Source organism: Niastella sp. OAS944 (assembly GCA_024809215.1).
Taxonomy (GTDB): Bacteria; Bacteroidota; Bacteroidia; order Chitinophagales; family Chitinophagaceae; genus Niastella.
On record JANUBW010000012.1, the window covers coordinates 115,344 to 230,686 of the forward strand.

General features: G+C 43.9%; 77 protein-coding genes and 1 tRNA gene (1 of these 78 only partly in view). 39 read left to right on the plus strand and 39 right to left on the minus strand.

All coding sequences use genetic code 11. The features are described from left to right. Window positions 1-301: 301 nt before the first annotated feature. Window positions 302-727 (plus strand): TerB family tellurite resistance protein, encoded by a 426-nt coding sequence (locus GGD38_RS33245; protein WP_375302416.1) that lies wholly within the window; start codon window positions 302-304, stop codon window positions 725-727. 391 nt (window positions 728-1,118) lie between these two features. Here the strand turns inward: GGD38_RS33245 and GGD38_RS33250 are convergent, their stop codons facing one another. Continuing rightward, window positions 1,119-2,960, minus strand: a complete 1,842-nt coding sequence (locus GGD38_RS33250) for a gamma-glutamyltransferase family protein (protein ID WP_375302417.1) — start codon at window positions 2,958-2,960, stop codon at window positions 1,119-1,121. A gap of 343 nt (window positions 2,961-3,303) precedes the next feature. Here GGD38_RS33250 and GGD38_RS33255 point away from each other — a divergent pair, with 343 nt between their 5' ends. Beyond that, on the plus strand, window positions 3,304-4,944 hold the full coding sequence (locus tag GGD38_RS33255; protein ID WP_375302418.1) for a murein L,D-transpeptidase: 1,641 nt from the start codon (window positions 3,304-3,306) through the stop codon (window positions 4,942-4,944). Between the two features lie 324 nt (window positions 4,945-5,268). Further along, the gene (locus GGD38_RS33260; protein ID WP_375302419.1) at window positions 5,269-5,538 is read left to right on the plus strand and encodes a hypothetical protein; all 270 of its coding nucleotides are present in this window, start codon (window positions 5,269-5,271) and stop codon (window positions 5,536-5,538) included. A 1,392-nt stretch (window positions 5,539-6,930) separates the two neighbouring features. Here the strand turns inward: GGD38_RS33260 and GGD38_RS33265 are convergent. Together GGD38_RS33265 and GGD38_RS33270 are read right to left on the minus strand one after the other, a co-directional pair. Then, window positions 6,931-8,196, minus strand: a complete 1,266-nt coding sequence (locus tag GGD38_RS33265; protein WP_375303944.1) for a flavin monoamine oxidase family protein — start codon at window positions 8,194-8,196, stop codon at window positions 6,931-6,933. Between the two features lie 137 nt (window positions 8,197-8,333). Beyond that, the gene (locus GGD38_RS33270; RefSeq protein ID WP_375302422.1) at window positions 8,334-9,587 is read right to left on the minus strand and encodes an ectonucleotide pyrophosphatase/phosphodiesterase; all 1,254 of its coding nucleotides are present in this window, start codon (window positions 9,585-9,587) and stop codon (window positions 8,334-8,336) included. 213 nt (window positions 9,588-9,800) lie between these two features. Here GGD38_RS33270 and GGD38_RS33275 point away from each other — a divergent pair, with 213 nt between their 5' ends. The 7 genes from GGD38_RS33275 to GGD38_RS33305 all read left to right on the plus strand — a co-directional run bounded on the left by GGD38_RS33275 (window position 9,801) and on the right by GGD38_RS33305 (window position 19,162). Then, the gene (locus GGD38_RS33275; protein ID WP_375302423.1) at window positions 9,801-12,383 is read left to right on the plus strand and encodes a carbohydrate-binding protein; all 2,583 of its coding nucleotides are present in this window, start codon (window positions 9,801-9,803) and stop codon (window positions 12,381-12,383) included. Between the two features lie 192 nt (window positions 12,384-12,575). Further along, a complete protein-coding gene (locus GGD38_RS33280; protein WP_375302424.1) occupies window positions 12,576-13,094 on the plus strand; it encodes a DUF1905 domain-containing protein in 519 nt (172 codons plus the stop codon). 776 nt (window positions 13,095-13,870) lie between these two features. Further along, complete coding sequence (locus GGD38_RS33285; RefSeq protein WP_375302425.1) at window positions 13,871-14,845, plus strand: hypothetical protein; 975 nt, start codon at window positions 13,871-13,873, stop codon at window positions 14,843-14,845. Between the two features lie 313 nt (window positions 14,846-15,158). Then, window positions 15,159-16,226 carry a PhoH family protein gene (locus GGD38_RS33290; RefSeq protein ID WP_375302426.1) on the plus strand — a complete coding sequence of 356 codons (1,068 nt, stop codon included), beginning with the start codon at window positions 15,159-15,161 and terminating at the stop codon, window positions 16,224-16,226. Window positions 16,227-16,491: 265 nt separating this feature from the next. After that, window positions 16,492-16,893 carry a hypothetical protein gene (locus GGD38_RS33295; RefSeq protein WP_375302427.1) on the plus strand — a complete coding sequence of 134 codons (402 nt, stop codon included), beginning with the start codon at window positions 16,492-16,494 and terminating at the stop codon, window positions 16,891-16,893. 256 nt (window positions 16,894-17,149) lie between these two features. Beyond that, window positions 17,150-17,692 carry an inorganic diphosphatase gene (locus GGD38_RS33300; RefSeq protein WP_375302428.1) on the plus strand — a complete coding sequence of 181 codons (543 nt, stop codon included), beginning with the start codon at window positions 17,150-17,152 and terminating at the stop codon, window positions 17,690-17,692. Window positions 17,693-17,803: 111 nt separating this feature from the next. After that, complete coding sequence (locus tag GGD38_RS33305; RefSeq protein WP_375302429.1) at window positions 17,804-19,162, plus strand: thioredoxin family protein; 1,359 nt, start codon at window positions 17,804-17,806, stop codon at window positions 19,160-19,162. 25 nt (window positions 19,163-19,187) lie between these two features. Here the strand turns inward: GGD38_RS33305 and GGD38_RS33310 are convergent, their stop codons facing one another. Then, window positions 19,188-19,958, minus strand: a complete 771-nt coding sequence (locus GGD38_RS33310; RefSeq protein WP_375302430.1) for an NlpC/P60 family protein — start codon at window positions 19,956-19,958, stop codon at window positions 19,188-19,190. Window positions 19,959-20,298: 340 nt separating this feature from the next. Here GGD38_RS33310 and GGD38_RS33315 point away from each other — a divergent pair, with 340 nt between their 5' ends. Together GGD38_RS33315 and GGD38_RS33320 are read left to right on the plus strand one after the other, a co-directional pair. After that, complete coding sequence (locus GGD38_RS33315) at window positions 20,299-20,871, plus strand: RNA polymerase sigma factor (protein WP_375302431.1); 573 nt, start codon at window positions 20,299-20,301, stop codon at window positions 20,869-20,871. A gap of 38 nt (window positions 20,872-20,909) precedes the next feature. Then, window positions 20,910-21,269: a hypothetical protein gene (locus tag GGD38_RS33320; protein WP_375302432.1), complete on the plus strand. Its 360-nt coding sequence runs from the start codon at window positions 20,910-20,912 to the stop codon at window positions 21,267-21,269. A gap of 153 nt (window positions 21,270-21,422) precedes the next feature. Here the strand turns inward: GGD38_RS33320 and GGD38_RS33325 are convergent, their stop codons facing one another. Beyond that, the gene (locus GGD38_RS33325; protein ID WP_375302433.1) at window positions 21,423-21,941 is read right to left on the minus strand and encodes a nucleoside deaminase; all 519 of its coding nucleotides are present in this window, start codon (window positions 21,939-21,941) and stop codon (window positions 21,423-21,425) included. Window positions 21,942-21,987: 46 nt separating this feature from the next. Here GGD38_RS33325 and GGD38_RS33330 point away from each other — a divergent pair, with 46 nt between their 5' ends. Both GGD38_RS33330 and GGD38_RS33335 read left to right on the plus strand, forming a co-directional pair. Next, entirely contained in the window at window positions 21,988-23,808 is a 1,821-nt protein-coding gene (locus GGD38_RS33330; RefSeq protein WP_375302434.1) for a M61 family metallopeptidase, read from the plus strand. A 58-nt stretch (window positions 23,809-23,866) separates the two neighbouring features. Beyond that, window positions 23,867-24,577: a hypothetical protein gene (locus GGD38_RS33335; protein WP_375303945.1), complete on the plus strand. Its 711-nt coding sequence runs from the start codon at window positions 23,867-23,869 to the stop codon at window positions 24,575-24,577. A gap of 12 nt (window positions 24,578-24,589) precedes the next feature. Here the strand turns inward: GGD38_RS33335 and GGD38_RS33340 are convergent, their stop codons facing one another. Both GGD38_RS33340 and GGD38_RS33345 read right to left on the minus strand, forming a co-directional pair. After that, entirely contained in the window at window positions 24,590-25,309 is a 720-nt protein-coding gene (locus GGD38_RS33340) for a copper homeostasis protein CutC (RefSeq protein ID WP_375302436.1), read from the minus strand. A gap of 141 nt (window positions 25,310-25,450) precedes the next feature. Then, window positions 25,451-26,479 (minus strand): N(4)-(beta-N-acetylglucosaminyl)-L-asparaginase, encoded by a 1,029-nt coding sequence (locus tag GGD38_RS33345; protein ID WP_375302437.1) that lies wholly within the window; start codon window positions 26,477-26,479, stop codon window positions 25,451-25,453. 144 nt (window positions 26,480-26,623) lie between these two features. Between GGD38_RS33345 and GGD38_RS33350 the strand changes: the two genes are divergently transcribed. From GGD38_RS33350 to nagB, 3 genes are all read left to right on the plus strand, one after another. Further along, on the plus strand, window positions 26,624-28,522 hold the full coding sequence (locus GGD38_RS33350; protein WP_375303946.1) for a CocE/NonD family hydrolase: 1,899 nt from the start codon (window positions 26,624-26,626) through the stop codon (window positions 28,520-28,522). A gap of 318 nt (window positions 28,523-28,840) precedes the next feature. Beyond that, complete coding sequence (locus tag GGD38_RS33355) at window positions 28,841-30,418, plus strand: beta-N-acetylhexosaminidase (RefSeq protein WP_375302440.1); 1,578 nt, start codon at window positions 28,841-28,843, stop codon at window positions 30,416-30,418. A 116-nt stretch (window positions 30,419-30,534) separates the two neighbouring features. Then, window positions 30,535-32,442: a glucosamine-6-phosphate deaminase gene (nagB, locus tag GGD38_RS33360; RefSeq protein WP_375302441.1), complete on the plus strand. Its 1,908-nt coding sequence runs from the start codon at window positions 30,535-30,537 to the stop codon at window positions 32,440-32,442. Window positions 32,443-32,562: 120 nt separating this feature from the next. Here nagB and GGD38_RS33365 read toward each other — a convergent pair whose 3' ends face one another. Next, complete coding sequence (locus GGD38_RS33365; RefSeq protein ID WP_375302442.1) at window positions 32,563-32,868, minus strand: hypothetical protein; 306 nt, start codon at window positions 32,866-32,868, stop codon at window positions 32,563-32,565. A gap of 181 nt (window positions 32,869-33,049) precedes the next feature. On the opposite strand from GGD38_RS33365, the gene GGD38_RS33370 reads away from it, so the two are divergent. Then, a complete protein-coding gene (locus GGD38_RS33370) occupies window positions 33,050-33,499 on the plus strand; it encodes a response regulator (protein WP_375302443.1) in 450 nt (149 codons plus the stop codon). Window positions 33,500-33,558: 59 nt separating this feature from the next. On the opposite strand, the gene GGD38_RS33375 is transcribed toward GGD38_RS33370, so the two are convergent. The 3 genes from GGD38_RS33375 to GGD38_RS33385 all read right to left on the minus strand — a co-directional run bounded on the left by GGD38_RS33375 (window position 33,559) and on the right by GGD38_RS33385 (window position 41,880). After that, a complete protein-coding gene (locus GGD38_RS33375; protein WP_375302444.1) occupies window positions 33,559-34,857 on the minus strand; it encodes a response regulator in 1,299 nt (432 codons plus the stop codon). A gap of 32 nt (window positions 34,858-34,889) precedes the next feature. Continuing rightward, the gene (locus tag GGD38_RS33380) at window positions 34,890-41,330 is read right to left on the minus strand and encodes a HAMP domain-containing protein (protein WP_375302445.1); all 6,441 of its coding nucleotides are present in this window, start codon (window positions 41,328-41,330) and stop codon (window positions 34,890-34,892) included. A 325-nt stretch (window positions 41,331-41,655) separates the two neighbouring features. Further along, entirely contained in the window at window positions 41,656-41,880 is a 225-nt protein-coding gene (locus GGD38_RS33385; protein WP_375302446.1) for a hypothetical protein, read from the minus strand. Window positions 41,881-42,488: 608 nt separating this feature from the next. Here GGD38_RS33385 and GGD38_RS33390 point away from each other — a divergent pair. Next, window positions 42,489-43,469, plus strand: a complete 981-nt coding sequence (locus GGD38_RS33390) for a helix-turn-helix transcriptional regulator (RefSeq protein WP_375302447.1) — start codon at window positions 42,489-42,491, stop codon at window positions 43,467-43,469. Window positions 43,470-44,109: 640 nt separating this feature from the next. Here the strand turns inward: GGD38_RS33390 and GGD38_RS33395 are convergent. Then, window positions 44,110-45,372, minus strand: coding sequence for a FecR family protein (locus GGD38_RS33395; RefSeq protein ID WP_375302448.1), 1,263 nt, complete (start codon window positions 45,370-45,372; stop codon window positions 44,110-44,112). Window positions 45,373-45,465: 93 nt separating this feature from the next. Next, entirely contained in the window at window positions 45,466-46,065 is a 600-nt protein-coding gene (locus tag GGD38_RS33400) for an RNA polymerase sigma factor (RefSeq protein ID WP_375302449.1), read from the minus strand. A 314-nt stretch (window positions 46,066-46,379) separates the two neighbouring features. Between GGD38_RS33400 and GGD38_RS33405 the strand changes: the two genes are divergently transcribed. The 4 genes from GGD38_RS33405 to GGD38_RS33420 all read left to right on the plus strand — a co-directional run bounded on the left by GGD38_RS33405 (window position 46,380) and on the right by GGD38_RS33420 (window position 51,700). Next, window positions 46,380-46,940 (plus strand): RNA polymerase sigma-70 factor, encoded by a 561-nt coding sequence (locus GGD38_RS33405; protein ID WP_375302450.1) that lies wholly within the window; start codon window positions 46,380-46,382, stop codon window positions 46,938-46,940. Window positions 46,941-46,984: 44 nt separating this feature from the next. After that, complete coding sequence (locus GGD38_RS33410; RefSeq protein ID WP_375302451.1) at window positions 46,985-47,983, plus strand: FecR family protein; 999 nt, start codon at window positions 46,985-46,987, stop codon at window positions 47,981-47,983. Window positions 47,984-48,053: 70 nt separating this feature from the next. After that, a complete protein-coding gene (locus GGD38_RS33415; RefSeq protein WP_375303947.1) occupies window positions 48,054-50,630 on the plus strand; it encodes a carboxypeptidase-like regulatory domain-containing protein in 2,577 nt (858 codons plus the stop codon). Between the two features lie 5 nt (window positions 50,631-50,635). Next, a complete protein-coding gene (locus GGD38_RS33420) occupies window positions 50,636-51,700 on the plus strand; it encodes a DUF4249 domain-containing protein (RefSeq protein ID WP_375302453.1) in 1,065 nt (354 codons plus the stop codon). A 26-nt stretch (window positions 51,701-51,726) separates the two neighbouring features. Here the strand turns inward: GGD38_RS33420 and GGD38_RS33425 are convergent, their stop codons facing one another. Both GGD38_RS33425 and GGD38_RS33430 read right to left on the minus strand, forming a co-directional pair. Beyond that, window positions 51,727-52,200 (minus strand): 23S rRNA (pseudouridine(1915)-N(3))-methyltransferase RlmH, encoded by a 474-nt coding sequence (locus tag GGD38_RS33425; protein ID WP_375302454.1) that lies wholly within the window; start codon window positions 52,198-52,200, stop codon window positions 51,727-51,729. Window positions 52,201-52,284: 84 nt separating this feature from the next. Next, window positions 52,285-52,728: a hypothetical protein gene (locus GGD38_RS33430; RefSeq protein WP_375302455.1), complete on the minus strand. Its 444-nt coding sequence runs from the start codon at window positions 52,726-52,728 to the stop codon at window positions 52,285-52,287. 1,046 nt (window positions 52,729-53,774) lie between these two features. On the opposite strand from GGD38_RS33430, the gene GGD38_RS33435 reads away from it, so the two are divergent. Further along, window positions 53,775-53,851 (plus strand) — tRNA-Arg (locus GGD38_RS33435). A gap of 119 nt (window positions 53,852-53,970) precedes the next feature. Here GGD38_RS33435 and GGD38_RS33440 read toward each other — a convergent pair. The 15 genes from GGD38_RS33440 to GGD38_RS33510 all read right to left on the minus strand — a co-directional run bounded on the left by GGD38_RS33440 (window position 53,971) and on the right by GGD38_RS33510 (window position 84,579). Beyond that, window positions 53,971-54,168, minus strand: coding sequence for a hypothetical protein (locus tag GGD38_RS33440; protein ID WP_375302456.1), 198 nt, complete (start codon window positions 54,166-54,168; stop codon window positions 53,971-53,973). A gap of 249 nt (window positions 54,169-54,417) precedes the next feature. After that, entirely contained in the window at window positions 54,418-58,764 is a 4,347-nt protein-coding gene (locus GGD38_RS33445; protein WP_375302457.1) for a beta strand repeat-containing protein, read from the minus strand. A gap of 726 nt (window positions 58,765-59,490) precedes the next feature. Then, on the minus strand, window positions 59,491-61,458 hold the full coding sequence (locus GGD38_RS33450; RefSeq protein ID WP_375302458.1) for a family 43 glycosylhydrolase: 1,968 nt from the start codon (window positions 61,456-61,458) through the stop codon (window positions 59,491-59,493). 41 nt (window positions 61,459-61,499) lie between these two features. Beyond that, window positions 61,500-62,540 (minus strand): DUF5627 domain-containing protein, encoded by a 1,041-nt coding sequence (locus GGD38_RS33455; protein ID WP_375302459.1) that lies wholly within the window; start codon window positions 62,538-62,540, stop codon window positions 61,500-61,502. Window positions 62,541-62,568: 28 nt separating this feature from the next. Continuing rightward, window positions 62,569-64,323 carry a RagB/SusD family nutrient uptake outer membrane protein gene (locus tag GGD38_RS33460; protein ID WP_375302460.1) on the minus strand — a complete coding sequence of 585 codons (1,755 nt, stop codon included), beginning with the start codon at window positions 64,321-64,323 and terminating at the stop codon, window positions 62,569-62,571. A gap of 24 nt (window positions 64,324-64,347) precedes the next feature. After that, a complete protein-coding gene (locus GGD38_RS33465) occupies window positions 64,348-67,134 on the minus strand; it encodes a SusC/RagA family TonB-linked outer membrane protein (protein ID WP_375302461.1) in 2,787 nt (928 codons plus the stop codon). 33 nt (window positions 67,135-67,167) lie between these two features. After that, the gene (locus tag GGD38_RS33470) at window positions 67,168-68,982 is read right to left on the minus strand and encodes a RagB/SusD family nutrient uptake outer membrane protein (RefSeq protein WP_375302462.1); all 1,815 of its coding nucleotides are present in this window, start codon (window positions 68,980-68,982) and stop codon (window positions 67,168-67,170) included. Window positions 68,983-68,993: 11 nt separating this feature from the next. Then, window positions 68,994-72,104 (minus strand): SusC/RagA family TonB-linked outer membrane protein, encoded by a 3,111-nt coding sequence (locus GGD38_RS33475; protein ID WP_375302463.1) that lies wholly within the window; start codon window positions 72,102-72,104, stop codon window positions 68,994-68,996. Between the two features lie 385 nt (window positions 72,105-72,489). Beyond that, window positions 72,490-73,836, minus strand: coding sequence for a family 43 glycosylhydrolase (locus tag GGD38_RS33480; RefSeq protein ID WP_375302464.1), 1,347 nt, complete (start codon window positions 73,834-73,836; stop codon window positions 72,490-72,492). 32 nt (window positions 73,837-73,868) lie between these two features. Continuing rightward, window positions 73,869-75,470, minus strand: a complete 1,602-nt coding sequence (locus tag GGD38_RS33485) for a glycoside hydrolase 43 family protein (protein WP_375302465.1) — start codon at window positions 75,468-75,470, stop codon at window positions 73,869-73,871. 26 nt (window positions 75,471-75,496) lie between these two features. Further along, window positions 75,497-77,419, minus strand: coding sequence for an alpha/beta hydrolase-fold protein (locus GGD38_RS33490; protein ID WP_375302466.1), 1,923 nt, complete (start codon window positions 77,417-77,419; stop codon window positions 75,497-75,499). A gap of 27 nt (window positions 77,420-77,446) precedes the next feature. Then, the gene (locus GGD38_RS33495) at window positions 77,447-78,979 is read right to left on the minus strand and encodes an alpha-L-arabinofuranosidase C-terminal domain-containing protein (RefSeq protein WP_375302467.1); all 1,533 of its coding nucleotides are present in this window, start codon (window positions 78,977-78,979) and stop codon (window positions 77,447-77,449) included. A gap of 53 nt (window positions 78,980-79,032) precedes the next feature. Next, window positions 79,033-81,075 carry an NPCBM/NEW2 domain-containing protein gene (locus GGD38_RS33500; protein WP_375302468.1) on the minus strand — a complete coding sequence of 681 codons (2,043 nt, stop codon included), beginning with the start codon at window positions 81,073-81,075 and terminating at the stop codon, window positions 79,033-79,035. A gap of 39 nt (window positions 81,076-81,114) precedes the next feature. Further along, window positions 81,115-83,709, minus strand: coding sequence for a xylan 1,4-beta-xylosidase (gene xyl3A / locus GGD38_RS33505; RefSeq protein ID WP_375302469.1), 2,595 nt, complete (start codon window positions 83,707-83,709; stop codon window positions 81,115-81,117). Between the two features lie 36 nt (window positions 83,710-83,745). Next, the gene (locus GGD38_RS33510; RefSeq protein ID WP_375302470.1) at window positions 83,746-84,579 is read right to left on the minus strand and encodes a helix-turn-helix domain-containing protein; all 834 of its coding nucleotides are present in this window, start codon (window positions 84,577-84,579) and stop codon (window positions 83,746-83,748) included. A gap of 211 nt (window positions 84,580-84,790) precedes the next feature. Here GGD38_RS33510 and GGD38_RS33515 point away from each other — a divergent pair, with 211 nt between their 5' ends. After that, complete coding sequence (locus GGD38_RS33515) at window positions 84,791-88,858, plus strand: two-component regulator propeller domain-containing protein (RefSeq protein ID WP_375303949.1); 4,068 nt, start codon at window positions 84,791-84,793, stop codon at window positions 88,856-88,858. A gap of 87 nt (window positions 88,859-88,945) precedes the next feature. Here the strand turns inward: GGD38_RS33515 and GGD38_RS33520 are convergent, their stop codons facing one another. The 3 genes from GGD38_RS33520 to GGD38_RS33530 all read right to left on the minus strand — a co-directional run bounded on the left by GGD38_RS33520 (window position 88,946) and on the right by GGD38_RS33530 (window position 96,026). After that, the gene (locus GGD38_RS33520; protein ID WP_375302472.1) at window positions 88,946-90,691 is read right to left on the minus strand and encodes a glycoside hydrolase family 43 protein; all 1,746 of its coding nucleotides are present in this window, start codon (window positions 90,689-90,691) and stop codon (window positions 88,946-88,948) included. A 250-nt stretch (window positions 90,692-90,941) separates the two neighbouring features. Then, window positions 90,942-92,894 carry a RagB/SusD family nutrient uptake outer membrane protein gene (locus GGD38_RS33525; protein ID WP_375302473.1) on the minus strand — a complete coding sequence of 651 codons (1,953 nt, stop codon included), beginning with the start codon at window positions 92,892-92,894 and terminating at the stop codon, window positions 90,942-90,944. A gap of 12 nt (window positions 92,895-92,906) precedes the next feature. Beyond that, on the minus strand, window positions 92,907-96,026 hold the full coding sequence (locus tag GGD38_RS33530; protein WP_375302474.1) for a SusC/RagA family TonB-linked outer membrane protein: 3,120 nt from the start codon (window positions 96,024-96,026) through the stop codon (window positions 92,907-92,909). Window positions 96,027-96,368: 342 nt separating this feature from the next. On the opposite strand from GGD38_RS33530, the gene GGD38_RS33535 reads away from it, so the two are divergent. Genes GGD38_RS33535 through GGD38_RS33555 form a run of 5 tightly spaced genes read left to right on the plus strand, consistent with a single transcriptional unit; the run spans window position 96,369 to window position 103,049 of the window. Further along, a complete protein-coding gene (locus GGD38_RS33535) occupies window positions 96,369-97,442 on the plus strand; it encodes a LacI family DNA-binding transcriptional regulator (protein ID WP_375302475.1) in 1,074 nt (357 codons plus the stop codon). Next, a complete protein-coding gene (locus tag GGD38_RS33540) occupies window positions 97,439-98,560 on the plus strand; it encodes an endo-1,4-beta-xylanase (RefSeq protein WP_375302476.1) in 1,122 nt (373 codons plus the stop codon). The genes GGD38_RS33535 and GGD38_RS33540 overlap by 4 nt, the downstream gene beginning before the upstream one ends. 41 nt (window positions 98,561-98,601) lie before the next feature. Further along, entirely contained in the window at window positions 98,602-100,077 is a 1,476-nt protein-coding gene (locus tag GGD38_RS33545; protein ID WP_375302477.1) for an MFS transporter, read from the plus strand. Window positions 100,078-100,089: 12 nt separating this feature from the next. Next, a complete protein-coding gene (locus tag GGD38_RS33550) occupies window positions 100,090-101,109 on the plus strand; it encodes a glycoside hydrolase family 43 protein (RefSeq protein WP_375302478.1) in 1,020 nt (339 codons plus the stop codon). A gap of 2 nt (window positions 101,110-101,111) precedes the next feature. Continuing rightward, a complete protein-coding gene (locus tag GGD38_RS33555) occupies window positions 101,112-103,049 on the plus strand; it encodes a sialate O-acetylesterase (protein WP_375302479.1) in 1,938 nt (645 codons plus the stop codon). 14 nt (window positions 103,050-103,063) lie between these two features. Here GGD38_RS33555 and GGD38_RS33560 read toward each other — a convergent pair whose 3' ends face one another. Both GGD38_RS33560 and GGD38_RS33565 read right to left on the minus strand, forming a co-directional pair. Then, the gene (locus GGD38_RS33560) at window positions 103,064-104,101 is read right to left on the minus strand and encodes a LacI family DNA-binding transcriptional regulator (protein ID WP_375302480.1); all 1,038 of its coding nucleotides are present in this window, start codon (window positions 104,099-104,101) and stop codon (window positions 103,064-103,066) included. Between the two features lie 120 nt (window positions 104,102-104,221). Beyond that, window positions 104,222-105,250 carry a LacI family DNA-binding transcriptional regulator gene (locus GGD38_RS33565; RefSeq protein WP_375302481.1) on the minus strand — a complete coding sequence of 343 codons (1,029 nt, stop codon included), beginning with the start codon at window positions 105,248-105,250 and terminating at the stop codon, window positions 104,222-104,224. 339 nt (window positions 105,251-105,589) lie between these two features. Here GGD38_RS33565 and GGD38_RS33570 point away from each other — a divergent pair, with 339 nt between their 5' ends. Beyond that, window positions 105,590-106,798 carry a hypothetical protein gene (locus tag GGD38_RS33570; RefSeq protein WP_375302482.1) on the plus strand — a complete coding sequence of 403 codons (1,209 nt, stop codon included), beginning with the start codon at window positions 105,590-105,592 and terminating at the stop codon, window positions 106,796-106,798. A 699-nt stretch (window positions 106,799-107,497) separates the two neighbouring features. On the opposite strand, the gene GGD38_RS33575 is transcribed toward GGD38_RS33570, so the two are convergent. Next, complete coding sequence (locus tag GGD38_RS33575) at window positions 107,498-107,707, minus strand: hypothetical protein (RefSeq protein WP_375302483.1); 210 nt, start codon at window positions 107,705-107,707, stop codon at window positions 107,498-107,500. Between the two features lie 185 nt (window positions 107,708-107,892). On the opposite strand from GGD38_RS33575, the gene GGD38_RS33580 reads away from it, so the two are divergent. The 6 genes from GGD38_RS33580 to GGD38_RS33605 all read left to right on the plus strand — a co-directional run bounded on the left by GGD38_RS33580 (window position 107,893) and on the right by GGD38_RS33605 (window position 112,049). Next, window positions 107,893-108,651 (plus strand): head GIN domain-containing protein, encoded by a 759-nt coding sequence (locus tag GGD38_RS33580; RefSeq protein WP_375302484.1) that lies wholly within the window; start codon window positions 107,893-107,895, stop codon window positions 108,649-108,651. A gap of 129 nt (window positions 108,652-108,780) precedes the next feature. Continuing rightward, window positions 108,781-109,377, plus strand: coding sequence for an SMI1/KNR4 family protein (locus GGD38_RS33585; protein WP_375302485.1), 597 nt, complete (start codon window positions 108,781-108,783; stop codon window positions 109,375-109,377). A gap of 34 nt (window positions 109,378-109,411) precedes the next feature. Further along, entirely contained in the window at window positions 109,412-109,945 is a 534-nt protein-coding gene (sigZ, locus tag GGD38_RS33590) for an RNA polymerase sigma factor SigZ (RefSeq protein WP_375302486.1), read from the plus strand. A gap of 64 nt (window positions 109,946-110,009) precedes the next feature. Next, window positions 110,010-110,894, plus strand: a complete 885-nt coding sequence (locus tag GGD38_RS33595) for a PhzF family phenazine biosynthesis protein (RefSeq protein WP_375302487.1) — start codon at window positions 110,010-110,012, stop codon at window positions 110,892-110,894. A gap of 17 nt (window positions 110,895-110,911) precedes the next feature. After that, window positions 110,912-111,493 (plus strand): Crp/Fnr family transcriptional regulator, encoded by a 582-nt coding sequence (locus tag GGD38_RS33600; RefSeq protein WP_375302488.1) that lies wholly within the window; start codon window positions 110,912-110,914, stop codon window positions 111,491-111,493. Between the two features lie 85 nt (window positions 111,494-111,578). Then, window positions 111,579-112,049, plus strand: coding sequence for a DoxX family protein (locus GGD38_RS33605; protein WP_375302489.1), 471 nt, complete (start codon window positions 111,579-111,581; stop codon window positions 112,047-112,049). 19 nt (window positions 112,050-112,068) lie between these two features. On the opposite strand, the gene GGD38_RS33610 is transcribed toward GGD38_RS33605, so the two are convergent. The 3 genes from GGD38_RS33610 to GGD38_RS33620 are packed head-to-tail and all read right to left on the minus strand — an operon-like array spanning window position 112,069 to window position 114,060. After that, the gene (locus tag GGD38_RS33610) at window positions 112,069-112,851 is read right to left on the minus strand and encodes a radical SAM protein (RefSeq protein ID WP_375302490.1); all 783 of its coding nucleotides are present in this window, start codon (window positions 112,849-112,851) and stop codon (window positions 112,069-112,071) included. Window positions 112,852-112,864: 13 nt separating this feature from the next. After that, on the minus strand, window positions 112,865-113,545 hold the full coding sequence (locus GGD38_RS33615) for a toprim domain-containing protein (RefSeq protein ID WP_375302491.1): 681 nt from the start codon (window positions 113,543-113,545) through the stop codon (window positions 112,865-112,867). After that, window positions 113,542-114,060 carry a 3'-5' exoribonuclease domain-containing protein gene (locus GGD38_RS33620; RefSeq protein ID WP_375302492.1) on the minus strand — a complete coding sequence of 173 codons (519 nt, stop codon included), beginning with the start codon at window positions 114,058-114,060 and terminating at the stop codon, window positions 113,542-113,544. Before GGD38_RS33620 ends, GGD38_RS33615 begins: the two co-directional genes overlap by 4 nt. Window positions 114,061-114,216: 156 nt before the next feature. On the opposite strand from GGD38_RS33620, the gene GGD38_RS33625 reads away from it, so the two are divergent. Further along, window positions 114,217-114,930 (plus strand): 2OG-Fe(II) oxygenase, encoded by a 714-nt coding sequence (locus GGD38_RS33625; RefSeq protein WP_375302493.1) that lies wholly within the window; start codon window positions 114,217-114,219, stop codon window positions 114,928-114,930. A gap of 182 nt (window positions 114,931-115,112) precedes the next feature. Then, a protein-coding gene (locus tag GGD38_RS33630) for a hypothetical protein (protein WP_375302494.1) crosses the window boundary here: on the plus strand, window positions 115,113-115,343 show its 5' portion. It continues 645 nt past the right edge of the window; the window shows 231 of its 876 coding nt (coding positions 1-231); the start codon lies at window positions 115,113-115,115; its stop codon lies off the right edge, out of view.

Consider the following 115,343-nt stretch of genomic DNA (forward strand, 5'->3'; position numbering starts at 1 on the left):
ATAAGGTTGGGATGAGGAGTAGGTATAAATATAGCACTTTGATATATTCCTAAAAGAAATTTCACCTTAAAAATCGTAAATTTCTTTATAAAGTTGCAGGTTACAGGTTGCAGGTTACAGGGAGCTTATAATCGATGCTGCATTTTTCAAAGATAGTGTTACCAGTTGCCGGTTACCTGTTTCCAGGCCCTTTTTGCGAACTCGCTATTGGGGTTGTATTGCCGGCAACCTGTAACTGGAAACCGGCCCCCTACACCTTCAATGGCACCATAGTTGAATATTAAACAAAAAGATCAATAATATGTATACTGGTTTGCTTAAAGCCCCCGAAGAGGGAGTATGTCACCTGTTTTATCATTGCTGCATGAAAGATGGTTCATTTAAGGAAACTGAGCTCGATACCATCTCCGATAAACTTGTGTCTATAAACCTGCACAAAAAGCTCAACTTCAAAGATGAAATGCAAAAGTACAAATCGTACGTCAATACCATTACCGATGAAGATATTTATCTGCAATACTTGATCGGCATCATTAAACCTCTACAGCCTTTGGCATTATTCAGTTGGTGTGTAGAACTGTGCACCGCCGATGGCGAAGTTAGTTTTGAAGAAGATGCTTTGCTTACCCGTATTGCCAGGTTGTTGAATATTGGGGATACTGAGAAAGATTTGATTCAGAGACTTATGATCCAAAGAAAGATTGTGACTGTTGATAAGGAGTTTTAGCGCCAGTTGACGAGTTGACAAGTAGACGAGTTAACTAGTTAGAGTTGAAAAGTTGAAATGTTGATATGGTTGACAATGGCAATACAGTATTCGGTTTGCAGTTGCAGTTATTTCAACCTTTCAACTTTTCTCCCCTTTTAGGGGTGCGGCTGGGGCAAAAAAAGCCGGATGTCTATCAAGACACCCGGCGTGCTACCACATCTCTATTCTTCCATGCGTTATTTTCGAATTGACTTCTTTTCAAACATCCATTTTGTAGTCATTCTCACGTTTTCCAACGCATCCCATAATTTGCTTCTTTGTTAATAATATTAACAAAATTGTGCCACGCGTTATAAGGCCAATTAACATATGTAACACAATGATCTGTAGTATATTTTCCACGAATTTACTACCACCCCACCCCATAATCTTCACCATGATTGCTTGAGCCGCCCCAGAATGTTCCATGTTTACTATCGAAGTAAATGGCATTAACCGGGCCGGATGTACGATCTTCAACACTTAGCTTATAACCCATCTTTATTAGTTCGCGGCGAACATAATCGGGCGTGTTGCTATTTATTAAAATTGAACCCGGTTTGGGCTTACGGTCTTCCCCACCCAATGATAAATACAACTGATACGTATTTACATTGGCGGCTTCCACTGCTTCCTGTACCGTCATACCAAACTCGGTAACATTTAAAAAGAACTGCAACAGGTTTTGGTCCTGGGTATCACCACCCTGAACTGCAAACGACAAAAACGGTTTACCATCTTTTAGCGCAAGTGTGGGGGTTAGCGTTACCCGGGGCCGTTTACCCGGTTCCACCACATTAAATGGGTTGAAAACCGAATCGAGCACAAAACTTTGCATACGCTGGCTCATACCTACACCGGTTTTGCCGGCAATACAGGCAGGCAGCCAGCCACCGCTTGGTGTTACACTTACAACCCAGCCGGCCGAATCGGCCGCCTCTACCGATGTAGTGCCACGCCACAGTTGCTCCAGGTATTTTTCGTCAACCGGCGAAGATGCCAGCGGATTGCTGTTGCTCCAGCGCTGTAAGTATTGGGTGAATGGGTTCTCTTTCCCTTCAAACGGATAAGGATCGCCCGGTAAAGCGGGGGTTAAGTTTTTAGCGGGGTTAATCAACTTTGCCCGCTCCTTTGCGTATTCTTTAGACAGTAATCCCTTCAATGGCTCCTGTGGCGCAAAGTAAGGATCGCCATAATAAAAATCGCGGTCGGCAAACGACAATTGCATGGCCTGAGTTACGGTATGTATGTATCGTGCAGAATTATAACCCATATTCTTCAGATCGAAATTCTCCAGTATGTTCAGCGCCTGCAACATGGCTGGCCCCTGCGTCCATTGGGTGAGTTTATATACTTCAATGCCTTTATAATTCACACTCACGGGTTCTTCAATCAGCGGTTTCCATTTTGCCAGGTCTTCTTCAGTAATCAATCCGCCCTGCTCTTTACAACCGCGTACAAATTCCTTAGCTATATCACCCGTATAAAAACGGGCGTTTGCAGCATAAATGGCTTCTTTACGGTTCTTCCCTTTTTTCAAAGCCTGTTGTTCGGCCTCCACCATTTTACGCAGCGTTTCCAGCAGGTCATTTTGTTTAAAGATCTCACCCGCTTCCGGCGCTTCCCGTTCCTGCCCTGCATGGGGTAAGAAAACAGCTTTTGAATAAGGCCATTGCTTTATTTGCGCTTTGCCACGTTCCATAGCATTGGCCGTTTGTGCTTCAATAGGGTAACCGGCTGCCAGTTGCATGGCCGGGGTAAACACATCTTTCAAACTCATGGTGCCGTATTCGGCCAACATAGTGCAAATGCCACCGGGCGTGCCGGGCGTTACCGCCGACAACGGACCATACTCGGGCGGGTAATGCATGCCTTTATTTTTAAAGAAGGCGGCGGTTGCACCCGTTGGCGCCACACCCAGGGCATCAATGCCAATTACTTTTTTCGTATGCGGATTATAAATAAGGGCCTGGGTTTCGCCGCCCCAGCTAAGCACATCCCACATAGTGCAGGTGGCCGCAATCATGGCGCAGGCCGCATCAACCGCATTGCCACCTTTTTGAAAAATGGCGGCGCCGGCCGTGGCAGCCAGGGGCTTACCGGTAATGGCCATCCAGTTTTTACCATGCAGGGGTGGTTTTTGGGTCTGTTGCGCCTGTGCATAGTGCAAATAGCACACGGCAATAGAAAGCAGTGCGAAGAATCTTCTCATTGTGATGTGTTTTGATAACTAAAGATAACTCAGTTCATTGTTCTATGTTCCATGTTTATGGTATGTCGATGGCATGTCCGGTTTTACATACTTTTTCCGTTCATTGGCCATTCATCCTCCATTCATCTTCCATTATATAATGGAGGATGAATGGAGAAATCATGTATGTATAACGATTTATAAACATAGGAACAGAGGTGGCTTAGATAAGCTTAGAGAAGGAAGAGAGGTCAATGAATTATTGGTGTAGAAAGAAATCCACAGCCGGGAAGTTCAAATCTTAGCCTAAATCATTGATATCGAGCTTCTTGAATTATGGTATAGATTTTCATTAGCTAACATCATGAAACACATCATGTATCTATTGCTGGGGGCCGTACTGCTGGCAGGTTGTTTAAATAATGAGGAAGGTGAAAGCGAAGTAGGCGGCGATTCTACCCAAAAAAGGAATATTTCAACGCGCGACAACAGTATTTCAAAAACCAACTCTTACTCGGACCTGTTCTTCGACAGTGTTTCGCTGGGTAATTATTTAGCCAACAACAATGTGCCCGATAGCATTGGCAACCGCATAATAAGTTTTTATAATGCCCGTAACTACCAGTTTGCCTGGTTTACCAGCGATGGATTTACTGAGGAGGCACAGGCCTTTTGGAACCTGTTCGATCATTACCTCACTTATTCGGGCGATACCACGCTAAAAAATAAACAGCTCGAAAAACGAATGAACCGTTTGCTGAGCGAAGACAGTTTTACCGTAAACGCTGAAGATAAAGATGTAAAGCAAACCGAATGGCGGCTTACCCAAAGCCTCATTGCTTATGCCTCGAAGAACTTTGAAAAAGGATATGTAAAACGGAAAGAGCTGGAGCGGTTTGTTCCCTTTAAAAAATCGGATCCCATTCAACTGGCCGATTCATTACTTACCAAAAAGCATAAAGACAATAAATATTTCGAAGACATCAATGTTGCGTACAAAGCACTGAAGGGTGAACTTCAAAAATATTACGATATACATAAGCAAGGCGGTTTGCCCACCATACCTACCTTACAAAAGCCATTAAAGAAAGGCGCTTCGGCGCCACAGGTAGTGCTTATAAAGCAATACCTGGCCAAAACCGGTGATATGCCTGCCGGCGACACATCGGCTGTTTTTAATGACACGCTGGCACAAGGCATAACCAGTATACAACAACGATTTGGAATGAAGGCTACCGGCACATTGAGTAAGGACCTTATTGCTGCGATGAATGTTCCGGTTAGCGACCGTATTGAACAATTACTTATTAACCTGGACCGTATGCGCTGGATGCCTTCGCAACCCAACGGCACACTTATAGTGGTAAATATTCCCGAATTCATGTTGCATGTGCTGCAGGATGGTAAAAAGGAATTTGATATGAATGTGGTTGTAGGAAAAGAAGGCCACAGCACCATGCAGTTTACCGGCACCATGAACCAGATCGTATTTGCACCTTACTGGAATATACCACCCAACATTGTTACTAAGGAAATAATGCCCGAAATTGAAAAAGATGCCCATTACCTGGAGAAGAACGATATGGAAGACCAGGGTGATAAAGATGGTGATGGCATTAATGATATTCGTCAATTACCGGGAGATAAAAATGCATTGGGTAAAGTAAAGTTCCTGTTTCCCAACAGCTTCGATATTTACCTGCACGATACACCGGCGAAGAGCTTATTTAGCAAAGACAAACGAGCGTTCAGCCATGGCTGTATACGACTGGCCGATGCGAAAAAGATGGCCGAATACCTGTTGCGTAACGATCCCGACTGGGATGTAGCAAAAATTGATGAGGCCATGAACTCCAAGGAACAAAAAGTGGTAAAGCTGAAAAACAAAGCAGAAGTATTTATTACCTATTATACCGCCTGGGTTGATGAAGAAGGAAGACTAAATTTCAGAGATGATGTGTATGGGCACGACAAAAAGGTAAAGGCGCAATTGTTTATTCATTAAAAGGGGAACTGAATACCACTTTGTGTAAAAACATGGATAAAGTATAAATAGAAATAATTAGGTCTTTATGCATTCTTTATGAAGGTGTAAGCGTTGAGCGTTGCGCGTTCTACAATAAACGTTCACTGGTTTGTGTAAAAATGTTTACAATAAATTTGTGACTATATATTACCTGAGGATGATCAAAAAATTATACGCAACGTGTAAAATGCAGACCGGAAGCGGTTTTTCACGTATAAATTTTTACTAAATCATATCTTTTTGTATTTATAGCACGCAAATTGCGATTAACTTTGTGTTTCACTTGTTACATATTTTTGGACTATGCGAATTGAAGTAAAGAAAAATATACACTTCACCAAGTTGGTGAAAGTGAATGGAAGGTTGAAGGAGTTTAACTTCAGGAAATTGGGCGGTTCTAATGAAGGCCTGTTTACAGTTGATGTAAGCGATGACAGAGGTAATAGGATCCTGTTTCGCATGCAAAAAGAATCAGACATCTGGAAAATACTGCCCCAGCAACTACCTACTTGGGTGATGGAAAAAGAAAGCACTTTCCATGATCTTATTGAGGAAGAGTTGCGTAGTATGTAATTACAGAACTATTTCCATGGGTCCCGGTGAATATCGGGATTCCTATTCTCCCCTCAAGCCTGCTCTTCCCGACCCAGTCGGGATGGGCTAAAGGCGGTATATTGCCTTTGAGTTGAAAGGTTAATGAAGGTGAAAGAGCCGATAAAGGCCTAATAACTTTCTGGCTACCGGGTTGCCGGCCTAATGTAACGCATCGCGAGCAACGACGGGGTCTAAACTGAATGGCCAGAGGATCAGTGTATTGGCGCTATAATTATCCCGCACGCATTATCACATTATCCCATTATCGAATTAGCACATTAGCCCATTAGCACATTAGCCCATTATCTAATTGTGCCTTTCTTTCCCCGCTTTTAACAATTATGTTCCACACTTCTTTTCTCTAATTAGCTGAATTTCAATAGCACACAGCCAGTGGCATTGCTTTTTAATTATAGTAAGTATAAAACTTTAAGCTATGAAACCGGCAACAACTAATATTAGAATAAGTGGAAATAAGGACGTGTATAGAAATTCGGAAAATATAGCATTGATCACCTTTGTGGTGTTTTTGATAATAACTTTCGTAGCCTCATGTATTTATATTGGCATTGATGGCTTTTTAAGTAAATAAATGAATTATACTTTACACTAATCGAAGCAGCGCACAACCAAACAGTAAAAGCAGAGAGGTTAAACTCCCTGCTTTTTTCATGTTCGTAGCTAAAGGGTAGTACCAAAAAAGGATCAGGTTTATTGTACTAAATACAATTAACTTAATGGGCGTAGCAAGCCAGTTTGCCGACATTTCAGGCCGCTACGCCCGAGATAAGGGGTATGGATTAAACAAAGAGGTGCCGTGATACTGCTTAATATTGATTGTGCAATACAAGAAATACCTGTTGAATTCTTTCTAAAGGGGATAAACAAAAAATAGGCGTGACTACAGAAGACACTATGTAATAGTTCTTCTTAAAGAAGATTGTTCTTCAAAAACAATAGATCTGCTACAGTAAAGTAAAAAACGGATGGATAATGAAACACGATGTAAAACATCCGCTACAATCAGAAAGGTTGCCTCACCAATCTTCTTCATAGGTAACAATTAGTCGACCACTCTATATCCAAAATAATGCCACTTGTAATGATATGTTAAAGGAAGCAGTGCAATTTTTTATAGCGCCTTGCTTATTAATACCCAGCGCACTATGTAAAATGATAAATGATTTGGTTGAAGTAGTATATTTACTATAGTTGACAAGTTGAAAAGTTGACAGGTTGACAAGGATTTATAGTTGAGCTTATCATAGCATTTACTGTTTCACTTTTAAATATACCTCTGCCTAATTTTACTGAAGATTTGCAGCCTCCCGAAAATGCGTCGCCTTGTTAACTCGTCAACTTGTTAACATGTCAACTACTCAATAATTTACAAACAGACGAACCTGAACTCAAAGCCGCTTCTACTGTACCGCCAGCTTCTCCATTGTACAATGCTTCACCTGCAAAATAAATGGTGTCATTAACAGGTTCATTCAGCATCTGGCGCGCAGTTCCTGTATGCAACTTGCTATAACTATAGGCCCCTAAACTATATGCATTGGTTTGCCATTTTACCGCATGCGACGCGGTGAGTAAGCCTTTTAGCTGCTCAACCTGCATGCTGAAAATGTTGGCAAGGGATTGCAATGCCTGTTCAATAATCGTTTGCTCATCGGTATCCTTAAAGCGTGCAGCCTGGGGCCCGCCGGCCCAACCGGTTAAAACCGGAACGGAATCGGGTAGCTGAGTCCACCAGGTAGGAATGGCCTCTTCACTTAACAGAAAACCAATGTCTTTACGGTATTCGAGCCAGAACGGGGCAGAAAACTGCAATACCACCTTAACCACGGCCCCAAACCCTATTTGCTGAAATGGCTGGGTATCTATAGCAGGTTCAAACACAACAGCAGTTGAATGTGCGGCCGGGGCCTGTAATACGCCCAACGGCACTGTAACGATGAGTTTTTGAGCAGTGAAGGTTTGCCCATTGGCTGTACCTACCTGCACTTTATCAGGCTCCCAACGTACCGTTTTAACCACACTGGATGTATGAATAACACAGCCATTGGCCTTACAGGCATTTTGAAGATAAGTTATGAGTTGATTATACCCGCCGGGTATGCGGTATTGTTCCTCCTGTTCGTTCATCCATTCCTCGCGAATGCTGAACACACTCACATCTTGCTGGTCGGCCACATCGAAACCTTCGGCAAACCGTTGTGCCGATTTACGCAGGGCGGCATACTTATCGTCGCGGAAATATTGTTGCAGAAAATCGGCCAGCGTCATGTCTTCTTTCAGGTCGGCCATACGGTCCATAAGCTCGTCCCATCCTTCTACAAACTCCTCCTGATCGCTCCAACGGCCATTTTTTACCTGTATCATTTTACCGGCTACCGCCTGGTATTGTACCCCGGCTTCCTTTAGCAATTGCATGGTAAGAGGCAGTTTGCCGTGCATAAATTCAGCGCCCTCTTCAATTGGCATGGTAAAACCTGCGGGTTGAATGGTATGAATTCTTCCGCCAGGGCGGTCGTTGGCTTCCAGCACGGTCACTGTATGGCCGGCAGCACTTAATATACGGGCGGCCATGAGCCCGGCTGCACCGGCGCCTATGATTATAATGGAATGTTGCATGGTGTTATAAAAGTAGCATTAGATGCAAAAAGAATGCGAGGTGGTAATAAAAAGCTGTTACAGGTTTCAGGTTGCAAGTTACATGGAAAGGCCTGCACAGCGACTCCTGCAACCTGTAACCTGAAACCTGAAACTCCTTACTTTAAGATCGGCTTAAGGACCTTCAAATCCCCATCTATCTTTTCAGTAATAGCAAGTCCGAGCAACTTCGCGATCAACGGATACACATGCACGTTCTCAAACGAATCGATTGTAAGCTGTTTTTTAAAGGCCGGCCCCCAGGCATAAAATGTGGCATGCATCTCGGGCAGGGCATTATCGAACCCATGCTTACCCGGCAGGGGCCTGCGACGGCGGAAGTTGAACGATTTGGGCGCCCGGGGCACCAAAAGAATATCTCCTATTCTTTTATACCAATCGTCGGCAGCACCATAATGCCATCGGGCGGGCACATTGTCTGCCAGGTACACATCATAATCAACCGCTTCTTTTTTTAGCGCGTCATACGTAGGCTGTATATCTTTTTCATTGTACGCATACATATGTACCAGCACGTCGCCATCGGGCATTTTAAATTTGGTGGTATCTATTGCTGCGGGCTTAGCCAGCAGATTAACAGTATCGGTAGTGATCATACCATGGTCTGAAAGAAAAATAAAATTAACGGGCAGCTTCAACGAATCGGTGATGCGTACCATTTTACCAATGGTTTCATCTATAAAGTGCACTGCTTCTTCGGCCTGTTTTGAATCGGGGCCAAACATATGTTCCTCATGATCTACCTGGGGCAAATAAAATGTAATAAGATGCGGGCGCTTTTCTTCGGGCAGCATTAACCAGTCTTTTACTGCTTTGAGGCGGGTTTCTATATCAATGGAATCGTTGAACCGGTAATAGTAAGTAGGGCGAACACCTTTCACCGCAGCTTCTGAGCCTACCCAATAAAAGCTGGCCGTTACCATTTGCTGTTGTTCTGCCAGCACCCACAAGGGTGTACCGCCATACCAGCTGCTGTCCTCCACCGCTTTGCGATTGCCAATACGATATAACTCATCTCTTTTTTTATCGTAAAAGCTATTGTCAACCAATCCGTGATGCGAAGGGTACAAACCCGTAGCTATTGTATAGTGATTGGGAAATGTTAGCGAAGGATACGAGGGTACCATTGACTTTGCCTGCACCCCATTGCTGCGAAGTTGCTGCAGGTGTTTAGCCTGGTATTTATCGGCGAGGTCATAGCGGAAACCATCGGCAGAGATCAATATTACGTATGGCTTTTTCTGTTGCAATGCACTGTTACTTCTTCCCGGCACTATGTACTGGGTGGTATCAACCTGTGCCACCGATAATAAAGGCAGGAGCAGGATTAAAAGCGCAACGTATGATCTCATGTGTTTTTGTTTGCAAATTTAAACAGGTAAAAACTAGTACGCATTATGCTTTTATAAAGAATTAGGCTTTAGGCCCGGAAGGTTCAGGATGGTTTTGCCCGTTTCTACAACTAACTTCCTACACTATCCGTATTCCCTGCCTTCAACGATTGCCAGCAACCCAACCAGTTGGAAAAGATCATCCCCATGATTTTCTAACTAAAACTCAGCCATATGAATCTCGCATTTACGTTTAATGCGATAAGGGCAATGCCATGCACCTTACGCAACCACCTTTCCAACACAACCAACCGTTGTTTGTTCACCATTACTTTATTATTCTTTCTTGCGCCCGTTCAGTTGTCCGCGCAAAAACAAATGGAACGCCTTAACCGCGGCGTAGTTGCCGTTCGCACCAGCACCAGCCAGGTGTACGTGGGCTGGCGTCTTTTTGGCAACGACCCTTCGGGTATAGGGTTTAACGTTTACCGTAATTCAACCCTGTTGAACGCTACTCCTATCACCGGTTCAACCAATTATGTCGACAACATCAGCACCAACAGCACGTATTCGGTTCGCCCCGTAATAAATGGAGTTGAACAGGCTTCTTCAGAACTGGCCAGTGTGTGGGCACAAAACTATTTAAACATTCCGTTGCAGATACCCGGTGGCGGCACCACGCCCGACGGTGTAGCTTACACGTACAGCGCCAACGACTGTAGCGTAGGCGATGTTGATGGCGACGGCGATTATGAGTTCATTGTTAAATGGGACCCATCTAATTCCAAAGACAATTCGCAAAGCGGTTATACCGGCAATGTGTATCTCGACTGCTACCAAACAAACGGTACCCGTTTGTGGCGTATTGATCTGGGCCGCAACATTCGCGCCGGCGCTCACTACACCCAATTCCTGGTGTATGATTTTGATGGCGACGGCAAAGCCGAAGTGGCCTGTAAAACAGCCGACGCTACCATTGACGGGGCAGGAACCGTTATTGGCAGCTCAAGCGCCGACTATCGCAACTCAAGTGGTTATGTATTAAGCGGGCCCGAATACCTCACCGTGTTCAACGGGCAAACAGGCGCCGCTATGGCCACCACCAATTACCTGCCTGCACGAGGCACAGTATCGAGCTGGGGCGATAGTTACGGCAACCGTGTTGACCGTTTTATTGCTGCCGTTGCCTACCTCGATGGCGCACGTCCCAGTATGGTATTTGGCCGTGGTTACTACACCCGGTTGGTACGCGTTGCCTGGGACTACCGCAATGGGGCGCTTACCCAACGCTGGACGTTCGACAGCAATACCAGTGGCAACAGCGCCTATGCCGGCCAGGGTAATCACCAAATGACCGTAGGCGATGTTGATGGCGATGGTAAAGATGAGATCATCAATGGATCAAGCGTTATCAATGATAACGGCACCGGCTTATGGGCCAACGCCATGGGCCATGGCGATGCCTTACACATGAGCGATATGAACCCCGACCGTTCGGGTTTGGAAATATGGCAACCATACGAATCGCCGGGCAGTAACGGCCAGGTGGGCGCCGCCCTTGTTGATGCAAGAACAGGTGCACGCATTTTCACTGTTGCAGAAGCATCGGCCGATGTGGGCCGCGGTATGGCAGCAGATATTGATCCGCGTTACAAAGGATATGAAACCTGGGCATCGCGCGGCAACCTGTATACCTGTACCGGCACCAGCATCACCACTTCAAAACCATCAATAAACTTTGCCGTTTGGTGGGATGCCGATCTGCAACGCGAACTGCTCGATAACATCACCATCAGCAAATGGAATTACAGTAGCAGCAGCGCCTCTACCCTGCTAACCGCTACCGGTTGCGCTTCTAACAACAGCACGAAAGCCACGCCTAATTTATCGGCCGATATTTTGGGCGACTGGCGCGAAGAAGTGATACTTAGAACAAGTGATAACAGTGCATTGCGTGTATTCACTACAACCATTACTGCCACCAATCGTATATACACCCTCATGCACGATCCGCAATACCGTGTGGCCATAGCCTGGCAAAACGCAGCGTATAACCAACCGCCGCATCCGGGTTTTTATTTGGGAGGCGATATGAGCGCGCCGCCAACACCCAATATTTATTTCCCGGGCACCAGCAGCGGTTCAACCGTAACCATTCAGGAAAATACAGCCGGATTTTGCAGCTTAGACGGAACCGTTGATAGCGATAATGCCGGTTATACCGGTACCGGCTTTTGTAATACCAGTAATGCAGTGGGCAGCGGCATCAGCTGGCGAGTATCGGTACCAACTGCCGGCAGCTATACCATCAGCTGGCGCTATTCGAATGGTGGTGGAACCGACAGACCGGGCAGCCTGCTGATAAATGGCGCTACTTCCGTAGCCTCTATCAGCTTCCCCGCCACCACCGACTGGACCACCTGGACAGCTGCCCAGGCCGTTGTAGGCCTGAATGCCGGGACCACCGATATACGGCTGCAAGCCACAGGCAGTGGCGGGCTGGCCAACATTGATAACATCAATATAAATGGTTCATCGGCCGTAACGGCTGTTGCCTGCACGGCGGCAAGAACAACGACCACCGCAGTTGCACAGGCTAAAGGCATTCTCATAGCGCCCAACCCCAGCACCAGTTTATTTACCATTACGGCGCCGGGTAGTTTCAGATATACCATTTACGACCAGTTAGGCCGCATGGTTGAAAGAGGCACCGGGCAACAGAAAGCGCAGTTTGGGCAAAGGCTGATGAAGGGAACGTATACCCTGCAAATTGAGTATGAAAGTAAAATACAGTCAATGAAGATCATGAAACAATAGGTGCAAGTTTCCAGTTCCCGGTTCCCAGGCCTTATTTCGAGACTCGCGATTAAAATCGTAGAGCCCGGTAATGCGCAGGCGGTGCTAATTAAGATTAGCATCGCCTTTTTCATTGCCGCTGAACAACTGAATAACTCAGAAATTGCTAACCATGAAACGTAAGGAAAATTCTATATAAATTAGCTGTCCATTATGGCAGTAAGCTTTACAACAACTTTATTACAGTTTGCCCAACAGGGTGAAAAAACCGGCTGGACGTACATTGAAATTCCGGCTGATATAGCCCAAAAAATAAAGCCCAACAACAAAAAGTCGTTCCGGGTAAAAGGTAAGCTCGACAGTTTTTCTATTAAATCGGTGGCGGTAATGCCCATGGGTGGCGGCAGCTTTATACTGGCTGTAAATGCAGAAATGCGAAAAGGGATTGGAAAACGTAAAGGCGCTATGGTAAAAATACAATTACAGGAAGATAAAGCTACTATACCAATAAACGCAGAATTACTTGAATGCCTGAAGGACGATCCCGATGCCGAAGCCTATTTCAATTCACTTTCAAACAGTCATAAATCATATTTCAGCAAATGGATCGACAGTGCAAAAACCGAAGCTACCAAAACAAACCGTCTCACCAAAACGCTGGTAGCACTGGGTAAAGGCTGGGATTATGGTAAAATGATAAGGGAAGGAAAACAAAACAAAGAAGACTGGTAAATGTCCGAAGCCTGATGTCTGAAGTCCGAAGTTTCCGAATTTCAGATCTCCGACTTCTGACCTCCGACTTCCGACTTTATTCAAAACGAATACAATAAGCGCTTACATACTGCAAAATGTTGTAACATATTTCAAATCGAATATACTGCCGATTTAAATTCTGCGTTATATCTTTATCCCGGAATAAGTACTATTTCGGTAGACTTTGTATGTAATCAATTATTAATAACAGTATCTTTTTATAATAAAAACCCAATTACCTATTTTTTAAATTAGTTAATTTACTAATTTGCCGCAGTATACTAATACCCTATGATGAATATAATTCTACTTTCTTTCGTATGTATAACAACCTTGCCCTGTTTAGCGGTTTTACTGCTACCTGGCAAACAAGCTCTCAGTTTATCATTTAATCAGGAATTTTATTTCAACATAGGAATTGGACGCGCATAAAAAATGGGCGAAGCAGTTTTTTGTGATATGACATTTATACTGTTCAACGGAAGCTCTTTTACACCAGACTTATTATTTACTTATAAACCGTAGAAATTATATTCTATAGTCATAAACAAAATTTGTAACAAGTGTTCAAAGTGAAAAATGGTCCATGATAAGTGCAACCGGGGATCATAAAAAAATAACGATGCCCCCGCCAGCCTGCCCGAAAGAATTCATTCAGGCGGGATAACACCGGCGCCCCTAAACGACTAATGTGAACTTTTAAAACAATATGGTAGTTTCAATTATTTTTATCAATTAATTTTAAAAACCGTTCTATGATAAGTAAGTGTTCCCTAACCACACTTCTGCTCATCATCTCCGCAGTTAGCTTCGGCCAAAAGCAAGTTGAAGGAGTATGGAAAACCCAGGACCAAAAAGATAGCCTGTTAGTTAGTCAAAGCGGACAAAGCAATCCTGCAGTATTTGTGTATTTTCCAGCTAAAGCAAAATTCCTGCCCTTCACACTTAGTGGAGAAGAGATGGTGCATTTTGAACCAGATGCTTCGAAAATAACATTGACCTTGTCGGGCGATGGAAAAACCATTACCGATGCCAGCAGCGGTTCTAAGAAAGTGTATACCAAAGTATCTACAACTTCACCGGTTAACTATAAGTCAGTGCCAGCCAGTGCCGATGATTTCTTTGATTTCAGCACTACAAATTATTATGCAGGTATCAACTTTTACCTGTCATCGCACCCAGGCTTACCCTTTACGCCTAACCCGGCTTTTATTGCTAAAAGAAGATCAAGTGTTATAAAGATTGAAAAGTTCTTTGCGCGTATCAGCGGCAGCGGAGCTGTTTCAGTTCAAAAAGAATATGAGCTGGTTTATAACTTCAACGGAAGCGGCCAGATCACTACCGTACAGGTAATACCCAGCGGTGTGGGTCAGGAAACCGATGTATGGACGTATGCATACAACGGCGATAAACTGCAAAAGATCAGCTCTCCCGGCAGAGTATTGCAGTTCGATAACGACAACTGGGAAGTAGATAACCGCCAACAAAAGAAGATCCCCTTTATTTTTCCGCTGTGGGATTACTATGGCAGTTCAAAACCAAAAACGGCTACCCTGCCTTATATGACAGGCGCTCCTTTGAACGAATATTTCTATAACGATGCCAACCAACTGGTGCGCATTTGTTCTAAAGATGTAAGTGAGCCAAACATTCTGGAGCATTGCACAGAGTACACTTATGATAAAAATGGAATTCCCATAAAAATAGTAGAAACAAAGAGAAGTAAATAAGTGATTAAATCACTTACTATCATAATGAAAAATGTCCCGAAGTATCGGGACATTTTTCATTTAAGGCATATACAACAATTCAATTTTCACCGCACAATACATTTAAACAAAGCACTATTTCTTCATTGGGGAAAACAAGTGAAAACCCTTGTAATTATTTAACGAAAACACCACAACAATTACGATTTTCCACATGTTGTGTATAAGTAACTTTACGAAAATGCTGTTCTAAATAATTATATTTGGAATAGACGAAAATCAAGCGGATATCAGGACACTAATCCTGCATTTGTGAAACTTAAATTGATGCGCATTGACAGAAACTATAATTAGCCTTGAAACTGTAAACCCGATTGAGTTTTTCGGTGTAAACAACGGAAAACTGGATATTCTCAAAAAGAAATTCCCGCTTTTAAAGATCCTTTCAAGAGGTACACAAATTAAATTGAGCGGCCAGCCCCAACAGGTTGAAAGCGCCAAAGAAAAGATTGAACTTATTGTTCAATACCTTGAGCGTAATGGCCATATGAGCGAGAACTATTTTGAGCAAATTCTCGGCGGCGATGATGCTGAAACTGTTGATAATTTCATCGACCGCAATCCCAACGACATACTTGTATTTGGCCCCAACGGTAAAACAGTACGGGCCCGCACGGTGAACCAGAAACGGTTGGTTCAGGTGGCTGAAAAGAATGACATTGTATTTGCCATTGGACCTGCCGGTACCGGTAAAACCTATACTGCGGTAGCACTGGCTGTTCGGGCATTAAAAAACAAAATGGTCAAAAAGATCATTCTTACCCGTCCTGCGGTAGAAGCCGGTGAAAGCCTTGGTTTTCTGCCGGGCGATCTTAAAGAAAAGATTGACCCGTATCTGCGCCCATTATATGATGCGCTCGATGATATGATACCGGCCGACAAACTGGGATATTATATGAGCACCAGGGTTATTGAAATTGCGCCCCTCGCCTATATGCGTGGCCGTACGCTCGATAACGCCTTCATCATTCTGGATGAAGCACAGAACTCAACGGACCTTCAATTAAAAATGTTCCTTACACGTATTGGTGCCAATGCCAAAGCTATTATCACCGGCGATCTTACGCAGATCGATCTGCCGAAGAATCAACGCAGTGGTTTGGAAAAGGCAGCCCGTATTTTACGGAACATCGATGGTATTGCTCATATTGAACTCGACGAAGAGGACGTGGTACGTCACCGCCTCGTAAAAGCCATCATTAAGGCCTACGACCGCGATAATCGCGAAAACCCTCATCCAGACCAGCATCCGCAAACGCACTGGCGAGAGAAAGTGCGCAGGGACGACTGGAAGGAGGAGAAAAAAGAAGATAAGAAACAGAGTTCCGAGGATAAAAAGTAAAATCTTCGATACAAGAAGTAGAGTTGACGAGTTAACTAGTAAAATACATTACACGGGTTCTGCCTACGGCAGGACCCTTTTCTTTGGGGATCCTTTATCATCTTTTCAACTTTTATCAACTTATCAACTACCTCGTCAACTCGTTAACCTGTCAACTCGTCAACTCCCCACCCCTACCTTTCAACCAGCCCTCCCAAACCCAATCAGGCCAAATCGAGCAAAAAACCAACCTATATATGCCCCTTTGTAATTATTTTTGTTGATTATGAAGAAATTAATTGCCAGTTTTTGCATCCTCGCTACCATATCCTGTAATTCGGGCTCAGGCGGATATAAAAAAGCAGAAAATGCACAGGATGCCGGCACCCAGTTCATTCGCGCTTCATTGGATGGAGATTATGATAAAGCAGCATTTTACCTTTTGAAAGATTCAACTAACCAGCTGTTGTTCGAAAAGCAACAAGCCAACTATAAACAGTTGAGTAGCAAAGAAAAAGAACAATATAAATCGGCCACCATCAGGCCGGTTGCCATTACGCCCGATAACGATTCAACCGTTCAATACAAATACTACCACACATCGAACCCGGCCGATACCACTACCCTGCGTATTGTACGTAATCAGGATTCATGGCTCGTTGATCTAAAGTCAGTTATAAAAATGTAGGTAATATGAATTGCCGACCATGACAGTAAATGTTGCCGGTTATTTTAATATTGGTTTACTTTGCGCCCGGCCGATAAATTCAAACGTTTGCTTCCATAAACATTAACCTGCTTAAAAAGCAGCAATTTAATGTGCTTTGTTACTGCACTACCAGCGCCAGTATCATCCTCGGCTAACCGGCAAAACCATTATGGGTGCAGTATTAATTAAGTTAATATGACTTTTATTATAGATTTGCTTAAATTTTAAAAACAATATGATAACTGTTTCCCATCCCTGGCATGGCGTGCCTCCTGGTGATCAGGCTCCACGGATTGTAAATGCAATTATTGAGATTCCGCAGGGGTCCAGGGCTAAGTATGAGATCGACAAGGATAGCGGTTTATTAAAACTAGACCGTATTATTTATTCATCTTTTTATTATCCTTGTAACTACGGTTTCATTCCGCAAACATACGGCGATGATAAAGATCCACTAGATATATTGGTTATCACTTCTCAACCCGTACAGGCGCTTTGCCTTATGGAAGCCAAAGTAATTGGCGTTATGCAAATGATCGATGGCGGCGATGCCGATGACAAGATCATTGCTGTAGCAGCCAATGACCCCAGCGTAAGACACTATAACAACATTGAAGAAATACCACCGCATTTCTTTGATGAATTACGCCACTTCTTCCAGGAGTACAAAACGCTTGAGAACAAAAGCGTACAGGTGAACGAGTTTGGTGATAAAGCCAAAGCGCTTACTATTATCGAAGACGCCATGAAATTGTACAAAGAGAATTTCAGAAAATAGTCTTTTATTATACAACCGGAAGTCAGCATTATCTTACTAATAAGGCTGGCTTCCGGTTTTTATTTCTGAAGCCTTAAGGTTATTTTAGCTGTACAAATAACCCTTTATCTAATGAACCTCCGTTTGCTGCTATTTACCTTATTAACACCATTTTTGGCAACCGCCCAGTTTCTCGCCCCAAATACATCCTTGCAAGAGGCTTATAAATTAGCAACGCAGCAGGATAAGCTTATTTTCTTAATGATCGAAGCGGCCGATTGCCAGCAATGCGCCGATGTGGCCGACAAAGCCCTTCAAAATGATATACTAAAGAATTATCTCAAAGAGAACTTCATTGCCATTCGTATTCCCGCCGAACACCCAGACGTTAGTTTCCTGAAAGAAAAATACAACACCCATGGCGGAAACTCCGTATTGTTCCTCGACAACTTTGGCACGCTGGTGTTTCGCACCGAAATGAGCGCTATTGATCACAGGCAATACACTTCACAGGGCGGGTACGCAATGGCACGAAAAGCAGAAGCAAGCAGGCTGAGAGCACTGGAGCAGGAAGCACTAACCGGCAAGTTTACAACCGGCCAGATATATGAATTGATGAATAAACGCAAAGCTATTGACCAGCCCATTGACGCTCTGCTCAACCAGTATGTGAGCCAACTACCCGAAGACAGCCTCAACGGAATTACTACCATAAAACGCATAGCTAACCTAAGCCCCATCTTACAATCGAAAGCCGATTTGGCCATGCGTAAAAATGCAGCGCTGTTCAATGAACTTTGGAATAATAAATTTAATTCAACTGACCGGGCACTCATAAGCAAAGACATTGCTTTAAAATCCCTACAGCAGGCCATTGCAGAAAAGAATGTATCAAAGGCTACGGAAGCCGCCCGGTTTGCCCAATTATCTTTTAGCGATAAGGCACAGGGTGAGAAAGAATACTATAGTCACCTGATGGTATTTTTCCAAAATACCAATGACACAGCTGCCTACCTGCAATCGGCAGTTGAGTATTACGAACGCTTCCTAAAGGGCCTTAATGCAGCTGACATCAAAATGTATGATTCTACCCAGATGGCCTCGCTTGCACAACAACTATTTTCTTCAAAACCACCCTGCGATACAACTGGCGGCAGAAGCCATATTATCAGAAGATCTGAATTCAATACCACACTGGGCAATTATTACAGCCAAAAATTTATCAATGGCGCCCGCTCGTTTTACAACATGACCAACGATCCGGCATACCTGCAAAAAGCCCAACAATGGGCCGCCTACGCCTGGCAGTTTAAAGAAAGCCCTTATGTACTCGATATTTGGGCCCGCCTGCTATATAAGGTTGATAAAAAGAAGGTTGACCAGGCGGTACAACTGGAAGAAGAGGCCATTGCCCTTTTACAAAAATGGGGGTTTCCCACCACCAAAAACAAGGAGGCCGTGACTAAAATGAAAAAAATGTTGCCGCTCTAATTAACGCTTTACTGCATTACATTAACTAAAAATAACGCTTTATAATTCGCAACTGGTGGGTGCGTACACCCGTTTCGGCATTTACAATACCCGCGTTATCTATTTTATCTATTCGCACATTGCCCGAAGAATGAATGATCTCGTGATCATTTAACAATATACCTACGTGGGTTATACGCCCTTCGGCATTGTCGAAAAAGGCAAGATCGCCACAACGGGCTTCCTGTAAAAAGCCAACTACCTCGCCCTGGGTTGCCTGTAAATAAGCGTCGCGCAACAGGGGGATATTAAAAAAACGAAACACCATTTGCGTAAACCCGCTGCAATCGATACCAAATACACTTCGGCCACCCCACAGGTAAGGCGTATTTAAAAATGGCACAGCCCTTTCTTTTATTGCGGCGGCATCGGGTTTGGCCTGTGCAGCATTCCAGGTAGCTGCGTTGCGGTAATCGATTTTCAAAACAGCCGATAATTCCTTTGCGTTAGCTTCACTAAGCACGGGAATACCCATTGGTACGTGGGCCGGTGCGTTATTAATGGCTATAATATCAACCCAACCGGCCGTATATGTTTGCGGAGTAGTTTCTTTTATAAAGGTATCAACAACCACCAACTGGCTGCGCTGGCACCAGCCTTCGTACCCATCATGATTGCTTTGCAGTTTGATGAAGTCCTTTGCTTCTTCCAAAATAAGCCCTGCCTCTGCCAATAACAATTGACTGATCATTTCACTTTTATGTGCTGGTTCGGCCCGTAAAGGCGCTACCGGCACTTTGCAAACGGCATATGCCATAGATAAATGTTTGAGATAAAAATAGTGGTCACAAATTACTAAATCATAAAATTCATAGATCATGAATAAAAGAAATTCCAAGAACCAAGCACCAAGATCCAAATAAATCTCAAAATACAAATTCCAAAGACTTTACTAATTGGCTTTTGGGACTTGAGATTTGCGTTTTATTATTTGGATCTTGTGATTTGGAATTTATTTGGATCTTGGAATTTGTGATTTGAAATTTTTCCCTGTTGTTCAATAAAGAAACAATTATTCCGTTAAGGGTGGCGTTAAATTATTTGTGGAAATTTGAACACCTTGCATCTTAGTATAAAGAAAAACGCATTTTCGCATAGTGCAACAAGACCCTAATTCACATATCAGCGATCAGCAGTTACTGAACTCCTTTTATTCCAGTCGCGATAACCACTGGCTGGGGATCCTATTGCAACGCTATACCCTGCTTTTATTAGGGGTTTGCATGAAATACCTGAAAAATGAGGAAGAAGCTAAAGATTGCGTTCAACAGGTGTTTTTGAAAGCCATTACCGAACTGCATAAGTATAAGGTGGAGTATTTCAAAAGCTGGCTGTATATGGTGGCCAAGAACCATTGTCTTATGAAGTTGCGCGATAAACAGGGCCGTACTCCTGCCGAAATAAAGGAGGAAATGACCATTGCCGAGGAAGAACATGCGGGTGTAGCGCCACACCTCGAAAAAGACCGCCAGCTTGAAATGATGGAGGTTTGCCTGCAGGAACTGAATAAAGAACAAAAACAGTGCGTAACTTTGTTTTATCTTGAAAAGCGATCGTACAACGAAATAGCCGATATAACCGGTTTTTCGCTTATGCAGGTAAAAAGCTATATCCAGAACGGTAAACGCAACCTGAAGATCTTAATGGAACGAAAACTAAACCAACCGTAAATTACGTGGTCTAATGATCGATACTGACGACATGAACAATGAATAACGATCTACTGAACATATTATCTAATAGCAATAAAGACATTGACAACCAAAAGTTGATGGATTACCTCAGTGGTAAACTCAGCGAACAGGAGAAACACGAGGTAGAAATGTGGATGGTTGACAATGAATTTGAGAACGACGCTATGGAAGGGCTGCAACAAATGGCCGGCAATAAAAAGCTGGATGGCTATGTTGATCAGCTGAATAAAGAATTAACCCAGTACATAAAACAAAAGAAAGACCGCCGCGAAAAAAGAAAAATAAATAACGGCTTCTGGACATACACTGCTATTGCTTTTATTCTCATTATTATTATTCTTGCTTATATGGTACTTAGTAGAATAAAGCCGTAAATCCCAAATAACAAATCACAAGAACCAAAATAATAAAACTCAAATCACAAATCTCAAGCTCCCAATATCAACGAGTATATATTGATTTTTTTGGTATTTGGAATTTGTATTTTTGGAATTTGTTTGGAACTTGGTTTTTGGGTTTTGGAGCTTTTAATAATCTATCTTATCAGGCTTCTCTTTCCATTCGCTAAACACTTCATTGGCCTTTTCGCTTCCTAAACAAACCATTTCAATAATGCGATCGTGCAGCGACGCAGTTAATTCCTTATAAATAAGCGAATCGTCGAAACCCGCAGCTGCGGCATCATGGCGGCTGGCCCCAAAGTATACCTTCTTTGGCCTGGCCCAGTAAATAGCGCCCATACACATGGGACAAGGCTCGCAGGAAGTATATATTTCACAATCGGTAAGCTGAAAGGTTTGCAGGTTTTTACAGGCGTCGCGAATGGCCACTACTTCAGCATGCGCCGTAGGGTCGTTTGTACTGCTCACGCTGTTGCAACCCCGCCCTACGATCGTATCGCCTTTTACAATAATACAACCAAAAGGCCCGCCAATTCCATTGTTCATCCCCTGCCTTGCCAAATCAAGGGCCTGCTGCATAAACTTTAATTCACGATCGCTCATATACTTTCCATTTTTATCAAATTTATCGAAAAAGGCGAGCATTTGAACTATTCAGTATATTGTAACCCGGTAATATCAACACAAGATTATGACAAGAAAAATATGCCTGTTCCTTGCCGTACTTTGCATGTCACGTACCTATGCTCAACAGATCCATTATACAGTAACCTTTCCCAACATTCAACATCATGAAGCCAGGATCTTCATGACCGTAACCGGTATACCAGCCGGTAAAGCCACCTTTCGTATGAGCCGTTCCTCACCGGGCCGGTACGCTACCCACGAATTTGGAAAGAATGTATATGATGTAGAAGCATTAGATGGTGAAGGAAATGCCATAACCGTTAACCGTATAGATGGCGATGTATGGGAAGTGCCCAAACAGAAAGGTACCGTTCAGTTGAATTACACCTTATATGCAGCTTACCCCGATGGCACTTATTCGGGTATTGATCAAAGCAGCATTCACCTCAACATGCCTTCCGCTTTTATGTGGATCAAGGGGTTTGATAAAGCCCCCATTACCGTTCTGTTCAATACCACGGCGCTTGATAAAAGATGGACCATCGCTACCCAGTTAAAACCAACCGTCAACCCCACTGAATTTAGCGCACCAGGTCTGCAATACTTTATGGATTGCCCTACCAAAATAGGCCTGCTTAACTGGAAGGAATGGCATATTAAAAATCCCAATGGCAACAATTATACATTTAAACTGGCGCTGGAAGCAGATGCGCCCGATACCCTGGTAAGTTCGTTTGCCGCCAGGGTAAAACGCATTACACAGGAAGCACAGGCGGTATTTGGCGAAGTACCAGCATACGATTATGGCGGTTATACCTTCATTGCCAGCATTAACCCATACGTAGAAGGTGATGGCATGGAACACCGTAACTCAACCATGATAAGCATTCCCTATGAATTTAACGGTGGCAATAACCTGTTGGGCGTTTTCTCGCATGAGTTCTTTCACTGCTGGAATGTAGAACGTATTCGTCCCAAAACACTGGAACCCTTCAACTTTGAAAAAAGCAACATGAGTAATGAACTTTGGTGTGCAGAAGGGTTTACGCAATATTACGGCGAACTAATATTATGCCGGGCCGGGTTAAAACCCATTGAGGGTGCACTGGTATCAATGGCCGGGCTCATAAACACTAAGGAAAACACAATGGGCGCTAAACGCTTTTCACCAGCTGACGTAAGTCGCCATGCCGTTTTTGTAGATGCTGGTGTTGCGGTTGACAGAACGAACTACCCCAACATGTACAGCTCATATTATCCTTATGGTGGCGCTATTGCCCTGGCCCTCGATCTTACACTGCGCACTAAATATAAACTTACATTAGATGATTATATGACGGGCTTGTGGAAACGCTTTGGCAAACCCGAAATAGCTTATACCGTACAGGGACTGGAAGATGTGTTGGCTGAAGTAACCAGCGACAAAACATTTGCTGCCGATTTCTTTAGCCGTTACGTTAATGGCCATGAATCGTTTAACTATACTCCCCTACTGGAAAAAGCAGGGCTTACATTGAAAAAGCAATATGCCGGCAAAGCCTGGCTGGGCAATGTACAATATGCCGAAAACACCACTATCATCAGCTCTAACACCATTATAGGAACGCCGCTATACAATGCCGGTTTGGATGTTGAAGATGCCATCACTCAATTGGATGGTAAACTGGTAGCCCGTGCAGCCGATATAAATGAGGTCCTCAGCAGCCACAAACCCGGTGATGCCATAAGCATACAATACAAACACCGCAAGGAAACAAAAACCGCTACTATTACCCTGGGTGAAAACCCCGCTTATTCGCTTACTACTTATGAGCAGGCAGGTTTAACCCTAACCAATGAAATGAAAGAATTTCGTAACAACTGGCTGGGCACGAAAGTGAAGTAAAAAACAAGCTTGTTCAATTTTCATAATGTATCTATCTTTCATATGCAAAATACTGCATATGAAAAAAATTGCCTGCCTTATAGGTGCCTGTTATTCTATTTACAGCTGCAAACCACCCAGTTACAGCTATGTACCTGCCGCCATGAACACAACAGCCTATAGCCGTACAGGAGAAGGGCAGTTGGGTTTTATGTTTGGCTCACCAGGCATTGGTGCCAAGGGCGGCCTTGCTATTACAAAAAACATTAATGTAAATGCCTGGGTAAGTACGCTGCCCCCGGGCAATGATGATTATGGCAGTAAAGAATTTGAGTTTTCTGCAGGCATTCAAACCGATGCCGAAAAGCATGATGGTGTAACCAGTTTTTATATAGGTCACAGTGGCGGCAGTAACGAAAAAAAACGCACCGGCTTAACGGGCGATTTCAACCGTACGTTCTTTCAATTACAACACTCAGCCGTAGACGTAAAACTGGGTGGCGCCCGCCTCGATGGTTATATTGGATTACAGGTAAACTACCTCAGTTATAAAGGCACTAAAGAAAGCTCGCCATTCAATGATTACCTGTGGTATTATCAACCCTATTTTGGTATAGCAATAGGCGGTAAAAATGTTCGGTTTGAACTATTGCAGGGACTGGCCATCAAAAACACCGGCGAATGGAGCAATGGCGTAAGGGTGTTTCCCTGGTTTGGCCATATAGGTATGTTATTTAAAATAAGGAACAATAAAAAGCCCGAACGTTTATTGCAAACGCCCGGGCTTTAATATTTATTGGCTTTAGGCCTTTTTTAAAATATCTATTATCTTATTTAATTCTCCTTCGTTGGCAATATACCAGTCAGTAGCATCGGCAATGGCCGGGTTACGAAAGGTTACCGGGTCGGGCGCTGCCATACGGGCCGAGGTATGAAACTCGGTAGCACCGGTACCCTTCATCAACATTTCAACATTGGAAGAACGAACCCCGGCCCCCGGCATTATGATAATGCGGCCCGCGGCCCGTTGCACCAGATCGGCCAGCATATCAATGGCTTCAGGCGCTGCGCTTTTTTGTCCGCTCGTTAATATGCGCTCGCAACCGCAGTCAATAATTTCTTCCAACGCCTTAAACGGATTAGGCGTAGCATCGAACACGCGATGACAGGTTACACCCATGGGGTAAGCCCATTCTACTATACGTTTTAACCGCTCTGTATCTATTTCACCGTTTTGCAAATGCACACCTGTTGAAATACCATCGCAGCCCAGTTGTTTACACAACAGGATATCCTGTTTTATAATAGCAAACTCATCTTCATCATAAAAGAAGTTGCCGCCGCGTGGTCTTATAATGGGGTATAAAGCAATACCGATCTTCTCACGGGTTTGTTTTATGGTGCCATAAGATGGTGTAGTGCCCCCATCTGCCGGGTTTTCGCATAACTCCACCCGTTTTGCCCCTACCCTTTCTGCGATAACTGATGATTGTAAATTAAACGCGCATACTTCTAATAACATAGATTATCCTATATTAAAACTGTTTGTGGTTTGTAGTTTATGGTTTGTGGTTGCTGCCGCGCTTTGAAACTCGCGAGGCGCCATTTTAATAGTGAATTCACGAAATTAATGAACCACAAACAACAAACCACAAACTACAAACTAATATATACTCTTCGCTTTAATGATCCGCTCTTCTTTGCCACTCTTCACAGCAAACGTAAATCCTGGCTGCAACGCGTACCCGCCGTACTGGCCTTTTTTATTTAATGCAAGAAAACCTACCTGTACCTTTTTAGCTTTCTCAGGGTTGCGGCTAATAATACGCTCTACAGCTTTCTTACATGCAGCTTCCGGCTCAAGCCCCTGACGCATTAACTCTACCACCAAATGCGAACCAACGATCCTTATCACTTCTTCACCAACACCGGTAGAAGTTGCAGCGCCCACTTCGTTATCAACATATAATCCGGCGCCAATGATGGGTGAATCCCCTACCCGGCCACGCATTTTAAATGCCATACCACTTGTAGTACAGGCGCCACTGCAATTGCCGCTGGCATCCATGGCAATCATGCCAATGGTATCATGATTGTTGGGCCCGCCCGGCATGTCACCGCCGCTTGCGGGTTTATGCAGCTTGTTCTCGATGTTCATAATGGGCTCATACTTCGAGGTCTTTAACCATTCCTTCCAGGCTTTTTCGCTCTCGGGTGTTAACAGGTTTTCTTTTTTAAACCCATTGGCCAATGCAAATTGAAAAGCGCCCTCACCAATCAGCACCACATGTGGTGTTTTTTCCATCACCAACCGGGCAACAGAAATAGCATGAATGATATTTTCGAGGCCCATTACCGAACCGCAATTATAATATTCATCCATTATACAGGCGTCGAGCGTAACATGGCCATCACGGTCGGGTAAACCACCATAACCAACCGATTGGTTGTTGGGGTCGGCTTCAGGGATCTTAACGCCGGCCTCAACCGCATCTAATGCCCGGCCGCCTTTGCCAAGGATTGTCCAGGCCTCTGTGTTCGCTGCTTTACCAAAATCCCATGTAGATAGTACAATAGGTTCGTTCTTTATTGTTGGATAATCTGCATCTGATTGCGCCATTATTTTTTTTCCGCTAAACAGGCCAATTGAACCCAGGAACGATGTTTGTAAAAATTTTCTCCTTGTTGACATGATAACAATTTTAATGTGACTTAAACCCGAACTATTTCGATGGTTTAATGCCGCTGAAGTATAAGTGTTACACTTTCACGGATCTGTAATGCTTTTCGATGGCGCTAATTCACTATTTTTAAAAATCTAAATTAAGCGCTTATCATGAGAAAATTACTGTTTTTACTTTTTGCAATACAGTTTGCCTGTTTTGCTTACGCTCAACATGAACAGGATTCGGCTTTCGTTCGTGACAATTACATAAAAAAAGAAGTGTCTATCCCCATGCGCGATGGCATAAAATTGTTTACTGCCATGTATGTGCCGAAAGATGCAACCGAAAAACACCCTATTCTGTTAATGCGAACACCATATTCCTGCAATCCTTATGGTGAAAGCAATTTCAACGCCGGACTGTGGTTACGCTATTTCAAATACTATACACGTGAGAATTACACCATCGTGTTTCAGGATGTGCGCGGCCGCTGGATGAGCGAAGGAGAATTTGTTGATGTACGCCCGTTCAACCCGAATAAAAAAACAAACCAGGATATTGATGAAGCCAGCGATACCTACGATACCATCGACTGGTTGATAAAGAATCTCGAAAACAACAATGGCAATGTAGGCGTAATGGGTATTTCGTACCCGGGCTTTTACTCAACCATGGCGGCATTAAGCGGCCACCCGGCATTAAAAGCGGTAAGTCCGCAAGCGCCGGTAACCGATTGGTTTATTGGTGACGACTTCCATCACAACGGCGCCTTTTTTATATTGGATGGGTTTTCATTTTATGCAAGCGGATTTGGTTACCCCCGGCCCACACCAACAAGATTTGGACCGCCCAATAACATTCGCATTCCTTCAAACGACAATTACGAATCGTATTTACGCATTGGCGCTTTGAAGAACTTTATGAAGCTTACCGGTGATAGTCTGAAATTCTGGAAAGATATGTATGCGCATCCTAATTATGACGAATGGTGGCAGGCCCGCAACATCAGGAATTTTGTTGATCATGTGCCTGCCGGCACTGCAACAATGGTTGTAGGCGGTACATTTGATGCAGAGGATTGCTTTGGCGCCTGGCGTACGTACGAAGCCATTGAGAAAAAAGCAAAGAACAAAAACCGGATCGTAATGGGCCCCTGGTATCATGGCCAGTGGGCTTCAACCGATGGCACCCATATGGGCAACGTACGCTTTGGGTCAAACACCAGCATTTGGTACCAGAACAATATTGAAATACCTTTCTTTAACTATTATCTGAAAGGCAAGGGCGATATTTCAAAGCTGGCAGAAGCCAACATCTTTTTTACCGGCGCCAATGAATGGAAGCAATTTGAAACCTGGCCACCTGCCGATAAAAAAGACGAAGCTATTTATTTGCAGGCCGGTGGAAAACTGAGCTACACCAAACCTGCCTCCAAAAACAGTTTCACCGAATACATCAGTGACCCTGCACATCCGGTGCCATATACAGAAAATGTACACTTTACCCGTACGCGCGACTATATGACCGATGACCAGCGTTTTGCCAGCCGCCGTACCGATGTAATAAGTTTTGAAACAGATGTACTTACCAGCGACCTTACCCTGGGTGGTACGGTTGTAGCCGACCTGCTTGCGAGCATTTCAACAACTGATGCCGACTTTGTAGTAAAGGTAATAGATGTGTTCCCCGACGATTTCAAATATGCCGGCGCTACCACAAATCAAAGCCGCGATGCAGGTGGCCCCTACCCAATGGGTGGCTATCAAATGTTAGTACGTGGTGAAATAATGCGCGGCCGTTTCCGTAAAAGCTTTGCTATACCCGAAGCATTTAAGCCAAACAAAATTGAACGGGTAAAATTTGAGTTGCCCGATGTGGCCCATACTTTTCAAAAAGGCCATAAGCTGATGATACAAATTCAAAGCAGCTGGTTCCCGCTGGCCGACCGCAACCCGCAAAAGTTTGTAAATATTTACGAATGCGATGACAGCGATTTTCAGAAGGCGGCGATCAGAATTTATCACGATGGAACTAATAGCAGTAGTATAATATTACCGGTATTGAAGTAAATTGGGTTAACGAGTTGACGAGGAAAACAGGTTGACAATCGCTTGTCAACCTGTTTGCTTTAATGACCAACAGCACTTTCGTGAGTTAGCCAATAGTCGGGCTTTTCCCTAGTCAACTCGTTAACTTATCAACTTTTCAACTTATATTGCAGCCTCTCAGGATCTATGCACTTATAATACGCACACTGTCTCTCAACACTTAAAACCAGGCTACACAGTACCGCGCAGGCGCGGTATACTCATTTTATTTTCATTACAAAACATCTACCATTGACACTATTTAGTTGAGTGACAAAGGGTATTAACATTTTAAACATTATGAAAAAAGTTTGGTTTATTGCCTCATTGCTCCTGACCATCAACATGTATGCACAGGTAAACATTATTCCGCAGCCTGCTGAATTAAAGCTGCCGGAAGCTGCCGGTAATTTTACCATTACGGCCAAAACACCTATTATTCTGGAAGGCTCAGGGCTCGAGAACTCAGCCCGTTTTCTGAATGATTATCTGAAACAGGTATATGGTTTTACTTTACCAATAGTTAAAAAAGCAGGTGCAACACCCGGCATTCGACTGAACTTTGATCGCCTGGACCATCCAATTGCCGGTGCGTATAATATGGAAGTAAATGCCAAGGGTGTATATATTGGTGGCGATAATGAAACCGGTACTTTTTATGGCGTACAAACCTTGCTTCAGTTACTGCCTACTGTAAAAACAAACAGCTTACCTGTAGCGTATGTTACTATTAAAGACTATCCGCGCTTTCAATATCGCGGTCTTCATTTAGATGTAAGCCGCCATTTCTTTCCGGTAAGTTTTGTAAAACGTTATATTGATTATATAGCGCTGCATAAGATGAATTATTTTCACTGGCACTTAACAGATGACCAGGGCTGGCGCATAGAGATAAAAAAATATCCCAACCTTACAAAGGCAGGCGCCTGGCGCAATGGCACTATCATAGGCCACCACCCCGGCACCGGTAACGACAGCATTCGCTACGGCGGCTTCTATACGCAAAAAGAAGTAAAAGAAATAGTGGAGTATGCTGCCAAAAGGTATATTACTGTTTTGCCTGAAATTGAAATGCCTGGTCATGCATCAGCAGCGCTTACAGCATATAACAATTTGGGTTGTACCGGTGGTCCTTATGAAGTGCAACAAACATGGGGCGTATTCAACGACGTATTTTGTGCAGGCAATGATTCTGTTTTTACTTTTCTGCAAAATGTACTCGATGAAGTTATTCCTTTATTCCCTTCAAAATATGTACATATAGGCGGTGATGAATGTCCTAAAGAAAGCTGGAAGAAATGCCCTAAGTGCCAAAAGAGAATGGCCGATAATAAACTGAAAGATGAACATGAGTTGCAAAGTTATTTTGTGCAGCGCATGGAAAAATACATCAACAGCAAAGGCAAAACGATCATTGGCTGGGATGAAATACTGGAAGGTGGTCTTGCCCCCAATGCAGTTGTCATGAGCTGGCGTGGTGAGAAAGGTGGTATTGAAGCTGCCAAGCAAAATCATGATGTTATTATGACGCCTACCACATATGTTTATTTCGATTATTCACAGGCTAAGAAAGAAGACTCTTTAACAATTGGCGGGTATGTACCCGTTAACAAGGTGTACAATTATGAACCATTGTCAAAAGAACTGACCCCAGCGGAAGCCAAACATATATTGGGGGCGCAAGCCAATTTATGGACGGAATATGTAACCAATCCTAAAAAAGTTGAGTATATGATCTTCCCGCGGGCAAGTGCATTGAGTGAAGTTTTATGGAGCCCTTCAGAAAAACGCAACTGGAGCGATTTTGAAAAACGCTTACAGGAACAATGTAAACGTTATACTTTGTGGGGCACCGACTACAATAAAACGTTTGAATAGTTATTATAGTAAGCATTTTGCAATCGTTTGCCCTTAATTACCCGAAAAGAACCGCAATTCCTTTCGAATACTGGAAATAGCTTTAATTTCGCGCAACTATTAAAAACCGATTATTTATGAGCATGGTTGATTCGTTTGAGAAGATACCTGTACGTATTTATCCCGATCAGAAAGAAGGATCAAAATTCGCAGCCAGGGAAATAGCCGATCTCATCCGCAGTAAACAAGCGGCCGGCCAACCCTGTGTATTAGGCCTGGCAACCGGTTCAACACCGCGTTCCATGTATGCCGAGCTGGTACGCCTTCATAAAGAAGAAGGCTTAAGCTTTAAGAATGTGATCACTTTTAATTTGGATGAATACTATCCCATTGACAACGATGCGCTGCAAAGCTATTATCGCTTTATGCACAAGCATTTGTTCGATCACATTGATATTGACCCCAAGAACATTCACATTCCAAATGGCGAAACACCTAAAGAAAGCATCAAAGCACATTGCCTGGAGTATGAGAACATGATCGATAATGCCGGTGGCATCGATCTGCAGGTACTGGGCATTGGTAACAATGGGCATATCGGTTTTAACGAACCCGGTTCAAGCATTCTTTCACGCACACGCCTGATAACATTGGATACTTCAACCCGCATCGCCAATTCACATGAATTTGCGAACATTTCTGAAGTACCCCGCCTGGCTGTAACTATGGGTATCAGCACCATCTTAAAAGCAAAACGCATTTTACTGATGGCCTGGGGCCCTGCCAAAACCGCTGTAGTACAAAAAGCGGTTGAGGATAATGTTACCGAACAAATTCCTGCTTCTTTATTACAACAACATAACGACACGCTGTTCATTCTCGATGAGATCGCAGCTGCAGATCTTACCCGCTTTAAATCGCCCTGGCTTACCGGCGATACCGAGTGGACACCTAAAATGATCCGCAAGGCTGTGGTGAATATGGCACTGAAAGTGAACAAACCACTGTTGAGCCTTACAAACGTTGATTACCGCGATGCCGGCTTAAGCGATCTGCTTGTTGAAGTAGGTGACGCTTACGAGCTCAACCTGCAGGTGTATTATATGCTGCGCGACAGCATCACCGGCTGGCCCGGCGGTAAACCCGATGTTAATTTACCTAACCATCCCGAACGCAGCAAGCCATATCCCAAACGTTGTGTTATCTTCTCCCCCCACCCCGATGATGATATTATTTCAATGGGTGGTACCTTTCAGCGTTTGCACGACCAGGGGCACGATGTACATGTAGCCTACCAAACCTCAGGTAACATTGCCGTTACCGACGAGTTTGTTACCCGTTTCATGGATTTTGCCGTAGGTTTTGAAGATATGTTTGGGGTTGACAGCAAAAAATCGAAGGACATTCTGGAACAGGCCCGTCAGTACCTTAAATCAAAGAAGTCGAACCAGATAGACACCCCGGAGATCAGGGCGGTAAAAGGGCTTATACGCCGTTGTGAGGCTAAAGCTACCTGCCGCTATGTGGGCATAAAAGAAGATAACTACCACTTTCAGAACCTGCCCTTCTACGAAACCGGTACCATTGAAAAGAAACCGATGGGCGAAGAGGATATAAAGCTTACCATGGAGCTGCTGCGCAAAATAAAACCTCACCAGGTATATTGCGCCGGCGACCTGGCCGATCCGCATGGCACTCATAAAGTATGTCTCGATATCGTATTCGAATCGTTACGCCGCATAAAAGAAGCTGGCGACGAGTGGATAAAAGACTGCTGGGTTTGGTTGTACAAAGGCGCCTGGCAGGAGTGGGACCTTAGTGAAATAGAAATGGCCATTCCTATGAGCCCCGACCAGGTAATGAAAAAGCGTTTTGGCATTTTCATTCACCAGTCGCAAAAAGACATGGTTCCCTTCCAGGGAAGCGACAGCCGCGAATTCTGGCAGCGCGCCGAAGACAGAAACGCCAATACCGCCAATTTGTACGCCCAGCTGGGGCTTACCAAGTACGCGGCAATGGAAGCCTTCGTACGCTGGCATTTTTAATTGTGCTTTACAGGAATAGCTCAAACAGGTGAGCGCCTTCAAATAAGAAAGGGAAAGCCTCCTTAAAACGGGGCCTTCCCTTTTTCATTATAATGCCTTTTACAACTCTTCTAAAAGGCATCACTTCATAAGATCTATCAGTGTTTGTTTTTCGGGCAACTCGTTGAACACGTATACCGGAATTTCATCTATCCCGATATTTACCCGCAGGCTTTTCAGGTGATCTATATACCTTTTTCCCGGAGCATTAACATATACGATTATCAGGTCCGGAAGCCTATTGTCAAGATGATCTAAAAGTTGTTGAAAATTCTCTACACAATCTACTATTACAGGGACCGGCAGATCATACAACAAATGTTTCATAGAGTGGATACTGTCGCTGTGGTCGTAAAACAATACAATATACCTGGTATTCTCCTGCATACTTTACTGTTTTTATAAAGCAGTAGTCTAAAAATTGTATTCCATCATTGGGATTTTGATTGTATTTTCGGTATTCTTATTGCTTTTATTTGTGGTTTATATTCGTTTTAAAAAGTGATGTTAATGTTTTGAGGTCTCCCAACTAAATGGGCGGGGGAAGCAGGCAAAAAAAAGTATATATATGAATGTTTCTAATCAGTATCCAACAAACGTACTAATTGCAGAGGATGACGACGAGGACTACCTGATATTTTCACTGGCCATTGAAGAGCTGTCTTTCAAAGTGATATTATCAAGGGCAGAGAACGGCGACCTCCTTTTTAAACTGTTGGACGAAAACAATCCAGATATAGTCTTTCTCGACCTGTTAATGCCGTGCAAAGACGGGCGTCAATGCTTACGTGAAATAAGGGCTAACAGGAAATACGACGCCATTCCCATTATTGTATATTCTTCATTGAACGATCTGCAAAATATTGAGTTCTGTTATCGTGAGGGTTCAAACCTGTATGCCATTAAACCGCATACATTGGTTGAATTGAAAACCATTCTTGAAAAGATCTTCAGTATCGACTGGAAAAAAGTATTGTATTTCCCTCCCCGCTCTATGTTTGTTCTTAACCCACAATAAAAAAGTAACCGTGTCACGGTTTCGGACTGTGACACGGTTAAAATCATTATAGAGACCTTTTATTTTTTCCCAAACATCAGTAATGTATCGGCATCCGCACTGGGCGTGGCTGGCGTGTTCTCAACTGTAGCCTGGTGAACCGGCAACGAAATAATAAAGGTAGACCCTTTACCAACCTTGCTTTGCACCGAAATAAACCCATTGTGCTTTTCAACGATCTTTTTACAAAGGGTGAGACCAATGCCTGTTCCCTCAAATTCACTATGTACATGCAACCGTCTGAACATATCGAAGATCTGTTCGGCGTATACCTGGTCGAAGCCAATGCCGTTATCCTGTACATAAATACGGCAATATTGCACCGGCTCTTTATTAGAGGTGGTGGCAGTAATTATTTCTGAACGAATGTTTATTACCGGTGGTTCGTCTTTTTTAGAATACTTAAGCGCATTGCTTAACAGATTCTCAAAAAGCGGACGTATTAAACCGGGGTTTACATCTATGGCTGGCAGCTCCTGTATTTCCAACCTGCCTTTTTTCTCCTGAATGGTAGAATCCAGCTCATCTATAGCCTCCTGTAAAACAATATTGAGGTTATAATTTACAAAAGTGTCCTTCTCATTATTGATACGTGAAAATGCCAGTATATCACTGATAAGCGTTTGCATACGCACCGCGGCATTTTGTATACGGTTAATGTAATTTATAGCGGGCGTATCGAGCACCTGCTGGTATTTTACAAACAACAGATCACTAAACGTGCGGATCTTACGCAAAGGCTCTTGCAGGTCGTGCGAGGCCATGAAAGCGAAACGATCGAGATCGCGGTTAGCCGACTCCAGCAGCGCTATATTTTCCAACAACTGACGGTTCAGTTCTTTTACCCGTTCTTCAGAAGCCTTACGTTCGGTGACCTCCATTTCGAGGTTACGGTTTATGATAATAAGCCGCTTCTCCTGCTCAATAAGGCGGTGATTTTTGCGGTACAGGTCAACCAGTACGCTCACCTTTGCACGTAATAGTTCACTATTAATGGGTTTATAAATATAATCTACGGCACCCATGCGGTAGCCTTTGTAAACATTCTCCTCACCGTAATTATTGGCGGTGATGAAAATTATTGGAATGTGTTTGAGTTTCTCGCGTTCATAGATAAGGGCAGCCGTTTCAAATCCATTCAGGTTGGGCATTTTTACATCCATCAGGATAAGCGCAAAATCAATCTCATTCAACAGGATCTTCAATGCCTGGCTTCCCGAACTGGCTTTAACAAAAGTATAGCCATCAGGAGCCAGAATGGCTTCCATAGACATTAAATTATCCTCGCGATCATCAACTAACAAAATTTTTGGACGCATTATGTTAGGGTTTCTTTTTCAACTAGTAACTGTTATTTATAGAACCATACTCTCATAAGAGATAACAGCTGATCTATTTTCAAGGGTTTTGTGATATAATCCGATGCTCCTGCCTCAATACACTTTTGCCTGTCGCCTTTCATCGCTTTTGCCGTTACCGCAATAATGGGCAATGTGCTGTTCTTATGTTCGCGCCGTATCTTTTGTGTTGTTTCGTACCCATCCATTTCCGGCATCATGATGTCCATCAGAACCATATCTATTTTCGGATTATCATCGCGTATAATATTTATCGCCTCCTTACCACTTTCGGCCGTAATAACATTAATATTATAACGTTCAAAAACTGTAGTTAGTGCAAATAAATTGCGTACATCGTCATCAACCACCAAAATATTTTTACCGGTAAGAATATCTTCCTTCTTTCTGATATTCTCTATCACTTTCCGTTTTTCGGCCTGCAGGTCTTTATGGTTGATGTGCAGGTGAAGAATGGTTTCTTCCAACAAATGTTCCAGTGAGTTTACGCCTTTCAGCAGGATCTTGCTGCTCACATTGTTCAATTGTTGCAGTTCTTTTTTATTGAACTCTTTTGCCGAATACATGATCACCGGTGTAAGCCTTGGTTTTCTTTCGGCCACCTGGTTCACCAACTCACTACCGGGCAGGTCGGGCAGCGAATAATCGAGAATGATGCAATCGAAATCTTTATTATTGATCTCATGCATGGCTTTTTCGCCGGTTTCGGCCAGCGTTACCTGCATATTGTCGGTGTTCAATAATTTAACTATCTGTGAAGCGTCTACCTCGTTATCTTCCACTACCAGTATCTGTTTTACATCTTTCTTGTTAAATGAAACTATATCATCGAACAGATCGTTAAGCGATTCGTTATCGAGCGGTTTTAACCTAAAACTGCGGGCGCCACGTTTTAGTGCCAGGGCCTTGTTCTCTTCACCTGAGATCAAATGAATTGGTATATGCCGGTAACTAAGGTCGTTGCGTAATAACTCCATCACCTTCCAGCCGCTGGTATCGGGCAACTTCACATCGAGCGTAATGGCTATAGGTGTGAACCGGTTAATAAAGTCGAACACTTCAATATAGTTGGTGGCCACAATAGCTTTCAAACCGTATTGATGCGCTTTCTCAATAATGATCTTCCCAAACCTTATATCGTCTTCCACAATAAGAATGGCCTTTTCACTTGGTTGTACATTATTGCGATCATCACCGGTATCATTAATCATTTCATTTACGATATGCATACTTCCCGAATCGTTCCCTTCGCCGGTTACCCGTATTGAATTTAACAGGGTATCAATTTCGCCGCTATCACTGCCTAACTGATATTGGTATTCGTTCAGGTTGGCGGGCGCCTCGCGGGTTACCACGCCAGAAACATTATCTATTGGCAAAAACAGGGTAAATGTACTTCCCTGGCCTGGTGTACTATCCAGCTCAATGGTACCACCCAACAGTTCGGTCAACCCGCGACTGATTGACAAACCCAAACCGGTACCGCCGTATTTGCGGCTGGTACTTCCTTCGGCCTGTTGAAAAGCTTCGAAGATGATACTTTGTTTCTCAAGCGGTATACCAATACCCGTATCATTGATAGCAAAGGCAACAACACGTTGCGCATTGTCGAGCATGGCGTTACCCGGTTTCCAGTTCCTGTTGGCATCATAGATCTTCAGCTTCACTTCCCCTTTCTCAGTAAATTTAAATGAATTCGACAGCAGGTTCTTCAATATCTGGTTCAACCGTTGAATATCCGTTTCCATGGTTTCTGGCAAACGGGTATCTGTTTCTATTGTAAAACGTAAATGGCGCGCTTCTGCAATTGGCTTGAAGGTTGTTTCCACAAACGAAGTGATCTCGAAGAAACGTACCGGTGCAATATTGGCGGTAATGAAACCCGATTCGATCTTCGACAGGTCGAGGATATCGTTGATAAGTTGAATAAGGTCATCACCACAGGAGTGAATGGTTTTGGCGTAGCGGATCTGCTTTTCGGTTAAGTTTCCTTCGGCATTCTCGTACAGTTGTTGCGCCAGGATCAGTAAACTGTTCAGCGGCGTACGTAACTCGTGCGACATGTTTGCCAGGAACTCCGACTTATACTTTGAAGTAAGTGTTAACTGCTCTGCTTTTTCTTCCAGTGAGCGACGGGCCTCTTCCACCTCCTTGTTTTTGGCTTCCACCTCGTTCTTTTGTTTTACCAGCAACAGCGCTTTATCCTGCAGCTCATCGTTCGTTCTGCGCAGCTCTTCCTGTTGCACTTTCAACTCACTTGCCAGTGATTGCGATTGCGACAGCAGTTCTTCGGTTCGTGTATTCGCCTCAATGGTGTTCAGCACGATACCGATACTTTCGGTTAACTGGCTTAGGAAGTCGAGGTGCGTTTGGCTAAAGGTATCGAGCGAAGCCAGCTCAATTACCGCTTTTACGTTGTTTTCGAACAACACCGGCAAAATGATCACATTGGCCGGTTTTGCTTTTCCTAATGCCGAACTTATACGAATGTAATTGGCCGGCACATTGGAGAGAATGATACGTTCTTTTTCGAACGCCACCTGCCCTACCAGGCCTTCGCCAATGCTAAATTCGGTTTGAATATTTCTATCTGATTTGTAGCCGTACGCTGCAAACAGGTTCAGTTTTACTTCATTATTGGTATCCTCATCCTGGCGTAAAATATAGAAGGCGCCAAAGTGTGCGCTTACTACCCGCGCCAGCTCCGACAGGATCCTTTGTGTTACGGTCTTCAGATCGCGTTGCCCCTGCAACATTTGACCGAATTTGGCGAGGTTCGATTTCAACCAGTCCTGCTCCTGGTTACGCAGGGTTGTTTCGCGCAGGTTGGTGATCATTTGGTTGATGGTATCTTTCAACGCTTCCACCTCCCCTTTTGCTTCTACCCTAATGGTTCGGGTAAGGTCACCTTTTGTTACCGCCGACGCCACTTCAGAAATAGAACGTACCTGTGTGGTAAGGTTCTGCGCCAGCTGGTTCACGTTTTCGGTAAGGTTTTTCCAAATACCACTCGCACCGGGCACACTGGCCTGCCCACCCAGGCGGCCTTCAACACCCACCTCGCGGGCCACAGTAGTTACCTGATCGGCAAAGGTGGCCAGCGTATCAATCATTTCATTGATGGTATCAATCAGTTGCGCCACCTCACCGCGCGATACAATGGTTAGCTTTTGTTTCAGGTTACCGGTAGCCACCGCGGTTACCACCTTGGCAATACCACGCACCTGGTTGGTAAGGTTACTGGCCATCATGTTAACCGAGTCGGTCAAATCTTTCCAGGTACCAGCCACACCACGTACTTCCGCTTGCCCTCCCAGTTTACCTTCGGTGCCCACCTCACGGGCCACACGCGTTACCTCCGATGCAAAGCCTTGTAACTGGTCCACCATCGTATTGATCGTATTCTTCAGATCAAGGATCTCACCTTTAACGTCGATAGCCACTGTTTTCGACAGATCGCCACTTGCCACCGCCTTGGTTACCTCGGCAATGTTACGCACCTGGTCGGTAAGGTTACCAGTCATTTGGTTCACCGAGTCGGTAAGGTCTTTCCAGGTTCCGGCCACACCAGGTACAAACGCCTGTCCGCCCAATTTACCATCGGTACCTACCTCACGCGCCACACGGGTTACTTCCGATGCAAAGGCACGCAGCTGGTCAACCATTGTATTGAGCGTTTCTTTAAGCTGCAAAATTTCACCACGTACGTCAACCGTAATTTTTTTCGACATGTCGCCGTTCGCCACCGCAATGGCCACATCGGCAATGTTACGCACCTGGGCGGTAAGGTTACCGGCCATTTGGTTCACCGAGTCGGTAAGGTCCTTCCAGGTTCCGGCCACACCAGGCACGTTCGCCTGTCCGCCAAGTTTACCTTCGGTACCCACCTCACGCGCCACACGCGTTACTTCCGATGCAAAACCGCGCAGCTGGTCCACCATCGTATTGATGGTATTCTTCAGCTCCAGGATCTCACCTTTTACGTTTACGTCAATCTTCCGGCTAAGGTCACCATTTGCCACCGCAGTGGTTACCTCGGCAATGTTACGCACCTGCGAGGTAAGGTTACTCGCCATTTTATTTACACTATCCGTTAAGTCTTTCCAGGTACCAGCCACACCAGGTACATCTGCCTGTCCGCCCAGTTTACCTTCGCTACCCACCTCACGGGCCACACGCGTTACTTCCGATGCGAAACCGTTCAGCTGGTCCACCATGGTGTTGATGGTATTCTTCAACTCCAGGATCTCACCGCGTACGTCCACCGTGATCTTACGGCTAAGGTCACCCTTTGCCACCGCGGTGGTTACCTCGGCAATGTTACGCACCTGGCCGGTAAGGTTACTGGCCATCATGTTCACCGAGTCGGTAAGGTCTTTCCAGGTTCCGGCCACACCACGTACTTCCGCCTGGCCACCCAGTTTACCTTCACTACCTACCTCACGCGCCACGCGCGTTACTTCCGATGCAAAACCACGCAGCTGGTCCACCATCGTATTAATGGTGTTCTTCAACTCCAGGATCTCACCTTTTACATCCACATCGATCTTACGGCTAAGGTCACCATTTGCCACTGCCGTTGTTACCTCGGCAATGTTACGTACCTGGCCGGTAAGGTTACTGGCCATTTTATTTACGCTATCTGTTAAATCTTTCCAGGTACCACCTACACCCGGCACATCAGCCTGTCCGCCCAGTTTACCTTCAGAACCTACTTCACGCGCCACACGCGTTACTTCAGAACCAAACGAGTTCAACTGGTCCACCATGGTGTTGATGGTATTCTTCAGCTCCAGGATCTCACCGCGCACATCCACCGTGATCTTACGGCTAAGGTCACCCTTTGCCACCGCCGTGGTTACCTCGGCAATGTTACGCACCTGGCCGGTAAGGTTACTGGCCATACCATTCACCGAGTCGGTAAGGTCTTTCCAGGTTCCGGCTACTCCTTTTACCTGTGCCTGCCCACCCAGTTTACCTTCGGTACCCACCTCAAGCGCCACACGCGTTACCTCGGAGGAGAAGGAGTTCAACTGGTCCACCATGGTATTGATGGTATTCTTCAGCTCAAGGATCTCACCGCGCACATCCACCGTGATCTTACGGCTAAGGTCACCCTTTGCCACCGCAGTGGTTACCTCGGCAATATTACGCACCTGGCCCGTAAGGTTACCGGCCATTTGGTTTACCGAGTCGGTAAGGTCTTTCCATACACCACCTACCCCTTTTACTTTTGCCTGGCCACCCAGTTTACCTTCGGAACCTACTTCACGCGCCACACGCGTTACCTCGGCCGAGAAGGAGTTCAACTGGTCAACCATCGTATTGATCGTATTCTTTAATTCAAGGATCTCACCTTTTACGTCTACGGTGATCTTACGGCTAAGATCACCCTTTGCCACCGCGGTAGTTACCTCGGCAATGTTACGTACCTGACCGGTGAGGTTGTTGGCCATTTGGTTTACCGAGTCGGTAAGGTCTTTCCAGGTTCCGGCAACCCCTTTTACCTGTGCCTGACCACCCAGCTTACCTTCGGTACCTACCTCAAGCGCCACACGCGTTACCTCAGAGGAGAAGGAGTTCAACTGGTCCACCATGGTATTGATGGTGTTCTTCAACTCGAGGATCTCCCCTTTTACGTCAACCGTGATCTTTTTCGACAGGTCACCTTTTGCCACAGCGGTAGTTACCTCGGCAATGTTACGCACCTGGCCCGTAAGATTACTGGCCATTTGGTTTACCGAGTCGGTAAGGTCTTTCCATACACCACCTACCCCTTTTACTTTTGCCTGGCCACCCAGTTTACCTTCAGAACCTACTTCACGCGCCACGCGGGTTACCTCCATGGAGAACAGGTTCAGCTGTTTCACCATGTCGTTCACTTCTTTGGCAATGGTGGCAAATTCACCCTGTAAAACGTGACCGCCTATTTCGAGCGGCATTTCTTTTGAGAGGTTACCTTTTGCCACCGAACTGATCACATCGGCGATCTCAATGGTGGGGTGCACCAGGTCAGAGATAAGGATGTTAAGTGATTCAACCCCCGTACGCCAGGCGCCACGGGCATTGGGCAGCTCTATACGCTGATTAAGTTTACCCTGTTTACCAATGGTATTACCGGCACGGGTAAACTCCATCATCATTTTTTCGTTAAGAGAAATTATTTCGTTGAGTGTATCGCAGATCTTTCCGCTTAACCCCACCTGATCAATGGGCATGCGTACACTAAAGTTTCCATTTTTCACCTGCGTTAATACATGTAACAGTTCACGCGAATCGAGGTATCCGCTTAACTGTCGATCTGTTAAGTCACTTTCTTCTTCACTTACTATTTTGGGACGCTTTTTGGGAGGAACTTGTTTGCCATTCGCAGGCACTGCAGCTGGTACATTCTGCCGGTTTGAGCGGGTAGTACTGGGTTTTGAACGCGCCATAATCAGGTATTTTAGATTTTACAGTTTTTTTTTGAAAAGCAGTTTACAAAGGGGCTGTAACGGCGTCGAACAATCAATGTTCCATATTCACCAATAGCAGCCGATACAACGCCGTTTTTAATTTCAAACAGTGTTCCGATTTTTTGGTAGGAATTCATACAGTTTTCACCTGCTTTTTATAGACAGTTAGCCAAATTATTCATATACATTATCCCCATTTAGGCCACGCCTCCCCAAATTGGGCAACTCATTGCCCAAATGACTATTCATAATCAAATTATTAGCGAAAGTAAATCCTATATCTAATTACAAGACCAGGGCCAGTTTAGCAGCAACTAAGGCAGGTGACCAACGTCGATATATTATAAAATGTTGCCAAATGAATAGCAATAAATGTTAGCAGCCTGAAGCAGGTTTGAACGATCTGTATGGCACTGTCAGAAACCGGTTCAATAACAGGCATCACCGGCACGTAAATCCGGTAATCGCCTTCCGCGGCCGGTACTACCTCAAGCTGACCAATAGGTGCATTATCATTTAACAATATCATAAATGCCTGCGCATAGGTGCATTCGCGATATTCTTCGGATAACCATTTAAGATAAGAAGAATGACATTTTTTTTAAAAAACCGGGGGTTACGATAAAGGTGGTATTTCAGCACAAATAAAATTTCACCTCGCAAAGCGGGCAGGCATGCGCCAAAAGCGACAAAATGTTTTTGTAAGGGTGGCATTTAAATCCGATTTCATAAATGATTGGTATTAAATTCCCTTATCTTTAGCCGGTGCAGCTGCCTTCTCTACATGCGTAATATAGCATACCTACAACTTCCCACAAGGGCCTGATGATAGCACTGCATAGCGTAATTATTTCTCTAACGTTTGGCAATACGTGTTCGCCTATTGGTTTTCATTTACAGTATCCTGTTTCCCTAACATAACAGGCCACCTGTAAAATGCATGCTATTGCCATTGTTAATTAGCTAGTGAGATAATGTGATAATGAGATAATGCTTTCTGTTCGGCATCCCTGATACTCCGTTGCCTAACGAAATGGCCGCGACTGTATTTACATTATCACATTAGCAAATTATCACATTATCACATTAATTCAGGCTCGGCGTAACAAATAACGGCCCATTAAATTATTGGTAGGTATGCAAATAAAATTGATTGCAGATAATCACAAAGAACTGGCGTTCTCCGATCAGCTTCCCAACGCGCTGGATGCGTATGTAGTGCAGGGAGCAACATCCATTGCCACCTCGGGAAATTTCGGCCATATATTGTTTCAGCAGCTTCAAAGCAATGGGATATTCATACGATTACAACATTTTTTGGTGAACCGGAGCTGCACATTCACCATGCAGGAAGATGAACCAATGTTAAAATTGCGCTTTCATTTAACAAATCATATACAGTATCATTTAGAGGGATTGGGCAATGTTATTTTTTATGAACAGGGGTATAACTTATTATATATTCCTTTTCAAAGCAACCGGGTACACTGTCAACATCCCGGGATATACTTTACTGTTGATGTACATTTTCCAACATATACATTGTGTCAAAAGTTACCACCTTTAGTTCTAATGAATGATTTTCAGAAAAAAGTTATGCACCTGCAACCGGCTATGTTAGCACCGGTTAACCAGGTAGCCAGCCGAACCCTTTTAACCCATGTACACCAATTGATATATAGCGGCAAACGCGCTACAACATCATTACACTCCAGATCACTGGCCTTGTTAACGCTTTGCCTCGAAAACATTTCAGACCATCCTGTATGGGAACCGGTAACACTTTCCATGCAGGAGGCACAGGCCATTTATTTAGCCCGCACCCATATGGAAGAAAATTTAAAACACGAATGGACGCTTAAAGAGCTTACCCAGCTAACCGGTCTCAACGATTATAAACTGAAGACGGGGTTTCAGCAACTATACCATAGCAGTTGTGCCGATTACCTACGCGATATAAGAATGGAAAAAGCCTGGCAGCTTTTATCGGGCAAAAAATTTTCGGTATCGCAGGTGGCCGAAGAAGTTGGCTATACCAACTTAAGTGCTTTTTCTAAAGCGTTCAAGAAATATTATAATATAACGGCGAGGGAAAGGAGTAAGGAGAATGCGGATTGAGTTAACGAGTTGACGAGGGAGTTGATATGTTGATACCGGTGATAGAGTTGATAAAGGGAGAAACAACATAGAAGTTGCCATGGATTTACTATGGAGTTACCATGGGCCTGCATCGCTATAACATCGCTATAAGGTCGCTATAAGGTCGCTGAAAGGTCGCTACAAAAGGGGGTTTTCCATTTATCGCTTTTATACATACAGGTAAAAAAAATATTGAGTTTTCACTTTTTTGGCAAAATATTTATGATGGGGAAATTTGGAAGCATTGTATATCTATTAGTAACTTTATATAGACGTTGTAGCAGGTGATGATCTATGTTATGATCCATAATCCAAATTCCAATCCGTCGCTATCTAAAGCCACTTATCACCTACTTGAAGAGGTTGCCAAAAATTCAGGAACAACGTAAAAAATCATCGTCTACATTTCATAAGATAAGGTTTATCATGGTGTTGGTTGATTAGTGTAACTCCTGCGCTGGTAGTGACCGCATATTTTAATTGCCGGAAAAATTGGTTAAGCCAATGCATACTTTTGTGAGGGTCTGCATGGCTATTCATAACACATCGCTCCTACTAAATTACATTCCGGTAAATATTATATGTTCATTACCGGCGCATGTGTTTTTATAGCGGGAAACTATGGCAGTACAATAAGTTTGTTTTGCTGCATTTTAAACTTAACGCCATTAAATTCAAGCACCTTAATTACAGCGGAGAGATTTTCTTTTAGCGGAAGTGTTCCGGTAAATGTATAGGCGGGTGTTTGTCCCTCGTAACCTACTTCAATATTATACCAACGAGAGACCATTCTCATTATAGATCTTATATCGGCATTTTGTAACGATACCAGCCCATTTCGCCAACCCATTGCGTCTTCTGCATCTTCCAGATCGACGATCTTTATAAGATTTTTCCCATTAATGGCCATATGTGGCATTTGTGCCTGCTGCCCTGGCGTTAACAGCTTATAATCGCTGTTTTCACCTGCCACCGATAGTTTTACTTTCCCTTTCAGCAAAGTAGTTTTAATATCAGCTTCATCATCATAGGCCATGATATCGAAACTGGTGCCCAGCACTTCAACCTCGGCCAAACTGGCTCCAGACACCGATTTTATTTCAACAATGAACGGCACCTTTTGTGTATTTGTTGACACTACATCAAAATATGCTTCCCCTGTAATAGTAACGCGCCGTTCAGTTTCTGAAAATTGTGCGGGATATTTTATTGTTGAAGTGGCATTTAACCAAACCTTACTACCATCGGGCAGTACCAGACTGTATTGTCCGCCACGGGGTGTACTTAATGTATTCCATACAACCCCCTGTTGAATATTCACTTCACCGGTACGTTCATACCTGATCTCTCCTTCATTTAGTTTCACCACATTTACATTTCCTTCCCGTGCCAGCTTACCGCTGTTTGCATCGCTGAGGTTAATTACATTACCATTTGACAGCGTAAGTGTTGCTTTGTTTCCACCGGGTTGTACATCAACAATTGCCGGCACATATGTGCCGTTAACGGTAGCAGGTTGCATTTTCTTTGGTTGCCAGTATGGCCATGTAATGGCGCCGGCCACTATTAACACAACGGCTGCAGCGGCATATGTATACCACCGTTGATAGAAAGGGACCGTTCTTGTAATGGGAGTAATGTTTGAACTGATCTTCTGCCACCAGCCTTCCATATCAACCTGTTTCATGGAAGTGAGGTCGGCCAGTAATGTTTCGCTGTCATTTACCCGGTCGTATACCAGGGCGTTTGAAGGGTGGGCCGCTTTCCAGCGTTCAAGGTATTGCAATTCCTCAGCAGTGATCTCCTGCCGTAACTGCTTCAGCAGCAACGCAGCCAGATAATCTGCTTCATCCATTCCCGATAAATTGATTTCAGTGTCCATAATACAATTGCCTGTAACTTATAGAAACACTATAACCTATCAATACCTTTATAAGATGGGGACATATTTACGGGGCTTCCTCCCCTGTACCAGTTAACTCGTTAACTCCGCCTCCGTCATTGCCAAAAAACACAAAAGAACAGACAGCAATCCTCTTTTCAATAAGTTAGTTCGTATCAATTGAATGGCCTTGGCCCTTTGTACCCAAACAGTATTTATTGAAATACCCAGCATTTCTGCTATATCATCGGCCGAGCGGCGTTCGTAATAGATCAGTTTAAAAATTTCTTTACAGCGATTGGGCAGCTGTTCTATTTCATGCTCTACTTCGCGCAGTACTTCGGCATGCACCATTAAGCTTAGTGCATGTTCATCGGTTTTATCCTGTATGCGCATTAACTCCCGTTTTGAGGAAGACTGCCGTTGGGAAAAACGCAGATAATTCAAACAGGCATTTCGGGTAGTGATATACAGGAATGCTTTGATATTAGCCATGTTATCGAAGGAGTCGTGACGGTGTAGCAATTTCACAAAACTATCTGCGGCTATGTCTTCCCCTTCGCCGTCATTGTCAACCAATCGTTTCGCAAAAAAACAAAGGCTAGGAAAAAACATATCATACACGGCCCTGAAAGCGTGCGTATCTCCTCTCTTAAATTCCTGTAAAAGAGACTTATCTAAATTATGTTTCATTCCTCAAAAACTTATCCCCTATTCCCTGCGCTACCAGGAGGGACTAAAAAATTTATGTGCAGTTATTAATATCCCCAATTAAGCCTATAACTCCGACGAATATCGAATATTAAAGCAAATGTCCAAAATAAGTTTAAAAAACTACTACAACCTGGCAGGTAACAACCATATATAAGTTATTTTATTAAGTTACCCGTCGATGCGGCCATTGTGTATTGGCGGGTAACGTGTATATTGTGACACCATCCTATATTTCAACCACTAATCAAACCATCTTTTTATTACATTTAATGAAATGATTCCCTTACGTACGTATGCAGGAGCCTGAACAATTATACCGGTTATTCCAGGAAACCTTTTATAAATATTACGAACCGCTTTGCAAATATGCTTTTACCATAGTAAAAGAGCCGCACAGCTGTGAAGATATAGTTCAGGAAACATTTTTACGCATCTGGGAAAAAAAACAAAGCCTCATTGGCTCCGAGGAGTTGACCTGGTACATGTATACCGCTATTCGCAATAATTGCCTCAGCTTTTTAGAAAAAAAACAAAAGACCGTTTTGGGCGATTTCGATAGTCAGGAAATTACTGATACACCCGGCGAACGCCCGTCACCTACAGCAAAAGAAGCCGACTACGATACCCTTTTAAAAGAGGCCCTTACCAACCTGCCGCCCAAGTGCCGGGAAGTATTTGTATTAAGCCGGGTAAGCAACCTTACCTACAAACAAATTGGCGACTCGTTGGGAATTTCAATAAAAACCGTTGAAAACCAAATGGGTAAGGCTTTAAAGATTCTTCGGGCCTACCTTAAACAAAAACAAGGAATTCCTACTATAATCAGCATATTTTTTATGATTTTGACGTCCTAAATAGGGGTATACATCAATTTAATGTTATTATTGAGAATATAACCATGAGCCAAAACGACCATATAGTTAGCCTGATAGCCAAACAACTACAAGGAATGGCAACACCGGAGGAAGCCGATGAACTGCAGCAATGGCTGCAAACAGACGCTATGAACCGGCAGGAATATGATGATATGGCGCGTATTTGGCAAAAAAGCGGCCCTCTTTTAGCCAATCCCGAGTTCAATACTGATATTGCCTGGTCGAAACTCGACAACAAAATAGCCCTGGTAAGCCCCCGGCCCCGGCACCAATTTTACAACGTTATTTCAAACCTGTTTGCCAACACCAAAACTGTGGCCGCAGCCGTGGTAATATTTACTATGGTAGCGCTGGGTGGTTATTGGTGGTATAAACAATCGCAATGGCAAACATTTACAGCCGCCAATAAAAATGAAATCCTAACCCTGCCCGATCAATCGGTTGTACTGGTGCGTAAAGGCAGTACCCTTGCTTACCCTAAATCGTTCAATGCCAAAGAACGCCGGGTGCAATTAACTGGTGAAGCATTCTTCAAAGTTCAGCATAACGAAGCGCAGCCCTTTCTGGTAACTACGGGTAATGCCGAAGTAAAAGTGCTGGGCACTTCCTTTTTGGTAAACTCCAACTCCAGTACCGATGAAGTAGTTGTGGAAACCGGAAAGGTAAATGTAACAGATAAAAAAAGCTCGCAAAACCAGGTTACACTCACCAAAGGCCAACGGGCCGTACTTTCAAACGAACGCTTTTACCAGGAGCAGGTAACCGGCTCAAACTATATTGCCTGGAACACAGGTGAACTTGTATTTAATAACACAGCATTACCTAAAGTGCTGGAAGACATCACCCATTTCTACGGAACACAGGTAGAAGTGGCTCCCGCTCTTCAATCTGCCGCAGCGGCCATTCAAATTACTGTAGAGTTCAAAGATCAACCTTTAGAACAGGTACTGGAAGAAATAAAGCTGATCACTGGTTTTATCCTTCGAAAAGAAAAAGATAAAGCAGTATTTTATCGAAATTAAATTAGTTCTTTGTAATTTTTGGGCTTATAAAACCATGAGATCGCGCGGGCTATAGCTTGTGTACTATAGCATGAAAAAATTGTATTGCATACTTTTGCTGTTAATTGTTGCGCAATTAACCCAGGCTCAGCGGGTTAGTTTGTTCGCACGCCCCTATACCCCATCATTTGACATTGGTTCCGTTCAGTCTTTTCTCGAAGATATAAACCAACGCAGCCCAATTATCATTGAATACGCCACCAACACTATAGACACCGGCAAGGTGATCAGTCTTTCCGGTTCACCCGAAACTATTGGCATGGTGTTGCAGCAGGTGTTGCACAACCAGAAGATAAACCTGCTCGAAAGGAATAACAAACTCATTATTGTTCCCTCGCCTGTTCCCCTTTCCGATGATTTTTTTATAACCTGGTATTCTGTTTACGGCATTGTTAAAGAAACCGTCAGCGGCGAGCCCCTGGCCGATGCTACCATTTGGAACCCCGGCCGCCAACGAGGCAGTTATTCAAACAATCACGGTTATTATACATTACAATTGCCCGAAGGCAAAAATGTGCTCTTTCTTTCCTATGCCGGTTACGAAACCCAACGGCTTGAGCTTAACCTGAAAGGAACCATCCGCATGGACGTTCACCTTACTCCTAAAAGCAATATTGAAGAAGTTACGGTAACCTCCTCGCCCAAAGTACCCGAAACCGATGAAAACAAAGTAGCCAAAGAGGCCAACTCATACGATATCATTTTGGGCGAAAGCGATGCGCTTCGTTCTTTTTATACGGACCCTGGCGTAAAGAACATTCCTGAGATCACTTATGGAATGCTGGTACGCGGCGGCAGTCCCGACCAGAATGTATTCCTGCTCGACGGCAATACCATCTTCAACCCCACTCACCTGTTGGGCGCCCTTTCTATAGTAAATAAAACATCGCTAAAATCGATGTACCTGTACAAGAAGAATTTCCCGGCCCGGTATGGCGGCGGTCTTTCATCGGTGATAGATGTAATGACGAAAGATGGCAATATGCAGAAATGGCAAGGTGAAGCCAATGCCGGGTTACTGGCAGGTTCAGTTACAGTGGAAGGGCCAATTAAAAAAGACCGCTCATCGCTCATGGTTTCCTTTCGCCATAGCTGGATCAATCCCATACTACGGATGATGAATTCGGGTATTGGCATCAACTTTTACGATCTGCATGTTAAGTATACCCAGTGGGTTGGAAAAAAAGATAAGATAATGGTGAACGGCTATGCAGGTAACGATCAACTACAATTACATCAAAACTATACCAACAATAAACAACGCTGGGGCAACAAGGCCGCAACCATCAACTGGAACCGGGTGGTGAGCTCACGGGCATTTATCAACTCATCGTTCAACTTCAGCAACTACGATAACCTTGCCGGCTTTAGGTATAATTTGTACGATAGTACCGGCCGCCGGGTGCAGGACAGGGTGTACAACACCTATTCATCCATCAGGCAATATAATGTACGCTCTGCCATGGAACTTACGGTAAGCAACAATTACCGTATCAATGTAGGTGGCAAAGCGTCGTTTGTGCACATTCGCCCATTCGATAGCAATGTGGGGGCCTCCTTTATTGACCGCCCCGGCGACTTCAATGCCTTTCCGCCATTATCGTTCCGCGAAACGGTGCTTTTCTTTGAGAACGAGATCAGGCCTACCAAAAAATTGTACATAAGGCCCGGACTGCATATTTCTTTCTACAACCACAACAGTTTTAATTACACCAGTTGGCAGCCCCGCTTATATGCGGTGTACAAATTCGATCAACATAACCAGGTAGATGTTTCATACAATAACATGACGCAATACCTGCATCTGGTAACCAATCCCTATATTGGTATTAATAGTGATGCCTGGGTGCCCAGTACAGGCGACCTGCAGCCCGAAACAAGCGATATGATCAACGTGGGTTATAGTTATCGCAATGGGAAAAAACTCATTGTTCATGCCGATGTGTATTACAAGCAAATGCGGAACGTAACCAATTATGCCGAAGGCAAGAACCTGTTTTTGAACACGGCCGACTGGGGTAAAAACGTACAACTGGGCAAGGGCTGGTGTTATGGGCTTGAAACAAAAGCGGAACGTGTAACCGACAAATGGTATCTACACCTGAGTTATACGTTATCGTGGAACTGGCGCCGTTTTGCTGCATTGAACAATGGCTTGAAATTTCCTTTTAAATATGACCGCCGGCACGAGCTCAATGTAGCCGCTACTTACAAATATAACGAGCACTGGAGTTTTTCATCGTTCTGGATGTTTGCAACCGGCGACGTATACAGCTTACCCAACCAGGTATACCCCGATTTTGACGATGCACAACAGATCAGCGATCCGCTGGCACCCAAAGAATACCGGTTGATCTATCACTCATCCGTTGCGCGCATGTACCGCACCTTACCTTATCACCGGTTAGATGTTTCAGTGAGCAATTACCATTCGCTGAGTAAAAATTTGCAATCAAGATTAACGGCAGGTATATATAATATTTATGGGTCGCCCAGTCAGTATGTTTACGACCTGGAAGGCACCCTGGGAAAACGGTCATTAATTGTAAAAACCAGGTACCAGTTTTTTCAGGTAACGCCCTATATATCGTATACCGTGTCATTTTAAAGCACATGCAGAAAAACCATCCAACATATAAGTTATTAACCGGCAACCGGTACTGGCCCCTGTTTTTATTGCTGGCGCTTATGGTTTGTTCATGTAAAAAGAATTTCTCGAGCGATCAGTTCGAAGACGACAAGCTGGTGGTACTGGCAGAAATAACAGCCGGCGACTCGGTGAAGATACCCATTGGCAAAACCATAAAAGTGGAGAACGGCAACCTGATACGATTTGAAAAAGTGAACGATGCCACGGTAACGCTTACTGAAACCAACACCATGAGCTGGGTATTGCAACCCAATTATTCGCCGCAATACGCCAATAATCCCACCTCAATGTTCACTAATAAGAAGCGCTTCAAAGCCAACACTTCTTATATGATCGAGATCAACCACCCTACACTGGGATTGGTAAAGGCGTCTACCCATATACCAACTTTACCCAAACTACTTAGTGTAGACACCTCATCTAGTCTATTCAACGATAAAGAAGTTTTTGCCACCACTATTAGCTGGAAAGATTCGCTGAACTATGATGAGTTTTACATTATTGAAGCGGTAAAGGAACTGGTAAAGAACAATCATTTTTATTTTTACCAGGGTAAGCGCTATAGTTACGATACACCGGAAGGAAAAGAATTTTATGGACAGATAAAGAATACCCCCGGTGTAAAATTGCTTACAGACACTGTAGGCCTGGGCAAATATGTACGGCTAAACCTATATACAGAAGATGATCTTTCAGAAAATGCCCGCATTGACAAACTTACCAATCCTTTCAGGCGCATTTTCTTTCCCGATGAATCCTTCAATGGCGTTATACGTACTACGAGAGTTTATATTGATAAACTTTTCTTTGTTGATCCAAAACAGAAAGGCCGCATAAGACTTGAGTTAAAATCGGTGAACAAGGAATTGTATGATTATCTGATGTTGTATGAGAAATATAAAACCGATTTCGGTTCTGTTCCTACTTCTCAATTAGTATCACCAACGGGCAACATCCAAAACGGGCTGGGCATTTTTGGGGGAAGCACTAAACGTGAAAGAGTATATTATTTTGACAGCCTGCTGTAGCATCACGTTAAGATGAACTGCCTGGTTTAGTTATGATGATATTTTTCATTACGCAAAATGGTACAGGCGCGGTATAACTGTTCTGCAAGTATCAGCCGTACCAGCTGATGCGGGAATACCAGTTTACTGAGCGACCATTTTGCGTTAGCCCTTTTTACAACAGATTCATCTACCCCGTAAGCGCCACCGATCAGGAAAACAATTGTTTTAGTGCTTTCATTGGCCCGGGCCTGTATAAAATCGGCCAGTTCGGGGCTGGTAAAAGCCTTTCCACGTTCATCGAGCAAAACCAGGTAATCATCTTTCTTTAGCCATTCTAAAATAGTTTCCCCTTCCTTCTTTTTTAGGTCCATTTCACTAAGCATACCCGCGTTCTTTGGCGTAGGGATCAGGTTCCACTCAACAGGAAAGTATTTTGAAAGGCGGCGGGTAAAGTCCTCTACCCCTTCTTTCACATAGGACTCGTGATTTTTACCGATCGACCAGCATTGAATTTTCATACCCTTTGGTAAATTTTATACAAATTTGGTCTATTTGCCATTACCAGCCGAATAATGTTTAATCAGAACTGGGCAGGCATTATTTTACTGGTTGACGGCTGGGTTATTGGTATTATTTGTAAGCTCTTTTACTTTGATCTTATAATCTTCAATTTGCGCCTTGGCAAATGAAATAATATCTTTCTGCGCCTCGTTCAGATCTCTGGTTAGCACCAGCTCTTTTTGAAGTGATTTATTTTCTTCGGTAAGCTTTTGTATTTGCTCGGTAAATATTTGAAGTTGAATATTTAAATGAGCCACTTCATCATTGCGTAAGCTTTTCAAAGGCTCCTCGGTATAATATACGTTGAGGAAGTCTTTTTTAAGCGCTGCAGAAATAGTGACCAGCAGGTCTATTGACATAGAAGCGCGATCATAGATATCTGGAATAGTTTTTTCGTTCCGGTGAATCAATGCACCAAACTCTTTATAAGTAAGTCTTTTAAATTCTACTTCTTTCTGAATTAGCTCCCCAATATGAATAGACATCTACAAATTTTTATAAGTTTTAAAAACTTAAAGACATTTATAGAATTATATTAGTAGGGGGCAAATCGGGAGGAAATTATATCTACCTCCCGAATAATTCATCCTGAAACCACGCTCATGTTCCGCATTCTATAATAATACCAAACCTGTAATTGCCACGGGAGAAAGTTATTTCTCTAAATATGGCAATCTTAAATTTACCGGAAAAGAACTTTTTCATTCTTTTTAAAAGGGAATGCATAGGTTATGTTTTAAATTGAAATAAACAATGGAGGAAGTAACGCAAGAGTGAGCTTTCTAATTCTGAGTGAAGTTATCTGAAGATCGTTGATCAATACTAACCCGTAAGCCTATGTCCTAAACACTACACGAATATATAAACATTTCAGTAAACAAATATGAATACATCAGCTTAAATAATTTGTATTTTCCAAAAAAGCAAATCAAACCAGCATAATTGCCTGAACTAACGTTTTTGTATACCGCAGCAAATTTGCGTCACAAAACTATACAGCAGAACTAACAATTCGATACTGAAATTGAAATCAATTTCTCACTAAATCATACTATCAACCAAATGAACCTTACACAGGCTTGAAACCCTGACAAAGCAATACTTTAGCGATTGCCCCTTCGAGTGGCAAGTTTCGCTTTCCTGAAATAGTTGTTGACAATAATGACAATGTAATTATTCAAAAGATCGATGGCTCTAATAACTAATTACAGCAAGTTTGCCAGCACCTTACTCCTTTTACCAGGGTGCAATGAAATGGCCGGTATTGGGGAAGATAAAAGCTAATACAGGTTTAATATAGGCAACAGGACGCCTTCGGTAACACCACAAGGTTATTTTATGCCCCGGCAAGCCGGGGCACCTATTTTTTAAGGGAATTAAGACTCAAACAGCCCTGAGACGCAGAAACTCAGTTTTTTGAATATTTTTTTAAATTTCACTTATTTCTTTTTGGCGCGAATTAATAAAGTCTTTATTTTTGCCGCCCATTCGGAGAGATAAGGTAGACGAAACGATCCGAAAAAGGGAAAAAGGCCCTGTAGCTCAATTGAATAGAGCATTTGACTACGGATCAAAAGGTTTCAGGTTTGAATCCTGACAGGGTCACCAGACAGGACAAGACGGAATTCTTCCTCTTGTCCTGTTTCTTTTTTAGCCTGGACCCCGCGCCCAGACTGTATATCAGCGAAACGGCTTCATTCAGTCGGGCGGTTCGAACTCCAAATCCGTCAATCGTCAAATTTTCGGGGTACATCGAACCAATTATTTCCCGCTTTTATAATGTCACCGTCCTTGTATAGCTGCTCAAGATTCATCAGGTTTTGTAATCCTGCATTTAAAAGGCCGTCAAAGTCTACCGGTGTTTGTGTTGAATTGGTCAGTTTTCCCAATAGCTTTTCGATTTTTTCAGTGTATTCTGCTTTCATTTTCCGGTAATCTTCCGGCTCTATTTTTTGCGTTGAAAGCAGATCACGTAAATAGGTTAACCTTGCCTTCCAAATCGGTGATCTGGTTGGAAATTTGTTTTTTGTCGTCCTGTAAATGATTTGTCTGCTCGTTCCAGGCCTCTTGCAGGGTGAGTTGATACAGTTTCTGAAAAATTCCTGCAAGTGCCTAAAAAAACGGCCACCCCTAATTAAAGAGGCGGCCGTTGTATTATAACAATTTACCTATTTTTATTTAATAAGCACCGTCTTACTGAACGAACTTGAACCATCACCCCACCAGATCATATAAATACCCGGCGCTACACCTGATAGATCCAGCCTTGTTTGGGAATTGCCGGGAATTATCTTCACATTCTGCACTAAATTTCCCATGGAGTTAGTGAGTTTGATCACTGCATTATTGGAACTAACAGGATGAGCTACCATTACATAACCTGTGGCAGGGTTTGGAGCAGCTAAGAGCATCCCAGGCGTAAAAGTAAACACACCCAGCGTATCTGATCCATTGTTAGTAATTACTTTCACCACTCCTGTTGCGCCGGACCCTACTTCAGCTGTAATGATAGAATCAGTTACCGTATATGAGGCGGCTGGTGTACCGCCAAAGCTAACTGCTGTTACATTGGTGAAATTGGAACCTTTAATGCTCACCACAGTACCGCTACTGCCACTGGTTGGTGTAAACGAACTGATAATCGGCTGCAGGTTAGGAGTAACATAAGTAAACCCGCCAAGCGAAGCCGTTCCCTCCCCGGTGGTAACGCTTACCGCCCCAGAAGTGGTGCCTACCGCTACTACCGCATTAATGGTTGAGTCGGAAACAACTGTAAACGATGAAACTGAAGTGCCGCCAATACTTACAATTGTTGCGCCAGTAAAATTCAAACCTTTTATAGTGATGGCCGTACCGCTGCTGCCACTGGTTGGTGTAAACGAACTGACAATCGGCTGCAGGTTAGGAGTAACATAAGTAAACCCGCCAAGCGAAGCCGTTCCCTCCCCGGTGGTAACGCTTACCGCCCCAGAAGTGGTGCCTGCCGCTACTACCGCATTAATGGTTGAGTCGGAAACAACTGTAAACGATGAAACTGAAGTGCCACCAATGCTTACAATTGTTGCGCCAGTAAAATTCAAACCTTTTATAGTGAGGGCCGTACCGCTACTGCCACTGGTTGGTGTAAACGAACTGATAATCGGTTGCAGGTTAGGAGTAACATAAGTAAACCCACCAAGCGAAGCGGTTCCGCCCGCGGTGGTAACGCTTAATGCGCCTGAACTGGTCCCTGCCGCCACCACTGCATTTATAACAGTATCGGAAACAACGGTAAAGGAGGAAGCAGCAATGCCGCCAATAGCTACAGCCGTGGCGCCGGTGAAATAATTACCCTTAATAGTGACAATCGTTCCGGTAGTTCCATTAGCTGGAGTGAAAGATCTAATACTGGGCACTGGTGTTGCCGCTATATAAGTAAAGTTGCCAAAAAGTTTACCCGCTGTGCTGTTCTCAACACGCACCTGTCCTGTTGAACCTAAACCAACCACTGCCCGTATTATTGTATCGCCCAATATCGTATAGTAAACAGCTGCCGTTCCGCCAAAACTTACGGCTTTGGTACCGGTAAAATTAAATCCTTTGATGGTTACCACGGTGCCGGCTGTACCGCTGGTTGGGTTTATTGAATCTATATACGGAATTGGCCTTACGTAGATATACTGTGGACCTGGTGTGGATGTTCCTCCAGGGGTAGTTATTCTAATCCAACCAGACTGGGTGCCTCTGGCTACAACTGCCCGGATTTCTTTATCGGAAACAACCGTGAAGGAAGCAGCGGGCGTGTCGCCATTGCCCCCTAGTAAAACAGCTGTAGCACCGGTAAAAAAGTTACCGGTAATAACAATGGTTTCTCCCACTGCAGTATAGTTGTCATATGCGCCTGCGATTGAAGTAACTTCAGGCTTTCCCGGAAGGTAAGTAAAGCCTCCCAGCGAATCAACTCCACCCGGTGTGGTTACTTTTATTGCACCCGTTGAACCGGAAAATACCACTGCTGTTATCGTTGTATCAGACACCACAGAAAATGAACTGGCTGGTGTGCCCCCAAAATACACCTGCGTGGCGCCGGTAAAGTTGGTTCCTTTTATAGTGATTGTTGTTCGTGGCAAAGCACTGGCTGGGGTAAACGAACTGATATCTGGCCTTACATCAGGAGCAACATAGGTAAACCCACCAAGCGAAGCGGTTCCGCCAGGCGTTGTTACGCTTACTGCACCCGAACTGGTCACTGCCGCTACTACGGCATTTATAACAGTATCGGAAACAACGGTAAACGAAGAGGCTGCTGTACCACCAATGCTTACAGCCGATGCTCCGGTGAAATAATTACCCTTAATAGTGACAATCGTTCCGGTAGTTCCATTAACAGGAGTAAAAGATCTAATATTAGGCAATGGTGTTGCTGCTATATACGAGAAACTGGGTGGCAACTTTACATAATCGCCTTCGCTGTTATTAACACGTACCTGGCCTGTTGAACCTAAGCCAACCACTGCCCGTATTATGGTATCGCCCTCTACCGTATAGGAAGCAGCCGCCGTTCCGCCAAAACTTACAGCGTTGGTACTGGTAAAATTAAATCCTTTGATGGTTACCAAGGTGCCTGCAGAACCGCTGGTTGGGGTTATAAAATCTATATAGGGAAATGGCCTTACGTAGATAAACTTCGGGTCTGATATGGATGTTCCTCCGGGGGTTGTTATTTTTACCCAGCCGTGCTGGGTGCCTCTGGCTACAACTGCCCGGATCTCTTTATCGGAAACAACCGTGAAGGAAGCTGCCGGCGTGTCGCCATTGCCCCCTAACAAAACAGCCGTAGCGCCGGTAAAAAAGTTACCGGTAATGACAATGGTTTCTCCCACTGCAGTCCAGTTTTCATATCCCCCTGCGATTGAAGTAACTTCAGGCTTTCCCGGAAGGTAAGTAAAGCCTCCCAGCGAATCAACTCCACCCGGAGTGGTTACTTTTATTGCACCCGTTGAACCTGAAAATACCACTGCCGTTATCGTTGTATCAGACACCACAGAAAATGAACTGGCCGGCGTGCCGCCAAAATGTACCTGCGTAGCGCCGCTAAAGTTGTAACCCTTTATAGTGATTGTTGTTCGTGGTAAAGCACTGGCTGGAGTAAACGAACTGATATGCGGTCTCACATCAGGAGCAACATAAGTAAACCCGCCAAGCGAAGCGGTTCCACCCGCGGTGGTAACGCTTATTGCACCCGAACTGGTGCCTGCCGCTACTACGGCATTAATAACCCCATCGGAAACAACGGTAAACGAGGAAGCCGCCGTACCGCCAATGGTTACAGCTGTAGCACCGGTGAAAAAGTTCCCTTTGATGGCAACAATAGTTCCTGTGGTTCCATTGACTGGAGTAAATGATGTAATACTGGGCACTGGCGTTGCCGCTATATAAGTAAAGTTGCCAAAAAGTTTACCCGCTGTGCTGTTCTCAACACGCACCTGTCCTGTTGAACCTAAACCAACCACTGCCCGTATTATTGTATCGCCCAATATCGTATAGTAAACAGCTGCCGTTCCGCCAAAACTTACGGCTTTGGTACCGGTAAAATTAAATCCTTTGATGGTTACCACGGTGCCGGCTGTACCGCTGGTTGGGTTTATTGAATCTATATACGGAATTGGCCTTACGTAGATATACTGTGGACCTGGTGTGGATGTTCCTCCAGGGGTAGTTATTCTAATCCAACCAGACTGGGTGCCTCTGGCTACAACTGCCCGGATTTCTTTATCGGAAACAACCGTGAAGGAAGCAGCGGGCGTGTCGCCATTGCCCCCTAGTAAAACAGTCGTAGCACCGGTAAAAAAGTTACCGGTAATAACAATGGTTTCTCCCACTGCAGTATAGTTGTCATATGCGCCTGCGATTGAAGTAACTTCAGGCTTTCCCGGAAGGTAAGTAAAGCCTCCCAGCGAATCAACTCCACCCGGTGTGGTTACTTTTATTGCACCCGTTGAACCGGAAAATACCACTGCTGTTATCGTTGTATCAGACACCACAGAAAATGAACTGGCTGGTGTGCCCCCAAAATACACCTGCGTGGCGCCGGTAAAGTTGGTTCCTTTTATAGTGATTGTTGTTCGTGGCAAAGCACTGGCTGGGGTAAACGAACTGATATCTGGCCTTACATCAGGAGCAACATAGGTAAACCCACCAAGCGAAGCGGTTCCGCCTGCAGTAGTAACGGTTACTTCACCCGAACTGGTTCCCGCCGCTACTACGGCATTAATAACCCCATCGGAAACAACGGTAAACGAGGAAGCCGCCGTACCGCCAATGGTTACACTCGTAGCCCCTGTGAAATAAAAACCATTAATGGTAACGGTTGTACCAACGGTGCCACTGGTGGGCGTAAAGGATATAATGTTTGGTATTGCCCAAGACGCGGGCGAAAATCCAGCAAACGTTTGCGTGGAAAACAAAAAAGCAATAAAGACAAACAAACTTCTGAAACACAAAATTCCCGGGAATTTGGCACGGGGGTAGAGTTGGGGCATTTTTCAAGTGGATTTAGAATTCGCCAAATTTAACTAAACGAGGCGAGCCTTGCAACAACGTAATTTAAAAGTTGGGCAATTTTAGGCCATAAGTGCGGTGGAAGTTCTTTGAATTGAAAAAAAAGAACAGTTCTTTCAATTGGGAGCCCATAAAATTAAAAAGAATGTACAGTTTTTACACTCTCAGTTTTTCAATTGCGTGCACATTCAATTAAAAAGAATGTGCATTTTTTTCAATCAAATGCGCATTAAATTAAAAAGAATGAGGATTTTTTTCAATTAGAAGTTCTTTGAATTGAAAAAAAAGAACAGTTCTTTCAATTGGAAGCCCAATCAATTAAAAAGAATGTACAGTTTTTTCAATTGCGTGCACATTCAATTAAAAAGAATGTGCAGTTTTTTCAATCAAATGCTCATTAAATTAAAAAGAATGAGGTTTTTTTTCAATTAGAAGTTCTTACAATTAAAAAGAATTTACATTTTTTTCAATTGAATAAGCGCCCCTATAATAGAAATAAATTGATTTTCAGGCATTTAAACCATCGGCACGACTGTTCTTTATAAAGAATCGTATTTTGTACCGGTCTGCCTGCATCAATTGAGTACAAACAACACTTATCCTCCCGCATTATTAACTAACCGGCCATTTATTCTAAGTACGCATACAGCATAACGATACAGTTTTTTAAAGAAGTAACTAATCCCCCGACCCGCAGCCGATGGTACTTATTTGAACCGAATGGTTTTAATGTATGCAGAACGCGCAGCGCCTGCCGGATATTTTACAAATACATCGTGACGGCCAGTAACCTTCCTTATCTTCTTACTAAATGCTTTCCAATTGCTTGATGCACCGGTGGCAGTAACTGGTATTGTAGCAATCAGTTGGCCGGTGGTTAAATCATCAAGCCAAATTTCAAGTTTACATGCAGTTGCCGCAGTTACCATAAGTTGTATTTGATTGGCCGGTTTATCATTTTTTCCTAATTCTACGCCCGACACCATAAACCATCCGCCCGTTGCCGTATTTGCAGTCACTACTTTCTCTGATCCCTGTTGTATCGTTTGTACACCATAGTAATTGCTGTACCCGGCAGCGCAAAGAGAAGAAAATCCATCTTTGCACACAAAGAGGTCAAAATCGGCAGCCCGGCCTTCGGCAAACAAACCCACACTTGTACCTACCCACGAATTATAACCAGGTTGTACTTTATCAAGCTTAACCGAACTTATGGGTGCTCCTACCTGCACCCAGGTATTTCCATCACGGCTGCACCAGGCTGTTAAATTGTGCTCCTTTCTCTCCAGCTTCAGCCAAACCGTATTCCCAAAATCGTTTACAATACTGCGATATGCAGTGTCTAACTGAAAAATGATTTTTTTACCCTTATCATACCCGCTATAGAGTCTTATATAAACTGTTTGATTTCCGTTGGTGAGGTAAAGGCCCGCTTTGTTTGAAGAATCGCCTGCATTCACATCAACCCGGGTAACTGCTGTATAGTAATGGTCTGTTTCCTTTTGCAGCACATGCGTTCTGTTGCTATCGGGTGTAAGACGTAACCAGCCTTTTTTTGCCGACAAGGAATATTGGTTTGCGGCTTTGCGGTTTAAAAAGTGCCACCAAATTTGCAAAGAATCATTATTGAAATAATCTGCATGAACACTTCGCCACAAAATACCGGACTGCGGCAGATCGGGTTTTTCAACCGGCGTGCTTACAGGCGCCATTCCCCATGGCCGGTTCCCTTCCCAAATAACCGGGTACAACGATGTTTGCCGCCCCATGCCCGACCAATCGTCACTGCCATGCCGTTCATAGCTTTGACCAATCGTCCACCAGCTGCCATCGGCTAATTGCACCGGCGCTGCAATATGATTTGGGCTTCTGAACCCTGTACGGGCATCTGTTATGGGTTTAAAAAAATTACCGAGCCGCTCCCATTTTGTTGAATCCGCTGTCAATGCGGAAGCCCGCAATACATACTGCCCGCCCGACACATCGCCCGCCGGAAAATAAAAATAATAACCGTTTCGTTTGCACATTACCGGTCCTTCTGCCCAGCTGTATTGTAAACCTGCATTGATCCAGTCAAGATTGATCACTGTATCCGTCAGTTGCCCATCTTTCCCAATGGCCTGAATACGGTTTGTTTTTTGCCCGTTCTTGATCAACATATAGGGTTTACCATCGTCATCTACAAATATGGAATTATCGTACCCTAATGGCCCGGTTACAGGATTTGTTTTTACCTGTACCGGCGCCGACCAGGGCCCTTCTGGCGAGCTGGCTTTGCAAAACCATTGGCCATTGGCCGAAAAATAGATCCAGTAAGAACCATAAAAATACGTGATGGCGCCCTGCCAGATGCCGGCGGAAGGTTTATCCGATACCATACCTGCTGCAACCGGATAAACAATGCGACTGATCGCCTGCCAATGAACCAGGTCTTTGGAATGGTACACCGGCAGATAGGGCGTAAAATGAAAACTTGACCCGCAATGATAGAAATCGTCCCCAACTTTTAGTAAAGTTGGATCGGGATGATCGCCGGGCAAAACCGGATTTACGTATGTTCTTACCTGGTTGTAATAAGCTGCTGAATCAACTATGCTGTTCTGCGCGCCTGCATTAATAGCGCTCAATGATATTATACTAATTAATACAGCGATCCGGTAATAATATCGATTCATATCCCGTACGGATGATTTTATAAATAACACAATTTTGTTTATCAATTAACTATAAAAGGATTGAATGTTTCCATTTTAACGCCCCTGTCGCGCAATACAATGGTGTCTTTAAACGCATGGGTAGTTGTACCAAAATTTGCCTGGTATTGCAGGTACAACACATCTCTTTTTTCATTACCCCACATATCGCCTTTTTTTACCAGTTCACCTGCTCCGGTAACGGTATAAGTGGCAGCTGCGGGGTTAACAATTGTACATTTGCCCTGGTCGTTGAACCGCAGCAGCAATTGAAAGGGCACATCGGTATTGCCACGGTTCTTTGTTTTGAGCGAAACAGCTACTTCGTTCATTGATGTTGTTACCATGCTACATAATTCATCTTTCTCCACGTACTGAGCATGATATACTACCGTTGTATCGAGTGAAGAATTACCGCCGGCGCCTTTTACATTATCGATCCCTCTGCGCAAATACGTACCATGATACGGGTTAATATACTTTACAGCATAAAGAATATAATCTTTTGGTTGCGTGATCCAGTCACCTGCATTACGCCGGTCTGCGTCTTTCAGATCGCTTTTTCCACTGAGAACGGAATCGGCATTTACTACGCCGGTTATACGTAAAGGAATTACAAACGTGTTTTTAATGGAACGCGGGTCCTGGAAGAAAGCATCTGTTAATTGTACTTCCAATCCGCCCATTAGTTTGCCCGAAGGGATTATGATCTTTTGCTCTTTGCCAGCCGGCAGTGAATAATAGTTATCGGGCATGGCCACTACATTATCGCCGGTAGCGGCATCAAATTTGAGCCGGCGTGTAAGCGCAGTATCAACCACCACACTTAATGATACTTCCTTTTTGTTTTCGTACACGCCACCCATGGTTGCCATAATGAGACATTTATGCTGGTTATCGAGCGTATTATCATATATATCTTCTCCCAGTATCAGTGTTTTTATGGGCGACTGATAGGGAAAGTAAACAGTGGTGTATTTATAGTCGGGAAATACGGAATCTTTATTTGAACAGGAATAACAGATCACCAGGATAATACATAACAGCAATATTATTTTTTTCATTGTATTTACTTTATAGTTTTAATACACGTTACCAGCCCTTGTTTTGTAACAGGTCTTCTTTCAATACATCGTTGTAAGGCAGGGGACCATAATACATATAATCAGCATACTGCCTGTTTTCTATAGCACTTACCGTGTATGCATTGTTATTTATGCTAACGCCTTTGGCGGGCTCTGTAAGGTTTTCTTTCCATCGCCGCAGGTCCCAAAAACGCAGCCCTTCAAAACAAAGCTCAAGGCGTCTTTCATTATGGATCAATTTTCTCATTTCATCTTTGCTGGTAATTGTCGACAGGTAATTGTCGGGCTGTGTAATGCCCGCTCTTTTGCGAATAGCGGCAATAACGTCACGGGCCGAATAATTATGTGATCCTTTACCTTCAGGCCCCCAGGCTTCATTGGCAGCTTCGGCATAAGCCAGGAACAATTCGGTATAACGTATATATGGAACATAATGCCTTTGCGTGTTAGTGCTTGCGGGGTTCAGGTTTACATCTTCACGCAACAACTTGCGCATATAAAACCCTGTTCGGGTAGAAGTGGAAATTGCATTCAACCCATCATTTGAAGTGCCTATCCTTGTATAAATGGTAGCGCCGCCCGGTCCTACCTTACTTCCATTTACTACGATATAAAGCGCCAAACGCGGATCGCGGTTATTATACGGATTGCTGGCATCATAACCGCTGGCGGCATCAGTAACCGGATAGCCATTGGCCATAGGAAAAGCATCTACCAGGTTCTGCGTTGGGTTTACCCGTCCGTTACCATATAACGTGGGGGGATAATTGTCTCTTTCGAGGTTATTGCCATCGCCTACATTGCCCCGCCAGAGTACTTCCTTCGGGTTAAGTCCTGCTGCCAACCCGTTTATTTCACCGGAGTTGCGACTGGCATACCAGTAAACCCCATTACTGGCCATACCGGATACACCACCAATGAGGTCAAGAAGGGCTGCTGCATCATCTGCAGCCTTTGCCCATGTAACGTTTGATCCCTGGTTAAAAGCGGGACTGGCGGCCAATAAAGACAATTTGGCCCGAATGCCTTTAACAATGCGTTTGGTTAGTCGTTGTGCATTATAGGCACCAAACACACGGTTATAATCAGAAAGGGTTGTTTTACCTGCATATTTTGCCGGTATATCGCTGGCTGAAGTTATATTTACGAAATCAAGCGGCAGATAGCTTTCTGCCATATCCAGGTCCTTATAGATCTGTTGAACGCATTCTGCAAATGTATTACGCGGCAATTTAAAATCAGACTTACTATTGAGCGGCGCCGTTAGAATTGGCACTCCCAACAACCTTCCATCTGTTGACCAGCCACCATGCGCCTGTAATAAAATATACATAAACAATGCCCGCAATCCGTACGCTTCTCCTTTTACCCTGTCATTGAACATTTCTTTCGTGTATTGGCCCGATGTTGCCCAGTTTACCTGGTCAGCTTCGCTGAGGATAGTATTCAGGTATTGTATGGCGGCAATAGATCCGGTGTATTGGTCCATGGGGTTGTTTATTGATGACCAGTTACCCGTAGCCATTAACCTGAAATTATTATTAGGGTTGTTCGACACGGCATCATCAGTAGCCACGTCATTGAATGTATAGCTGCCAAGGGGAAGCCTTACATAGCCGTTCAGCACAAGCCCTTCAGCAAAAGCAGCATCATTATAGATATCGCTTAATCCACGATTATTTTCATCGGCGGGAGAAAGTATCTTTTTGCAACTGCAAAAAAGAATGCCCAACGCCGATATATACATTATTATAGCTTTCATATAATTGTTTATTTCAGTAAAACCCTAGAATTCACTTTTGATCCCAAAATTGTAAAAGCGTGTTTGTGGCAGGGAACCAATGTTCAATTCCAGGATGGCCCTGTTTTTGGCAATCGTGAGCAGATCATTGCCACTAACGTATACGTTCAATTCTTTTACAAAAGCTTTCTTCAATAATTTTTGGGGGAACGACCAGGTTAACTGCACTTTGGAAATATTGATGCGGTCAGTGCTGTAGGTCCAGAAATCGGAATACCTGAAGTTGTTAACGCTGCCCAGCGTAGTTAGACGGGGATAGTTGGCATCGCGCACCACTGCAGAATATTTAACGGCGCCGGTCACCCAGTAATAGTCGCCGCTTCGGATGCCCGTTCCACCAAATGATCCGGTGCCCAATACAAAAAGGGTAAAAGCTTTCCATTGCGCCGTCACATTTAAACCACCGGTAAAGGGACTGCCCCAGCGGCCGATCATCACTTCATCTTTTTCGTCAATTACATTGTCGCCATTTTGGTCAATATACCTGATATCGCCTGGCTTTACTGTCCCAAATTTTTGTGTAGCCTGTTTATCTATGTCATTCTGGTCGGCAAACAGTCCCTGGCTTCGCAGACCAAAGATTGCATCAACCGGTTTGCCTGTGCGGTTGCGATAGGCATCAGTAAACAGCTCATCGCGTTTTAAGGCTTTTGTTGTTACATAAGTACCGGCCGCACCGATAGTAAGTTTAACCGCTCCTACCCTTTCATGAAAGTTTAGCTGAAAGTCGAACCCCTGGTAACGGTTGGCGGCGAAGTTGGTATAAGGAACAAAGGATGTTTCGGGATAACCTGTAAAAAAGTAACTGGGGTACAAACTGTAATTCTGTACCGGAATTCCATCCTTTTTAATATAAAATAAACTGGTAAGAAAGTCGATCTTATTTTTAAACAAAGAACCTTCTATGCTTACGTTCACCTCTTTTCTTTTTGCATAGGTCAGATTTAAATTCTCTCCACGCGAGATGGTGGTAGTGCGGTTGGTGTAAGTGCCATCGGCCCACGAAAAATAAGCTGTTGGTGAATAAACGGCGTTGTATAAATAGTAACTGTTAACTCCAAAATCAAGATCGGTATTCACGATGCCTGCAGCTGCCGTTAATTTTAACCGGTTTACCACACCTGATCCTTTCAGGAAATTTTCTTCGCTCAGTAGCCAGCCGAGGCTTGCTGTTGGCGAAAAGGCCACACGTTTGCCAACCGGTAACTTAGTTGAATTAACTATGGCGCCACTAAGGTCTGCATAATATTTATGGTTGTAATTGTATGCCAGCTGCACACCTGCATTGGCATTGGTGCGGTACTGGTAATCGCCCGTTTGTCGGCGGCGCATGCCGTCTGCCATTAAAATAACCGACAGGTTATGCTTTTCCTTAAAAGTATTTACATAATCAAGGTGTACGTTGAAATCTATCAGCTGGTCACTCCAGGTATTACTCAGGTTCTGGTTACCTGTTTTGCTGTCTTTATTTAACATTGACAGTTTCGTGATTGTGTCAAGTCCGGCAACATTACTCCATACAGGCACATAAATAGCGTAGGTATTATTAACAGATTCATTATAAGTATTCGAGTAATCGATGCTCATTTGGCCGTGTAAGGACAAGCCTTTTGTTACATTCTTCAGATCAACATCGATGCCGCTTGTATACTGGAACTGGCGGCTGGTAAACTTATTATAGCCGGCCGCGTAAACATCTGCAATGGGATTGGTAAGGAACTGTTGCGTGCCGCTCAGCAAATACTTTCCGTCTATAATATTCCGGCTGCCTTTTACCAGGGCCTGTGCATCTTTTGAACCTTCTGCAACGGCACTGATAGGAATAAGCGGCGCAAAGCGGTGCGGCTGCAGGCTGTCTGCACGCTGCCAGTAATTACCCAACGCATTTCTATTGGTATAAAACACTGTAGATACGTTGACGTAGGTGCTAATGAAATCGTTCAATTTCAGATCGATATTCCCCCTTAAATTCAGGCGGGTGTTATGCTCATTTTTGCCTTCCCCAAAATTCAGCAACGAATTCTGGTTTTGAAAACCGGCCAATGCATAAAAACGCGCCCGTTCTGTACCACTTGAAAACTCCGCATTGGCAGAATGCGTATTATACAGTTTGCGCAAATATTGTGAGGAAAAATAGTCTATATCGGGATACCGATATGGATTAGTATGCGCGGCATACCGTGCAATGGAATCGGCATCCAACGCGGGCAGGCCATCATTTTGCAGGGCCTGGCTATAATAACGCAAGTATTCGGCCGACCCTAAATAATCGGGATACGATTTTGGTACATTTATGCCGCTATTGGCCCGTACATTGATTTGACTAACGCCCGGGCTGCCGCGTTTGGTGGTGATCAGCATTACGCCGTTTGCTGCACGGCTACCATATAATACAACGGCATTAGCGCCTTTTAAAAAACTTATTTGTTCAATTTCATTTGCTGTAATATCATTAATTGAACGGGGCACCCCATCAATAAGCACGAGTGCTGTGCCAATATTCCAGAAATTGCTTCCGCCAATAAAAGCATTTGTACCTTCCAGCGGGTAGGTTCCGTAATGTTTATCCAGGTATTGTGGTGGGTTCAAAATAGAGACCGCACCGGGCATGTCTTTTCTGTCAACGGTCCTATATGCCAGGTGCACTGTTGTGTCGCTGGCTGTTTGTGAGGAATTATTGTTGGTGGTTGCCGCCTGCTCCTGAGCCTGTGCTTTAATGCCAGAACTCAATCCGCAGCCGATCAGCAACGCAACCAGTATATTTATTTTCATTATTTTCCTTTTAAGTTGTAAGAACTTAAGCATTTAATAACCGGCGTTCTGGCTGAACGACAGGTAAAGATTTACATCGTTTATCTTCAGCGGCAACCAGTAATTTTTGTCTTCAAACCTGCGGGTCACCAATACTTTTTCCCTGATATTGATCGGTTTGCCACTGCCATCTCGGTCGAAATCTATGGATGTTTTTTCCCTGTACTTCTGTTGCCCGGCAAGCAGCCAGCGGCGCAGGTCGTTATAACGAAATTCTTCTTCAAACCCAAGCTCCATGGCACGCTCACGAATGATCTCACTCATGAATTTATTTTTATCAGCTACATACTTCGCTGCAACCTTGCCCGCGCCGCAACGGTCCCTTATTTTATTAAGCGCATCTTCAGGGGTAATATAATTTGGCCCTGTACTTGTTGCAGCACCATAACCTTGCAAAACAGCCTCTGCATACATAAGGTAAACATCGGCGAGGCGCATATACGACAGGTGCATGTAATTGTTGGGAAAATTGTCGATATTATTGGCTGTCATTGGAGTAAGTTTCCGCAGCAAATAACCGGTACGCCCTATTGCCGTATTATCACGACTAGCCCCATTGTTAGCCAGACTGGCATAGCGAAACTTTTCTTTGTCGGCCGGTGCAGATCCTTTTATTATCTGATCTTTATCTATTACGATGTCGTGATAAAAACGCGGATCGCGGTTTACCCAGGGATCTGCGGGATTGTAACCCGATTGCGGATCATCGATAGGTAAACCATTGGCCATACCGTAATTTTCTACAAACCTTGCATTCGGTGATGCATACCCTCCGCCGATATTTCCTTCGGCAAAAATGGAGCTTGGCCCCCAGGGGCAACCGGCAAACCACGAACTGTATACCGGGTTCTGGAAGATAGCCTCGGGATAGCCGGGAATAAAACTTCCTCCGTTCGTAAAGAAAAGGTCGCTGTAATGGGCAAAATCAATCAACTTTATCCACGTGGCGCGACTATCAACCAACTTCAATAACTCAGCAAATGCATCCGCCGCTTTTTTGCAGTAATCGCCATTATATTCTGCATTGCCGGTTGACGCCCTGTTCATTAACGGGCTGCCTGCATATAAATAATTCTTACCCAGATAGCCCAGCGCCGCTATTTTCGTAATGCGGAGTTGATTTTTACCAAGGGTAGCCTTGCCTGCTTCTGTATTATCCCAGTTAATGGGCAACAGGTCTGCCGCTGCTCTAAGGTCTGCACCAGCCCTATTGGCCATTTCCTGGTAACTCAGGCGTGGCATATCTAATTTTGCACTGGGCGACAAAACCGTATCTATATATGGGAGGCCACCCCAATACGTCATTAACTGAAAATGAAACCAGCCCCGGAAAAACAATAACTGGCCTTTGATCAGATCTTTCTCTTCCTGTGTACCATCAAGCTTATCGAGATTGGCCAGGCCTAAATTGGTTTTATGAATGCCATACCAGGAGTTTGGCCACAAACCTTTGCCAAAACCTGTGGTTGGGTCGGGATTATAATTAGGTGCATCCAGCCAGGAGATCCATTCCCCTGTAGTCCACGACCAGGAATCACCATTATCCAATTGTTCATTTAACCAGGTTACACCGGTCTTATGAATGATCTCGTCGCCCAGGATCCAGTCACAAGCCCAGGTTTTGCTTGTATATTCTGGAACCAGCGAATATATTTCTTCAGTAAATCCCTGAAAATTTGTAAAGTTTATAAACGCATCTGTAGGAGAAACGTCTGCTGCAGGCGCTCTATCCAGGTACTTTTTACAGCCAGGCAGCACCGTTATCCCTAAAAAAATACAGGTAATAATTATATGTGGATACCTTCTCATATAGCAAGCATTTAAAAAGTTAGATTACACCCGAGGTTAAAACGCCTGATGGTTGGGTATGCAGTGGCGGCGCCCATACTTACTTCGCGGTCGTCGGGCATTTTCGTCCATAAAATCAGGTTATCGCCATTTACATAAAGGCGCAAGGCGTTAATACCGATACTCTTTAATTGGGATAACTTAAAAGTGTAAGCAACCTCGGCATTTTTTAATCGCAAATAAGACCCATCGTATAAATAGGTGGTGCCGTAGTAAGGCATTGCACTGGCATAACGCGGCATGGGCACATCGGCGTTTGGATTGTCTTTTGTCCAGTATGTTTCCTGTTTATAAACATTATCGTAATGATATTGGCCGGAAAAACTTACCAGTTGCAGATAGCGGTTAATATTATTTACCCCATAAAACTGAACAAAGGCGCTGAATCCCTTCCAGTCAATACCAATGGTAGCGTTATAAGTGTTCTGTGGCCGTTCGGGATAGCCATAAGGCACTATATCTTTATTATCAACAACACCATCACCGTTGTAGTCTATCATATTCAGGTTACCAGGCAATTTCTGGTCGTCGTTTGTATTCAGTTTTGTACTGCCATACACCTCGTCCCAGGTGTTATAAAAATCGCTGCTTACATGGGAATAAGCCTGGTTAATTGATTTCCCTGCCTTCTTCTGGTAATCATCCAATAACAGGGCGTCTTCCTGGTCTATGACCTTATCTTTAGCATGCGTCATGGCAAAGTTTGCCCAAAGCCTTACCCCTTTGGGCAAGGTTTTATTAACCCGAAGTTCAATTTCATAACCTTTGTTACGAACCTTACCAACGTTAGCGGTAGCGGGTTGAACACCAAAATAAGAAGGAACCGAACGGAAGCTGCCTTTATAAAGAACATCGGTGCGATGATCGTTGAACACTTCTACACTACCCGACAATAAGCCATTCCACAATGCATAGTCGAGCCCGAAATTGGCCTTTGTTACTTTCTCCCAGTGAATATCGGGGTTACCAACGCTTGCCCTTGCTTCTGACCACCAGGTATAAGGGCTGTTCTGGCCTGCGGATGACCCCAATGGCGTATTACCGCCGTAGGTCCAGGTTGTCATATACAACCAGCGGCCACTTACATTGTCATCACCCACCTGCCCATAAGATGCACGCAGCTTCAGCGTATTTAAAACGGTTTGGTTTTTTAGAAACTTCTCATTGCTGATCATCCATCCCAATGCAGCAGAAGGAAAGAAGGCAAAGCGGTAGTCTGGACCAAATTTTTCAGATCCGTTATAACCGCCATTGAATTCAGCAAAATACCGGACGTCATAATTCCAGGTAATCCTGCTCGCCCAGTCCTCGCGGTAATGTTCAAACTCACTACCTGCGGCAAATTTGTCGCGGCTGAACATACCCATGGCAGTTACATCATGTTTGCCGAATTTGCGGGCATAATCAACCTGTAACTGGTAGAATAATTTTCGGTATGTTGAACCATTTTGAACAGCATCCACATTAGGATTCCAGCGTGGTGGTATCCAGTCGAACTGATTTGTTCCCAGGTACTGGCTATTCTTTTTTTCACCGGTAACGGGGTCAATATATTCCTGTTGAATATTGCCATTATCATAAATACCGCCCTGAGATACGAATGAATTATCGAAAGAAATCGTGCCCTTTGCAGCCAGTCCTTTCAGGATCGCACTCAGGTCCTGCCGTAAGGTAAAATCTGTAGTAATGCGGGTAGTGGTAGTTTTGCGCACCCCATTATTACCCATTACTGCCAGCGAATTTATGGTAGACACAGTTTCAAGTGGAAAGTAGCCCCAGCCGCCGTCTGAATACCGGGGATAATAAAGATTGGGTGCGTTATTATAAATACTTTGCCAGATGCGGTATTCCCAACTGTCCTGGCCATAAGCATCCTGCTTTACACCGTAAGAACCGGCTAAGTTGGCCGAGAGAACAGTGGATTTTGTTAAATTGAAATCAAGGTTGGTACGGGCGTTTATACGGTCAAAACCATAGCCGGGTTTATACGATTTTCCGTTGTCTATCTTTTTAATGATATCGCCTTCATGCAAATAATCTACTGCGGTGAAGTATTTTACCAACTGAGTACCGCCTGAGATATTCAGGCTGCCGTTGTAAGACATTACATGGTTCTTCACCAACTGGTCCTGCCAGTCAATGTTTGGGTAACGCTCCGCTTCGGCCTGGTTCGCGGGATGACGGTATTTTTCAAGTTCGGCATATGGCACATAGCTATACCAGGAGGAAGGAGTAATGGCCAGTTCCCTTTCAATAGCCTGATCACGAACTTTAATTGCATCATATGCATCATATTTACTGGCGAGTTTGGAAGGAACTTTCACCGTAGCATTGCCGGTAAAACGAATTTCAGCTCTGCCTTCCCGACCTCGTTTGGTGGTGATCAGGATGACTCCATTAGCGCCTTTAACGCCAAAAACAGCGGTAGCGGAAGCATCTTTCAAAACTGAAATGGTTTCAACAGAACCAATGTCAACACTGGTCATTGGCCGTTCAATACCATCAACAAGCACCAGCGGATCGCTGGTATTCCAGGTACTCTGCCCACGAATAAAGATCTTCGGATCTTCCCCACCCGGAGTTCCCTGCGTGGCAACGGTTATTACCCCGGGTAAATTTCCGGTCAATGCAGCACCTAAACTCGAAACGCCACCCGTTCTTTGCAGCACATCGCCCTTTACCTGCGAGATGGCGCCTACCAGGCTCTGTTTTTTCTGTCTGCCGTAGCCAACAACTATGGTGCTGTCCATTGACAGGGAAGAAAGCACTAATCTGACATCGATCCGCTGCCGCCCTTTAACAGCCACTTCCTGCGCCGTATAGCCGATGTGGGAAATGATCAATACCGATTTTTCATTTACAACGGTAATGGTAAACGTACCATCTGCTTTCGACATGGTAATATTATTGGTTCCTCTTTCGGCGATGGTCACTTCACCCAGGGGAAGACCTTTATCGTCTGTTATTTTTCCCGTAATGATCAATGAAAAACGGTCGTTTGCGGATTTGCCTTCTGGCACTCCAAAGGCAAAAGAGGAAAGCGATACCAGTAGGAGCGCCAGTATTTTCAGGGTAATCGCCAACGGTCTTTTTAAGACAAAGCAAGCCCTGCGAGACAAAAAGCCTCGATTATAATTTTTCATATCGTAGTTTAAAGTATTAAATAGGAGATCACCTGGTTCAGGCTGCAGAATGGCGCCCGGCCAGCAAATAGTGTCTTAAGTTCTTCGCAATAAATGTGAAGCAGTAATTAAAAAACGATGTGAAGTAATGTTCAGGTAACTTTTTTCATATAGCAGCAGTTAATGGTTAAAAGATGGTTTTGGCGTTATGATCGTTAAAGCGAACCAATACGAATTCCCGGGAATTGATACAATCGTCTCTTATAAAGTTAGTGAAGCAACAAAAAAAACAAGGGCTCATTTGTCTGAACCTTTGGTAAAAATGTTCAGCTGAAAGTTTTTTCAATTATTCAAAACTTGTCCAGTCTATTTCTATTCGATTGTTTTCCTTAGAGATAACAAACAGATTCTGCCTACCTGGTTTAAATTGTAACAACGACATTTTTACCACCTGCCAATCATTACCGCCAGTAACCGGTATATCTGCGAGCACCGGGCCGTTAATACCCTGTACACGAATTTGCAAGGTATTACCGGCCTGAGAAAGGGCCCGTACCATAACCGATTTAGGATTCTTTTTTCCAAAATCTACACTGTTGTATTGTACCCACGCCCCTGCCGCATCCAGCACCGTTTTCCATCCCTGGAATTTATTAGCTGTATCGAGAAAAGCAATAGACGCACCTTTATCACTTATATGGCTGTACCGGTCAATTTGTATTTGTGTTTGGGCGTTTGTTACCCCTATACCTCTGTAGGTAGGTAATACTTTTTGTATGGTGCCGTCGGTATTAAAGAACAGGCTATCGGCCCTGATTGACCGGGCTTTGTCGAACGTGGGTGAATAATCGTTATGATGATAAAACAGGTACCATTGATCTTTAAATTGTATAATGGAATGGTGATTGGTCCAGCAGCCGGTTGGCGACTCGTCCATTATTACGCCTGTAAATTTAAAAGGCCCGAGTGGCGTATTACCCACGGCATACTCCAGCCGTTCTGTTTTGTTTTCTACATGCGGGTAAGTGAGGTAGTAGATGCCGTTCCGTTCAAACAGGTAAGGCCCTTCTTTCAGTCCTTTGTTTGGCAACTCGCCCAATACCACAGGATCTGAAGCAAGCTCCACCATATTTTCTTTCAGCTTGGCACCATAAATATTTCCCTGTGACCAGTACAGGTAGGCCTGCCCGTTTTTATCGATAAATACATTGGGATCAATACCCCGCACATTCAGGATGGGCGCTGGTTGAGGAACAAAAGGACCTTCCGGCTTATCGGAAATGGCCACCCCGATGGTAAACCCCCGGGCATAACTGGTATCTTTTGGCGTGGTTGGAAAATAGAAATAATATTTTCCGTTGCGGTATATGCAATCGGGCGCCCACATGCTATAACTGTCTGGCTTAACCCAGGGCACCTTGTGCTGATGAACGATCATGCCATGATCCGTCCAATCGGTGAGGTTAGCTGAAGAGAACACGTGGTAGTCTTCCATACAGAACCAGCCAACACGGCCACGGCCTTCTGTAGCCAGTATATCATGAGATGGATATACGTATACCCTGTCGCCAAAAACCCGGGCAGAAGGATCGGCGCTGTATTGGTTTCGGACCAACGGATTCTGTGCATGTAATTGAATGGTAATACTAACAAGAAGAAGATACCAGCATACCGGTAAAATATGTTTTCGCATAGCAGCGGGTTTATTTTATGGTCAAATCGTTTTTATTCAGCCGTAGATCCAATTTGATCTTCAATATGAAAAAAGTCGAAATCAGCAGATCCACCAACCTTTTTTGTAGCATAATTAAATAACCCAAATCTATAACCCATAAAATGAGGCAGTGTATACGTCATCTTTAGCGGCGAACCAATAGCCGTCCAGGATTTTCCGCCGTAGCTATAATAGAAATGAGCGGTGTCTTTACGATTGGTAAAATCGCAGGTTGCCTTTAAATATACTTTTTCTCCGGTAAGCGGCACTGACTGTGCTTCTATGGGAATGCCGCCGCCTGCGTTGATCATTACAATATTCTTGCTGCCGTTAATTATTTTAACACCAACCTGCCCATAGTTCTTTTGCAACAAACTTAAACCGGCAAAGTCACCTTCTTTCATGTTGGATACATCAAGCGCAACAGAAGCTGTAGAAACGGGACCAATGGTTCGCTGTGTCAAGGTATTCCTGGCCAATAAAAAACTGGTATCTATCCTGCCGGTAGTCAGCCGCAGGTATCCTTTTCTTTTGGTAACCGACCATAATTTATTATCGGGGTTGTGGTTCCATTGCCAAACCAACGGCAAAACCCGTTCACCTTTTTTACGGTCAAATTCATCTGAAGCCACAATACCAGGGATCAATCCGCTCCCGGCAGGCAGATCGAGCGTATCAGGAACCTTACCATTTTTACCCAATACAGGCCAGCCATCTTCCCATTTTACCGGAACCAGGTAAGGGATACGCCCCACCGCACCAAAATCACGGAACAAATAAGCATACCAGTTACCTTCAGGCGTGTCGATCAATCCACCCTGAGCCACTCCCAGGTCCTGAAGTGCTACCCTTCCTTCATATGGACCGCTTATTTTAGAAGCCCTGTGAACAACAACGGTTCGCATGCCGCCTTTTGGCCAGGTGATGTTGAACAGGTAATAACTGCCATTTATTTTAAACAACTGGGAACCTTCTGCAGGCAGCCCAATATTATTTCCTGAAGGGGCACTTGCATTGTCGATGATCACCTGTTCGGTGGTGCCTGGTTTTATTCCGGAGAGGTCGCTGTTCAGCTCTATCAATTTCAATTTGCCACCGCCATAGATCATATATATGCGGCCGTCATCGTCGAAGAACAATGAGTGGTCATGATAAGCGGGTTTAAATGATGTGGCCTTCCAGTGGCCTTTTTCAGGATCTTTTGTTGTGTAGATATATGTTTTACCGGTAGTTTGGGCAAAGGTAGAAACATAGAACAGCCCATTGTAATACCGAATGCAACTTGCCCAAGATCCACGGCCATATGTGCTTTTACCATTCTGCAGGTTCAACTCGTCGACATTGGCAAGGGTATCATATGCATAGTTTACCAATGTCCAGTTTATAAGGTCCTGGGATCTCATGATCGGAACACCAGGGCTCATGTGCATGGTAGTACTGCTCATATAGTAGGTGCCACCTACGCGAACGATCGACATATCTGGCACATCGGCAAAAATAACGGGATTATGCGCTGGCCTGCTTTTCCTTTGGGTTATTCCTTCCTGCGCTTCACCTTTGTAACAGATGAAACAAGTAATTATTCCTGCCAACCAGTTAAACCGTATGTGCATGGTTGTATTTTTTTTATTTATAATGATCACTTGAACAACTCCTGTGCAAAATTGTATAGGTTATTGCGCCATACCGGCCAGGTATGTCCGCCGGGATACTCGCTGTAGTTGTATTTGATATTCATTTCATCAAATTTCGCGAGCATGATCTTACAATTATTGTATGCAATATCTTCTTTGCCGCCCATGGCGATCCAAAAACTTTTGAGGTTGTTGTTGATGGTGGTTGCATTATTTTTCATAAACTCATACTGCGGACCTGAAAGAGCTGGCTGGTTGTTCCACCAGCCGGAACTGAATACACCCAGGTAAGAAAACATGTCTGTATTTTTTATTCCGGCATACAGGGTTTGTAAACCGCCCATCGACAAACCAGCCAGGGCCCGGGCTGAAGCATTGGTGGCGGCGCGATAGTTTTGTTCAATAAATGGGATAACGTTCTGCTTTAGTTCGCCTTCAAATGCTCTTAATGCCTGTTCGTTGAAGCCTGCGATACCAGTGCTGAAATTTCCATCCATCATAACCACCAGCATGGGTTTTGCTTTTTGGGCTGCAATCAGGTTATCCAAAATGAGATCAGTTCTTCCCTGTGTAGCCCAACCGCTTTCATCTTCACCGCCACCGTGTAAAAGATATAACACGGGGTATTTTTCATTGGTATTTACATCGTAACCGGGCGGCGTATAAATGAACATTCTACGCCAGGTATTGGTAGTTGCTGAATAATATCTTTTTATTCTTATATCGCCATGTGGCACATTCTTAACGGCATAATAGCCGCCTCCACGAAACGGTATCTCAATGCCGCTGGCCAATCGTCCCATACCATAAAACGTTTCACTGGCCGGATCTGCCAGGGCAACACCGTCTATGAGTAAAGAATAGTAATGAAAACCTTCACTAACAGAGTCGGTAGTAACACCCCAATATCCACCGGTGTCTTTTACAAGGTCATACTTCTTAACCAGGTCTATTTGCACTTTTTGCGCATTGGGCGCTTTGATACGGAAAACAACCCGGTTATCGGGAAGCACCTGCGGGTAACTGGCCGATCGTACATTTGTTGAGGCAGGTGTTCCCAAAACAGTATACTTCATAAAGGAGGAAGTATCCACCGGCTTAAACAGGAATTGGGAAAACATATACAATCCGTTTTTCCAAACCTTAAAATCGTGCACACCTGGCTCTATGTAATAGATGTGCGGAACATTATGCTCGTACAGATAATCGTGGGTACGTTTGCTGAACGTGATCAACCTGTCGTTATCGCCGCAGGAGATCCATAACAATTTCAGTTGTTTTTTTGCTGCTTCGGCATCTGGTACCAGTTGCTCCGGGGATTTGGTATTGGGGGCTGAAGAAAAACCGCCCACCCAGGCAAATTTGTCGAGGTTGCCTAAACCAAAGTTCAGCGATTGTCCGCCGCCCATTGATAATCCAGCTATGGCGCGGTGCTCCCGATCGGTAAGTACGGGGTATTTCTTTTCGATATAAGGGATGAGATCGGTCAGCAGGTCTTTTTCAAAATCTGCAAACGCCTGTACTTTATCGGGCGCCATAATGTTGCCGGTGGGGCGATCATCTTTCATAGCTCTGCCGTTGGGCATTACTACTATCATTGGTTCAATTTTGCCTTCGGCATACAGGTTATCGAGTATCACCTGCGGCTTTCCGCCATTCAACCATTCCTTCTCATCGCCGCCTATTCCATGCAACAGGTATAAAACCGGGTATTTTTTCTTTTTTGAGAATCCGGGCGGCGTATAAATGAGCGCTCTTCGGGTAACCCCAACAGTTTTTGAGGCATAGCCGATGGTATCGATCCTGCCATGTGGAATATCGGTATGCAATGAATCGAAACCGTTTGGGGCCTGTTTAACCAACTCCTGTGAGTAGGCACATGAACCGCTCACGAACAGGATGGCTATGGCAAACAATATTTGTTTCATATGATAATTTTGATAAAAGGTAATGGCTTATTTTGCGGTAATACCTGCTTTAATTTGAGTAAAAGAATGAGGTGGAAATGTATAGGTAAGTTGTTTTCCCCTGGTGTCTACCATTTTTTTAACAGGTACATATTGATCGTGTTTATCAAATTCATACACTTCGTTCAATGCAGCACCTGCAATAAGGCTTGCTTCTGCTTTGCCGGCAAAATTTGCTGAAGTGGTTACAATATCGGCAGTTATTGCTTTCTCTTTGTGGCGGTTTACCACATTGATAAAAACAGTGTTTGTTTCTTTAGAGTAAGTAGTGGTAACATCCAGGTAAGGAATATCGCTGAACTTTGTTGTATTAAACAGGTCGCAGGAAACATGGGTATCAACGGAAGATCCACGGCAATTGTTCGAGTATGCTTTGAAGATATAAAACAACGGGGTTTTAAAAGTTCCCTTTTTTGTGTCATTGCCCAACAGCGACGTAAGAAGGGTAAAATTCGCCATCTTAACTACATTGGCATGACGCAGGAAAGAATTAAAACACTGAGCAACGGGCAGCACAGATAATGTATTACGCGACATAAGCCCCCACTCATCTACCGAAAGATAAATTGGCTTTACAAAGCCGTTCTTTGCCCGTGCTGTTTCTATTTGAGCCGCAGGTACTTTAATTTTTTCTTCAAAATCCATAGCACTTTGCCCCATGTAAGAATAATAATCATCGGATCTCTCCCAATACCGGTGAATCGACAAGTAATCGATCTTATCGCCCAGGCCTTCAAGCACCTTCCGGTTCCAGTCGATCCAAATGCCGGTCGGTTCATAATATGAAGACCCCGAGGCTACCAGTTTAATTGTGCTATCGACAGACTTCATGGCTTTTGCTGCTTCCCTTCCTGTTTTTACATAATCCTCTGCTGTTTTGTAGCCCAACTCCCATGGATAACCGTCTACTTCATTACCAAGGTCCCAGATCTTAACATTATAGGGTTCTTTATGCCCGTTCTTTGCACGAAGGTCTGCATAATAAGTTCCTTTAGGATAGTTGCAGTATTCAAGCCAGTAAACAGCGTCTTTTATATCGCCAAGACCGAGGTTAACACATACTACATTTTCACTTCCTATTGCTTTATTCAGCGCCATCCATTCATCTGTCCCTACGTGATTGTTATCTATTCCACCCCATGCCAGATTAATACGGGCCGGCCGTTGATCTTTGGCACCAATGCCATCCTGCCAGTTATAACCCATCAAAAAATTCCCGCCCGGCCAGCGCATATTGGTGATCTTTAACTCCTTCATCGCTTCAATATAATTTTTCTTAAAGCCATTCTCATCGGCCAGTGGTGATGAAGGATCATATAAGGTTCCATACAATGTATTAAACTGCACCGAATCGGGCAGGCCAAACCTTTTACCGCTAAACTGAATAGGTTCCATAAACACCCCGTAGATCCGCGGGTCAATATCGCCAATGCTTCTTTCGATGTCGATTTTTATAGTGGCATTTTGCGCAACAAGCAGTGTTGGCAAAACGATCACTAAAGTGAAAAGTATTTTTTTCATTTGAGACAGGTTTTTATAATGGCATTTTCATTATTTCATTTTTATTAATATTTTTATTTAACTCCTGAGAATTTATAAAGTAACACGCCATGTGCCGGAACTGTAATGGCAAGCTCCTTATTGTTCCCGTCAATATGCGCGATGTTCTTCTGCCGCCAGAGATCACGAACCTGCTGTTTGCCATAGATCCCCAGTTTATCAAAATCCTTATAACTGAGGGTGGCGCGTTCCAGTCCGAGATTACAGAAACCAACAGCATGACTTCCATCTTCCATTTCCTTTACATATATGCGTAAATCGCCTATTGTTTGCTTACAGGTAGCCTGCCTGCCTAATGGATCCTGGTCTACAGCGATCACCTCATCATTTGTCAATAAATTCAATGTAAAATCATCCAGTTTTTCCATGTCGCAGCCAATTAGTAAGGGCGCCGAAAAAAGGCACCAAAGACTTATGTGCAGGTACTGCTCATCGGGCTTCAGCTTGCTGGGATGAGGGTTGCCCCATCCCACCGTACCAACCACCAGCATATCAGGATCGTTCCAGTTGCCGGGTTTTGCCCATGCAGCTGCCTTGTCCTGCTCAAGGGCAATATTTTTTACACTTGTCCAGGTGTCGGTAATATCGTTGGTGGTACGCCAGCAATTGCCGCCCACCGAATCGCCCCATTTCCATACGTCCGACATTCCATATTGGCACAGGCTGAAAACAATATCACGAGGCTGCTGCCTCAGGTATGCTCCCATGATCTTAAATGGCCTTACCGCAGCGTTTAGATTGTTGCCACCTTTATAAGACAGGGAGGATATTTTATAAGGGTCATTGTTCGGCATCCCATCAATCACCCCACCATAACTGCACCAGTCATATTTCAGGTAATCAAATTCCCATAAAGCATACCGCTCAGCGTCCTGTTTTTCAAAACCGTAGCTGCCTGCACAGCCGCCGCAGGTCCAGGGACCAGGGCTGGAATAAAGGCCGATCTTCAAACCGGCGTTATGTACATAATCGGCAAGTTCTTTCATGTTGCCAAACCGGGCATTAGGTACAATATTTCCCCGGTCATCACGCAACTGACCACGGATCGTCGAGTCTTTCGGGTCACGATGGTTCTGCCAGAAATCGTCGATGTTAATATAGGTCCAGCCATGATTTACCAGATCGCTTTTGATCATGGCTGCTGCAGCCCGTTTTACCTTATCTGCTGATACCTCTCCTGCAAAACAGTTCCAGCTATTCCATCCCATCGGTGGTGTAAGTGCAATACGGTTACCGCAAACGATGCGAAGTTTTTTATCGGCTTTGCCTTTGGCATTTTTTGCGCCAAGGGTAACTACATATGTACCTTCCTTCAATAGTTTTCCGGTAATAATTCCGGTTTTTTCATCGAGCTTCAGCCCAGCAGGCAATTCGTTTGCCGAAAACAACATCGGTCGTTCGCCTGTTGCGGGGATTCGGAACAGAAATGGTGAACCTGGGCGTACACCAAATACACTGCTCCCATTAATGCGGGGGCTCGCTGGTGGTTTCGGGGTAAGAATATACGGCTCACCTGAGATCGGGTTATACGTTGACAAAGCGGCGCCTCCCGTTGTTTCAAATTTGGCATCAGCCCAGTCTGCATGATCATAATAATTGCCATTGCCGCCATCAGTTACTACCAGTTCCAGTTTTTGTACACCAATGAGTGTTACCGAGCATGGCCTGGCAGCATCACCCAAACGCATTATACCGCTCGACCATAGCTTTTTGCCATCACCATAAAGCTCAAATTCCACAGCGGGCTCATGTCCGGTGACTTCATCATCAATGCCAACCTGCGCAGAAAACGAATTGGCTTTGCCTTCCAGCAGCACCTGTAATGAACTAACAGCGTGCGTGCTGAAGCCCCGTTGAAATGTTTTTCCGGCTATAGTAATTGGTTTGCGATCAATAGATCTGTTTTTTCCTGGTGTGCCATAGCCCTGGGTAGCAGCATTGAGATCCAGTTGATCGAGCCATACCGTTTGGGCTACCAGTTGATGCGCACCAATTATGGAAAAAATAGTAATAAGACCTGCAAGTGCATTGAATCTCTGTAGAACTGATTTTTTCATTTCAAATAAATTCCCGACGTTTTTCATTCTAATTGTGTATTACTTAATCGATACCTTTACCACCTTCAGGTCTTTTTCGGCAGAACTACTTCCATACAATACATCATACTCACCAGCCGCTACCGTCATTTTCCCATAACTGGTATCATAAAACTCAAATGCCGATGGCGGCAGGGTGATGACCGCTTTTACCGTTTTTCCTGCAGGAACATCTATCCTTTTAAATCCTTTCAGCGTTTTGATCGGCCCGTTAGTATCACCTGTTTTACGCACGTATATCTGCACTATTTCAGTTCCGTTGCGCCTGCCTGTGTTGGTTATTGGTATAGATATAGTAATACTGTCCCTGTTGCTTATGTTGGTTTTGCCGAGTTGCGCATTTCCTATTGAGAAGGTGGTATAACTTAAACCAAAACCAAACTGAAAAAGCGGGTCGCTCATAAAGCGGTATGTTCTGCCCTTGAGGGAATAATCTTCAAAATCGGCCAGTTGCGTGGTATCTTTATAAAAGGTAACAGGTAATTTACCGGAAGGGTTGTAATCGCCAAACAGCACATTAGCTACAGCCTGGCCGCCCGATTCGCCACCATACCAGGCCTGCAGAATGGCATCGCAACTTTCTGTTTCAGGCACCAGCCCAATGGCTGAGCCGGAGCAATTAACAAAAATAACTTTTTTACCCGCGGCCTTCAATGCTTTTAAACAATTGCGTTGTACCTCGGGTAATTGAATATCTGTACGATCGCCGCCTTTAAACCCAGGATATGACACCGGCATTTCCTCCCCTTCCAGCAAAGTGGAAAGACCACCAACGAATACTACTTCATCTATTCCTTTAAGTTTATTGATGAGGCCGCTAAAGTCGATATCTACTTCCTTACCAAAATCAAATTCGATATTTGCCTGCCAGTTGTTTAACTGTGCAAAGCGGAGTTCTATTTTATATTTTTTGCCACTTTCAACTTTGTAAGGGACCCTCGATAGCAGGGTTCGCCAGTTATCGGTCCTTCTAACCATTGTTCCGTTTACGTACAACTGCATAGAACCTGTAGCCCCGCATTTAAACACTATTTCTTCTGTACCGGCGGCAACAAATTCCGTTTCATACAAAGCTGAAAAATTTTCCAGTGCAACACCCGATGCAAATTCATGTTGACCCCCAGTGGTCAGTTTAAGCGGATTGGCTATTTGCTCTGTAATAACAGGATCGCCTTTCATTTCGCGGTTGTTCCAGTACGTAGCTTTAAACCCTTTTTTACCATCCATGGCACATTGTGAAAAATAGCTTTGCGTTACTTTGTTCTCTACCAGGTCGCATGCCTTATCATACAACACCCTGTTGGCTGGCATTTTAGAGCGGATACCATTTAGGATATTGATTGTTCTAACCGGTTTGCCGTTATAATTCCCCCAAAGCATGGGGTCATTATCTGCATTAGGGCCAATGACTGCGATTTTTTTAGCGGTTTTGTTTAAAGGAAGGATATTATTTTTATTCTGCAATAATGTCATCGATTCCTGCGCCATGTCCAGCGCCAGTTTTCTATGCGCCTCATTATTGACGATCGACATTGGAAGGGATGCCCAGGGTACCAATGCATCGTCATCCATATCGCCCAGATCGAAACGGCCAATCAATACCCGAAGCAAATGTTTGTCTATCTCTTTTTCGGTTATCAAACCTCTTGATACGGCCTCCGGCAGGCTTTTAAATGCATACCCTTCCCACACGCATTCTACATCGGTACCTGCCAAAGCGCCCTTTGCCGAAGCATGTACAGCATCGGACGATACTTTATGGCTTGTAAAAAAATCAGTAATGGCCCCACAGTCTGAAACCACCACATGTTTAAAGCCCCAATTGTCGCGCAGGATGGTTTGCAACAAACGGTTGTTGCCGCAACAGGGTTCATCATCCAGTCGCTGGTAAGCGCACATCACCTGCCGCACATCGGCATCGATCACCAGCGATTTAAATGCAGGCAGGTAAGTTTCATACAGATCGCGGGGATTTACCTGGTAAAGGTTCAGCGTATGCCTGCTCCATTCAGGACCTGAATGTACGGCGTAATGTTTGGCGCAGGCCAATAGCTTTCGGTATTTCGCATCGGCAGGCCCCTGTAAGCCTTTTACTACTGCAACGCCCATACGCGAGGTGAGGTAAGGATCTTCGCCATAGGTTTCCTGACCGCGGCCCCAGCGCGGGTCACGGAAGATGTTGACATTGGGCGTCCAAACGGAAAGACTCAGAAAGCGCCGGTTTTCTTTTCCATTCCGAATGGCCTCATGATACTTGGCACGCACCTCATCGGACGTAGCATCAAAGATCTTATATACCAATGAATCGTCGAATGAAGCAGCCATGCCAACAGGTTCGGGAAAAACGGTAACATTATCATTATTTGCCAGGCCATGCAATGCCTCACTCCACCAATTGAATTTTTTTATGCCCAACCGGGGTATAGCTGGTGACTGATCGAACATTAACGAGGCCTTTTCTTCCAATGTCAATCGCGCTATCAGATCTTTGGCCCTTTCTTCTGAAGGCAGGTTGGGGTTTTGATACGGCAGGTTTTGCGCAAAACCGTTTATCATTGATACAGATACCAATAAAACACTAATAAATCGTTTCATTTATTCAAATAGCTTTTTTATATATCGGATCGCCAATCACACAGCAACAGCTAAAGGCAATTGTTTCATCGCTTTTAAAGAGTTTATTGGTAACTGGCTGCTATCCTGCATTTCTTTCTTTTTAATGCGTTGCCAGGTTGCAGGGGTTACTTTATAATGCTTCAAAAAGGCTTTTCCAAAACTGCTTTGAGATTGAAACCCCACCATTTTGGCAATTTCGAATACCTTGTACCCACCCATCTCTAATTGTTCGGCGGCCTTTTTTAGCCTGGCCTCATTGATCAGTTCATTCGGCGTACGGGTAGTAATGGTTTTTAATTTTCGATACAGGGTGGGCCTGCTCATATTCAAAAGTTTGGCAAGCAGATGTACATCAAGCAATGGGTCGTGAAGATGGCTGGCAATGCAACTGTTCAGTTTTTTATCAAACTCTTCTTCGTTGTCTGCTTCAGGAAAATTGTTGTAAACCGGTTTTGAAGAACCAAGGTGCCGGGAAACCTTTATTCTATTGATGATCAAATTGTTGATCTGAGCTTCCAGGTAATTCCAGGGTGTAGAAACGGGCATACAGGCGTCGGCGCCAGCTTCCAGGGCTTTTATTTTTTCTTCAAGGGAATCTTCGACCGTCAGTAATATTACCGGGATGTGTGCATGGCGCGATGAAGCTTTTATTTGTGTGCATATTTTCCAACCATTCAGCGCCGGCAGCTGTACGCTGCATATAATTAATTGAATAGAAGCTTTTTCAAACACCTGGCATATTCCTTCCAGGCTGCAGGCTACAAAAAGCTGGTACGCATTGATCAGGTTTTTGTGCAGGGCATGACAGGGCTTTTGCGTCCCTGCTATCAAAAGGACGTTATTTCGCATGGCAGCTTCGTTTTAGGCAGTCAAAATTTTGTACGTGAATCAAAAACGTCAGTCGTACATTTAAAGACAAAATTAGCCCTGTCGTTAATGGCGGGCTTGCCAACTTTGTCGGAAATAGTAGCAATTTTGTTCGATCGGAAGGAGATATTGTATTACTTTACCAAAACGATTGCAAGACATGCGAAAATATAGTTATATATTTTTGGTTTATGTGTTAATCTCTTACATCAGCGTGCACGCCCAAACGGGCCATATCAATTTTACTTCGCTTTCAACCAGGGACGGTTTGTTATCCAATTCAGTAAATGCTATTCTAAAAGATCGCTATGGGCTCATGTGGTTTGCTACCGATGACGGTTTGAATAAATTTGATGGAACAAATTTTACTGTATACCGATACCAACCAGGCGACAGCTCCAGCCTGCGTACCAACGAAGTGCTTGCATTACATGAAGACAGATCGGGAAATTTATGGATTGGCACCAGCGGTGGCGGCCTCAGCCTTTACGACCGGAAAAAAGACCGCTTCCTCCATTACCCTAAACAAACCGGCACCGCCAGTCTGTCGGGAAGCGATGTCATCAGGGGCATATGCAGTGACTATCGCGGTAAAATATGGATCGCACAATATGAGGGCTTATATATGTTTGATCCTGCAACCCAATCCATTTCTAAATACCTGTTGCGGGATGGGGAGGGCAGACCGGTAAAAACAACCCTGCTTTCTATTTATGAAGACAGTAAACAAAGGTTATGGGTCTCAACCGATAACGGCCTTTTTCAGTATAATGTTCAAACAAACACTTTCAGGTTGTACGAGAACGATAAGGCAGATCCTTCCAGTTTGGCCGTAAACAGGATAAGAGCGGTGACAGAAGACAAATGGGGAAATATTTGGGTGGGAACTGCAAGCGGGTTAAGCAAACTGAAGCCAGATGGGTCGGGATTTATTCATTACAATTATCTAAAAGGTATTGAGCTTAATTATTTAGCCGCCGACGACCAGGGTTTATTATGGATAGGCAGCCTCAACGGCCTGTACGTTTATAATATACAGGCTGATAGCTTTTCGGTTTATACCCATGAAAACCGCAACCACCAAAGCTTAAGCGGTAATGGAGTGCGGTGTATATATATTGATAAACACGGTATTTACTGGTTTGGCACTTACCAGGGCGGTGTTTGCAAATACGATAAAAATCTTAATCTGTTCAATATTACCCTTAACAGCAGTTTCCAGGAAAACAGGACCAATATTGCCGTTATTACCTCTATGACTGAAAATGAGCATGGTAATTTTTTGATAGGAACAAATGGTAACGGTTTATATGAATACGATCGCAAAAAAGAACTGGCATATCCTGTAAATCTGCCGGTGAAAAACATGTCAGCCAATTCCCTGGCGGTACTGGCTTTGCTTCGCACAAAAACCAATAAGCTTTATATAGGAACTTTTTCTAAAGGTTTGATCATTGCAGACCGGCGAACAGGAACGTATAAACAAATGGTAAAGGGATCAGGGCCTAACGACCTTACCAGTAATGATATATTCAGTTTATTTGAAGACAGCAAAGGTAATGTATGGATAGGCACCAATGGCGACGGCATTATTGTAATGAATAATGATCGGGTGGTTGCCAGGTATTCGCCCCTGCCCCAGCCTAATGGCGTAGTGCATTTACCCATCAATGGCTACATAAGGGCCTTTGAGGAAGATGTTAATGGCAATATATGGATAGGCACCCATGGCGGCGGTATTGCCGTATATGAACCTGCCACAGGTAAATGGACCATATACACCCAGGAGAACAGCCAGCTGCCCAGCAATAAAATACAATGCCTGCACCAGGACAGTAAAGGAAAAATGTGGATTGGTACTTTTAGTGGCCTGGCTGCATTCGATGCGAATAAACACCTGTTTAGAATTTTTTCCGAAAAGGACGGATTACAAAACACCATGGTGTACCAAATTGTGGAAGACGCAACAGGTAAACTATGGATGTCAACCAATACTGGTATAAGCAGGTTCGACCTCAAAACAAATAGTTTCTGGAACTTCACGCATTTAAATGGACTTCAAAACTCGAACTTTGTTCGTGGTGTGGGTTTGCGGTTATCTGATGGTGAACTGCTTTTTGGCGGGTTGGAAGGATTTAATCATTTTTATCCCGACCAGCTCACTATTAATCGAAATGTACCACAGGTAATTTTAACCGATCTTAAGATCTCCAACAAATCTGTTACTGCCGGTAATGATGCTCCTATTAAAGAACATATTTCTGTAGCAAATGAAATAAGGCTGAATTATAAGCAAAATTTTGCGCTGGGATTTGTAGCCCTCAATTATACCATACCAAAACAAAACCACTACGCCTATAAACTGGATGGCTTTGATAAAGACTGGAACTATATTGGCCCAGGGAACATGGCATCCTATACCAATCTGGATCCCGGTGAATATACTTTTCGGATCAAAGCCAGCAACAACGATGGCATCTGGAGCACTAAAGACACTACAATAAAAATATTTGTAAAGCCGCCCTTCTGGCGCACCACCTACGCTTATGTATTTTATATACTTGGCATTGGCGGCTTACTCCTGTATAGCAGGTACAGAGGTTTATCAAGACTAAGAAAGAAGTTTGCTTTGGAACAGGAGCGGCAGAAAGTTAAACGTATACAGGAACTTGACCGTATGAAGTTGAAATTCCTTACAAACCTCAGTCATGATTTCAGAACGCCTATATCGTTGATCATGGGTCCGGTTGACCAGTTGATGGAAGGTGAAGGAAATCCGGGAAAGCTTGAAAAACTAAGTATGGTTAGGCGTAATGCCCGAAGGTTGCTAAACCTGGTGAATCAATTGCTCGACTTCAGAAAGATGGAAGAGCATGAATTAAAATTACAATTATCGAAAGGCGAGTTTGTTTCTTTTTTAAAAGAAGTAACAGAGTCTTTCAGCGATATGTCGGAAAGGAAAAATATCCGCTTCACATTTAAAACCTGCATCGACCGGTTAGATGCTTATTTTGACCGCGATAAAATGGAAAGGATCCTGTTCAATTTATTATCCAATGCATTCAAATTTACGTTAGCCGGCGGCCATATCACCGTGGATCTGCAAAAGGCTGAAAGTTCAGACGACCAGGAATACACCTTGGTATCGATCAACGTGATCGATACGGGCATCGGCATTCCTGCTGATAAAAAAGATATGATATTCGATCGCTTTTTTCAGAACGATACCAGCGCGGCTATACTTAACCAGGGTACCGGCATCGGTTTGTCGATCACGAAAGAGTTCATCAAATTACATGGAGGAAACATAAAGGTAGAAAGCGAACCAGGAAAAGGATGTGCATTCACCATACAGGTTCCGCTTAAACGGGTGAATAAAACAACCATCACCGAACAGCCCATCATGCAAACAGAAGAGGAAATTTCGAACATCGGCGTTAACGCTTCATCGGCAACGCAACAAGAAGATTCTATGGACAATGCTGTGTCTGTGCTTTTGGTAGAAGATAATGATGATTTCAGGTTTTACCTGAAAGACAATCTCCGCAATAAATACAAAGTAATTGAGGCTACTAACGGCAAAGAGGGATGGCAGAAAACACTATCCACTCATCCGCAACTGGTAATAAGTGATATAAGTATGCCTGAAATGGATGGAATTGAACTTATTAAAAAAATAAAATCCGATAAAAGAACAAATCATATTCCGGTGATCCTGCTTACTGCCATAACGGGCCAGGAACAACAACTCAAGGGACTGGAAACCGGGGCCAATGACTATATTACCAAACCATTCAATTTTGAGGTGTTAAATGCCAAAATAAAGAACCTGCTTTATTTAAAGAACACCATGCAAAGTACTTATTCGAAACAGATCAAGGTAATGGCCACTGACCCTGTTGTGGAATCGGCTGATGAGAAATTATTAACCGAAATAGCCACCTATCTCGAAAACAACCTCACCAATCCGCAATTGTCTGTAGAGAACTTAAGCAAACAATTTGGAATGAGCAGAAGCACGTTATATACCAAACTATTGGAGCTGACCGGTCAAACACCGGTAGAGTATATCCGTTCGTTCCGCCTTGACAAAGCTGCCGCGCTGATGGAAAAAAGCACCATGACCATCTCGGAGATCTCTTACCAGGTTGGCTTTACAACTTCTAATTATTTTGCCAAATCATTCAAGAGCAAGTTCAACATGCTGCCTTCGGAATTCATTGCAAAGAATAGAAAAGTAAACCCAAACAAACCGCAATAGCCGGCCTCTTTAATCAACAATAAAAAAGCCAGGCAGCGACCGGTTCGCTGCCTGGCTTTTTAGCTGTTGCATTTATAGTTTATTACCTTATGGAATAACAATATCATTGGCAGATGTTGCATACAACCCGATTAACGCTCCCGTAAAGCCACCTGCCACATCAGTAGAGAGAATATCTCCCGATACGGTTCCGCCGAGGTTCGTGAAACGCTGGCCATCGATAGAATAATTAAATGTATAGCTATCACCTTTGGCTGTAACATTCAATTGTACAGCACCACTTACATCCACCTTCGCGCTGGCAATTATAGTTGACTTACCGCCTTCCGTTCTTTCCAGTACTAAATAATCATCGTTGCCCTTCTTTGTTATTCCAAATACATAATTGAAACTTTCTTTTTGATAACATACCATACCAGCCAGGTCTTTCTCAGATTGCGGAATGTATTTCAAAGACACCGTGGCCTCGAAAGTGGCATGCTGCTGCCGGTAAAAAAGCGTGGAAGTAGGTTCTGCTGCTTTGATGGTTACCGGAAATGGTTTGATCTTTAAACCGTTTTGAGTGGTAGCAATGAAATTTTCGCGGGACCCTCTTACACCAATCCATCGAAAGTCGGGCTTTGATGCGGTAAATTTATCGGTGAAGGTGAAATTTCCGTTGGGTAAAAAGCCATTTTGACCAGCCTGGTTGTTAACGCCTGCAGGCATTTTTATTGTTGGCTTCAATGGTATAAGGCCGTTTTCAAACTGAGGGAATTCGCCACTCCAGTCTACAGGCAGTAAAAAAGTTTCGCGGCCGGTATTTACGCGGCCCTTTTCATTGGGACGAACGGCCAGGAACACGCCGTAATACTTTCCATTGGGACCTTCTACAAGATCAGCATGCCCTGCCCAGTCTACTTTATCTTTTCTGTCTTTTTGAAAATACCGTTGCGTAAGAATAGGATTGTTAGGCGCAGGTATAAAAGGCCCGGTTGGTTTGTCACTTACAAACACCACTTCGCTGTGCCAGCCCCCTGTACCCCCTTCAGCACACATGAGGAAATAACGGCCCTTTCTTTTATAAAGATGCGGGCCTTCGATCCAAATGGGTTTCTGGGTGATGTCTATCCCGCCGTCTACAATAATTTTATCGGTACCTGCAATGACCTCATCTTTTTTCAGGTCATATTCCCATAATTTAATGACCCGGTGCCCGTTGTACAGCGCTTTTCCTGTTGGTGGCGCATCGTTGTGAACGAGATATGCCTTTCCGTTATCATCGAAGAAAAGGGAGGGATCGATGCCATCGAACTTAAGTTTAATGGGATCGCTCCAGCCTTTGGCCGGGTCCTGGGTTTTCACAACCATATTACCAATACCACCTGCAATTTGTGTGGTGATCATGTAAAAGGTACTGTTGTACGGATTGTATTTGATATCCGGCGCATAGATGCCGGCAGATATACCTGCCTTCTCTACCTTTAGTTGAGACGGCCTGTCGAGCACATGACCCAGCTGTTTCCAGTTTACCAGGTCGTTGGAATGAAAGATGGGTACACCCGGCACCATGGAAAAGGAAGAGTTGACGAGATAATAATCATTCCCTTTCCGGGTAATACTCGGATCGGGGTAACAACCCTGCAAAATTGGACTGTAAATTTCACCCGGCTGCAATGGATTGTCCTTGTAAATGGGGTCGTTGCCCTTGTAAGTAAACTGGGTAAAGAGCGGCTCATTTTTTTCATTACCGTCTTTTTGAGAAAAAGCGTTCATATGAACACATAAAGCCGTGAAGACGATATACACGCCTCTCTTTTGCCATGCTGTTAGCCTGAATCTTACATGCTTCATTATTGTGTTTTTAAGTTTTCTTTCACTTAATCCTGCTTCACATACTGCAATACAAAAGTAGTTTCACACCATAAAAGCGTATGGCAGAAATCACTTAGATAATAGTCCAAATGTTTAAATTAACATGTAGGTAAAGAATCGAAGATGGGTATGCATAAGTTTATTAAAAAAGCAGCCGTTCATAACAAACATCTTAAAAAAATGGTTACCCGGTTGGGTAACCATTTTTTTATTATTAAGAGGAACCTTCTTATTGATATTGCGGGTTTTGATATGCTTTTTTCTGATCGTCGGTCATATCCATTGCCTGTATCTGTCCGCTTGGAATTGGGCGCAGATAGAGGTATGGTTGAATTGTGCGTGTATATGTAACAGGTGTATGGTCGCCTTTTGCGGTACCGCAAATTTTGAAAGAGCCGGCCAGTTCAGCCCATTTTTGGGTGCGTACCAGATCTAACCATCGGTAACCTTCGCCAAAATACTCGCGTGAACGTTCTGCCAGTATATAATAAATGTCTATAGTAGCCGGTGTAGCTGCTATCATAGCGGCACTATTGTCCTGCACTTTAGCCACATTGCCATTGTTATCCCAGCTCCATTTACCGGCGCGGGCGCGAATTACATTTATCAATTCCTTTGCGTTCTTTCCGGGTTTTGGTGTTGCTCCCATCACGGCTGCCTCTGCTGCTACAAAGTATAATTCAGAAAACTTAGCAATGTTGTAAGGGCGGGTAGAGCCTGCGTTTGGTTGTCCCAGACCACCGGCATTGTCGGTACGGTAGGGTCCCATTTTCCAAAGCCCCGGATATACTATTCTGCTTATACCATTTGGGGAAATCACAAAATCGGGTCTTCCCGGTAAAACGCCTGCGCCGATATTGCTTTTATAAGTCGTATTGCTGTAATCAATAGGAGTTGCCGGTTCATCGTTCAGGAAGGTGAGAACCGCATCCGTTGGTTTAACCTGCATAAAGTTTGCATTATAGTAGGCTGCCGTAGCGTCACCTGCTTTGTTCCAGTTACCGCGGTAAACGGTAGTAAAAGTGCCGTCGTAACGCGAATCGTTGGTTTTGTCGGCAAAGGTGTTTTTAATTACATCAATCGGCGGGCACATACGGGTCCATGGGCGACCCAGGTGTTGCTCCGCTTCGCGGATAACCGTGTTTTTAGATGTCCATGGTGCTGAAGGGGAAGCGCTGCTTTGGATCTCGGTATAATTCCAGGTCATCATCCAACCGGCAAAATTATCGGGCGCGCCGCCGCTGCCATTCGTAAGACTGCCTGCATTATAAAACTCACTTTTCTCAGTATGGTCTGCATATAACATTATTTCAGGGTTACGGTCTTTGATGCCTACATGTATATCATAGAATGTGGGCTGTAATGCAAAGGGGCCGGGGTTCTCTATGGCCGTTGTGGCTATATCATATGCCTGCTGAAAGTACCACTGCGCATTGTGCCCGTCGGGGTCAGTGCGCGGCGTTTCGGGATAAGTAGGAATATTACCGGGATTTTGAAGCCACCAGCCATATGTTAGGTAAGCCTTGGCCAGGTATAAACGGGCCAAAGTTTTTGTAACAGCACCGGTAATACGCGGTGTTGCCGGCAAATCGTTTACCGCTGTGAGCAGGTCGGGGAAAATGGCTTTCGTATATACTTCCGGTACAGTATTACGGGTAGATATTCTTATGCTTGAGGTATTGAACTTCAGTTCTCCTGAACCAAGGTCTAACGGAACACCGCCAAATGTTTGTACAAGCAGAAAATAATCGAATGCACGGAAAAATTTGGCTTCGGCGCTTTGGGCTGCCGAAAGGCCTACAATACTGGCATTTTCAATAATACCATTGGCAGTGTTGATATTGGAGAATGCAGTTCCCCAAATAACATCTGAACGGCTGGTTGAGGGGGTCAATTGCCCAACTCCCGAAAGATCATGGTCCTTGAAGTTTCCATCGGCCTGCTGCCCCCATGTTGCTTCATCAGTGCCTGTTTCGGAAGCGTTATAATAATAAGCCTGGCCGTAAATATAGCGCAGGTGGGCATATAGTGATGTTATTCCTCCCTGGATACCTTTTTCGGTTTTAAAAAATTCAGGCGTGTAAATACTGCGGGGTTCTTCTTTTAGTATTTTGGAACAACCTGCTGCCAATACCAGGACCAGCGCTGATCCTATAAAAACGTTTATTTGTATGCGTTTCATGTTAACCGGAATTTAAAATGACATATTAACGCCCAACACATAATTGCGGGTAGAAGGCGTGTTAAAACCTACAGTGAGAATGCGTTTCTGAAAACCGCCTGTTGCAACATTTTCATTGCCGTATGAATTGGTTTCAGGGTCCATGCCCGATTCCTTATGGAACGGCGAAAACATTACAAACGGATTTTGAACAGTAAAGTACATGCGCATTTTTATACCTGAGGACCTCATCAGTCTTTCATTGAAATTATAACCCAGCGAAATGGTGCGGATCTTCACGTAAGAAGCATCAAAATAACCCAGGGTACTTGCATATTTAGGATTGTCGCCACTAAGAGGGCCGGCGGGGTTGGGATACTTTGCGCCTGTATTATCTGGCGTCCAGTAATCCACTTTAATATTGCCCCTGCGACCGGTCATCATGTTCAAATAGCCGGCTGGGCCGTACAATGTGCTTACCAATACGCCACCACTTTTGAAGATGCCCACAACACCCAGGTCGAATCCTTTATAAGATACCCTTGTGTTAAAGCCACCCTGAAAATCGGGATCTACATCAATAACCTGCCTGTCCTTGTCGCCAATGGCGCGAGCCGGCGTGCCGTCGGGGTTATATTCGCCGGAGTATTTCACTTTTATCATGCCTACCTTGCCTGCCGGACCTTCCAGAATATTCAGGTGTTGATCTTTGTCCTGCCATAATCCAACTTTTTCAAAATCAAAAATAGCATCGATGTTGTGACCTACAAACCAGGCATTGCCCTCGTCCTTTTGTGTACCCGATGCAAGGGCTACCAGCTTGTTGCGATTAGCATAAAAGTTTACGCCTGCATCCCAGTTCCAGCCGTTATGATCTTTAAGTATGCTTCCGTTAAGTGTCAGTTCAATCCCTTTATTCTGAGTTTCCCCAATGTTTGAAGTAATGCTGCTCACGCCCGATGTAGCAGGCAGGCTCAGGGGCAGTAGAATATCTTTGGTGTTCGTTATATAATATTCAACGGTACCCGACAGGCGATTGTTCAACAGCGAGAAGTCGAGACCATAGTTCCAGGTAACCGAATACTCCCAGCCCAAATTGGCATTGGGTAACTGGCTCACATAAGACCCTACTGCGTAATTGTCGCCAAAGTTGTAAGGCCGCACAGCTAACCGCCCCAGCGTAGCGTAAGGCGCAACTGCCTGGTTAGAGGTTTGACCATAACCTACACGCAATTTTAGTGCATTGATAGGGGTAACCGGCTGCATGAAAGACTCATTCGCTATATTCCAACCTACAGAGATGGCAGGATAAGTATGCCATTGATGGCCTGGAGCAAGCCTTGAAGAAGCATCAGAACGCAATGTAGCCGACAACATATAGCGGTTATCGTACGTATACATTGCACGGCCCATCCACGACATAAGTCCCGTTAACTGATAATCCTGGTTGTTGGGGTCGATGGTTTTTTCGCCAACAGCCTGGCCCAGGTTATAGAACTGAAATGCATCTGCAGGAATGTCCTTCGCCGCCATAGATGACCTGGTATACCTGTTTTGCTCGGCAGAGTACAGGGCTACTACATTCAGGGTATGCTTGTGGGCAAAAGTGCGGTCATAATTGAGTAGGTTCTCAACTACCCAGTGATACGTATGCGAATTACCAACACCCGCTGTGGAAACGGTTAACGGATTACTGCTGCCGATGCCCTGGCCTGTGTAGTTACCATCGTTGGTTTGAATGAAATCGAGACCCAGGTTGGTACGGTACTTCAAACCTTCAACCCAGGGAATTTTTACTTCGCCATACACTGAATTATAAGTAGCGAATCCGCGGGTTTCGTTTAACCATTGTTTTTTGTATTTGTCTACTACGCTTTCTGTAAGCACCCACTGCTCATCTAACGGCATCTTTATTGTTCTTTTCAGTGTACCGTCGGCATTATAAGGGTTTGCAAGAGGCGACATGCTTAATACTCCGTATAACCCTATCTGGTTGCCCTGGGTAAGATTGTAATTATTGTTTGTAGTAAAACCGATACGCACATATTTACCTACCTCCTGGTCAAGTGATCCGCGCATGGAATAACGTTTGTATTGCTGCGTGGGAATTACTGCCTGGTTTTGATAGTAACCTACACCGAAGTTGTAACTACCCTTTTCAGCCCCGCCTGAGATATTAAGATCGTGGCTTGTAACGGCCCCGTCTTTGTAAAACATGTCCTGCCAATCGGTATTGGTGCTGTCATTTTCATCACCACCCGGCTGGGTAGTATACCTGCCCGATGCTTTGCGAAGTGCAGCGAATTCGGCGCCGTTCATCATAGGCACTCTGGCAAATAATTTCTGCACGCCGTAATAGCCGTTGTATGATATTCTTGGTTTTCCACCTTTTTGTCCTCTGTTGGTGGTTATTAAAATAACGCCATTAGCGCCACGCGAGCCGTAAATAGCAGTGGCCGAGGCATCTTTCAGCACTTCAACACTTTTTATATCGTTCGGGTTTATATCGCCGATGTTCCCGGGAAAGGGAATTCCATCAAGTACTATCAACGGGTCATTTCTGTACAGGTCGTTATCGGTAGTAAGTGAGCGCGTACCCCTGATACGGATCTGCATGGCAGCGCCGGGTTTAGAAGAAGTTTGCGCCATTTCCACGCCTGGTAAACGGCCCTGCAAAGCCTGTGAGATATTAGGCGCCGGTACCTCCCGCATTTTATCACCATTTATTGAAGCTACCGATCCTGTTACAGCTTCTTTCCGCTGGGTGCCGTACCCTACCACTATTACCTCACCTTCCAACTTCGCCAGTGGCAGCAACTTCACCTCTATGGTTTCCCTGTTATTAACAGCTATCTCCTGCCGCTCAAAGTTTACCGAAGTAATAACGAGAATGCCGTTTGATGGCACAGTGATGGAAAAATGCCCCTTTTCATCGGCATTTGCACCAACACTCGAACCTTTAAGAGAAATGGTAGCACCGGGTATAGGTTTTCCCAATTCATCCAGAACACTGCCCTGCACGCGCACATTGTTTTGCGCCAAAACAGGTAAAGAAAAGAGTAATGCAAAAAAGGTTGAAAGCAGGAACCGGTTTCGTGCCGGATGGCCCTTCAGCCTGTAATTGGCTGTAATCGTTTTTAATAAAGCATTCATAAAAGCAGTTTTAAGTAATGATACCGCATTGTTTTTTCTGCCAGCCGTGGGTAAAGGTTCACTTCAGTTTGTAACAACTAAATAAAATGTGTAAATGACTTTTTATAGCCTTTGTAAATGAAAGGCGATCAAAGGCGAGACGGTTGATATACAATAAATCGGCAAGCATGATAAACAATTGGCAGTTCGAATGTAGGTCTTTTTTTAAAATATTGCAACCGATTGCATATTTTTTATAATTTTTGTTGCATTACCTGCAGCACACCACTTCCCTTCATATATATATATATATTGCCCGTTTATAAAAGAAAATTTGGTTGTACTATTTTTTTTACGATTTTTATGCAAGCGATTGCATTGATACAACTTATGCTCAATAAAGAAGTCACGATATACGATATTGCCGAAAGACTAAACCTTTCTCCTGCAACTATAAGCCGGGCCCTGAATGACGACCCTGTTGTAAAAAAGAAAACCCGCAAGGTTATTCTGGAAGCCGCAAAAGAGCTTGGCTATCGCAAAAACACTTTTGCGCGCAACCTCAGGAACCAGCGTACCAATACCATAGGCGTGCTGGTGCATGAATTGAAAAGTAACTTCATCACTTCTGTACTGGCAGGTATTGAGAAAGTGACCACAGAAGCGGGTTACGACCTCATCATTGCCCATTCTTCGGAAAGTTTTGAAAAGGAAGCAGCCAATGCACTGAACTTATTTCATAAAAGGGTTGACGGGCTCATTGCATCGCTTGCATCGAACACCGAAAACCTCGACCATTTCACGCCATTTGAAGAAAAGAACATACCAGTTGTTTTTTTCGACCGCGTAGAGGAAAATTCAAACAGCACCAAAGTCATCATAGATAATTACACCTGCGGTTACCGGGCCACACAACACCTTATTGAACAGGGGTGCAAACGAATTGTACTGGTAACAGCCGATCTAAGGCGCAATGTATATGGCCAAAGGCACCAGGGTTATGCCGACGCTCTGGCAGCCGCCGGCATTGCCTATGATGAAAGCCTGGTATTGATAAAGGATCTGAGCGAACAATGCGGCGTAGAGGCGGCACTGGAGATCATTGGCATGAATAAAAGGCCCGATGGCGCCTTTATTACTAACGATTTTTCAGCTGCGGTTTGCATGCAAACCTTAAAAGAGCATGGCCTTCGCATTCCACACGACATTGCCGTTGTTGGGTTCAACGACGATGCCATCAGCAAGATCATTGAACCGCAACTTACCACCATCAGGTACCCGGGTACAGAAATAGGCGAACTGGCCGCGTTAAACCTCATCAATCACCTGCAGGGGATAGCTAATCTGCATCACACAAAAACGGTTATTGTACGGTCGGACCTCGTTATCAGACAATCTTCATTAAGAAAAAACTTAAATGGCCCAACTCATCTATGATCAAAATATTTATATCCTTCGCAACCATTACAACCACCTGCTTTTTTGCGCCCATACAAATACAGGCGCAAATACAGGATCAGCAGCCGATCCCTTCATTGAAAGAAACCTTTAAAAATGAATTCCTGATCGGAACCGCATTAAATACTTCGCAGATCCTGGAAAAGGATGTAACTGCAAACAAACTAATAACACAGCAGTTCAATGCAGCTACTCCCGAAAATATCATGAAGGCTGAGATCATACACCCCACGTGGAACCAGTTTGATTTTACCCTGGCCGATAAACTGGTTGAATATGGAAGAAAGAACAATATCAAAATAAATGGCCACACCCTTATCTGGCATAGCCAGTTGCCGCGCTTTGTACGGCAAATAAAAAGCCCCGATTCACTCGCACAATTCTTCGCTGATCATATCACCACCATTGCCAGCCATTATGATGGCAAGGTGCTTTCATGGGACGTTGTAAATGAGGCGCTGGAAGAAAATGGTTCCTTACGCAAATCGATATTCCTGCAGCAACTAGGTGAAGGTTATATTGTAGAAGCATTCAGGCTCGCGCAAAAAGCAGCGCCCCATACAGAACTGTATTACAATGACTACAATATTGAGCAACCGAAGAAAAGGGCCGGCGCAATAGAAATAATAAAAAAGATAAAAGCAGCAGGTGTACGTATTGACGGGGTAGGTATCCAGGGGCATTGGCGCGCGTCAAAGATCCCCCTGGCCGAAATAGAACAAAGCATTCTCGACTTCTCGGCCCTTGGGGTGAAAGTGATGTTCACAGAACTGGACCTCAGTGTGCTGCCCAATCCATGGGACAGCGACAATGCCGACGTAAGCGCCACAGCGGGCAACAGTAAGGGCAAAGACCCTTACCCCAATGGCTTGCCCGACTCCATGCAAACCATACTGGCAAAAGGTTATGAAGATCTGTTCAGGCTGTTCCTGAAACACAAAGACAAGATCAGCCGCATTACATTCTGGGGAGTAAATGATGGCCAGTCTTGGCTAAACAACTTTCCAATTCGCGGAAGGACCAACTACCCTACCCTGTTTGACAGGACCTATACAGCCAAGCCGGCCTTTTATGCTGTTATTGCAACGAAGAAATAGTTTACTGCATAATGATTTACTGATCATAATTCATAACATCAATGAACACCAGCCCGGGAAAATTATCTGTAGTTGAAAAGATCGGCTACAGCCTTGGTGATTTGGCCGCTAACCTCATTTTTCAGACGTTAATGGCATTTCTCGCCTTTTTTTATACTGATATTTATAAAATACCTGCCTCGGCCGCTAGCCTGGTCATGCTTACCGGCGGTATTTTAGGCGCCTGTTTCAATCTGGTAATGGGCGCCATTGCCGACAGAACCAATACCAGGTGGGGTAAATTCCGTCCATGGGTTTTGTGGACAGCCCTTCCTTTCGGCATCATTTCACTCCTTGCATTTTCTACGCCCGATTTTGGCGAAAGCGGTAAAGTGCTTTATGCCTTCCTTACTTATTTTCTGCTGGTTATTGTATACTCCGCCAATAACCTTCCTTACTCTGCACTTAGCGGTGTGCTTACAGGTGACATGAAAGAAAGGAACAGTTTATCTTCCTACCGCTTTGTTGCCGTAATGGTAGCGCAGTTTATCATTCAGGTATTCCTGTTACCACTGGCGCTTTCACTGGGTAATGGTAATAAAGCAAAGGGATTTGAAGAAGTAATGCTCATTTTCGCCGGCACAGGTATAATCTGTTTTTTGATCACTTTCCTTACTACCAAAGAACGGATTGTACCACCCAAAGAACAAAAAACCGCAGTAGCGCAGGACCTGAAAGACCTGGCAAACAACAGGCCCTGGATCATTATGCTTATCGTTACTGTACTTGTATTTATTACGCTTGCCCTGAAAGGCGGCATGAACATCTACTACTATAAATATTATCTTACAAATAGCAGCCAGACCGAATTCCTTAACAGCGTTGGGTTTAATAACATCATTCAGGCGCTTGGTAATATTTTTGGCGCTGACTCCTTCTCTGCATTCAGCCAGCCAGACAGCGCACCTTATGCAGCCGCCAGCTTTGCAAATGCTTTTAGTACCATAGCCATGATCGTTGGAATATTCTTTACCAAACCCCTTGCCGACCGGTTTGGAAAACGAAATGTATTTGGCCTGTTTGTTACCATATCAGCCATTTGCCTCATAGCTATATGCTTTTACAATAACAGTGCTGTTTGGCCTGTTTTTATTACCCAGGTGCTCCATGGTTTCTTTTATGGAATAACGATCCCATTGTTGTGGGCAATGATAGCAGACGTAGCGGATTACAGCGAATGGAAGAACAACAGGAGGGCTACGGCCATTATTTTTTCTGCCATGATCTTTGGCCTGAAGTTGGGACTGAGTATCGGGGGCGCATTATCGGCCTGGCTTCTCAGTCGTTTCGGTTACCAGGCAGATGCCGTGGCGCAAACCACTGCCGCTACAGATGGCATTAAATTACTGATAAGCCTTATACCAGGGTTAATATTCATTGCAGGCGCCTGTTTGCTATTTGGTTATTCAATTAACAAAAAAGCCGAACTGGAAATTGAAAAAGCATTGAAGGAAAAGAGGAAACCACTTGTATCATAAAAAAACTTTTGTATGCCGGAAGATAATATTGCACATATAGATTTTGAACAACTCAACCAGCAGGCCATCTCGCAACCACTGGTAAAACATATGTATACCGCCGATCCTTCTGCACATGTATTTAATGGCAGAATATACATTTACCCTTCGCATGATATTGATGCAGGCATTCCATTCGATGACCTGGGCAGCCATTTCGCTATGGAAGATTATCATGTACTATCTATAGATAAAACGGGCGCTAACATCACAGATCATGGTATTGCCCTGCATGTTAAAGATGTGCCCTGGGCCCACCGGCAAATGTGGGCGCCCGATGCAGCTTATAAAAATGGAAAGTATTATTTATACTTCCCTGCAAAACGCGCCGATGGCATCTTCCAGATAGGCGTAGCAGTTTCATCGTCACCTGAGGGCCCGTTTTTAGCCGAGCCCGAAGCAATACATGGCAGTTATTCTATTGACCCCGCCGTTTTTTGCGATGACGATGGTAAACATTATATGTACTTCGGTGGACTATGGGGCGGTCAGTTGCAATCGTACAGAAACAACAAATACAATGTTGAATTGGGAGAACCGCAGCCTGGGGAACCCGCTTTAGGCCCTCGTATTGCTTTGCTGACAGAAGACATGAAACAATTTGCAGAATCACCCAGAGAAATTCTCATTCTTGATGAATTTGGCAAACCCTTACCGGCCGGCGACAACAACAGAAGATTCTTTGAAGCTTCCTGGATGCACAAATACAATGGCAAATACTATTTCTCCTATTCTACCGGCGATACACATTTCATTTGTTATGCCATGGGCGATAACCCTTATGGACCGTTTACCTATAAAGGCATTGTATTACTTCCGGTGGTAGGCTGGACGAACCATCATTCCATTGTTGAAACAGATGGCAGGTGGTTCCTGTTTTATCACGACTCCAGTTTATCGCGCGGGGTTACACATCTAAGATGCGTAAAGATGACAGAGTTATTCTATAACGAAGATGGTACTATCCAAACCGTTAATCCATACAAAGGCTAACCATGAAGCGCTATGTGCCGTTACTACTGTTCTTCACCATTGCATTTGAAATTTCTTTTTGCCAGGTAAAACTGCCCCGTTTGATCAGGGATAGCATGATACTGCAACGGGATACAAAGCTCAGGATATGGGGTTGGGCAGGAAAAAACGAAAAGGTAAGTATTACCTTTAATAATAAACAAGCTACCACAAAAGCCGGCCCCGACGGCAAATGGTTTATATCGCTGCCTCCTATGAAAGCAGGCGGACCATTTACCATGAATATTTCGGCCAGCAATAAAATAACGCTTAAAGATATATTGATTGGCGATGTATGGCTTTGTTCCGGCCAGTCGAACATGGTACACCAAATGGAATTACATGGTGTTACTTATGCCAATGATATTGCAACTGCCAATTATCCGCAGATCAGGCAATTTTGGGTTGAAAATAAAAGCGACCTGAATGGGCCACGTGATAATTTAACCACTGGCTCCTGGAAATCGGCCAACCCCGAAGATGTAAAAGCATTTTCTGCTGTTGCGTATTTCTTTGCAAGAAAGACCTGGGAGAAATATCATGTACCCATTGGCATCATCAATGCCAGCATAGGCGGTACGCCCATAGAAGCATGGACCAGTGAAGAAGCACTGGCAGCATTCCCGTCAATAATGTCAACCATTCAAAAAAATAAAGACACAGCTTATATTACTGGCTTAAGCAGAAGGGCATTTGCAAACCGTAACAACAATACGGCACCCGCTATACATGACAAAGGACTAACAGGACCGCTTACCTGGTACGATCCAAACTATTCTCCCAAAGGCTGGCATAACATAGCCATACCCGGCTATTGGGAAGACCAGGGTATAAAGGACCTTAATGGCGTAGTATGGTACAGGAAAGAAGTGGAGGTACCTGCATCGATGGCAGGAAAAGCAGCCCGTGTATTTTTGGGAAGGATCGTTGATGCGGATGCTTTATATATTAATGGGCAACAGGTGGGTAATACAACGTATATGTACCCTCAGCGACGCTACCATATTCCTTCAAACCTGTTAAAAGCAGGGAAGAATCTGTTTGTGGTTCGTGTAACTAATAACAGCGGTAAGGGAGGTTTTGTGCCCGACAAACCTTATTATCTGTTTTCAGGTAACGACACGGTTGATCTTAAAGGATACTGGCAATATAAAGTGGGCGAAGTTTTTGAGCCGCTCACACGCGGAGGAAGTTTTGGTATTGCCGCACAAAACCAGCCAGCGGCTCTTTTTAACGCTATGATAGCGCCATTGGTGAATTACGCAATAAAAGGGTTTATCTGGTACCAGGGTGAATCGAATACCGGCCGGGCCGAAGAATATGCAAAACTACAACCGGCACAAATAGCCGACTGGCGAAAACAATGGCATCAGGGCGAACTACCCTTCCTGTTTGTACAGCTTCCTAACTTTATGGATGTTTCTTATTTACCGGCAGAAAGTCAGTGGGCGGCGTTCAGAGAATCACAATTAAAATCCCTGTCGGTGCCTAATACTGCAATGGCAGTAACCATTGATGCAGGTGAATGGAACGATATACATCCGGATAATAAAAAAACAGTAGGCGACCGCCTTGCACTGGCTGCCTGGAAACTGGCTTACAATGAAAATGACCTGGTAGCATCGGGACCAATATATCGCTCGGCAATCATTGAAAACAATAAAATTATCCTCAGCTTCAATCATACCGGCTCCGGGCTTATGTCCATCGACGGCGAGCCGCTTAGTCAGTTTGCTATTGCAGGGGCCGATAAGAAATTTGTTTGGGCCAACGCACAGATCGAAGGTGACAAAATAGTTGTTTGGAGCGATCGGGTTGCCGCGCCGCTGTATGTAAGATATGCATGGGCCGACAACCCTGATGGCGCCAATTTATACAATAAAGAAGGGTTGCCTGCCTCCCCCTTCCGTACAGATCAATAACTGATCATTTTATATTATTTAAAGGATCGCGGTTTTAAAGAAGACGCTCTAACGATCAGGTCAGCTGGCAAAATGGTGGTTTCTGTTGATAAACAAACTTCGCCTTTTGTAAGGGTATTGATCAGTTGCAGAGCGGCTACACGCCCCATTTCCATACCGGAATAATTAATGGTTGTAATAGCAGGTACGGTCAGCCTGCAAATGGGATCATTATTAAAACCTACTATCGCAATATCATCCGGAACCTGTAAGCCATGTTCCATCAGGCTACGCATACAGGCAGCTGCTATCAGATCACTCGTAACAAATAACCCATCAGGTTTTCCCTGCATTGCCAAAATTTGTGTCGCAGCTTCTATACCTGCCTGCTCAGTGATGTTTTTCACAATAAATATATCATCTTCAAATGGAATATTATGATCGGTGAGGGCTTTACGAAAACCGGCATACCTGTCTCTATAAACATTTCTTTCGAGACACGAGGTGATCATGGCTATACGTTTACAACCCTGTTGAATCAAATGCTGTGTAGCGGCATAGCCCATTGCGGCATTGTCTATTACTACGTTGCAGTTATCACTACTTGTATCTACCCGGTCAAAAAAAACCACGGGCCTTCCCTCCCTGGAAAATACATTAAAATGGTCCATATTGTCGGTGCCAAATGAAAGCGACGCCAATAACCCATCTACCCCGTGATCTAAAAGCAATTGAACATTGGCTACCTCCTTTTTCATATTTTCCTGCGAGTGCATGATCATCATTTCATATCCTGCCCCAAAAACCACTTGTTGAATACCGATCAATGCAGATTTAACAAAGTCGCTTTGCAATGAATGCACAATTACCCCAATTGTTTTGGTGGTACTATTTCCCGTTTTTGTTTTAATATATCCCGATTGATCACCCCGGTGCGTAACAGATAAACGGTTCCTGCCGGGAACCTTGTGGCTTTTGTAAGGAAAATCTTTGAGCGATCTTCCATTGTTGAGTGAGGACAGTTTAGTCTTCCAGGTCCCTTCATTTGATGTAGCACGTTTTCCTGCTGGCATGCAATACTGTTTTCTCTAAAATAGGTTTTTACCTTAAAGAAACAGTGTACGGAACGGCCATACATAGCAGTTTAAGACGATTGGACGAAAAATTGAGACAAATGGAATAAAACAGGATCGTTATCGCTTTTTGACGGATGACTGACGTACTACAAGTTCAGTACGTAAAGTAAGGTTGCTGGCCTGCTCAATTGTACCAACCCCGTTCAGCTGATTGATCAATGTACGGGCCGCAGCCGCTCCCATTTCTTTTCCCGGGTAATTGATGGTGGTAAGCGATGGCCTGATGAAAGTGCCTATAGGATCATTATTAAAGCCAACTACGGCTATGTCCTGCGGCACTTTGACCTTATTTTCCAAAAATGTGCGAATGCATACGGCAGCAGTAAAATCATTATTGATGAATACCCCGTCGGGCAAAGGTTTCATCTGCATTATTTTTTTGGCGGCTTCTATACTATCTTCTTCGGTAACAGGGGCCACCACTACCATACGTTCATTAAAAGCTATTTTGTTTTCAGCGAGCGCATCGCGAAAACCTTTATAACGAAGTGCATTTACCGGTGTTTTCAGATTGGACGTAATGTGAGCAATACGACGGCACCCCTGCTCTATCAGGTGTTTCGCGGCCATATGACCGCAGGCCCTGTTATCAATACCAACGGAAGTGATGCCCGACTGTTGATGCAAACTGTCGATCAACACCACCGGTATGGATTTATCAACAAATACATTAAAATGATCGAGATTTTTGGCCCCGGAGGACAACCAGGTAATCACCCCATCTATGCGCCTGTTAAAGAGATTACGGGCATTTGCCGCTTCTTTTTCCACATCATCCAACGAATCGATAATAACAACCCCATAACCGGCTTCATTAGCCACCTTTTCGACACCAGATAGCAGGGAGGTCATAAACGCACTGTTCAGCTCCTGCACCATAACCCCAATGGTCATCGTTCTTTGTTGCCGAAGGTTACGGGCAAACAAATTAGAGCGATAACCCATTTGCTCGGCCACATCAAAGATCTTTTTCTTTGTCTTTTTATTGATGGCGGGGTGATCCTGCAAAGCCCGGCTAACTGTTGACGCAGACAGTTTTACCTTTTTTGCAATATCATAAATGGTGATTTCCTTCTGACTATCCATACTGTGAGCAACTGGGTTATATGAAAATATAAATAAAAATACAACAATAGTAGTTATAATAATGTCTCCCGCGATGCCATTCATAAAACAAACCCGCTTTTGAAATTAATTTCGCATTTTTTATGCAATCGATTGCATGTTTACAAACTTATCCTTAATTTAGGATTCAGCTGAAACAGATTGCATCACTGCTGTAACCCGCCACTCGTTATAACCTTCCCGGCCTCTCACCCTCTTATTTGGTATGACCACGTGCAGATAAACACCCGTTGCCGGGTGAAAGGGAAATGTATTATCTGTTTTTACCAATAATTATCAACCATTAAAATTAGACTATCAATGAAAAAAGATCTGACGATTTTTCTTGCCATTTTTGTATTGCTGACCGGTTGTTCCAAAAAGAATACATCCGGAACAAACGATAACACCGCCGGCGTTCTGGCCCGCGAGGAAGCTACAGCCGCTGTGAATGCCGGTACAATTCAGCAAACCATTCAGGGATTTGGTGGTATGAGCCACCCTATCTGGATAGGAGATTTAACAAGTGACCAAAGAACCAAAGCATTTTCTACCACCAGTGGAATTGGGATGAGCATACTTCGCGTTAGTGTACCCGAAAACAGTACCCAGTTTGCTGCCGAAAAACCAACCATCGACGCTGCCAAAAGTTATGGAGCCCGGGTAATTGCAACAGCCTGGAACGCACCAGCCTCCATGATGAATAACCTGTACCTGAAAACAAGTTCCTATGCAGACTACGCTGCACACTTAAGAGCGTATAATACGGCTGTTGGCGGTGTATATGCCATTAGCCCGTGGAACGAACCAAATTATTTGCCATCGGGCTGGATGCATGGTACAGCCACTGAGATCGCCAATTTTGTTGCACAACAAGGCAGCAATTGCGGCGCTCCTATTATGGCCCCGGAGCCGCTTAATATGGACCAAACATTCATAAACACCTATTTGAGCAATGCGACAGCCGCGTCAAAAACGGCGTTTGTATGCGGGCATATTTATGGAAAAACGCCCTATAACCTGGGCAATATTGGGAAATCGGTTTGGATGACGGAACACTACACCAATTCTTCCATCAGCGGCAACGACTGGAACAATGCTATGGCAGCCGCTAAAGAGATCCATGACTGTATGAATGCAGGATGGGCAGCTTATGTGTGGTGGTATATTCGCCGCTTTTATGGCCCTATAGATGAGAATAGTGCTATCACCAAACTGGGATATGTAATGGCCCATTTTGCCCGTTACATTCGCCCGGGTTACAGCAAGATCTCCTGCACAGCCAATCCAACAACGGGAATTTACACCACTGCTTACAAAAGTGGAAACCAAATAGTGATCGTTGCCATCAATACCAATTCAGCCATTACCTATCAGCCATTCAGCATTGGGGGAGCAACCGTTAATAATTTCAACCGGTATGTAACTACAAGCACATCGAACCTGGCCACCAGCAATTTTGCCATTACCAATAACAGCTTTGGCATTAACCTGCCTGCATCCAGTATAACAACGTTGGTTTCATATTGATATTTACGTACAGTCCGTAGACCTCGAAGTATCCCAAGTTAAAAACTGATATATTTGAAATGTAAAAGACCGGCCAACAGACCGGTCTTCGAATTCCAGTCGCCTACTTTTTATACTACCCAGTTTGACAGCAGGAGTATAATATCGTAGGCGATTTTTGTTAACAAACCTAATGTTGTTAACAGCTTCAGTAAGCGCCTGGCCTCCGAAGCATTTAGATGCAGATAAATAACCATAGCACAAGGTTTCAAAAACCTTAGTCCGATTAGATGTAACATTGTTTAATTGAATGTCACCGTAAATTGCATTGGTGCTAACCAAGGAGGTGTGGTTACCATGAAATCCACAACAGTAGTTAATTAGACGTACATTTTTAACCTACGACATGATGATGTTAGCTCAAAGAAATTACGATGAGCAAAATAATCCATAAGGTTAAAATGTTACTTGAAGTGAGGGTCAATGAATGCTTAGAAAAACGCCATTCGCTCCTGGCGTCTCTATTGTTAGAGATACTGAAGGTAGTACAATTAGAAATAATAAAATTATATATTGGTAAATTCCCCAATTTCTTGACCATCCTCAATTTCTGTAAATGAAGAGCAGCTCTATGGTAGCAGACAAAAGTATTGGGGAAATATGTATAGATATGGCGACGGGATCGAGCCGCCTCATTGAAAATGTGCAGGAAGCTTGTTATTAATGATGTGTTTGCGGATGCAATATTTTAAACAGCTCCTTTTGCAGATCTTCGTCAGACAACTTGTTCAATAACTGCGAATCAATTTCATACCATTTCTTTTTATTACCTAATACACCAATTACATAGGTATGTCCGGCCGGCGCCGTTTCGCAGGTTTCGGGATGTTTCTTAGATAGTGTCACCACTACATCTTTATATTTTGACATAATAGTAAGATAACTAAAAAAATTGATAGTCCCCGGTTTTACTTAACGAATCCGTACACCAGGTTGTTCGCTTTCGTACAGTTATAGCGAATGTTAGTACCGGAAACCTTTGACCCGTAAGGTATTAATGATTGGCACATACGTTGAACCCGATGAAAACTATAAAATAACCTTAAATACAACATATGAAAATTATTACAACCGTTTTGCTGTTGGGTTCGTTGCTGGCAGCAGGCACCGTGCTGGCACAGCAAACAGAAACCAGGAAAGTTACTGACTTTACTAAACTTGACATTGGCGGCAGTTTTGACGCTGTACTTCGGCAGGGCAACGAAACATCGGTAAAAATTATTACGGAGAATATCGATACCAAAAAAATTCTTACCGAAACAAACGGCAACACATTGAGGGTCTCGCTTGAAAAAGGTTTTTATAAAAACATAAAAATAAAACTTGAGATAACCTATAAAGATCTTGATGCACTTGATAAATCCGGTTCCGGTAACCTCACGTGTGAATCTGATCTTGGTGGCTCCGGCGACTTTGATCTTAGCTTAAGTGGCTCCGGAAATATGACCATAGAAGGGACCGTTAAAGGAACTAATATATCTATCGCAAGAAGCGGCAGCGGCAATATAAAACTTGCCCGTTTGCAGTCAGACCGTTCAAATATGCATTTTTCGGGTTCCGGTAATTTTGAGGTCAGCGACGGTGCCGCTAAAACACAAACCATCCGCCTGAGTGGTTCTGGTAACGTAAGTGCCTATGGATTGAAAACTGAAACCTGCGCCGCTACCGTATCTGGCTCAGGCGATATTGAAGTAAGCGTAAGCAATTCGATCGAAGCTTTCATAAGCGGCTCCGGCAATATAGAATACCGTGGCAATGCCCAGGTTACCAAATTAGAAGTGCACGGCTCGGGCAGGATCAGCAAAAAGAGTTAATGGTCAATTACTTTTTTTTCGAAAATATCAATTTGCTCTCCGATAACTTCGGGGAGCTTTTTTGTTATAGGGGGAAGAATGTTGCGTATATTCGAAATTTTTTGGGTAACAATATTATCGACAGACTCTATGATAGAAATTAACAACAAGGAAGACATTATTATCCCATTTGACAGAATTGGAAACCCCGGTTGGGAGATCAATACAAGAAAAATACTTGAATCTATTGCAGACAACTTCGGGGACAGCCTTAGATCCCCAATTCCGGCAAACGAAATTTCTGTACTTGAAAAAAAGCTGGGTACAACCTTGCCCGACAATTTAAAATTGTTTTACCAAACCTTTGGCATTGCAGACATCGGCGAACAATTGCAAGACCTAAAAGAAATTGGGTGGATTAAAGATATTTGGGCAGACCAACCACAATATGGACCCGACTTTACAGAAGATGACAAAAAACATCTGCCATTTTTAATTTCGTTTAGCGACTATCTGGGAAACGGAAATATGTTCTGCTTTCATAGTGAAACAAAACAAATTTATTATTACGACCACGACACCCGGCCTTATTTAATCAAAATGTTTGACTCCGTTGACGATTATTTAAAAGGCTGTTTAATTTTTGCCCAAATGGACCTTGGTACCGATGATAACATTGAATACTGGACAGAAGAAATAGTTTCTGAAATTGTTGGTGCCCACATTGTGAAGAAGTGGCGATATTGATAAACCCGCCCAATCCCCAAATTAATTCAATACTATGAACACACAGATCCAGGAAATATGGACAGACTTATACCAGGAGCTGAAAAAATTTATTTTAAGCAAGGTTAAGGACATTAACGCTACCGAAGATATTCTTCAGGACGTCTTCGTGAAATTTCAACTTAATATCCACACGCTTACAGACTGCACTAAACTTACAGCCTGGGTTTATCAAATAACAAGAAACACAATTGCAGATCATTACCGTAAAACAAATTTAGATGTTAAGATTGACGGTTTTGATCTGGCAGAACAACATATCGAAGAGCCATTATATCATTCTTTAAGCAATTGTATTAATCAGAAAATAAATATGTTACCTGACAAATACCAGCAGGCAATACTACTTACATATTTAAACGATTATTCTCAACTTGAATTAGCAGAAAAGCTAAATATATCTTATTCAGGAGCGAAAACAAGGGTACAACGAGGCAGAGAAAAGTTGAAAGACCTTATCTTAGATTGTCCGAATGTTGAAACAGACAATAAAGGAAATCTTATTGCATATGAGCCGCCCAAAAAATAAAATGCGTCTTTTTTGACTTCGCCGCGTCCATAGAGATAAATATTTAACAAACTAAAAAACATGTATGGACAATTCTAAAAAAGTTGAAGTGCAGATCCTTAATGCCTTTGTTGATAATAATAAGGGCGGAAATCCGGCAGGGGTTGTTTTAAACGCAGATGATCTTACCAATGAACAGAAACTAAAAATTGCATCAAAAATAGGATTATCAGAAACCGCGTTTGTTTCAAAATCAGAAATTGCCGCCTTTAAACTTGATTTTTTTACGCCTACCCGCCAAATTGCACATTGCGGACATGCCACAATAGCAACATTTTCATATTTATCCCAGTCGGGGTTAATTAATAACCCGCGTTCTTCGAAACAAACGATTGACGGAATAAGAGAAATTTTATTACAGGGAGAGCTGGCGTTTATGGAGCAAAAAGCACCCATATACGGGAATACCAACAAACAGGAAGAACAAATTCTACAATCATTGGGGCTAACCAAAAATGACATTTTAAAAGATGCGCCAATTTTACTGGTCAATACAGGAAATTCATTTGTAATAGTTCCTGTTAAAAGTGCGAAGATCTTACAAAATATCAAACCAGACTATGCCTTAATATCGCAAATAAGCGACGAATTGGATTTGATAGGCTTTTATGTTTTTTGTACTGAAGCCAGTAGCCCTGCAAGAGAAGCTTCTACAAGAATGTTTGCACCGAGATATGGAATAGAAGAAGAAGCTGCTACAGGTATGGCAGCGGGGCCACTTGCCTGTTACCTTTATGACATACTTGGAATAAAAAAAGACCGGATGCTAATTGAACAGGGATGGTTTATGGGGCAACCATCTCCAAGTTTAATTATTGTAGACTTATTACTGAACAACGGAAAAATTACAAAGATCATGGCAGGCGGGAAAGGAATATTAATGACATCATTGTCAGTAGAGATCGCCTGACCGAAAAAATAAATCACTTGTATCCACTATTATCGAATCACATAGCACGATACGTAACGGTTAGCGAGCAGGACCTGCAATCCTTTTTCGCGGCCCTGAAAAAAGTAAATTTACGCAGGAATCAATACCTGCTACAGGAGGGAACGGTTTGCAGGCACGATCATTTTGTTATAAAAGGAGGTGTTCGGCAATATGAAGTTGACGACAAAGGACGGGAAAAGATCCTGCATTTTGGTTTTGAAGACTGGTGGATAACTGACAGATATAGCTGGTTAACCGGCTCTCCTTCCATTTATAATATTCAGGCGTTGGAGCCCACTGAGGTACTTCAAATTGAAAAAGATACCCTTGAACAATTATTTTTTTCAATTCCCCACCTTGAAAGGTATTTCCATATCGTATTACAACACGCTTTTGCCTACTGGCAGGGTCGCATACTTGTTTTACAAAAATCCGCCACTGAAAGGTATGCGCATTTCCGGAATCTATATGGACACCTTGAAAACCGGTTATCGCAGCAACACATTGCATCGTATTTAGGCATTACACGGGAGAGCCTAAGCAGGCTAAGGAACCAGGCAGCACAACCCGGCAGTTAAGCATGTGATATTTGTCACAATAATTTATTACCAAATCTCACAATATTGTCGATAGCGCTACCCTCAACTTTGTATAAAATTATTAATGATGTACAAAGATCTGATCAATTCCATCATTGCTACCGATGGCAATCTAACAGGTTTTATTTTACGGATCACGCTTGGCATTGTTCTTTTTCCGCATGCAGTTCAAAAATTGTTCGGCTGGTTTAACGGCCCCGGATTATCGGGCGAAATGAATTTTATGACAACACAGGCAGGTTTATCTGTATTCACTGCGGTTATTGCCATTACGATTGAATGCGCAGGAACTTTTATGTTGCTAACAGGTACGGCTACAAGAATTGCAGCAGTTGGCATTTTCGGTTTATTTGTTGGCATGATAGCCACCTGGCATTACAAGCATGGATTTTTTATGAACTGGTTCGGCAAACTTACTTCAGGCAAAGAGGGTTTTGAATACCATTTACTGGTGCTCGGCTTATGCATAGCCATTTTTACAGAAGGGGGAGGCCGTTACTCGATTGACAAATGGCTGACAGGGATGATAAAATAAACTTGCCATAGCCAAGTTTCTAAATGAATGATGGCGACTGAGGGATCCGGCAAAGCAATTCGTCCATTGCCTCAGTTGCCTTTTCTAATACAATACTGCCATCCGGTTCTACCACATGTATAGGGCGGATATTAAAATCATTTAAACGGATATCCATCCTATTAAGAAGTTTACGTCTTTTTTGTTTTACCAGCTCCTGCAAATTACGTCGCTCGCTACCCGACAATTCATATTTTGATCGTTGCGCCAATCCATTACCACGTGGAATAAAAGGCAAAAAGCTCACTCGTTTTATTCCATTGTCAATACAAAATTGTACCGTCCAATCCACAACAGCCAGTTCGCCAGATACAATTGTTGTTTGCATAGAAGTGGAAATACCAGCCGCCATCAACCGGCGTATATTCGCTACGGTTTTATCAAAAGCATCGCACCCAACCACTTCATTATGATGCGCCTTGGGTCCATGAAGGCTTACCTTTACCTGGGTTTTGGTTGTAAACAGCGCCCGAACCAAACGATCTGAAAGTGCAATTCCGTTGGTGGTAAGTTTCGATTTCCGGTGTTGTGCATGAACGTATTCAATTAATTCATGAAGCTGGTGATGGATCGTTGGCTCTCCGCCGCAAAAATGAATGGTCTTTACGTCATTTGCAAAAAGCCAGTTTATCCGCTCCCGCAACACAGCAACTGCCGGATGCACCCCGCCATCGGGCGGCGCCAGGCAAAAGCCACACCGCGCATTACAAAAGCGCGTAACACGAAAGCAGATCATGGAAGGCAGGTTTATCCCTTTGCTCATAAGTAGAAATGTTTTAATGGGTAATACAACGAAGATTATACGCCAGCCAATTAGCCACGGTTAAAGGGCCCCGTTTCATTAGCGCCGAATTCCAATCCTTGGTATGGCCAGGCGGTGAAAGCCTATGCACCTTTGCACCGGTAAGAAATTTTCTGTAGAAACCCACTTCCGCCTCTCCGGGCTTATTAGCGTCGAAAGCCAGCAGCACCAGCTTCTCCTTACAAACTTCCGGAAGCCAGGGTGCTAAACGTCCCACAGTAGCTAACGAACTATATCCACAAACGGCCAGCGATAATGCATCAAACAGTCCTTCAACCAAAATGATCGGTTCGGCATAATAACCATCACGCACACTTAAAATACCGCCTCCCGGCCCAATGGTAAACATCTTATCCTGCCTGCCTGTTTGGCTCAAATAGCGTCCATGAACAGAACAAAGCGCCCCCTCCTGGTTCATCATAGGAACAATTACCGCCGGCCTCCCATTCCAATCGGGATCAAAACGAACACCTGCTTCATGTGCAATATCAATGGGAATACATCTTTTTTCAACATACAGCTGGGCAGGCGTACCTGCTAACGGCAAACTACGTTCGAGGCGATCTTGCGCAGCCTCGCCGGTAACGGGCATTATAAGCGGATCTGCTCTTCGCTCATACTTCATAGATAACTTATATCTATGCAGCTTTTTCATATTTTGAAGTTGAGCCCCATTTCATTTTTCATAGTCAGCAATGCCTCCGCATTCCCCTTTGCATCATCTACCGGGTGGTGAGAATGCTTTGTTTTTCGTAAATGCTTAAAATTCTTAAACAGGTCCTTTTGCAACCCTTTATATAAACTGCCCAGGTTCTGAGAGCTGAAGCCAAATGGATTTCTTCCAATAAAATGATGAAAATACCAGCAGATAAACATCCAATCGAACCCATTATTATCACTGATAAAAATAGGCCGGTCTTTACTATTGGTTGTAATCCATGCCTCGAATTCAGTCATTACAACCTGCGGCTCATCAAATGTCAATACATCTTCCCTTGAATGCCCCGATACGGCCAGGGCATCGGGTAAATATTGGTGAGATATAGGTTTAAGCCTGCCATAAAAGGTCTTATCCAGCTGCTCATCTACAATAACGGCCCCAAATGAAACCATCGAATAATCGCCGGGAATTGGCCCATCGCTTTCAATATCAACCATAATTAATGACATACACCTGCTTATTATTTTACATTCCAGTCAATTACAATTCTATTCAAAATAAGCAAAAAACGGCATGCATACACGATCTGTGTATTGAAAAAGATCGCAATTTTCGGATTCTTCGGGTTCTACGTTAAAGCTAATTTTACCACTCATTACATTATTATGGAAAATATAGAAACGCGATTATCAACTAAGAACTGGCAGGCAATCACAAAGGAGTTACATGATAAAGGTTTTGTTATTGTTAGAAATGTTCTGAACGAAAAGGAATGCAATGCGTTGATCGCAGAATATGACGCAGACGATACTTACCGTAAAACGATCACCATGGAGCGATATCGTTTCGGCAAGGGCGAGTATAAATATTTTCAGTACCCATTGCCGGAATTGATCACAACAATGCGGGAAAAAGTATATGCAGAAATAGCGCCGGTTGCCAATCAGTGGATGCAGGAGTTGAATATTGGTAAGAAATTCCCCGATACACATCAGGCAATGAAGAAATTGTGCTGGGAACACGGACAGGAAAAACCTACAGTGCTTATTTTAAAATATGGCGAAGGCGGTTTTAATACGTTGCATCAGGACCTTTATGGTGATATTTACTTTCCCATGCAAATGGTTTTTATGCTTGACCAGGTTGACAAGGATTATACCGGTGGTGAATTTGTAATAACAGAACAAATACCCCGCGCTCAATCCAAAGCAAATGTATTAAAACCCAATCGTGGCGATATGATCATCTTTACAACTAATTTCCGCCCGGTGAAAGGAACCCACGGCTATTACCGCGTAAATATGAAACATGGCGTTAGTCCACTCCACAATGGCAACAGGCATAGCCTCGGAATTATATTTCATGATGGGCTTAGTTAAACCAACCCAAACAGATAAAAAAGGCCGGGCTTAGTCCGGCCTTTTTTTTAGATCGTTATAGCAATTGACATTTATCATGTTTCTCGTTCAGATAACGACTTGTCCTTAACTTGCCGCTCATTCCTTCACCCTATTGAACAAAATCCTACCCGTTACTATTCCCTCAGCTAAAAAACACTTATATGTACACTAAACACCAAGCCCTGCCCCCGCGCAGGCGACTGCCAAAACTGGTTGCTGCTTTTATTATGATTGCTTTGTTATTGCCCGCTATCGGAGCGTTTTCGCAAACACCTCCACAACAAATTTATGTAGGCGTTAACTTTATCAAAACGCATCCGGGCAAGCAGGAGCAATACCGGCAACTGGTTGAGAAATACGGTAAAAAGGTGAATGAATATTTATTTAAAAAC

Coding starts and splice junctions, on each gene's coding strand:
- GGD38_RS33245 (WP_375302416.1), top strand. CDS start 302: ATGTATACTGGTTTGCTTAAAGCCCCCGAAGAGGGAGTATGTCACCTG.
- GGD38_RS33250 (WP_375302417.1), bottom strand. CDS start 2,960: ATGAGAAGATTCTTCGCACTGCTTTCTATTGCCGTGTGCTATTTGCAC.
- GGD38_RS33255 (WP_375302418.1), top strand. CDS start 3,304: ATGAAACACATCATGTATCTATTGCTGGGGGCCGTACTGCTGGCAGGT.
- GGD38_RS33260 (WP_375302419.1), top strand. CDS start 5,269: ATGCGAATTGAAGTAAAGAAAAATATACACTTCACCAAGTTGGTGAAA.
- GGD38_RS33265 (WP_375303944.1), bottom strand. CDS start 8,196: ATGCAACATTCCATTATAATCATAGGCGCCGGTGCAGCCGGGCTCATG.
- GGD38_RS33270 (WP_375302422.1), bottom strand. CDS start 9,587: ATGAGATCATACGTTGCGCTTTTAATCCTGCTCCTGCCTTTATTATCG.
- GGD38_RS33275 (WP_375302423.1), top strand. CDS start 9,801: ATGAATCTCGCATTTACGTTTAATGCGATAAGGGCAATGCCATGCACC.
- GGD38_RS33280 (WP_375302424.1), top strand. CDS start 12,576: ATGGCAGTAAGCTTTACAACAACTTTATTACAGTTTGCCCAACAGGGT.
- GGD38_RS33285 (WP_375302425.1), top strand. CDS start 13,871: ATGATAAGTAAGTGTTCCCTAACCACACTTCTGCTCATCATCTCCGCA.
- GGD38_RS33295 (WP_375302427.1), top strand. CDS start 16,492: ATGAAGAAATTAATTGCCAGTTTTTGCATCCTCGCTACCATATCCTGT.
- GGD38_RS33300 (WP_375302428.1), top strand. CDS start 17,150: ATGATAACTGTTTCCCATCCCTGGCATGGCGTGCCTCCTGGTGATCAG.
- GGD38_RS33305 (WP_375302429.1), top strand. CDS start 17,804: ATGAACCTCCGTTTGCTGCTATTTACCTTATTAACACCATTTTTGGCA.
- GGD38_RS33310 (WP_375302430.1), bottom strand. CDS start 19,958: ATGGCATATGCCGTTTGCAAAGTGCCGGTAGCGCCTTTACGGGCCGAA.
- GGD38_RS33320 (WP_375302432.1), top strand. CDS start 20,910: ATGAATAACGATCTACTGAACATATTATCTAATAGCAATAAAGACATT.
- GGD38_RS33325 (WP_375302433.1), bottom strand. CDS start 21,941: ATGCTCGCCTTTTTCGATAAATTTGATAAAAATGGAAAGTATATGAGC.
- GGD38_RS33330 (WP_375302434.1), top strand. CDS start 21,988: ATGACAAGAAAAATATGCCTGTTCCTTGCCGTACTTTGCATGTCACGT.
- GGD38_RS33335 (WP_375303945.1), top strand. CDS start 23,867: ATGAAAAAAATTGCCTGCCTTATAGGTGCCTGTTATTCTATTTACAGC.
- GGD38_RS33340 (WP_375302436.1), bottom strand. CDS start 25,309: ATGTTATTAGAAGTATGCGCGTTTAATTTACAATCATCAGTTATCGCA.
- GGD38_RS33345 (WP_375302437.1), bottom strand. CDS start 26,479: ATGTCAACAAGGAGAAAATTTTTACAAACATCGTTCCTGGGTTCAATT.
- GGD38_RS33350 (WP_375303946.1), top strand. CDS start 26,624: ATGAGAAAATTACTGTTTTTACTTTTTGCAATACAGTTTGCCTGTTTT.
- GGD38_RS33355 (WP_375302440.1), top strand. CDS start 28,841: ATGAAAAAAGTTTGGTTTATTGCCTCATTGCTCCTGACCATCAACATG.
- nagB (WP_375302441.1), top strand. CDS start 30,535: ATGAGCATGGTTGATTCGTTTGAGAAGATACCTGTACGTATTTATCCC.
- GGD38_RS33365 (WP_375302442.1), bottom strand. CDS start 32,868: ATGCAGGAGAATACCAGGTATATTGTATTGTTTTACGACCACAGCGAC.
- GGD38_RS33370 (WP_375302443.1), top strand. CDS start 33,050: ATGAATGTTTCTAATCAGTATCCAACAAACGTACTAATTGCAGAGGAT.
- GGD38_RS33375 (WP_375302444.1), bottom strand. CDS start 34,857: ATGCGTCCAAAAATTTTGTTAGTTGATGATCGCGAGGATAATTTAATG.
- GGD38_RS33380 (WP_375302445.1), bottom strand. CDS start 41,330: ATGGCGCGTTCAAAACCCAGTACTACCCGCTCAAACCGGCAGAATGTA.
- GGD38_RS33385 (WP_375302446.1), bottom strand. CDS start 41,880: ATGATATTGTTAAATGATAATGCACCTATTGGTCAGCTTGAGGTAGTA.
- GGD38_RS33390 (WP_375302447.1), top strand. CDS start 42,489: ATGCAAATAAAATTGATTGCAGATAATCACAAAGAACTGGCGTTCTCC.
- GGD38_RS33395 (WP_375302448.1), bottom strand. CDS start 45,372: ATGGACACTGAAATCAATTTATCGGGAATGGATGAAGCAGATTATCTG.
- GGD38_RS33400 (WP_375302449.1), bottom strand. CDS start 46,065: ATGAAACATAATTTAGATAAGTCTCTTTTACAGGAATTTAAGAGAGGA.
- GGD38_RS33405 (WP_375302450.1), top strand. CDS start 46,380: ATGCAGGAGCCTGAACAATTATACCGGTTATTCCAGGAAACCTTTTAT.
- GGD38_RS33410 (WP_375302451.1), top strand. CDS start 46,985: ATGAGCCAAAACGACCATATAGTTAGCCTGATAGCCAAACAACTACAA.
- GGD38_RS33415 (WP_375303947.1), top strand. CDS start 48,054: ATGAAAAAATTGTATTGCATACTTTTGCTGTTAATTGTTGCGCAATTA.
- GGD38_RS33420 (WP_375302453.1), top strand. CDS start 50,636: ATGCAGAAAAACCATCCAACATATAAGTTATTAACCGGCAACCGGTAC.
- GGD38_RS33425 (WP_375302454.1), bottom strand. CDS start 52,200: ATGAAAATTCAATGCTGGTCGATCGGTAAAAATCACGAGTCCTATGTG.
- GGD38_RS33430 (WP_375302455.1), bottom strand. CDS start 52,728: ATGTCTATTCATATTGGGGAGCTAATTCAGAAAGAAGTAGAATTTAAA.
- GGD38_RS33440 (WP_375302456.1), bottom strand. CDS start 54,168: ATGAAAGCAGAATACACTGAAAAAATCGAAAAGCTATTGGGAAAACTG.
- GGD38_RS33445 (WP_375302457.1), bottom strand. CDS start 58,764: ATGCCCCAACTCTACCCCCGTGCCAAATTCCCGGGAATTTTGTGTTTC.
- GGD38_RS33450 (WP_375302458.1), bottom strand. CDS start 61,458: ATGAATCGATATTATTACCGGATCGCTGTATTAATTAGTATAATATCA.
- GGD38_RS33455 (WP_375302459.1), bottom strand. CDS start 62,540: ATGAAAAAAATAATATTGCTGTTATGTATTATCCTGGTGATCTGTTAT.
- GGD38_RS33460 (WP_375302460.1), bottom strand. CDS start 64,323: ATGAAAGCTATAATAATGTATATATCGGCGTTGGGCATTCTTTTTTGC.
- GGD38_RS33465 (WP_375302461.1), bottom strand. CDS start 67,134: ATGAAAATAAATATACTGGTTGCGTTGCTGATCGGCTGCGGATTGAGT.
- GGD38_RS33470 (WP_375302462.1), bottom strand. CDS start 68,982: ATGAGAAGGTATCCACATATAATTATTACCTGTATTTTTTTAGGGATA.
- GGD38_RS33480 (WP_375302464.1), bottom strand. CDS start 73,836: ATGCGAAAACATATTTTACCGGTATGCTGGTATCTTCTTCTTGTTAGT.
- GGD38_RS33485 (WP_375302465.1), bottom strand. CDS start 75,470: ATGCACATACGGTTTAACTGGTTGGCAGGAATAATTACTTGTTTCATC.
- GGD38_RS33490 (WP_375302466.1), bottom strand. CDS start 77,419: ATGAAACAAATATTGTTTGCCATAGCCATCCTGTTCGTGAGCGGTTCA.
- GGD38_RS33495 (WP_375302467.1), bottom strand. CDS start 78,979: ATGAAAAAAATACTTTTCACTTTAGTGATCGTTTTGCCAACACTGCTT.
- GGD38_RS33500 (WP_375302468.1), bottom strand. CDS start 81,075: ATGAAAAAATCAGTTCTACAGAGATTCAATGCACTTGCAGGTCTTATT.
- xyl3A (WP_375302469.1), bottom strand. CDS start 83,709: ATGAAACGATTTATTAGTGTTTTATTGGTATCTGTATCAATGATAAAC.
- GGD38_RS33510 (WP_375302470.1), bottom strand. CDS start 84,579: ATGCGAAATAACGTCCTTTTGATAGCAGGGACGCAAAAGCCCTGTCAT.
- GGD38_RS33520 (WP_375302472.1), bottom strand. CDS start 90,691: ATGAAGCATGTAAGATTCAGGCTAACAGCATGGCAAAAGAGAGGCGTG.
- GGD38_RS33525 (WP_375302473.1), bottom strand. CDS start 92,894: ATGAAACGCATACAAATAAACGTTTTTATAGGATCAGCGCTGGTCCTG.
- GGD38_RS33530 (WP_375302474.1), bottom strand. CDS start 96,026: ATGAATGCTTTATTAAAAACGATTACAGCCAATTACAGGCTGAAGGGC.
- GGD38_RS33535 (WP_375302475.1), top strand. CDS start 96,369: ATGCAAGCGATTGCATTGATACAACTTATGCTCAATAAAGAAGTCACG.
- GGD38_RS33540 (WP_375302476.1), top strand. CDS start 97,439: ATGATCAAAATATTTATATCCTTCGCAACCATTACAACCACCTGCTTT.
- GGD38_RS33545 (WP_375302477.1), top strand. CDS start 98,602: ATGAACACCAGCCCGGGAAAATTATCTGTAGTTGAAAAGATCGGCTAC.
- GGD38_RS33550 (WP_375302478.1), top strand. CDS start 100,090: ATGCCGGAAGATAATATTGCACATATAGATTTTGAACAACTCAACCAG.
- GGD38_RS33555 (WP_375302479.1), top strand. CDS start 101,112: ATGAAGCGCTATGTGCCGTTACTACTGTTCTTCACCATTGCATTTGAA.
- GGD38_RS33560 (WP_375302480.1), bottom strand. CDS start 104,101: ATGCCAGCAGGAAAACGTGCTACATCAAATGAAGGGACCTGGAAGACT.
- GGD38_RS33565 (WP_375302481.1), bottom strand. CDS start 105,250: ATGGATAGTCAGAAGGAAATCACCATTTATGATATTGCAAAAAAGGTA.
- GGD38_RS33570 (WP_375302482.1), top strand. CDS start 105,590: ATGAAAAAAGATCTGACGATTTTTCTTGCCATTTTTGTATTGCTGACC.
- GGD38_RS33575 (WP_375302483.1), bottom strand. CDS start 107,707: ATGTCAAAATATAAAGATGTAGTGGTGACACTATCTAAGAAACATCCC.
- GGD38_RS33580 (WP_375302484.1), top strand. CDS start 107,893: ATGAAAATTATTACAACCGTTTTGCTGTTGGGTTCGTTGCTGGCAGCA.
- GGD38_RS33585 (WP_375302485.1), top strand. CDS start 108,781: ATGATAGAAATTAACAACAAGGAAGACATTATTATCCCATTTGACAGA.
- sigZ (WP_375302486.1), top strand. CDS start 109,412: ATGAACACACAGATCCAGGAAATATGGACAGACTTATACCAGGAGCTG.
- GGD38_RS33595 (WP_375302487.1), top strand. CDS start 110,010: ATGGACAATTCTAAAAAAGTTGAAGTGCAGATCCTTAATGCCTTTGTT.
- GGD38_RS33605 (WP_375302489.1), top strand. CDS start 111,579: ATGATGTACAAAGATCTGATCAATTCCATCATTGCTACCGATGGCAAT.
- GGD38_RS33610 (WP_375302490.1), bottom strand. CDS start 112,851: ATGAGCAAAGGGATAAACCTGCCTTCCATGATCTGCTTTCGTGTTACG.
- GGD38_RS33615 (WP_375302491.1), bottom strand. CDS start 113,545: ATGAAAAAGCTGCATAGATATAAGTTATCTATGAAGTATGAGCGAAGA.
- GGD38_RS33620 (WP_375302492.1), bottom strand. CDS start 114,060: ATGTCATTAATTATGGTTGATATTGAAAGCGATGGGCCAATTCCCGGC.
- GGD38_RS33625 (WP_375302493.1), top strand. CDS start 114,217: ATGGAAAATATAGAAACGCGATTATCAACTAAGAACTGGCAGGCAATC.